Source organism: Gilliamella sp. Occ4-3 (assembly GCF_001690675.1).
Taxonomy (GTDB): Bacteria; Pseudomonadota; Gammaproteobacteria; order Enterobacterales; family Orbaceae; genus Gilliamella; species Gilliamella bombi.
Genome location: NZ_LZHR01000050.1, coordinates 1 through 89,135, shown reverse-complemented (window position 1 = coordinate 89,135; position 89,135 = coordinate 1). Strand labels below are relative to the sequence as shown.

The following is an 89,135-nucleotide window of genomic DNA, read 5'->3' as shown; positions in this document are numbered from 1 at the left end:
AATACAGTGATAGCCGATAAAGGTTATGACAGCGAGCCTTTTCGGTGCTTTGTTCGTCAAAAAGGCGGACGAACGGTGATTGCTAAACGTAATTATGGTAAGGATATAGATAAAAGCAGTATGGATAGGTGCCTTTATCGCTATCGTCATTTAGTCGAGAATGCCTTTGCTAGAATCAAGCAATATCGTTCAATATCAACTAGATACGATAAGTTAGAAAGGAATTATGCCAGTATGGTATCACTGGCATTTATGTTAATGTGGCTGCCAATGTATTGTTGAGTAATTTATGTACAGCAAAGATCAACAGCCCCTAGTTATTATTCTAGCAATTTACTTGTTTCATATAAATTAATTATCATGATTAATAATATAAATAAAATTTAAAAGGCTTGATATGATGATTAAATCTTAAAAAGTAAAAGCAATTATTTTACTTTATTGTGGAATTTATCTTACTGATAATAAAAAATTTCTAGATAATATATGAAAATAAAAAGCATCTTTCGATGCTTTAATGTTTATAAGATGAAAAGTAAATTGTTATTACTTTATCCCAAATTCAGACCGATAAGCTTCAACTTGCGTTACTTGATCTTTTCGAGCTGGATCTTTATAGAGGTACTGGATTAAATCATCAAGCGTAATAATTGAAATTACATTGCAATGATAAGTTTGTTTAATTTCTTGAATTGCTGACAGTTCACCACGACCTTTTTCTTGACGATCTAGACAAATAAGTACGCCAGCAAGTTTAGATTGGTTATCTGCTAATATTTTCATCGATTCACGAATAGCAGTTCCGGCAGTAATAACATCATCGACCAACATAACGCGTTGTTGATAGATCGAACTACCTACTAAATTACCGCCTTCACCATGATCTTTTGCTTCTTTACGGTTAAAACAGTAAGGAATGTCAACATTATGATGTTCAGATAGTGCAACAACGGTTGATGAAACAATAGGGATACCTTTATAAGCTGGACCAAAAATGACATCGTATTCTAAATTAGCATCCATTAGTGCGGCTGCATAAAAACGACCTAATAAAGCCAGATCTTTACCTGTATTAAATAATCCTGCATTAAAGAAATAGGGACTTTTGCGTCCCGATTTCAAGGTGAATTCACCAAACTTTAATGCTTGCCTATTTAATGCAAATTCAATAAATTCACTTTTATATGATTTCATCGATCCTCTCCAATTAATCTTTTAAGGCCTGTTTTTGTGCATCAATAATAGTTTTGATGCCATTTTTTGCTAGCTCTAACAGTTTTAATAATTCGTCATGACTAAAAGGTTCGCCTTCAGCAGTGCCTTGCACTTCAATCATACGACCATCGTCAGTCATAACAACATTCATATCGGTTTCAGCGTTTGAATCTTCTATGTATTCTAAGTCACACACTGCTTGGCCATCGACAATACCGACAGAAACAGCAGCAACTAATGATTTAATTGGATTTTGCTTAATTTTACCATCTGCAACCATTTTGTTGATTGCATCATTTAGTGCCACACAAGCACCAGTAATTGACGCAGTTCGAGTGCCACCATCTGCTTGAATAACATCACAATCTAACGTGATAGTATATTCACCTAATAAATTAAGGTCGATCATTGCACGTAGTGAACGAGCAATAAGGCGTTGAATCTCCATAGTGCGACCGGTTTGTTTACCTTTAGCCGCTTCGCGTTGAGTTCGTGAATGGGTTGCACGAGGTAGCATTCCATACTCAGCAGTTACCCAACCTTGGTTTTGACCCTTTAAAAAACGTGGCACACCTTCATCAATAGTGGCATTGCAAAGTACTTTAGTTTCACCAAACTCAACTAATACAGAACCTTCTGCATGCTTAGTATAATGACGGGTTATTTTGATAGGGCGGACTTGTTCCGCAGATCGACCTGACGGGCGCATGCAATTCTCCAGATGTTACAATTAAAAAATATCTTTTTTGAGCTAATTATTTAGGGGGACATCAACAAGATAAGGTTGATGTTTAGCCTAAGCTAAGAGCATATTATACAGAATATGTGGTACAATGCCCAGCAAGTTTTTTACAAATTTAGGAAGCAATTATGATTTCCAGTATGACCGCCTATGCCAGAAAGGAGTTAAATCAATCTTGGGGAACCGCCTCATGGGAACTCCGATCAGTTAATCAACGTTATTTAGAAACCTATATCCGTCTACCAGAACAGTTTCGTTCACTTGAACCGATGATACGTGAACGACTCCGTAATCGTCTAACTCGTGGTAAAGTCGAATGTAATTTACGCTTTGAATTAGATCCTGCAGCGCAAAATCAAGAACTTTCGTTAAATAAAGATCTTGCTAAGCAAATTTTAAATGCCGCTAGTTGGGTTCAAACAGAGCATCAATCAGGACAAGTTAACCCGATTGATGTACTTCGTTGGCCAGGCGTATTGTCGGCAAAAGAACAAAATCTTGACAGCATATCACAAGAAATCCTAGCGTTACTTGATACAGCTATCGACGAGTTTAAAGCTGTTCGAGAACGTGAAGGTAAAGCGCTTAGTGATTTAATAGCTAAACGTTTAGAAGCCATTACCGTAGAAGTGGATAAGATTCGTAATTGGATGCCGCAAATACTTGAATGGCAAAAAGAACGTTTAAAAAGTAAATTGGCTGAAGCTAATATTGAACTGGATCATTCTCGCCTAGAGCAAGAAATAGTGATGGTTGCCCAGCGAATTGATGTTGCAGAAGAGCTTGATCGTCTAATGACACATGTTAAAGAAACTTATTCGATCTTAAAGAAAAACGAAGCGATAGGTCGTAGATTAGATTTTATGATGCAAGAGTTTAATCGAGAAACTAACACTATTGCCTCTAAATCAATTAATGCTGATGTGACCGCCAGTGCGATTGAATTAAAAGTCCTTATAGAACAAATTCGTGAGCAAGTACAAAATATTGAGTAATTTTATTATGTTAACACTTGCTTATTAGTACATTCTTCCAATATAAATGTAATTTTCTTTGCATTTATATTGGAATTATCATTATCTTTTTATTTAATTGATCAGTTTAAAAGCTGTGTTAATTACAATAATTTCTTGCTTTGAGTGATTTAAAATACCAATAAAGCACAAGGCAAGCTGTACCTGTTGATAATAGATCGGCTGTTGGGGCTGCAGCCCAAACACCATCAAAACCCCAAAATAATGGTAAAATATAAAGTGCTGGTAACAAAATCAAAATTTGCCTTGAAAGGCTCAGAAAAATCGAAATTTTTGCCATACCAATACATTGGAAAAAGCTAGTGGTAACCATTTGAAAGCCAACAAAAATAAACGAGAGTGTAGTAAATCGTAATGCAATAGCCGAAAGTTGCACTAAATCTTCCTCGGAACTAAAAGCTCGCACCAACATATCTGGAATAAAAAATCCTAACACAAAACCGAGCGAAGTCACCACTGTAGCCACTTTAACAGCATAAAAGAAAGTCTTTTTAACGCGATCATAATTTTTAGCACCATAATTATAACCAATAATAGGTTGCATACCTTGGTTGATACCAATGACAATCATAATCACTAAAGTAATAAGCCGGTTAGCATTAGAAAAAGCAGCAATTGAATCATCGCCCGACACATTAGCAAGTGGAGCATAACGATTAAGTTGCCAGTTAATAAACACAACAACAATTGATGCCGCCATTTGCATTGAAAAAGGCGATAAACCGATTGATATAACCGATTTTGCAATTGAAAAGTCCAACTTAAAATTACGACGATAAAGCTTAATATTACTATTCTTATTTAAAAAATGTTGCATAACAAACACAAAGCTAATCATCATCGATAACGTCGTTGCAAGTGCTGCCCCACGCATTCCCCAACCTAAACCAATAATGAAAATCGGTGCCAAAATAATGTTGGCAATCACACTGACAAACATAGTTACCATGGCTTTAAAAGGGTAACCACTTGCACGCATCATATTGTTGTAGTTAAAAGTGAGGGTCAAAAAGATACTACCAGGTAGAAAAATCTCTAAAAACTCTCTAGCATAAACATGGTTAACAGGGCTAGAACCGACAAAACGTAACACGGGATCAATAAAAATAAGCAGCATTGACAGCGTAAAACCACTCAGTACTGCAGTTAGCATAAACGACGTACCAGCGACTTTTTCGGCCTTGTCGTTTTCTCCACGACCTAAAAAAATTGAAATCCGACTGGCCGAACCGATTCCAACTAACATACCAATTGCTGCTGCTAAATTCATCACAGGTAAAATAAGACCAGCAGCACTTAACGCCTCGCGCCCGATCCAATGGCCAATAAAAATGCCATCAATAATATTATAAAGTGTATTAACAATCGTTCCAATCACTGCTGGCAGCGCATATTGCCAAAATAGTGCACTGATTTTTTTATTTTTAAAATCATTATAAACATCAATAGAGTGAGCCATTGCTTTTAATTTTCCGTTGATAAATATTGTAAAGAAGTTTCAGGTAACTATACGTTTCAGTATAAAAAAGCATAATCATTATTTACATTGATAATGATACTCCCAAATTGCTTGTTAGGTATATTAGCAAAATAATAAATTCAGTTTTCGATTTTTACTTATTTCTTAATTTTAATGATTATAACTGATAGCAATTATCTAAACTTTGCTATCGCAACTGCGCTTACGTGTAGTTAAATCTTGTCAAAAAGTTTCAGGTAACTATACGTTTCAGTATAGATTTTATGCAATTTAACGGTGCTAGTTTAACAGACTGGCAAATTGTTAATAGCACTTTTTCAGCGCTTTGATAAAATAATGTCCTTAATGATTATAGCGATCCAATAGGAACCTCACCAATGAGCGTACAAATAGAAAAGATCATACTGCATAAATTAATTAGAAAAAGCGACACTGAAATTGAATTACAACTTCGTGACTCAATGCTCAACAACGAGCAAGCGGTTGTTAATCTAATTGAAGATATCAATCGCATCTATAATAACAAAAGCAAAGCCTATGGATTATTTAATAGCGAAAGCTTATTTGAACAATCACTAAAAGAACTACGGCTAGGCAATCAAGATTTCTTACATTTCAGCCAAGAATCAACCAAACAACTACGCAACGAACTTGCCAAATATCCTTTTGCAGAAGGAGGAACGGTGGTGTTTTGCCAATATCGTTATTTGGCGGTTGAATACTTAATTATTGCGGTGTTAAATAGTTGTTTAAGTATGTTAGTTAATGAAGACTTAGATATTAGCGAAACGCAATATCTAGACATTGACCATGCCGATATTATTGCCCGTATAGACATGACCGAATGGGAAACCCAAGCCGACTCAAAACGATATTTAACCTTTTTAAAAGGAAGAGTAGGGCGAAAAGTATCTGACTTTTTTATGGACTACCTAGGTGCTAATGAAGGATTAGATGCGAAAGCACAAAACAAAACACTGGTTAAAGCGGTAGATGATTACTGCCAAGAAATGCAATTTGACAAACAAGACAAAACCAACGCACGTGAAAGCGTCTACAATTACTGTCAAGCTCAATTACAAGCTGGTGAAGAAATTGAACTAAAAAATCTAGCCAACGAACTACCAACAAGTGACGATAACAACTTTATTGAATTTGTCAAAAATAGTGAATACGATTTAGAAGACACATTCCCCGTTGATCGTAGTGCATTGCGCCAACTTAAAAAATTCTCGGGCAGCGGTGGCGGATTAACCTTAAGCTTCGATTCAAATTTGTTAGGTGAACGTATAAAATGGGATCCACAGACTGACTCACTGGTTATTAAAGGTGTACCGCCTAATTTGCGTGATCAGCTACAACGCAATAGCGGCTCGAACTAATTATCCGCTAATCATAAACTAACAACGTTATTAGGACAAAAAATGAAATACATTGGTGCACATGTAAGTGCAGCAGGTGGGGTAGATAACGCCCCAATTAACGCCTATCAAATTGGCGCAACCGCATTTGCGCTATTTACCAAAAATCAACGACAATGGCACGCCAAACCGCTTGAGCCCACAATCATCGACAGCTTCAAAAAACGTTGCGAAAAATATGGTTTTACCAGCAAACAAATTTTGCCACACGATAGTTACCTTATTAATTTAGGACACCCCGATAGTGAACAGCTTGAAAAATCACGCACTGCTTTTTTAGACGAAATGCAACGTTGTGAACAATTAGGATTAACATTACTCAATTTTCACCCCGGAAGCGATCTAAAACAAATATCGGTTGATGAATGCCTAGCACGCATTGCCGAATCGATAAACATTACGCTCGACAAAACACAAAATGTGGTTGCTGTTATTGAAAATACGGCTGGACAAGGCTCTAACTTAGGCTATAAATTTGAACATCTTGCGCAAATCATTGACCAAGTCGAAGACAAAAGCCGAGTTGGAGTTTGCATTGACACTTGCCACGCTTTTGCCGCTGGTTACGATTTACGTACCGAACAAGCTTGCCAAGAAACTTTTGCTGAGTTCGAAAAAATAGTCGGTTTTCAATACTTACGAGGTATGCACTTAAACGATGCTAAAAGCGAATTTGCTAGCCATGTCGATCGCCATCACAGTTTAGGCAAAGGCAATATTGGTGAAACTGCATTTAAATATATTATGCAAGATCCAAGAATTGACGAAATTCCTCTTATCTTAGAAACCATTGATCCTGATATTTGGACGCAAGAAATAAACTGGCTAAAGGAGCAATGTCAATAGTTATTAAAGCGTTACACCTTTTGTTATCGGTGATGTGGATACAATTAAAAATAACACAATTGAAATTAGTAAAGTTCCTCGAGTGTTACTAGCAGAAAGTTATGCTGATTATATGGCGGTTGCTAAGGCATGTAGCGGATTTGATCCAGAATGGGAGAAGAAAGGAATATGAAAAAAATAAATGAATTATCATCACAACAATTAATTACCACTATATTTGAACCAGTAAAAGAACTGGATAAAACCATGCCAACGCGCATTACTCAATATATCTTACAGGGTGATGAACTAAATGTATTAGTTGATTTAAATCAATTGTGTCAGTCTTCAAACACGGCTACTAAACTTTATGAGTTACTTCGAAGACCTTGTGACCTTCATTATACAAATATTTGTGACGAACCCAATTCATCCGAAAAAGCAAGAATGGCCTTTTATCAGCGTTGGACTGATGATTATACTTTTGAACAGATAATCCGTTTTGCACGAGTTTTAACGGCGTTATGTGGTAATTTACGTTTTATTAAACTAATTACACCAGAGTTACCCTCTTGGTTTTTATATCTGTTATATGATGGATTGATTACTACGTTACCGATTTGTTGTGACAATGAAGATCGGATTGATGAGCGAAAAAATTGGTCAATTAAACAATTACATGAGTTGTTAGAAATTGAGGAATCAGGATTAGGTAAAAAGTTATTATTTGCTATATTTGACCGCCAAAATATTACATATCACAGCTGTTTTCAATATTTCTTTATGATTAATGGTCTATTACCTTATGTTATTGAGCATATCGAATTATTCAAACAGTTACCGAATCAAGGTATTGCGATATTAGGGCAAGTCGAACAATTAAAATATATTCGAAAGCATCCTGAACTACAAATGCCACTGATTGATTTTATTGCTGTGCAGTCATTAAATAGCTCCAAACAAGTCAATCAGCTAGCAACTGAAATGTTACTTAGTTCCCCTGTCGAAATAGTAAAGCCCCATTTACAACGTTTGTTAACTGCTGGCACAGTTAAGCAGCGTAGTCATGCTGCCGCATTACAGGCTAGAATATCCTCCGATCCGACAATCTTACAACAAGCCTTAGCTAACGAAACTAACAAAACAGTCATTGCTGCGATAGAAAGTGCTTTATCACGACTTGAAAGTGCAAATACAGCCGAACAACAAGCAACTTTGATAATTCCTGATTTTGAGCCAATCGATGATGTTGATTTACCCATTATTGCTCGTGATATTTTGCAGCAAAATTATGAAGAACATTTAATAGAAAGTGAAAAAGCGGCACAAAAAGAAGTTGAAGATAACAAAAAATATAACCTTCCATATAATTGGGCAAGAAAATACTATAAAACGTTAAAAACGATTACCTCACAGGATTTAGATGATGTCTATCACTATTTAAATGGTAAGATTGAATTTTCGGCGTTACTCAAAAAAATCAATAAAAATATCGATATTACATTTTTATTAGCCAAAAAAAGGTTACAGAATCTACCTGAATTTACGCTTTTTCATCTATTACGAGTGACTCAATTAGCTGATAAAGATACAGGCGTTTATTATTTCGAAAGATTATTTGAAAAAAATGAATTTATAAAAAAATTAGATCTTAGACAAATTGCAGATGTATTAGTAAAACTCAATTATTCTCAGCATGTGCCCTATGTCGTTGCTGTGCCATTTTTAACCAAAGATACCTATCACGATGTCTATGAAAATGAACCACACAAATTATGGCCATTTTTTGCTGAAAACGAATTTTTGCTTGATGAGGCCTTAGGTTTTGCTCCCAAACAAGAAGCCTGGTCTTATCTTAATGTTGATGTAGAAAGTACCATTAAAATATTACAAACTTTCCCAAATATTCCAACTAAATATGTTGCTTATCTATTTGAATTAGCTTTGGGCGAAAGTAAACAAGTACGCTATGCCGCACAAAACGCTTTAAGTGTGATTACTAATATTCATTGCCAAGTTGAACAAGCTTTAACATCAGCAAAGCAAGAGGTGCGAATTGCCGCCGCTAATTGGTTAGCAGAGTTAGGACAAAAATCTTCAATTAAAGCATTAAATAATGCCTTAAAAAAAGAAAAACGCGAAACTGTACAAGCTGTTTTATTAGTCGCTTTAGAAAAATTAGGCGAAGATATTAGTCAACATCTAACCGTTAAAAAATTATTAACCGATGCACAAAAAGGCTTAAAAGGTAAAAAACCTGCTGATTTTGACTGGTTTGATAAAAATCTAATTCCACCATTAACATGGAAAGACGGTGATACAGTTGATCCTCAAATTATTGAATGGTGGGTGTGGTTAGCGGTTAAATTAAAAGATCCAGCTAATCCATTGTTAATTATTTATAGTCGCTTATTAAGTCAGCAAAGCCAACAGCAATTAGGCGAATTTATTTTACAAAGCTTTATTAAGCAAGATACGCGAATGCCAACGGTGGAAGATGCCGAAGCAAAAGCCAATTCATTAGCCGATAAGCGATTGCAGCGATATATTGGCTACTACCAGCAATACCCTCAATACTACCCTAGTTATGCCAATATTACTTTTGAACAAGTATTTGAAGAGATAAAAAAAGAGGCTTTGGCAGTCTATCTTGGTTCAGCCATTAAAGCGAAAGGATTATTAGCATTAACTAGTGGTATTAAAGGTCATATTGCAGTTTCGTTATTACGTAGTTTTATGAAAGATCATCAACAACGACGAGCGCAAATTGAAGCGATGCTTGAACCGCTTGCTCAAAGTGATGATCCGTTGATCACGCAACTCTTGCTATCGCTTGCCCGCCGTTATCGTGCTGCATCTGTACAAGAAAAAGCCCGCTTATTGGTAGAAAGTATTGCAGAACGCAATGGCTGGACTACTGATGAACTAGCTGATCGCACCATATCTACCGCAGGACTAGATGATAATGGTGTGTTAACCCTTGACTATGGTGAACGCACATTTACGGCTACTTTTGATGATAAGTTTAAATGGCATTTAAAAAATGCAGATGGTGACGAAATTAAATCCTTACCAGAAGCCCGAAAAAGCGAAGATCAAGCCTTAGTGAAAGAGGCAAAAAAACAGTTTTCCAACAGTAAAAAAGAACTAACACAATTGCTTAATATGCAAATTACCCGCTTTTATGAAGCTATGTGTACACAACGTCAATGGCGGGTAGAGGATTGGCAAAAATACCTACAGCCACATCCTATCGTAGGACGGCTTATTCAACGTTTAATCTGGCTTGAATTAGATGAAAATGGACAGATAGTAAATAGCTTTAGACCAACTGAGGATGGTAGCTTAATTACAACTGAAGATGAAGAAATAGAACTAAATGAAGGTAATCGCATTGCCCTTGCCCACTCTGCAGTGTTGCCAAGTGCTACCACAGTAAAATGGCAAGATCATCTTAAAGATTACAAAGTCCCCGAGCTATTTGATCAATTGACTCACTCATTACCAGATATAAGTAAAGTTAAAGATGACATTATTGATGAACGTTTAGGTTGGTTAACTGACAGTTTCACGATACGTGGTATCTTAACCAAATTGGATTATAAGCGTGATAATGTTGAAGATGCAGGTTGTTTTTATGGTTATTATAAGTATTTTGCTAGTCTTAACCTGTATATTAATATTGAATTTAGTGGCAGCATGGTACCAGAAGAAAATATCCCTGTTGCTCTTTTTGACCTCTATTTTAGTAAAAAGCCAGGTTTAAAAGATAGACCAATAGCTCTCGATAAATTGCCTCCAGTGTTACTCGCTGAAGGTTATGCTAACTATATGGCGGTTGCAAATGCGTGTAGTGGCTTTGATCCTGATTGGGAAGATAAATTAATATGGTAAAGGATACTGTTGACAATAATGAGCGCAATTTATTAGCGTGTTTTGAGATTTTGCGGGGGTTAGATAAATTGATTCCTGAGCGCATTTGTAAATATATTTTACAAGGTCAAGATCCTCTAGTTTTAGAGGATTTAAATCAATTATCACAAACGTATAATAGTGCAAAGCGAGTTTATGGGCGCCTAGGCTTTCCAGGTGCGACTAATATCATTTATTATTCCACTGAGAAAAAACAACCAATAAAAGCAAGAGCGCTATTTTATCAACAATGGACGGATAACTATACGCCAGAACAGATTATCCGTTTTGGTAAGGTATTGGCAGCAACCTATATTGAAAATATGCAGCAAAGTCGCGTTTATTCAGAACAAAAAAATATTGATGTGATCACGCCAAATTTACCATTATGGTTTTTATATCTATTTTTAGATGGATTGGTTTCAACTTTGTTTAGCTATAATCAAAGTGCTGAAAAAATTATTCTTGAACGTCAAAATTGGTCTGTTCAACAATTACATCAATTGCTCGAAATAGAACAAAAAGGGCTAGGGAAACAGCTATTATTTGCTATTTTTGACCGTCAACAAACACCAGAATCTTATTTAAAGTGTTTTTATTATGTGTTTATGATTAATGGTTTATTGCCCTATATTTATGAACATCTTGAATGGTTTAAAACCTTGCCTGAACAGGGGCTATCTAGAGCTGGTCAATTACAGCAATTACAATATATTGCTAATCAAGACAAACTTAAACAAGATGTGATTGATTTGCTTGTAAAACAATCAACAAGTAATATAAAAGCAATCAGTGAGTTAGCAACAACCTTGTTACTAAGTTTACCTATTGACATAATACAAGCTGAATTACAAGTTTTATTAGATCAAGGAACGCCTAAGCAACGTTGCCATGCGATAAACTTATTAGTTAGATTATCTGTTAATCGCAAGATTTTAGAAGAAGCATTAACCCGTCAGACGAATAAAACCGTAATAAAAACCATCGAAGGGGCTTTATCACGATTAAGTGGCAATGAGGATGCTAAACAGCAAGAAATCGAATTAATTATTCCTCCTTTTGAATCGATCGTTGAAGTTAATTTACCTTCTAAAGCGCGAGATATTTTGCAACAAAACTACCAAGAAATATTAGTCCAACAGCAAAAGAAAGCAGAACAGGAAATTCAATATAACCAAGAATATGGTTACAAAATTACATCTGAACAACAGCGTTATGCGCAATTAAAAACAATTACTGTTACTGATTTAGATGCGATTTTTGATTGTTTAAATGGTAAAGGTGATATCGAACAGGCGGATATAAAAAATAAATTAATTTATGATGTTATTTTGAATAAAGGGCGCTTGCCATCGTTACCTGAATTTAATCTTTACCACTTATTACGTGCGGAAAAAATTTGTCATCATCAGCCTAATTCCTTTTATTTAGGTTTAAGTTTTTCTCATCATGAAATCTTGTTACGTACCGATTTACGCCAGTTAGTTGAAGTCATGAATAAAATAGATTATGTGCCAGATGCGAAACGTACCATCGCTGCCGCATTTTTAATGAATTATTATTATGAAACCACAGCTGAGGTCGATCCTAATTTAGTTTGGCCATTTTTTGCCGAAAATTCCGTTTATCTTGATGAAGCATTAGGACTATTGCCAAATCAAGAACTGCAAAACAGTGATTATTTTTTTGAGAAAGAACGAGGGATAAAAATATTAACTTTTTTCCCGAAGTTACTAGCTAAATATGTGACTTATTTACTTGAACTGGCATTAGGTGAAACTCAATCATTACGTTTATTAGCACAAAAAGCATTGAGTATGTTACCTGATATTCATTACCGAGTGGAAGAGGCATTAATATCAACCAAACAAGCTCAGCGTATTTTAGCTGCCAAGTGGTTGGTAAAATTAGGACAGAAATCATCAATTAAAGCACTGAATAATGCGCTAAACAAAGAGAAATCTGAATCTGTACAAGCAACATTATTAGCTGCGCTTGAAAGTTTAGGTGAAAATATAAACCAATATTTAACGCCAACGAAATTATTAGATGATGCACAAAAAGGCTTAACAGGCAAAAAACCAGCAGATGCCAAATGGCTTGATGAAAGCTTAATTCCAGCATTAACTTGGCAAAATGGTAAGGTGGTTGACCCTCAAATTATCACTTGGTGGATTTGGCTTGCGATAAAATTAAAAGAGCCTGCTAATCCATTATTAATCATTTATACCCGACTTTTAAGCATCAAAAGTCAACACGAATTAGGTGTATTTATTTTACAGGCTTTTATTAAGCAAGACACACTAACGCCAACACTTGAAGAAGCCGAAATAGAGGCAAACTTAAATGCAAAACAGCGTTGGAAAGATTATTTAAATTATGCAAAGCGTTATCCCGAGTATTATGGTCAATATGAAAATATGACTTTAAGCGAAGCTTTCGAAATGATAAAGCAAGAAGTGCTTTCCCGTGTGATTGGTTCAGCTATTAAATCAAAGGGGATATTATCACTAATTGGAGGCATACAAGGTAATACTGCCGTATCGATAATAAAAAACTATATTAAAAACTATCAAATCAGGCGCGGACAAATTGAAGCCATGCTTGAATCAATAGCCGTTAGTGATGATCCGCTTATTATTCAATTTTTATTATCAATTGCACGTCGTTATCGAACGCCGTCCGTGCAAAAAAAAGCAAAATTATTGATTAACCAAATTGCTGAGCAAAAACAGTGGACGGCTGATGAACTGGCTGATCGCACCATTCCAACAGCAGGTTTAGATGAATCGGGCGTACTGAGCCTTGATTATGGTGAGCGAATTTTTACAGCTACATTAGATGATAAATTTAAATTTGTATTAAAAAACGCCGAAGGTAAAGAAATTAAAACACTCCCCGAAGCAAGAAAATCTGAAGATGAAACACTTGTTAAAGAAGCAAAAAAACAATTTAGTAATAGTAAAAAAGAGCTGAAACAGTTAATTGAATTACAAATAACGCGGCTATACGAAGCCATGTGTTTGCAACGACGTTGGTCTGTTTTAGAGTGGCAAGAATATTTCTATAACCATCCCATTATGAATCGATTAATTCAACATTTAGTATGGCTTGAAGTGAATGAATCAGGGGTAATTATAAAGAGTTTTCGTCCAACCGAAGATGGCAGTTTAATTGATTTAAACGATGACGAGATTGCGCTTAACAAACTAAACTATATTACTGTTGCACATAGTGCATTGTTAACTGAAGAAGTTGTGAAAACATGGCAAAAACATCTTACAGATTACAAAGTTTCGCTACTACTTACACAATTTAACCATTCGTTGCCTGATGTTAGCCATGTTGAAGAAAATATTATTGATGATCGTAAAGGGTGGCTAACAGATAGTTTTACAATACGAAATATATTAATTAAACAAGGATATAAGCGAGAAGACATTGAAGACGGTGCTTGCTTTTATGGCTATTATAAATATTTTAGCGAGCTTGAGCTTTATATCAATATTGAATTTAGTGGTAGCTATGTGCCAGAAGAAAATATTCCCGTTGTACTTTACAATCTATATTTTAGTAAAAAGCAAGGGAAAAACGGTAATGCAATTGATATCAACGATGTGCCGCCAGTATTACTAGCAGAAGCTTATGCTGATTATATGGCTGTTGCTAATGCCTCAAGCGGTTTTGATCCAGAGTGGGAGAAGAAAGGGTTATGGTAAAACAAACACAAGCCATTCGCTTAAGTGCAGAACAACGTTATGCTAAAGAGTTAAATAAGTTGCTGAAATTGGATAGTAATAACAATAAACCTCAAGGTTGGCAATTATCACCAAAATCGGTACGAACGTTTATTTTAGGCAATGAAGAGGTTGGCATCAGCCGCAAATTTTTTGGTGACGATCCTCTTGTTGATCGAGCGATTGTCTCTTTGCTTGGTAAACAAGGTTTAATGTTAGTTGGCGAACCAGGTACAGCTAAATCGATGTTATCTGAACTGCTAGCTGCAGCAATCAGTGGTGATTCAAACCTAACTATTCAAGGTACGGCAGGGACAAATGAGGATCATATCAGATATTCTTGGAATTATGCTTTATTATTAGCAGAAGGACCAACTGAACGAGCATTAGTTGGTTCGCCAATTTACCACGGTATGCAGCAAGGTAAAATTGTGCGCTTTGAAGAAATAACACGTTGTCCTCCTGAAATTCAAGACGTACTTGTGTCATTGATGTCAGAAAAGCAAATGATGATTCCAGAAATGGGACAGCATGCTAAAATTAGCGCTCGACCAGGTTTTAATCTTATTGGTACGGCAAATTTAAAAGATCGCGGTGTACATGAGATGTCGGCTGCATTAAAACGTCGCTTTAATTTTGAAACCGTTAACCCAATTACTGATAAAAACTTTGAAATAGAATTAATTCAAATGCAACTTAATCAGGAATTAGGTGAACTAAAATCGCAGATCATTATTCCAGTCGATGTCATTGAACTATTAGTAACAACGTTTCAAGAGTTAAGACAGGGGCAAACACAAGCAGGCACTAATCTGAAAACACCTGATGCGGTGATGTCAACAGCAGAAGCTGTCAATATTGTTTATGCCTCAGCATTAGATGCCTATTATTTTGATGAGGGCACCCTTGAGGGTGGACATATTGCTAAACAGCTTATTGGTGTAGTTTTAAAAGACAATGCTGATGATATTAAACGAATTCAATTTTATATGGATAATGTGGTGCGAGAAAGAGCCAAAAACTCATCAGTATGGCATTCATTCTATCAGGTGTCTAAAAAATTCTGGAAATAATAAATAGATAATCATTATGGGAAGCTCACCATTACCACAACGTCTACAAAATGCTTTGATATGTCGAGATGCATTACAACAAGCGCAGATCTATTTTGCTCCAGTGCGCCATCATAGTCCTGCTTGTAGTTATGCTTTGCGACAGTTGATTACTCAAATTAAACCGACTCATATTTTGATTGAAGCACCTGCTAGCTTTTCAGAAAAACTTGAGGAACTACTAAATAATAAGACAGAGCCACCCATTGCTATACTTTGTCAAACAGATCTTCAAGTAGACGAAGTTGTCTTTCAGAAGAATGAAGAATATAGTGAAGAATATAAAGAGGATGATATGGCTAACTCGCCATCGCATCAAATTACTCGCTCCGTATTTTATCCATTTTGTAGTTACTCACCAGAGTGGCAAGCAATGCAATTGGCAAAACAATACAATGCAAAAATTCAATTTATTGATCTTCCTTGGGCAGAACAAGTTACTCAAGAATTCACATCATTGCAGAGCAAATCATTACTTTCTGAAACCTATCTAAAGCATAGCCAATACATTACTCAATTGGCTAAGAAATTACATTGCCGTGATCATGACGAAGTTTGGGAGCATTTATTTGAATTAAGAAATTTTACCGATCTTGCTGATTGGCAAACATTTTTTGAAGATACGTTTATTTGGTGTGCAATGGCGAGGCTTGATTACGATTCATCATCACTTGAAGCTGAAGGATCGAGCCAACGAGAACAGCACATGTTAACCGCAATTGGGCGATTAAAAAAATCGACCCCCGATGCAAAAATTGTGGTGGTCACAGGCGGATTTCATACTTTAGCATTATTTGAAGGATTATGGCAAAACAAGCTTCTATTACCCAAACGAACCGATATTACCCGATTTAATCGACAGCAGAAAAGTGGCGACAGGGATCGAACTTGGCTTATTCGTTATAGTTTTGATCGTCTTGATGCATTAAATGGTTATACAGCAGGGATGAATTCTCCTGCTTATTACCAAAAATCTTGGCAATCAATGCTGGCTTATGAACAAAATTCTAACCAACCGCAAACAACCCAATGTTATCGAAAAACACAATTGATTGATTTTTTATCGATTATTACTGATAAATTAAGAAAAAAGCAAAATTGTAGTGATGCAATTGGTTTTATCCCTTTAAAGTCGGCGATTGAACAAGCCTGTTTATTAGCTGAACTTCGAGGTCATTATGGTCCAGGTCGTTATGATCTGCTTGATGGTATTCAATCTGCTTTTATCAAAGGAAGTATTCACGATGTACGCAGTGATTTTTGGCAAATAGTTTATCGTAGCTTATCAGGAAATCAATTAGGACAAATTCCTAATGATATAGCCTCACCACCACTTGTTAATGAAGTTTATTCAACACTTAAAAAATACCGTTTTAAGCTCGACGACACATTGCCTAAAACTACCCATATTGATATTTACCGTAACCCAGAACATCGGCAACGAAGTCGATTTTTACATCTACTTGCCTTTTTGGACGTTGGATTTGCTAATCGTCTTGACGGACCAAATTATCAATATGGAACAAGGTTAACCATTATGTTTGAAGATTGGCAATATTTATGGACTCCAATGGTTGAAGCTAGGTTAATTGAGCTGTCAGAGCAAGGCACGCAACTTGAACAGATTGCTATACAAAAATTGCAACACTCAATAGAGCAATTAACAGAAGATGGAATGGCACAATCTTGTTTGTGTGCAGTAAAAGGGGTGATACAAGCGGCGTTAATGGGATTACAAACCTATTTCTCTCAATTATTAGTGAAATTATCATCATTCTTAGAAGTTGACAGTAATTTATTGTCATTAGTGGATTGTGGGCATCGTTTACTCTATTTATGGCAAGGTCGGGACTTTTTAGCACTTAATGTCAGTTCAACTTTGTTAGCATTGCTAGCTAAAGTACCAAAACAAGCCTTTTTCTTACTTGATACATTAAAACAATCCGATACAGAGCAACAGCAAGAAAATTTAAAAACATTATTATTATTTAGAAATTTAATAAATAATCTACCAGATAAGCTAGATGTGAAAAAGTTGAAACAGGATTTTTACCTGAATTTACATCGTTTACAACCGTTATTAAGCGAGGCGCCATTGATTCGGGGCGCTATTGATAGTATTGCTTATTTGGACTCTCAAATTAGCCAATCAGAATTTGACCACAAAATAAAAATGGCTTTTGAGTTAGGATCCCAATATGAACATGCAAGTAGCTATTTTATGGGGATAATGCAATGTGCACCCGAATTAATTATCCACTCTTCACAATTATTAACAAGCCTTGATGAATTATTAGCGAATTGGAAACAAGATCAATTTATCGAAATACTTCCTGATTTACGACTTGCATTTACGCAACTCACACCGAAACAAAATGCGATAATTGCCGAAAAAATTTCTAAAAAATATAGTGCTGAAAAAGAAGATATGAGTATTGAGCAATATAGATTTAGTGAAGAAGAATTGCAAAAAACACTTTCTTTGGAATTATCTATCTCCCAATATATTCATCAACAACAACTACAAGATTGGTTTAAACAGTAAGGATTTAGCATGATCGGCAATAAAAAAATCATTGATAAAAAAAATGTTGCTCATGTTAAGCGATGGCGATTGATATTAGGAAAATATGCAGATGGACACCTTAATCAGGCGACATTTAACCAACATGATCATAACTTAGAACAAACATTAAATTATCTTTATCAGCATGAATACCGCAAGCGAGGTTTAAAAATAGGTGATGAAGATAGTAGGGATAGCGTTAGAAAAAAGATTTCACCTGGTGGCAATGAAAATTCTGTATTTAACACAGTAAATTGGCTCAATAAAACGCGAAAACTGTTCCCTAAAAGTACATTTGAACGCATGCAACAGCAGGCGATTGCCCGTTATCAACTGCAAGGAATTTTAAACGATCCTAATGTTATTAAAGCGTTAGAGCCGAATTTGAACTCTGTGCGTTTATTAATGAATTTAAGAGGGCAATTAAAAAGTGAAGTCTATTTGGCAGTTAAAGAGTTGATTCAAAACGTTGTTGATGAAATTTTACAAAAAATCAAATCCGATTTTGTTAATGCCTTGATAGGTAAAAGGAATCGATTTCGTCGTTCCAAAATACGTTGTAACCAAAATTTTGACTGGCGTGCAACAATTAAGGCTAATTTGAAACATTTTGATCAACAAAAACAACAAATGATTATTGAAAATGCGATTTTTAACTCCCGTGCAAACAAACAATTACCTTGGGATATTATTTTATGTGTTGATCAAAGCGCCTCAATGGATAGTTCAATTATCTATTCTGCTGTTTGTGCTAGCATTATGGCTAAATTACCTTCTGTTAACTTACATTTATTTGTTTTTGACACTCAAATTGTTGATCTGTCTCACTTAGCCCATGATCCTGTGGAAGTTTTAATGACAGTTCAGTTAGGGGGGGGAACTGATATTGCCAAAGCGCTCAATTATGCTGAACAAAAAATTAAAAATCCACAACGAACAATTGTGGTATTAATTAGTGATTTTTGTGAGGGAGGAGCATTAATTCACCTTTATGCAACTGTTTCAAGAATGAACAGCAATAGAGTCAAAATGTTAGGTTTAGCAGCGCTAGATGATAATGCTGATCCTGTTTATGATTTGCAAATATCGCAGCAATTAGCTAACCGTGGTATGCAAATTGCGGCATTAACACCAGAACACTTTGCTACTTGGTTAGCGGAGGTTATGCAATGAATTGGCAACATATCTATTTAAACTATGATCAAGAATCATTGGCACTTTATGCCAATATTGGCTTAGTTCGCCGTGCTCGTAAAGATATCGAGGCTAACAAAGTAAAATTAATTGAAAAAAACAATGAAGATTATTTAGAATTCAATGCAGATGGTCAGCAAGTTAGATTACCTGCTCAAGGTATTCAAGCCGCAAGTTGCAATTGTCTTGCTCACGGGCATTGTAAGCACATTATATCGGCTGTTTTATGGCTACAATCAAATGCTTCGTTGTTAGAACATTCTATTACCGATAGCAATAACATCGATGATGAAAATCAAATTAAACCGTTAGATCAATCCAATGATTCGCATAAATCTGATAATAAAATAAGTACAAAACAGCTTGAAACAATAAGACCTTTAGCTAACGTGTTAACTGAATTATTGTCATTAGATGCCTCCAAACTTTTAAAAAAAGCAGGAAAAAACAATATTTTTAAAGCTTATCAATTTGCGTGTAGTTGGCAAAAAAATCATTCAGTTACGATAGAATACCAAGATTCACAAATACGAATTATTGTTCCAGAAAGCGATACACCTATTATTTATATGGCGGGTACTGGCTTTGATGGAATGATTTCAACTTTCTGTACAAACCAAAAAATGGCAATACATTTAGCAGCTATTGCTTATCTATTTGAAAAAAATAACAAAACATGGCCGTGGCCAATCCAATATCGACAAAGCATAACACATGAAAGTGATCAGCTTTCTGCTGATGAAATTACTTTGATTAAACAGATTCAACAGCATATTTTTAAACTTATCAATCAAGGTTTATCTCATGTGAGTCATAATCAAGCTGAACAATTACAATTACTCAATATGTCAGCAAGATCTCAAGGATTACCTCGTCTGGCTGCAATGCTTCGGCATCTTAGTCAATTGGTTGAGTTACTAGCCAAACGGCATTTTGCGGTTGAAGAACAAGATATACTTCTTTTTTTAGGGCAGATACAAGCCTATACCGAAATGCTATTACATCATCAAGGTGAACAACTTTTCAAATTAAGAGGTAGGATAAAACGCCAATATAAAACAGAATTACAGCCCCTTGAGCTATTACCATTAGGCGGTCGTTGGTGGCAAAGTAAAACAGGTGCCATTGGTGCAACTTTCTACTTTTGGGATATTGAAAAACAACAATACCAAGAAACAACATTAGCCAGATCCTATAAAAACGATATCAATTTTAATCGCACAATGATTTGGAACAGTATGTCAATATGGCAAACATTTCCTTATATGTTGATGCAAAAATCAATAAAGCTTCATCATCCTCGTTTATCAGATACTGGCGAATTGGCGATTCATGGTTCAACGGTTACTTTACAAGAAACAGGGTGGAATGATAACAATTATCAGGATTTTAGATCAAAAGCAGGATTTGAAAATTGGTCAATACTGAGCGACTATTTACAAGATAATCATTTAGATGATTCACCTCTTAATGAGATGTTAATTCTTCATATAGCAAGCTCAAATAAACCTTATTTAGATGAAATTCGACAAAATTTAGTTTGGCAAGTAAATGATAATGATGGAAATAGCCTTTTTTTATGTCTCTTTTGGGATGAATATGAAAAATTACGTATCGATGTTTTAAAGAATTTTTTAGAAACCAACAATCACCCCTTAACCGTATTTGTCAACTGTGTAAAAAATGACAACTTTTTGGATTTAGAGCCTTTTGCATTGCTTTACAAAGAGCAACTAACAGGAGATATCAAAACATTAAACCTTGATTTTGAAGACTTCTGTCATAAAAGTAAAAAAAATAATTCTAAACAAAATGTTATTATAAATAATTATTTAGCGCATAAAAAGCATCTAGGCGAAAATCATTATATGACAGATTCACTTTCAACCTTAATTATTCAACCACTTTTAACGATACTTGAAAGTATGGTGTGTTCAGGAAGACTCGAATTATTCACTGATCAAAAACAGCAATTAATTGCGATCCAATATGATTGTGATACTTTAGGATTAAACACATTAAGTACCGTTTTAAATAAAATTCTCAGTCAACAACAAATAGCGGTAACACATATCTTACAAGCAGTTTACTTGTGTTATCTTTTAAAAAAGACAAACTACCAATTACCAATACAACTGAAAGATTTATGATATAAATAACTTATCGCTATTACATAACTCTAGTAGAAAATAATATTGCGTATTTTTGCGTTTATTATTCAGTAGAGCGTTATATTCTTTTATGCTAAATAAAGTTTTTAAATGTTATAAGACTAATATTCCAGTGTGATCGTAAGGTTCGTTTGGTACTATAAATAATACATAATTAGAATTATTTTAAAGGGTAACAAGCACTGATAAGACTTGTTAACAGGTCTTTAAGGTGTTATATTTAATATGCATAACAAAACAAGGGTATATGATCATGCCTAATATTATTTTGAGTGATACAACTGCAAGTATCAGTGAATTAAAAAAAAATCCAATGGCAACAGTGAATGCAGGACAAGGTTTGCCAGTTGCAATTTTAAATAGAAATCAACCTACATTTTATTGTGTTCCAGCCGAACTTTACGAAAAAATGCTTGATATGATTGATGATCAAGAATTAATTGCATTAGTTAAAGAGCGAGAAAAACAAAAGCTCGTTGATATTGATTTGGAAAGTTTTTTATGAAATACACCATCAAGTTTAGAAAGGATGCAGAAAAAGAATGGAAAAAACTTGATCGAACAATACAACAACAATTTGCAAAAAAACTACTAAAATGTAAAGAAAACCCTCATATACCAAGTAACAAGCTACGAGGAATCGTTAATTGTTACAAAATAAAATTAAAGGCATCTGGGTATCGATTGGTTTATCAAGTTCAAGATAATGTGCTAATTATTATTGTTGTCGCTATAGGAAAAAGAGAGCGTAATGAAGTTTATAACCAAGCGAGTAATCGATTGAAATAATTTAAATATCGTCATATTTTAGTTCAATTTTAATGACAACTATATCTTTTCAATGACATCACCACATAATCATAATATATAATAACTTTCATTCTGTAGAGAAACATATTTAACTAAAATTATTATAGTAAAATACTTAGAATTTTTACGTTAGGTCATTTTTTTTTGATTTATTGCACATTTAATATGATTAGTTGGCTTGATAGTAATCAAAAAATAATATGCTAGTATTTATGTGTACATAACATTTTTAATATGAAAGAATTTACATGATAGATTTTAGGTTAAAATCCTTGAAAGAAAACATGTAGGAGCTAATTTTTGAGTTCGCAATACCTCCTTTTAAAGATTATTGTTGGAACGAAACATCAAAGTATCTGGCAGAAAACGCATTTAACTTTATTGAAAGCATTATATACAACAATGTACCTAAGTATCAAAACCATGGGCATTGGGGGAAAACTGAAGTTAATAAAAAACAGTGGTTCTTAATAAAATCATCATTAATCAAGCTTAAACAGAAGCTTGATCACTCTCTAAATCTAATAGAACTTGAACACGACTTATACGATTTTAAGTTTATTTTTGATAATGATTTGCAAGAAATGACAAATAATTTTTACAAATATAAATCTTCTTTTTCACAGATGATTGGTGATTTTATAACATGGATTGATGATAATATACAAAAATACGGTTCAATTTATATTTTGGGTATATAACATTATTTATCAATAAAAGAATAAATGAATTAATTCTCAAATGCTAGTAATGTGGTTTAAAGGTCAATTCCCTTATTAAACCATTTAATGTTCCAATTCACTTGCAAGCATGACAACCTCAGGCAAAATATCCAAAATCAAAGCCAATTGTTGCATAACTAACAGATCATTATTCGTTTTATCATCATCAATTGAAACAGCCGAAATTGTTTCGATATAATCGGTAACGGATTTTTTAATAGCTTGGTATTCACCGTCGATCTTTTTAATGCTTAATAGATTAATAATATAGACCGACAAATCATCAAATAGATCGAAAGTCTGTTTTGAAAGAGGTTTATCGCGATGCGCACCTAAAGTCGAAAGATAGCTAATCAACGTATGATTAAGTGTTAACAAACGAAATCCCTGATCGATAACAACTGGATTCATATGCGGCTCTTTAGTCATCAAACTAATTAATGACGATAAATCTGCATTACTATCATGCGCTGCACGTCTAGCTAAACGATACATAACATCATTAGTTTTACCAGTCAAATACTGACGACCAATTAACGCTAAGTAATGGCTATCGTCATGGCAAACACGATCCACTAATTTAGGTAGATTTCTAAACTTCCAGTCAGGCCAAATAAAGCTCACAGCAAACCATGCAATAAAACAACCAATTAACGTTGCAATAATGCGCGCGACCGCAACTTCAATACTACTTTCGCCAATTAAACTGAAACTAAAAAACACCAGTAACGTAATAAACGCAGTAGCATAAGCATATTGTGAATTTTTAAATAGAAAAAACAGCCAACCGGTGATAATAATTAACACCAACTGCTCAGGAACACTTGGAAATAAAAACGTCAACGGAATACCTACAATAATCCCCAGAATGGTACCGATTACGCGTAATTTTAACCGATATTTTGTAGTTGAATAGTTAGGCTGGCACACAAACAAACTGGTTAAAATAATCCAATATCCATGTTGCAAATCAGAAAAATGAATCACCATATAACCAACAAAAAACACTACACACATACGAATTGCATGACGAAATAGTGCCGATTTTATGGTTAAATTGTTTCTAATTTTTGTAAAAATAGCATAAAAACTGGTTAGTTCTTCATCGATTAACTGATTATCTTCTTCTGCCTTTGGCAAATGTTGTTCAGTATCAATATTAGCAAGTAACAGATCGATAGAAAGCAAATTTTGATGTAAACTTTTAAGCGCTTTAATCATCAGCATATCGCTTTTATGACTAGCATGATATTGATTAATAGCTTCTTCAAGATACGAAAAATAACGTGAAAACAGCGGATCATGCTGATAAGTTTGATTTAACTTAATTGTCATTGCCAATTGCGCACAAGCTTTTGCTTGCAAATTTAAAATACGAGCAAATCTAAATAAAATATCACTATGTTTAAAATGCACACTAAGCGCTTGATAATGTCCATGCGCTGAACTTGCTCGCTCATGAATATCTTGCGCAACAAAATAATAGCTTAGTAACTTTCTAATATAAGCTTGTCCTCGATAGCTTTTTAAACGATTAAATAGCGAACGTTTGGTATTATTAAAAGCACTAATGAGTTGATTATTACTATTGTTTAATTGCAAAGTCTGTTTTTTAAAACCGTCAGATTCATCAGGATCAAACATCGCTGCCTTAGCATCAAGATACTGTGCTAAATCAATAAAACACTGTGAAAGCGATTGTTGGGTTGTGCGAATAGGTTGGATGATCGATTCAATTAACGAAACAACATTATACCAAAGCGCACCTAACAGCAAAAAACAGGGTAAGGTGTAATTATCGGTAAACAAATTATGCCCAAGCATGGTATAGGCAGCAATTAAAAGTGATCCAAACGCAATCACACCGTAACGTTGCCCAAGCGAACCAAGCATGGTAAAAATAAACGTTGAAGAGACCAAACCAATAATAAAAAATGCAGGATAATCAAATAACAACTCGACTGAAAAAGTGGCAATAGCAAAACAGAACAACGTAAGAATTAAATTAATACAACGGCTTAATAGACGAGTATCGATCTCGGTCAAGCCTGCTGCCACAACACCAAGCGTAAGGGGAATAACTAGCGAAGTATACCCAAAATACCACGGAACCAAAGTCGAACCAGTTAAACTAATTAACATCCGAAGACTAAAAAGAAGATTACTGCTGTAAAAGACTTTACGTAAAGACAAAATAAATGTGTGCACGGTGTATTGGGTTTGGTGTATGTTCAAATAATAGCTACTAGAATACTATATTGCATCAAATAGGGAAAGAGTGCAAAAAAGTTGTTTATTTCCAAGAAAAAGAAAAACAAAAAACTTCAATAAAATCAATAGTCTACCTGAACGATTTTAAAGTAAAAAACACACTTATAGCACCACAATGCTAATATTGCTTGCCTTATCACAGCATCAAAATATACCGATAACGAAATAAAGCTAGCACGCCAAACTGGGCTGTTTGGCGTGTTTGTGTTTTAGATGTTATTAGCAATATTAATCATTCCGCAAAAGCCAATATGTCCTAAAGCTAACACCCTATTTTAATTATAAAATTCTCCTATCTATAAAGTCGAATTGTTTGCATCTTTACATTTCTTTATAAAAAAGTCCGCCAAAAAACTAGTCAATCATTCCTTAAACGGTTATACTTTCATCGTTTAAGAAAAATGAGCTTATTAAATAAGCGAATAAACATAAAAATTCAAATAAAACAAAATATTACTTGACAGGTGAAACGAAATGCAGTACCATTTTAGGCACAAGGCACAAGCACTGGCAAACCTATGTCTTAAATTTATTAAATAATCCTATTCGACGAGTTTTTACACAAAACTTATTTATATCTTCGAAATTATCGCTCAAATCACCTAAAACAGCTTTGCTAGTATTAGCACTGTTATTATTGTCATGGAATGTACAGGCGAATGATAAAAAGGCTCGAGCAGGTAATCGTAGTGATGCAATAATAATACCGTCGCCAGTTATCAATTATGCAAGGCCGAATCTATATGTGGGTGTGGAAACAGTTGCAGGCCCAGCTGACATATGGAATCCTGATAAGGGCTTTTTAGTACAATCAATCAATCCTGAGTCATACAGCCTAAATTTTCCGACTACAGGTGCGCATAATTTATATTTTGATTTACTCATAACTGGAGATATAGATATAGAAGAATTGACATGGGAACCGGTCACGCATGAGGGAATCACTGCAACAGTGACAAATGTTGTAGCTAATGATAGGTGGATTCCTCAAGAAGATAAAGGACAAGTTGTCGCCCGTGTTAAGCTAACAGGTCCAGAGGCAAGAAATCAATGGGACAATCCTAATCCTAGCCCAATTGCTAAGCCACAGTTACCGCAGACGTTTGAGTTAGTGGGTAGAGATATATATGGCGTTGAGGTAGTAAAATATGGATTTGTATTAAGGCAGTGGTTCGTCAATCGGGGTGCTCACCAGGACATTTATAGAGACCATTTAGCATGGTGTAATAGTTTGGGTTATCGAATGCCACGGGTAAGAGATTTAACCAATTCAAACTATAATAATTTAGGCGCCACGCCGTCGTCTGGGGGGAATTATTACAAGCGTCACATAGGCGCTGGCTTTTTCACGGAGTGGGGCACCATGAGCAACTACACTGATGCGGGCTTGGACAGCACCTACTGGACGAGCGACGCCTCAAATGACTTCCAGTTCCCTGTCTACTCGCACAACGGCGTCGTCCTCGGCTTCAATATCAGCTACTCCCGCTGGGGCCTTTGCACCGCACCTTAGTTTTTAGCGTTTAGTTCTTAATCCTTAGGGCGCGGAAGGGGGTTACGGTGCTTGAGAGGATAATATAACAAAGAATAAAGCCCTCGCGTAGTTGGGGCGCTGAGCAGGCAAAGCCAGCGAGCCTTGCGCTTTAATGGCAGAAAATCAAAATAGCACCCCGACCGATACGACTTAAAATCTTGTGCTTTTGTTATTAACTAGCTGTTATTAACAAGTTATTATTAAATAACTATTATCAAATAACAAAAGCGCTTTTATTAAAAAGCCAAATTCAACGTAATAAAAAAATAACTAGCCTATAATTGTTTGATTTCATTTAGAAATGCAAATAAAAACTTAAATAAAATCAATAGTCTACCTGAACGATTTTAAAGTAAAAAACACACTTATAGCACCACAATGCTAATATGCCTACCTTATCAGAGCGTCAAAATATACCGATAACGAAATAAAGCTAGCACGCCAAACTGGGCTATTGGGCGTGTTTGTGTTTTAGATGTTATCATCAATATTAATCATTCCGTAAAAGTCAAAAAGTCTTAAAGCTAACACCCTATTTTAATTATAAAATTCACCTATCTCTAAAGCCAATCGTTTTTATCTTTACATTTCTTTACAAAAAAGTCCGCCAAAAAACTAGTCAATCATTCCTTAAACGGTTATACTTTCATCGTTTAAGAAAAATGAGCTTATTAAATAAGCGAATAAACATAAAAATTCAAATAAAACAAAATATTACTTGACAGGTGAAACGAAATGCAGTACCATTTTAGGCACAAGGCACAAGGCACAAGCACTGGCAAACCTATGTCTTAAATTTATCAAATAATCCTATTCGACAAGTTTTTACTCGAAACTTATTTATATTTTCGAAATTATCTCTCGAATTATTATCGAAATTATCCACAAAACTATCTTTAAAAATTCCATTGGCATTAGCGCCTTTGTTGTTATTGCCGTACTCTTTAGAATCGCAGGCATTATCGGCCACGACTTCTGAGCGCATTCATGGTACTGCACCTTATTTAACCTTTGATGGCGGTGTTACTAAAGTGACTGAAATAAGGGAATTATTAGGTATTAAGTTATCAGACGGTCGAACATTCACACCGCAAAATAATTCTTCATCATCGACAGCGCCAATTGAGTTACCTAATGTAGGGGATACTTTTGCTGATATTGAAATGATAGTCCCGCCATTAAGCGACTCAATAAATATAAATGACTTAGTAACACAAGGTAAATGGGGCGATGATGATGGGGATGGACAGGGAGCAGATGAAGTTACTGCATCAGGGAGTATATCGTTAGTAATAAAAGATAAAGATGGCAATACCGTTAATCGTAGTGATGCATTAGATATATGTAAAGCACCTTATAAGGTAACCTTAGATAGTTCAGGGGGTGCTTTAGAGACTCGTTATGGCATGCCGAATAGTAGTACGTTTAGTGGAGGAACAGCGGAGTATTATATCACACCACCTTCACCGCCCGTTATTTGTTCGGTCGGGCCGAATTTGTATTTGGGTGGAACAACTGGCATTGGTTGGGACGACCCAAGCTTCGCTGGTCCTGCTAACATATGGAGTCCTACTAAGGGTTTTTTAGTTCAGTCAACAACCCCATCATCTTACGACCAAAATTTTCCGACTACAGGTGCAGATGGATTGCATTTTGATTTGGATATAGGTGGAATAGATGCAAGTCAGTTGAGTTGGACAGTTAACACGAGTGGTAGTCTAAATGCAACAGTGAGTTGGAGGTTGTCTGATATATGGATTAACGATGGTTCAAAATATGTACCACGGGTAACGTTGCATGGTCCAGAGGCAAGAAGCCAGTGGGACAATCCCATTCCTAGTCAAATTACCGTGCCATCTTTGCCGCAGACATTTGAGTTGGTTGGTAGGGATAGTCGAGGTAATGAGGTTCGTTATGGATTTGTGTTGAGGCAGTGGTTTGTCAATCGAGGTGATCAATTTAAATTTTATAGTGACCAGTTAGCATGGTGTAATAGTTTGGGTTATCGGATGCCACGGGTAAGAGATTTAACCAATGCGGTCAGAAAAGCTAATCCTTCTATTTCAGGCGCAGCACCTAGTTCACCAGCTAATCATTACAGGCGTCACATAGGCGCTGGCTTTTTCACGGAGTGGGGCAACATGGGCTACCACACTGATGTGGGCTTCGCCGGCACCATCTACTGGACGAGCGACGTTACAGGTAGCTACCAGTTCGATGTCTTCTCGTTCGACGGCTCCGTCGGCGGCTACAGTGCCGGCGACTCCCGCTATGGCCTTTGCACCGCACCTTAGTTTTTAGCGTTTAGTTCTTAGTCCTTAGGGCGCGGAAGGGGGTTACGGTGCTTGAGAGGATAATATAACAAAGAATAAAGCCCCCGCGTAAGTTGGGGCGCTGAGCAGGCAAAGCCTGCGAGCCTTGCGCTTTAATGACAGAAAATCAAAATAGCACTCCGACCGATACAATTTTCAAGCTTGCGCTTTTGCTATTAACTGACTGTTATTAACAAGCTGTTATTAATAGCTATTATCAAATAACAAAAGCGATTTTCTTAAAAAGCCAAATTCAATGTAATAAAAAACTAGCCTATAAATGTTTGATTTTATTTAGAAATACAAATAAAAACTTCAATAAAATCAATAGTCTACCTGAGCGATTTTAAAGTAAAAAACACACTTATAGCACCACAATGCTAATATGCCTGCCTTATCACAGCATCAAAATATACCGATAACGAAATAAAGCTAGCACGCCAAACTGGGCTGTTGGGTGTGTTTGTGTTTTAGATGTTATCTGCAATATTAATCATTCCATCAAAGGTCAAAATGTCTGTAATATAACACCATATTTTAATTAAGAAATTATCCAAAAAACTAGCCAAAATTTTCACAAAAGATTATACTTTTACAGCTGATAGAAAATCAGCTTATTTAATAAGTTAATAAAAATGAAATGGAACATTCATTAATAGGTGAAATATAATGGATTATTGTCGTAGGAGCAAAAATAGGCAGGCCTATATCTTAAATTCTCTTAAAACTTTAAATTATCAAAAACTCTTACAAACTGATAATTTTTTAGGGAATTTAGCGGATTTATTTATACCGCAACTAAAATTCATTTTTACATTCTCAAGCGTATGGTCCTTGACTCCGTTGTTGTTATTATCGTATTCATCGAACTCTCAAGCACTAACGGCTCATACAAGCGGTGTAATACAAGGTAGTGCACCTTATTTAACGTTTGACGAAAGTCGAACTAAGGCTATAACTACTGATGAGCTATTGGCTATCACATTATCGGATGGTAGTAAAATCACACCAAAAATGAATAGTTCCTCGTCTGTAAAGCCAATTGAGTTACCCGTAGAAGGCCAAAGTTTTGCTGATATTAATATGATGGTGCCAGCATCTACTAATTCAGTGAGTATAAATAACTTAGTGACACGTTATCATTATTGGGGAGATGATGATGGAGATGGCGAAGGTAGCGGTGGAGTTAGAATAACAGGAAGTATAACGCTCAGGATAACCGATAGTGATGGTCGAGCAGTTAATCGTAGTGATGTTTTAGATATTTGTAAGTCACCTTATAAAGTGGAATTGAGTAGTACAGACGGTAGTATAAGCACTCATTACGGTATACCAAACACCAGTACTTTTAAAGGTCGTAAAGTAGCATATTACTTCAAACCGAAGGCATCGCCAATCATTTGTTTTGTAAGGCCAAATCTGTTTTGGGGGGACAGATTAAGTGCTGGTCCTGCCGACATATGGAACAACAAAAAAGGATTTTTAGTTCAATCAACCCATCCAGACTCATACAGTCAAAATTTCCCGACAACGGGAGCTGATAATTTATATTTTGATTTCATCATAGGTGGAGTAGACGCTGGTCAGTTGACTTGGGAACCTGTTACTCTGGAGGGAATAACTGCTACGGTAACAAATCTTGTAGCTAGTGATGGATGGATTCCTAATGCTGATAGAAGGAAAGTCGTAGCACGCGTTAAGTTAACAGGGCCAGCAGCAAGCAGTAATCAAAAACAGTCAGATACTCCCAGTATAATTTCCAGGCCAAGTTTACCACAGACGTTTGAATTAGTGGGTAAGGATAGTCGTGGTAATGTATTAAAATATGGATTTCAATTAAAGAAATGGTTCGTTAGTCGAAATAAAGAAGATATAGCTTCTAATCAGGAATCTTGGTGTAATAGTATAGGTTATCATCTTTCACAGACAAGTGATCTTACTAATGAAGGTGAATCTGGACGTGGAGCAAAACCGTCTTCAAGTTATAAACATTATCAACGCCGAATAGGAGCTGGATTTCTTACAGAGTGGGGACCTTTGCATAATTACATTGATGGGGGTTTTGGCTCCTCTTTTTGGTCAAGTGACAGGAAAAAAGATCTCCACGATAATATAATTTATTGGCACGAGATAAGCCCAACAGGTCGTTCTATCTGGAAGGGTGGTACTGTCAGTACTGCGGCTGTTTGTGTTTTTAGTGCTTTGTAAGGTGTAGATAGGAGTTATGGTGTTAATAAAAGACAAAACCAACGTAAAGATAAGTCCCAATAGGAAAAGTTTGCTGTCTGGGTACTTTAATGATTGAAAGCAAAAAAAGCGGTTCGACTAGCAATACTGAAGGCTTACGCTTTTGCATAAAGTGCAAAAGCATTTTTTTAATTCACCACAATAAAAAAATCAACCAATAGTTATTTGATTTCACTTAAAAACTTTAATAAAATCAGTATGCTATCTGAGCTGTTTATATAAAAAATTCTACCGCTTTAGCTTAAAATTGTTCAGAAAACATATTGATTTTATTTGTGTGTTTGTTTTGATATCTTTCTAATAAAAGGATTATGTGAAAAAACAGCAACCAAATAGTTGCTGCTTTTTATTGCGTTTGTTTTTTTCGGTTATTTAATCGCTTTTGCTACAATTTCTTGCGCCTCTTGCTGTAGCGTATTTAAATGCTCGTTACTTATAAAGCTTTCTGCATAAATTTTGTAAGCATCTTCTGTTCCTGATGGGCGAGCGGCAAACCAGCCGTTTTTGGTTATCACTTTAAGCCCACCAATTGCAGCATTGTTAGCTGGTGCAGTGGTTAAACATTGAGTGATTTTTTCACCCGCTAAGTTGTCGGTGGTTAGTTGGCTAGCATCAAGTTTGGCTAGTTTTTGTTTTTCACTAAACGAGGCTGGCGCTTGGATTCGTCCATAATAAGAAATACCAAATTTATCTTCAAGTTCTTGGTACTGTTCTTGTGGGTTTTTGCCTAGTTTAGCCGTCATTTCGGCAGCAAGCAGACATAAAATAATGCCATCTTTGTCGGTAGACCATACTTTACCGTTCGTTCTTAAAAACGATGCGCCTGCGCTTTCTTCGCCAGCAAATCCAAGTTTGCCATTGTAAAGCCCATCGGCATACCATTTAAAACCAACTGGGTATTCTAAGTACTGTTTGTTTAAGCTATTTGCAACTCGGTCGATCATTGAGCTTGTGACTAATGTTTTACCAATAGCAATATCTTTGTGCCATTGTGGACGGTTTTGGAACAAGTAATTAACACAGGTTGAAAGGTAGGCATTTGGGTTCATTAGCCCTTTTGGTGTCACAATGCCATGACGATCAAAGTCGGTATCATTACCAAAGGCTAAATCAAATTGGTCTTTTAATTTTAATAACCCAGCCATAGCCCAACGGCTTGAGCAGTCCATACGAATAACTTCGTCATGATCTAGATGCATAAAGCTGAAAGTTGGATCGACTTTGTTATTAACAATATTAAGGTTGATGCCATACTTTTCGGCAATGCGTGACCAATAGGTAATACCAGCACCACCCAATGGGTCAACACCGATTTTGAGCGATGATGATTTGATAAGAGAGAGATCTAAAATGTTTTCAAGATCGTTGATATAGTCGGTTTCGTATTCTTTGGTGTGGATGTAATTTGAATTTAGAGCCTTGTCTAAGGTGACACGTTTTACACCATTGAGTTTGTTTTTTAGTAATTCATTGGCGCGGTTTTCAATTTGTTTGGTGATGTCAGTATCCGCAGGTCCGCCATTGGTTGGGTTGTATTTTATTCCGCCATCTTCTGGTGGATTATGCGATGGAGTGATAACAATGCCGTCTGATAGCTGTGATTGTTTGTTTTGATTGTAAGTTAAAATGGCATGCGAAATCACAGGCGTTGGCGTATAACCCCAATCACGAGCCATAACCACGGTTTGCTCATTGGCGACAAAAACTTCAAGCACTGATTTTAAGGCAAGTTCTGATAAGGCATGGGTGTCTTGACCAATAAAGCAAGGGCCTGTAATGTTGTTCGCTTTGCGGTATTCGGCAATTGCTTGAGCAACGGCTAATATATGTGCCTCATTAAATGTGCCTTTGTTTGAGCTTCCGCGATGACCTGATGTACCAAAAATGACTAATTGGCTAGCATTATCCGTATCAGGTTGGATTTGGTAATAGTTATTGCGTAATGTTTCAACGTTGATAAGATCTGATGGTTGAGCTAACATTCCTGCGCGGCTTTGCTTGGCCATTTTTTACTCCTCTTTCATAAAAAAATACTTTATATGACTAAAAACGCGAATCTGTTGAGTTTATATCACGTTTTTAGTTTTTTTATTTTTATTTAACCTATTAAGGTAAAAATGCGTTGGTGACTTGGTTTATCATGGTTTCAGATATACCCATGTCACTCATTATTGATTCAATAATATATAATTTTCTGGCAGTATTAGTATTGCTGATAACCCAATAAGGTGTACCAATTATTTCGCGGGGTTTTGTGTTTTTGCCTGATGTTTCTAGTAATTGTTTATCTTTGGCTAAATATTTTCGCTTGCTCCCATGTAAGGATGTTGCGGCAATGGCAAATAGTGCTGGATTATAGTTATACAACGCACTAAGCAGTAATATAAAGCGACTAATAATGGATTTCTCGTTCGTGAAAGCGTCACTAGTTAATAAGTCATTAAACAGGGGATAATGATTCTCTTTTTGTGTAATAGTCTGTTTTTTTGCCGATGTAGATTGGTTTATGTTTAATAAACGTCGTAATATACTAGATGCATCTTCGCCAATGTGTTTAGTTTGACCAGCAATAAATTGGTATAATTCTTCGTCGATTTCGATAGTTTTCATTATGTTACTTGTGCCTATTGTATTATTTCACGGGACATCCTAAAGCAGGAATTTTGCCTAAATGCGAATCATGGGCTGATTTGTTATCTAAACAATCATTCGATGGCTGTTTAATGGCAGCATTATCGGTTGTTGTAGGTGCTTGATTTGCATCATGACAAGCAGTTATCATAACTGATAATGTTAATAGAAAAAATAACCGTTTCATATATTCATTGCATAGTTGATAAATTTTTGTGCTGAGTATAACCTAACTTAAGCATAAATTGTATTGGCTATTGATAAAATAATGAAAATGGTATTGTTGTTTTTTTAAAAAAATATTATTCTAAACTGTGTATAAAAAGCTTATACTATTATTATATGAGGAATAAATTATGAAAAAAATCGTCACGTTAACTATTTTAGCTGCAATTTTATCTGGATGTAGCAATAGTGATGTTTATTCTGGCGATGTTTATACAGCAGATCAAGCAAAACAAGTTCAGCAAGTAAGTTATGGTACAGTTGTTTCAGTACGACCTGTTAAAATTCAAGCTAATGCGTCAAATGGTAAAAGTGAAAGTGTAGCAGGTAGCCTTGGTGGTGCTGTTATAGGTGGCGTTTTAGGTAATACTATTGGTAATGGTAGTGGTCGTGTGTTAGCTGCTGCAACAGGAGCTATTGGCGGTGCGATTTTGGGTGATGCTATTCAAAATAAATCTAGCCAAGCTAGTGGTGTTGAGTTAGAAATCAAGCAAAAAAACGGATCTAATATTGTTCTTGTACAAAAAGGTTCGGCTAACGATTTTTATGTTGGTCAAGCTGTTCGTTTAGTCACTAATGGTAAACAAATTAGCGCATCACCACGTTATGGTAGTAGTACAAAAAAATAACGCTTAATTTTATTAGTTTTGGACATATTGTCCTTAAATAACAACTAATTTTCGCTCATCTTGATGATGAGCGAAATACTTCGGTTAATAATTTGATTAAGACAATTCTTGTTGTTTGTCTTCTACCTATAATCACTCAGTTTTTAACAAAAATTTGCCTGTCTGAATTCTAACGTATAAACTCAAACAAATTATTAATTGTTATAAAAGGATAATAAAGCAATGCGTATATTACATACTATGATTCGAGTTGGCGATCTACAGCGCTCAATCGATTTTTATACTCGTGTAATGGGAATGCGGGTGTTAAGAACTAGTGAAAATACTGAATATAAATATTCACTTGCATTTGTTGGTTATGGTGATGAAACAACTAGCTCAGTTATTGAGTTAACTTATAATTGGGGTACCGATAAATACGAGCATGGTTCGGCGTTTGGTCATATAGCTATTGGTGTTGATGATGTTGCTAAAATGTGTAATGATGTCAAACAAGCTGGAGGAAAGGTAACGCGCGAAGCTGGACCTGTAAAAGGTGGCTCAACCATTATTGCTTTTGTTGAGGATCCTGATGGCTATAAGTTAGAGTTGATCCAAAATGATCAGGCTGATAAAGCGTTAGGTAATTAATTTATTCCATAAAAATATCGCCACTTTTTGGGCGATATTTTTCATCTTATTTCGAATTATTCCCCTAGCAAATCTATTAATAATTGCCTATTGATGATAGCTTGTTTTGGTTGCTCAAGGCTGGCAGCGGTAATAATGGCACTTAAGGCATTTAATGAAGTGTCAAAATCATCGTTAATAATGACATAGTCATATTCGTTATAATGCGAAATTTCAGATCGGGCTTTTTGCATTCTTTTGGCAATCACATTGTTGTCATCTTGTCCTCGTTTAACTAGGCGGTTTTCAAGCTCTTTGAGCGAAGGTGGTAATATAAATATGCTTTTTGCTTTTGGCATTTTTTTGCGTACTTGCCTTGCACCTTGCCAATCAATATCCAAAAAAACATTAATTCCTTGCGATAGGCTTTGTTCTATTTCGGCTTTAGATGTTCCGTAATAGTGATCAAATACGTTGGCATATTCGACAAATGCTTGCTGATCAATTAAAGATTCAAAGTGTTTGTGATCCACAAAGTAATAGTGTTCACCATGCGCTTCTCCTGGGCGAGGATCGCGCGTAGTATGCGAAATTGATACTTTAGCTTGATGTTGATTTTTTTGAGCTAGATAAGCTTGGATCAGGCTTGATTTGCCTGCACCACTTGGTGCAGAAATGATAAATAAAGTTCCTGTATGCATAGATATATTTGTCACATTAATTGTTATTAAGTTATTTTGATTGTCATCAATATTAGTTAAGCAATATTATAGCAAATATTCGACAATATATTGTGGCTTATTGTAAATTAAGTTATTAAATTAATGTTTTGTTTTTAGTCAAAATAGATTTAAATAGTCAGTTTTAATATGTATTTGCAATATAGGCAATATTAATCTATAACATATTGTTATTATTAAGGAATATTTATGCCATTATCATTTAAAGATGGAGTTTATGCTTGTGTCCCAACACTATTGGGGTATATCGGTATTGGTATCGCTGCTGGTGTTGTGGGTAAATCGGCAAATTTATCGGTACTCGAAATTACATTACTGGCTATTATTGTTTATGCAGGCGCTGCGCAGTTTATTATTGCTGGATTAATGATAGTAGCTACGCCTATTTCGGCTATTATTTTTACGGTTTTTTTAGTTAATTCACGTCATTTTTTGATGAGTATGGCGACAGCGCCAGCTTTTCGCAAATCATCGTTATTAAATAATATTGGTATCGGTAGCTTATTGACCGACGAAAGTTTTGCCGTGGCAATAAATGCGATGACAAATAAAGTGCCAGTTAATGCTGCTTGGATGCATGGACTTAATTTAACTGCTTATATTACTTGGATTTTGTCTTGTTTTCTTGGTGCTTTAATCGGAGAGTGGTTGCCTGATCCTATGCAATTTGGTCTAGATTATGCTTTAGTTGCCATGTTTATTGGTTTGCTCTATTTGCAATTGATCAGCGATAATAGCAAAAGTCTTAAAAATCGGCTTTTAGCCATGTTAACCGTTGCTGTTTTGCTAATTTTCTTAATGCGTTTTGTGTCACCTGAAATGGCTATTTTAATCAGTACGTTTGGCGGTTGTTTTATGGGTATGGCAATGGAGAAAAAGCATGACAACTTATAGTTTATTGATTATTTTAGGTTGTGGGTTAGTAACTTGGTTGCCAAGAGTGATTCCATTTATATTAGTTCGTAAATTTCAGTTACCTAATGTTGTGACTCAATTCTTGTCATATGTACCTTTATGTATTTTAACAGCACTATTTGTGCAAAATTTATTTGTGGCAAAAGAAGGGCATTTTCCAGATTTTAATGTGGAATATTGCTTAGCGACAATTCCAACCGTAATTGTCGCCTTTTTGACTAAGAATCTGATGTGTATTGTAGTTACTGGTATGTGCTTTATGGCGTTAATTCGCTATTTTATGATTTGATTTGTATCAATCAATAACTTAATTTTAATCATTATTGTGAGTTCAAACAAAAGCAGGGCAATTGCCCTGTTTTTCTTGTTATATTTTTTATGTTCTTTCTTTTTGTTCAAGTTTACTAATCGATTTTAATATCTTTTCTGCTTCGCTGTCTTGGCCTAGTTGAGTGAGATAATTAGCCATCGCTTTTTGATAAGCCATATTATTTAAAATGGCTCTTGGTTGTTCATTCCACCATTTTACTAGTGTTTGTGCATCACTATTAGTCGATAATTGCTTAATTCGACCAATATAGGCTGCTTGTTTAAACTGATCTAGTTGCGACTCGCTGTACACTTTAGCTTTGTACATTGCTGGTAATAGGTCAATAATCGCTTGATAATCACCCATTTCATAATAAAGTTGATCTGCTAATCTAAGTACTTCAGCATTGCGAGGCTTTTCGTTTAGTAGCTGATCTAATGTGATGCGTGCAGTTGTGTATTCTTGGTTTTTTAGTTGCAATCTAATTTGTACTAGCTGAAAGGCAAATAACTCATTAGGTTGGCAACTTTTAGCGGCTTGTTCTAGCGACTGATTAGCGGGGATTAATTCATCATTATTAATTTGAGCTTGTGCCGCAAGTAAATACGATAAGGTGGTATTTTTTGCCCCTTTGGCACTTTTGATAAATAGTTTAGCAGCTTGCTTATAATCACCTTCAAGTAATAACATTTGCGCTTGTTCAACACGTTTTATCGATTTTTTTGGCGACTTTAAGCGTAGCCAATTGCCTAATGCTGTTTTAGAATTAAAAATTTTATTCAATAAACAATAGATTAAATAAAGGCAAAGTAGACCAACTAATTCAAGTATCATAAATGAATTAAATGACATGCTGACACGATATTTGGCAAATTCAAATACCGCTGAACCTTGGTGGCCTTGTAATAATGGTCCCAAAAAGAATCCACCCACTAGTACTAAGAAAATAATTAGTATTTTTATCATTATTATTCTCCTATTTTGTTAACATTGAGCGAACGCGGGTTTGCATTAGTTTTTCAAGTTCGCCAATGCTAGTTAGGCTTTCAGGCACATTTTGATTGCTGATTGATTGATTTTGCAAATTTTCAAGTTCATTAATAAATGCTTTAACGCTTGGAGCATTCCCATCAAAATAAGCATTAACCCAAATTGCGGTTTCATTTAGTGCACGTTGGTAAATAAGTTCTTGATGTCTTGGTACGGCTTGCGCTGCAATCAATAAACGGAAGCGGATGTTTTCACGTAGGTAAAGCGACTGTTCCAAATTCAGTGGTGCTTTTAATATTTGGCATTTGACGATTTGTTTTTCGTCTTGTCCTGCTTGTTCTAAGCAAGCCTTAAAGTTGGACTCTTTGTCATCAAGTTTTTCTATGGTGATAAATTTATCCATAAAAGTCTTGGTACTGTTTAATAAATTATCAGACCAATCGTTAACCGATGATGATACCTCACTATTATTATCATTAGCTATATTGTTAATGTTTGTTTGTGGTGTGTTTGTAGCATCTTCGGCATATTGTGTCATGCCAAGATCGATATCTTTATAATTACCTACTAAAGGTAATTCGGTAAGCGATTCTGATAAACCGATTAAATTCATAATAATGCCATCGGTATCAGTAAAGCTTACTTGAGCAAGTGAATTAATATCCTTACTAATTGCTTGTCTTGCAGGCAATAGGCTTGGGTCATCAGCTTGGGTTAGGCTTTCGTCAGCACTTTTTAGTAGTAATCGTGCGGATGTGTAGTCTTGGTCACTCCAAATTTTACGACCAGCTAAATGTACTAAGTAATTGGCTTGTGAAATTAACCAAACATTGTGATCACTTGTTGACATTGCTGCTAAGCGTTCATTGATATTTTGTAAGCTTTGTTCTGTCAATTTTTGTGAATCATTAATTTGAGTTGTTAATTGTTGCTGTAGCTGTTGTTGATCACTCAGTTTACGATCAATACGCTGTTCTAGTGAATTGAATTGCTGATTTTGTTTATTAACTGCGTCGGTAATACTACTTTGTAAATCATTTGTTATACTTTGCTTGGTTGTTTGTTTTAAATTGGCCAGCTCAGTTTGTAATATTGAGATGGTTTTTTTTTGTTTTTTAATTTCCTGTTGACCATAATAAAGCCCCAAACCACCTAAGCAAACAGTTAATGCTATAGCAATTATTGATAGTTTTGAAACGGGTGATTTGCTTGTGTTCTTAGTGTTATCGCTAACACTGTTTTTAGGTTGGGATTTAGATTCCACAGATGGATTGGATTGAGTGGTTGTTTGATTTTTTTTATCTTCTTTCATAGTGTTATTCGCTTCATTTTGAACCGCTGTTATCGTTATTTGACTAAACGAAGTTGTGTTTATTGTTGAAAGTGTTGCATTGGCACCGTAATATTTTGGTGGCATAAATAACCTCATTTAGATTTCTAGAAATTTATGTTGCATTATGACATAGAGTTAACATTGTTTTAAATAAATTTTAATTATTGTCTTAATAAGTAAGTGTCATAGATTATTTATATTATCGGCTATAGTATAATTTATCATTACAGCGTTAAAAAGCTTTTGATTATTCGCACTACTCACTAGTTGAACTTTTTGCCAATTAAGTTGTTTCGCTTTTGCAAAAATTCGTTGGCTTGTTACTACAAGATTAGCATGCATTTTATGTTCAAGATTGATATATAACTCAAGCTGGATTAAGTGTTCTAGACTAGTAATAATGATGATTTGATTTTCAATATTACTAGATAATATCTTTGGCGGATAGGTGATTGGCTCACGGCAGTAACACGTTATTAATTTTACTTTGGCTTTTCGATTTGTTAGTGTTTGAGATAATAATTGCCGACCTGAATTACCGCATAAAATTAAAACAGTATGATTTTGTACAGATTCTTGCTGTAGTTTTATCAATAATCCTTCACTGTCTTCTTGTTCTGGATAATTGACTTTAGTTGTGGTGAGCTGGTTAAATAATTGTGCTGACTTTTTTCCTATTGCGTAATACCGAACATTAGTTGGTAATATTAGATTGCCAATATAGGTTTTAATAACGTGTGTAACTTGTGGTGAAACAACGATCACAATATCGTTAGGTAAAAGTTTATTCAGTTGTTGTTGTAAATTTAGTAGGTCATTGCCTTGTGAAATAGTAAAAAATGGAAGATGTTGTACAGGCAAATTTGCTTGAGCAAATAGTTGGGTAAGGTTTTCACCCTCTGGAGAGGGTCTAGTTACATAAATCATCCGCCATTTAATTCCTTTAATATTGTTTTCGCACCTTGATCTAATAAGCGTTTTGCTAATTCTTTTCCTAACTTTTCGGCTTCAGTTATACTGCCTTCTAATGCCACTTTGATTATTTTAGAACCGTCAATGCGTCCAACAAGTCCTTGTAGTGATAAAATATTGTTATTTAATTGGCTATAACAAGCAATGGGTACTTGGCATCCGCCTTGTAAGGCTTTATTCATTGCTCTTTCTGCTTCAATACAAACTCGGCTATGTTTGTCATCAAGCACTGAAAGAATCTCTAATATTTTTTTGTCATCTGCTCGGGTTTCAATACCAATAGCACCTTGTCCGACAGCAGGTAAAATTAAGTCAGTATCAATATATTGTTTGATTCTGTCTTGTAGTGCTAAACGTTTTAAACCCGCTGAAGCTAGTATGATGGCATCGTATTGTTGATTATCCAATTTAGCTAAACGAGTGCCGACATTGCCACGAAGATCTTTAATTTGTAAATGGGGATATTTTGCCCGCAATTGACATTGACGTCGTAAACTTGATGTACCAATTATCGCACCATTGGGTAGCTCATCTATATTTGAATATTTATTTGAAATGAAGCTATCACGTACATCATCTCGCTTGCAAATTGTGGCTAGTGTTAATCCTTCAGGAAACTCAGCAGGGATGTCTTTTATTGAATGGACTGCAATATCTGCTTCGTTATTTAATATTGCTTGTTCTAGTTGTTTTACAAAAAGACCTTTACCACCAATTTTTGATAAAGGGCTGTCTAGCAATACATCACCTTTAGTTACCATGGGAATTAATTCCACAGTCAAATTTGGGTGATTAGTTAAAATTTGTTGCTTAACAAAATTTGCTTGCCATAGCGCTAATGGGCTTTTACGAGTTGCAATGCGAATGTTCAATTAATTTCCCTATTTTTGGTTTAGGTGATTTATATTTAATGAGTAATTTCTACACTAGTGTGATTAATATGATCACCTGAAAGTCAATATGGCCTGATAGGGTGTGACTGTATCAGGCTATTTGAATTTAAGTAGTTATTCTAAATTGTCAACAAAGCTAACGGCATAACCAATATAGTTAGCTGGTGTTAACTGTTTTAATCGTGTTTTTTCACTTTCGGGTAGATCTAATGAGTCAATAAATTCTTGCATGCCTTTTGCATCAACTCTTTTGCCTCGAGTTAATTCTTTTAATTTTTCGTAAGGTTTTTCAATACCATAACGGCGCATTACTGTTTGAATTGGCTCGGCTAATACTTCCCAGTTGCGATTAAGTTCTTCAAGTAAGTGGTCTTGGTTGACTTCGAGTTTGTTTAATCCTTTTAGGGTTGATTGATAAGCTATAATGGCATAACCAATACCTACACCTAGATTACGCAACACTGTAGAATCGGTTAAATCACGTTGCCAGCGGGAAATCGGTAATTTGCTACCTAAATGGTTCATAATTGCGTTGGCAATCCCTAAATTGCCTTCTGAATTTTCGAAGTCAATAGGATTAACTTTGTGTGGCATAGTTGAAGATCCAATCTCGCCAGCAATAGTTTTTTGTTTAAAGTGATTTAGTGAAATATATCCCCAAATATCTCGATCAAAGTCTATTATTATGGTATTAAAGCGTGCTACACAATCAAAGAATTCGGCAATATAGTCATGCGGTTCTATTTGGGTGGTATAAGGATTCCATTTTAGTCCTAGCGAGTTAACAAAATTCTCACTAAATTTATGCCAGTTCACTTGCGGATAAGCAACCATATGTGCATTATAATTACCTGTTGCACCATTAATCTTACCTAGTATTTCAACCGATTTTAGTTGTTTTAATTGGCGCTTTAAGCGGTAGGCTACATTAGCAAACTCTTTACCTATGGTTGATGGCGTAGCGGGTTGACCATGTGTTCTTGAAAGTAGCGGTAAATCACGATAAGCGATAGCTTGTGAGGTGATTTTATCAATGAGTTTATTCCAATATGGCACTAAGACAGCTTCTCGAGCTGTTTTTAGCATTAACGCATAAGATAAGTTGTTAATGTCTTCTGATGTGCAGGCAAAATGGATAAACTCATTAATGGCGTGTAATTCTTCATGAGTGCTTACTTTTTCTTTTAGAAAATATTCTACAGCTTTAACATCGTGATTAGTGGTTTTTTCGATTTCTTTAATGCGACTTGCATCTTGCACACTAAATTGGTCTACAATTTGATTAAGATGATTAATAGCTGATTGACTTAATGTTGGAACCTCTAAAATATCTGCTTGTGAAGCTAATTTTTGTAGCCAACAAACCTCGACCTGAACACGGTATTTTAATAAACCATATTCGCTAAAAATGGTGCGTAACTCTGTGGTTTTGTCACCATAACGCCCGTCAATTGGCGAAAGGGCAGTGAGTGCAGATAATTCCATCGGTTTTACTCCGTTACAATATTTGAAATATCAGTTATAAAGTGCAAATTAGTTTGCGCAATTAATTTGGTCTAATAGCTCTTGTGCTGCTTTGCAAATGCGTTTACGGCAAAAAAGAAACTGAAAACGATTTCCACCAACTTGATACCATAAAATAGCCGATCGAACACATCCCAAAAGAGCTGTTCTTACTTTTGCTTGTACCAATGTGTTTTGTAAAAATTCGATTTTGCCAACAACTTTTATTCTTGTTGATATTGGGCTGATGATATCAGAATAAATTCCCGCTAATGAATAGGACAGATCTTCAACATTAGTACTAACAGTTTCATCATTTATATCTAGATAAAGCCCTGAAATGCGTTTTAATCGTTGGTCAATTTTATCTAATGCGTCATCATTTTTTAATAATTTGCTAGTAATGCCAATTGTACCAAACAGGTAACGAATAATTTGGACTTGTTCTTTTTGTCCTGATAATAATAATTGTATTATTGTTTGTAATCCTGTTTTGATATTTTTAATACCATCATAAACATCATCCGTTGTTTTTGGCGAGGTTTTAAACAAGCTTTTTATTGCTTGTTCATAAAGTGTAGCATTACAAACGCCTGTGTTAGCAAGTTGTGGCACCAGTATTGCACTTTGTGCCGCACCAGCGAGGGCAATAGCAATATGGTGGTATTTATTATTCACGTTAGTCTTCCTTACTGTTTGTAATTCGTTCTTCTATAATACCACCACCAAGACATACTTCATCTTTATAAAAGACAGCAGACTGACCTGGTGTAACAGCTACAACAGGATTATCAAATATGACTTTAATTTTGTCATCGGTTAATGGTATTACTTGGCAGGCTATGTCTTGTTGACGATAACGTGTTTTTACAGTACAGCTAAATGGTTTTGTTACTACTTTACGATCAACCCAATGAAGTTGTTGAGCAATTAATCCTTCAGAAAGGAGTGCTGGATGATCATGGCCTTGTGCCACAATCAATTCGTTATTGGTAAGATTTTTGTCAACAACATACCATGGTGTGTCGTCAGCTTGTTTTAAACCACCAATACCAAGCCCTTTGCGTTGCCCTAATGTGTGATACATCAAGCCTTGATGTTGACCAATAATCTCTCCATCAATAGTGCGAATGTTACCTGCTTGAGCGGGTAAATATCGTGCTAAAAAGTCACTAAATTTACGTTCACCAATAAAGCAGATGCCAGTTGAGTCTTTTTTAGCAGCGGTTGCTAAACCAAGTTGTTGTGCAATTTTTCGCACTTCTGGTTTTTCGAGTTCACCAACTGGAAATAAGCTTTGGCTTATTTGTGCTTCGCTAAGGGTGTAAAGAAAGTAGCTTTGATCTTTGTTATTGTCGATCCCTCGTAATAATTCGACTTTATCGCCTGTTTGACGTTTACGGACGTAATGCCCTGTGGCAATAAAGTCTGCGCCAAGATCTTCGGCCGCATATTCTAAAAATGCTTTAAATTTTATTTCTTTATTACATAAAATATCAGGATTTGGCGTTCGGCCTGCTTTGTATTCCGATAAAAAGTGCTCAAATACGTTGTCCCAATATTCGGCAGCAAAATTGACAGTATGTAATTTTATATTTAATTTGTCACAAACTGCTTGCGCATCGGCTAAGTCAACGGCGGCAGAGCAATATTCTTCTGTGTCGTCTTCTTCCCAATTTTTCATAAATAGCCCAACAACATCATATCCTTGTTGTTGTAATAAATAAGCAGAAACTGAAGAATCAACGCCACCAGACATTCCGACAACGACTTTTTTTCGAGTGTTTATATTTGGCATAATATTATATTAATAGGTAAAACTAATAAAAAATTTAGTGCTAATTTTAGCATAACTAGCGAAAAAAGCATAAAGTTATGCTGACAACGATTGTTAAGTTAATTTATTTTTTATAATAGCTTTACATTGATTTTATACTGAAACACATAGTTACCTGAAACTTTTTGACATTTTTTTACCTTGGTATTCATAGAAAAAAACGAGAGTTAAATACATTAAAACAGCCTTACCGTCGAAGCCGATAAAGCTGTAATTAGCCCAAGTTTAAATGGTTTTAGTTAAGATCTTTTAGAAGATAAACTACATGCCCAATAATTTTAAATTCTTGCGGTTCATGCTTATCCCCAATAATGGTTGGATACTTAGGATTGTCGCAAAGTAAAGCTAAGTTTGCTCCTTGATTTTGAATGCGTTTTATACTGATTTGATCCTCATATTCAACAGCATACAAATAGCCATCGATCGGTTTGTAATGCGCTTTATCAATAATAAGAATATCATGATTTGATATTGTTGGCTCCATGCTATCACCTTTTGCCCATACGGCGACTAAGTCTTCGTAATTACAGCCTTGATGCTTTATTAAATTAATATCAAATGGGATTGATTCGATTTTTGAGTAAGATTTCACCATATTATTTAAATGGTGGAATGGAATATATACTGAATCTTGAGTATCTGAATCAGATAATAATCGACATTTTCCTTTTCCAGTTACTAACCATTCAATAGGAACATTACATTTTTGGGCTATGATGGCTAATCTATTTAGTGATGGGTAGGTTTTACCTGATAAGTAATCTCTTATTACAGCTTCTGACATGCCAACTTTTTTAGCAAAGGCATTACCTGAAAGACCTTCTAACACTAGGCTTAATCGATTTTTGAAATTAATGACCCCTGTATTAGTTAGGGTTCGTGTTTTTTCTTTTTCGGTTTGGTTTTTTATTTTATTTTCGAACATTTTTTCCTCTATTCCATTTTTTTATTGTTTTTATTGTTTTAAATCGTTTTTTTCTGTGTTATTCTGTTCTATATAAATTCATATCTTTTGAACATTGTATTATCGATAATCTTTACAATAGTAAGAATTTAACTAATAGAGGATCTCATAATGAGAGAGCAAGATCAAGACTGGGCACCATCTAGAGTTGTAGGCGAAATTAAAATTAGAGGCGGAAATTTAAGAGCATTATCTAGAGCTAGTGGTTTGCAGGCTGATACTTTAAGAAACGCATTATATCGTCATTGCCCTAAGTATGAACGAATTATTTCTGATTATTTACAAGTACCTGTCGAAAAAATTTGGCCTACACGTTATCCGACTAAGGCTAAATAATGATATTAATTTAAATGATAAAAAGACGCTAAATTAAGCGTCTTTTTACTTTGTTATTCGACATATTTATGCGTTATTTTTTAGCTTGTTCAGCCGCTTTAACAATTGCCGCAAAAGCATCAGCTTTTAGTGATGCACCACCAACTAATGCGCCATCAATGTCGGGTTGAGTAAATAGTTCAGCCGCATTTTTATCATTAACTGAACCACCATATTGAATGGTTACTTGTTGTGCTACTTTTGCATCTTGTTTAGCAATATGATCACGAATGAATTTGTGAACAGCTTGTGCTTGTGCTGGAGTTGCAGATTTGCCAGTTCCAATAGCCCAGATTGGTTCATAAGCAATAACCGCACCGTTAAATGCTTGAACACCAAGTGCTTTTATTACAGCATCAATTTGGCGTGCGCAAACAGCTTGTGTTTGACCAGCTTCGTTTTCTGCTTCGGTTTCGCCAATACATAATACAGGCACTAAACCAGCTTCTTTAATTACACCAAATTTTTTTGCAATAAATTCATCAGATTCTTTGTGATAAGTTCGGCGTTCAGAATGTCCAATAATAATATGAGTCACGCCAATTTCTTTTAACATGTTAACTGATACTTCGCCAGTAAAAGCACCTGACAAATTAATACCAACATCTTGTGCTCCTAAAATAATATTAGATCCACTTAATTGGTGTTTTACAAAATCAAGGTATACAACAGGTGGTGCAATTGCAATATCACATGCTGTGTCGTTTGATAGCTCACTTTTTAGTCCTGCGACTAAGCTTTTAGCCATATCCAAACTACCGTTTAATTTCCAGTTACCCATAACGAGAGGTTTTCGCATAATTTTCTCCAACTTAAGATTTAAAAAGGTGTTGATTTTAGAATGAATTCGGTATAATGATTAGCATTATACACCAAATAATTTGAGCTTGAGGAAAAATATGTCATTAGAAATACTAAATCAATTAGAAAGTCGAATCCAACATACTATAAATACTATCAATACATTACAACAAGAGATTGCAACCTTAAGAAAAGGCAATCAAGAGTTAGAGCAATTAATTAATGATAGTTCAGATGAAATGAAAGCACTACGTGACGAAAACGAAAAGTTAAAACAAGATCAGCAAGTATGGCAACAACGTATTCAAACTTTATTAAGTAAAATTGGTGAAATTACACAATAATTGATTCGACTTTATGAACGCGACTTATGTCGCGTTTCTTTTATATTTTATTTACTATAATGTTGAAGATTAAGTCTAATGCGACAAAAGCTAAAATCACTTTGGTTGACCGAAACGATCCATTTAATTGAAACAGAATCTGGGCAGTTTGCTGATCAAGATATCAACCGACAAGTAAGAGCCGAACAAATATCGCTTTCAGATCGAATTGTGATGCGTGCAATCATGTTGTCTAAACAAAATGGATTGTATTTGGCGCAAAAAGTACTTTTGCGATCGGTAAAGTTATCTTTTGCATTATTGCTGTTACTATCTGTTTTTTTAGGTGGTTCATTAGCATTGGGGGCGTTAAGTCAAAAACCTATCAATTTGTATTGGGCGCTTTTTAGTTTATTAGGAGTTCATTTAATTACGCTAACTATTTGGCTTGGTTCGTTTTTCCTCTTTTCCAATTTTGGTGGTAGTTTGTTGATTCATTGTTGGTTATGGTTGGCTAAAAAGCTTTCTCAAAAAAAGACAGTGCAACAACTGATCCCTGCATTTGTTGAACTATTTGGCTCTCGTATTCGTTGGCTTATTGGATTTGTGCTTAACCTGTTTTGGACTGTGATTTTAAGTTGTGCATTATTAGTTTTAGTTGTGCTATTTTCAACTAAGCATTATAGTTTTGAATGGCAAACCACTTTGCTCAGTTCTGATACGATTATTGGTTTAACTCATTATTTAGGCTATTTACCGTCATTACTTGGCTTTGAAATTCCAAAAGACGAAGTTATAAAACTAAGCGAACATGCGTTAAGTGCTGGTGAAATTCGATCATCGTGGGCTGTTTGGCTGTTAGGTGTATTTATTGTTTATGGATTAATGCTGCGGTTTTTGTGTATGGTGTTTTGTGGTGTTAATTGGCTTATTAGTAGTCGTCGAATTCAGCTAAATATCTCTCATCCTGATTATCAAATATTAGCAAATCGGTTGCAGCCATTATTTGTGAATATTGAAGATGCTGATAAATTAGGTCACAATAGTCACCAGTGGCATTTTTCAACACATTCAATAGAAGCTGCTGAAGGTAATTTTTTGGTTGCCATCGATGTGCAAGAAAGTTGGCATTACCCTGAGTCTGTCTCATTTTTAGGTTTTTTAAATACCCGTGAACAGCGCAGTAATATTTTAGATTATTTGCAATTAACGCCAGCTCAAAAATTATTAATTGCAGTTGATACCGATAGAGCGCCAGATAGGGGAGTATTGAATTTTATTAATCAACTGATCAATAAATCTCAGCAAACTCGTATTTGGTTTATTAATCAAGGTAAACAGTATCATAATTGGCAATCATTATCTTTACAGTTGGCTCAACCTGACTGGCTAAGCGAGGCTCTGTAAAATGCTATCAACATTAAAATTAGCAGTGGTTGGTCATGCCAATGTCGGCAAAACATCTTTACTACGCACCTTAATTCGTAATAGTCATTTTGGAAATGTATCTGATAGCCCTGGCACCACAAGACACGTTGAATCAATAACATTGCCACTTGAGCATAATAAATCAATAATTTTTTATGATACCCCAGGATTAGAAGACAGTTTAGCACTTTATGATTATATTAACCAATTACTTCCTACTAATGCAAAACTTGATGGTGTCGATAAATTAACATTTTTTTTACAAAGCCCAGAGTCTGAAAACGTATTTAATCAAGAAGCTAAAGTCATTAAGCAACTGCTAAATAGTGATGCGGCTATCTACGTGATAGATGTACGAGAGCCAGTATTGGCAAAGTATCACGATGAATTAGCTATTTTATCCAATAGTGATAAGCCCATATTAGCTGTTTTAAATTTTACTGCAGACAACAACCAAAATGAAAAGGAATGGAAAAGATTGCTGTCACGCATTGGGATTCATGCTATTATTAGGTTCGATGCTATATTTCCTCCTATGGATGGTGAAGAACGTTTATATCATAGCCTTGCCTTACTGGTTGAACCTGCTAAGGTTATATTAGATAACTGGCTAGATAAAATTGCACAAATTCGTAATTCTCGAAATCAAACCGCTAATCTGATTATTGCCGAAACACTCGTTGATGTTACAGCCTTTTATGAAATGGCTAAAACAGAAGATGTGCAGGCAATTGCTGATATGCAAGATAAAGTTAGAAAGCGAGAACAAATAGCGATCAATGAATTATTAAAATTGTATCAATTTGATTCAAATCAAGAAAGTGAAGAGAATTTACCTTTAATAAAAGGTCGCTATAATGCTGACCTATTTAATATTGATGCTCTAAAAATGATGGGTACTCATTTGACTAAAGGCTTTGTTCAGGGGGCGACAATTGGTGCTAGTATTGATTTAGCGACCGGAGGTATCTCACTTGGCTCAGCAGCGTTAATTGGTGCCGCAGTTGGTAGTTTAATGCAGACTGCAAAACATTATGGTTCTAGAGTTCGGTATCAGCTTTCGGGATATAGAAAGTTAAGTGTTGATGATGTTATTATTTGTTTTCTTTCTTTGCGCTTAATTCGCCTTAAAGAAAGTTTGAATCATCGTAGCCATGCGGACACTAGCCCAGTTAGGTTATCTAAAATAGATAAAACTGAATGGGAAAAAGGCGTGTTGCCTAAAAGCTTAAAATTGGCTAGGCGTTATTCGTATTGGTCAACGTTAAATAAAGGAACAAAAAGAAATGATAAAAAAAGACAATCAACTATTAGGGACGTTGCTCGGCAACTGTACTAACGTGAAAAAACGTTTTTTAATAACTATATTGTTTTTTTCTATTTTCATGTTGTTTGGTTGTAGTACTACCCAACGTCAGGTTTCTATTAAGAAAACTAAACCTAGTCCTAATCTAACCATGTTAGCTAAAATAGAATCTCACTATAAAAAATGGCAACACACGCCATACCGTTATGGTGGTACGACTTTAGCTGGAAGTGATTGTTCAGGTTTTGTAATGAACTTTTTTAAAAATAAACTTTCAAAAAACTTACCAAGAAGTGCTGCTGAACAAGCTCGGTTGGGTGTTAAGGTAAACACCCCTAAAGCAGGTGACTTAGTATTCTTTAAGACAGGTCGCAGCCGTAGTGGTCTACATGTTGGAATTTATTATGCAGATGGCAAATTTTTACACGCTTCAACATCAAAAGGTGTAATTTATTCAAACTTAAATGATAGTTATTGGAAAAAGCATTATTGGATGACGCGTCGTATTATGGGTAGCTAAATTTTTTTCGTCATTATTCTCAATGAATAATTCAATTTTAACGGCTCATAATAAAAATAAAGCTCTTTAAATTAGCTAATATTTAAAGAGCTTTAGAATAAGCAGTTAATTTAAATTTTTCCTTTTTCTTTTAATTCACGCATTACATTTGCAACGTAAAGCATTTCGCTAGGCGAACCAAGCGATATTCGACACCAATTTGTTGCTGGTGCGAAATCTCTACCAATTAATATAAAATTATTTTTCATTAGTTCTCGATAATCTTTCAAATCAATTGGGCTTTTGTGAAACATAAAATTAGTTTGGGATTTTAAATAATGCAAACCTAGTTCAGACAATGCTTTTTCCATAATTTGCCTTGATACATCAACCGCTTTTTTAGAGTATGTTAAAAAGGGTTGATCATCTATTGATGCGAGAGCTGCGCAAACACCACAGTAATTAAGTTTTTCACCAGCAACATATTGAGCTATATTCTTAACATTTTCAACTGAACTGACCACATAACCCACTCGTAACCCTGCCATAGCATGGATTTTTGAGAATGTTTTAAGCAATATAACATTGTCACAACCTTGTGTAATTAATTTATCCACCGATTCAAATGCAGGATCATTAACAAATTCAGCATAGGCTTCGTCAACAATAAAAATAGTATTTTTAGGCTTAATTTTTATCCAAGATTCAATTGCACTTGTAGCAAAAACTGTCGAAGTTGGATTGTTTGGATTAACCAAATAAACAATTGAAAATCCATTATAGTCTTCAGCAGCTTTTTGTATGCCTTTTATATCAATCTGCCAATCTGGCAAACTTGGTACTTTGGTAATTTTTAAATTAAAGATCTTTGCAAAATGTTCTCCATCACCATAAGTAAGTTCTGGAATGACTAATTGAGTATTTGACTTAACAAATGCAGCAATAGCACTACGAATACCTTCTGAAGATCCTGCAGTTAATAAAATTTGAGTATCATCGACTTTATGATATTTAGCTAATCGTTTGTTAAGCAATGGCATTTCGGCTTTGGCATAGCGATTAGCTTTTGGTACAGCCTCAATTGCAGCTTGTTTTGCTCGTGGTGACATACCAAGCGCATTTTCATTAAAGTTGAGCCTTACTGGATTATTAATATCAGGTGTTGCTACATTTTCAAGCATAGGTAGAGAGAATGAAATCGAGTTTTGTGATTCTATTGCATGAGCTTTAGATAATAATTGATTAATAGATAGCCCTGCAATTGCCGCACTGGAAAATGTGATTAATTTTCTTCTACTGACGTTTAAATTGGATATCATGATTCACCTCCCATTTAATTAATTTTTATGTGGTCAATTATTAATCATGCAAAAATAATACCAAGTTTTTAATAATCATTGGATAATTGATTTATATAGTACTCAATAACATAAAGTTAGTGATATTAGCTTGTTATATGAACTATAGTGATCGGAATATGCACAATTCTAGTGCTTTATTGCTCAAATGCGGTAATAAAAAAGGACTGTTATTAATAACAGCCCTTTATAATGGTTTGTAATTACCTGTATAGCTATTGTTAGCTATCTGCTGGTGTTTCAATATCCGAATAGGTTGCTAGCATCTGTAAGAATTTATATTTAGAATCTGCCATTTTTGTTGAACGTTCATGCAAGGTATTTGCAATTACAGGTTCAAGTGTTTCTAAACGACGGAAACGTTGTTCTTTTAGTAAGATACCAGTTAATGACTCACTAGTTGGTGTTTTGGAATCTAGCACTAATCCTGGTTTGCCTTCTGCCATACGGCGTGGGTCGTAACGATACAAAGGCCAGAATCCTGATTTAACTAGATCTTTCATTTGTTCATGCGATTTAGCCAGATCATAGCCATGTTCCTCACAAGGACTATAAGCAATAACTAAAGATGGTCCATCATAAGCTTCGGCTTCTTGTAATGCTTTAAGTGTTTGATTTAGTTGCGAGCCTAACGCAATTTGTGCTACATATACATGACCGTACATCATTACACTAACACCAAGATCTTTACGTGCTTTATGCTTACCTAAATCAGCAAATTTTGATACAGCGCCCATTGGAGTGGCTTTTGATTGTTGGCCTCCAGTGTTGGAATAACACTGAGTGTCTAATACCAATATATTTACGTTATCAGTTAAGCTCATAACATGATCAAGCCCGCCGAATCCAATATCGTAAGCCCAACCATCGCCACCAATAGCCCAAACTGATTTATCTACCAAATAATTTGCATCTATCATCAACTCTTGTGCTTGCGAAGAATCTAAGCGTGCAAGCTGTTCACGTAATAACTCGACTTGTTGACGTTTTTCCGCTATAGAGGTTTCTGGTGATTTTAAGGCGATGACTATTTCGGGCGAAATATCACCAGCAACATAATCAAGCAAACGTAACGCCCGTTTTTTATGTTGGTTATAAGTAATACGATATCCTAATGCAAACTCTGCATTATCTTCAAATAATGAGTTTGCCCAAGCTGGACCACGACCATTTTGATCAGTAGTATAAGGCGATGATGGAAGGTTGCCACCATAAATTGATGAACAGCCAGTGGCATTGGCAATCGCTAAATGGTCACCATAAAGTTGGGTCAACAATTTGATGTATGGTGTTTCCCCACAACCTGCGCAAGCACCCGAATATTCAAATAACGGTGTAAGTAATTGCGATGTACGCACATCAATGCGTTCAAGCGTGCTAATATCACGATCAGGCAATGCAGTAAAGTACTCAAAGTTAGCTCGTTGAGTCTCAAGATTATCGATACGTGATTGCATGTTAATGGCTTTAATTTCAAAATTATTACGATCACGAGCTGGGCAAACTTCGACACATAAGTTGCATCCAGTACAATCTTCTGGCGCTACTTGTAGGACGTAGCGTTGACCTTTCATATCACGGGCTTTTACTTCAAGTGAGCTTAATGAATCAGGCGCATTGATCATTTCATCAGGATCAACAACCTTAGCTCGAATAGCCGCATGAGGACAAGCAACCGCACAATGATTACATTGGGTACACAGTTCGGGTTGCCAAATAGGGATCTCTTCAGCAATGTTACGTTTTTCCCACTTAGTTGTACCTATAGGCCAAGTTCCATCGGGCGGAAATGCTGATACAGGCAAGTTATCGCCTAAACCAGCTAACATTGCAGCAGTGACTGTTTTAACAAAATCAGGCGCGTTAGCAGGTACAATAGATGGCATTGTTGAACTGCTTTGATCAACACAGCTAAGTGGTATTTGTTCAAGCGAAGCTATAGCTAAGTCGAGCGCTTTCCAGTTATTTTCAACTAAATCTTGTCCTTTACTGCTGTAACTTTTGGCAATGACTTCTTTTAATTGGGCGATATTAAAATCGTTTTTAAAAATTCCAGCTAGATGAAAAAATGCCGCCTGCATAACGGTATTAATTCTTGCACCTAAATTACATTCACGAGCTATTTTTGCCGCATTGACAATGTAAAAGTGTGCTCGTTTTTGTATTAATTGAGCTTGCACTTCTTTTGGAAGTCTATGCCAAACTTCATCTTTGCTATACGGCGTGTTAAGCAAAAAGATGCCATCGTCTTTTAACTTATTAACAATTTGATATTTATCGATAAACTGATCTTGGTGGCAGCCAATAAAGTGTGCACTGGTAATTAAATAGGGTGAATCAATTGGATCTAAGCTGACTCGTAAGTGTGAAGTCGTCAAACCTCCTGCCTTTTTAGAGTCATATACAAAATATCCTTGTACATAAAAAGGAGAATTATCACCAATAATTTTAATATTATTTTTGGTTGCAGATACCGTGCCATCACTACCAAGCCCATAAAATAACGCTTCAAGAGCAGATTTTTGTGGTATCGATTGGTTAGGTAAAGGTAAAGAAAGCCCTGTTATATCATCATAAATACCAACGGTAAAACGTGGTTTGGGTTTATCTAATCCAAGTTCAGTAAAAATGGCAAGTACACAACGAGGATCAAATTCTTTAGATGATAACCCATAACGTCCACCTATAATAAGTGGCATAGTTGCGCATTCTTTGCGCGACAGGCTTTCAGCAAATGCGGTCATAATATCTAAATAAAGCGGTTCGGCTTGTGCTCCCGGCTCTTTAGTTCTATCAAGCACAGCAATTTTATTAACAGTACTTGGAATAACTTCGAGCAGATGATTGGCTGAAAATGGGCGGAATAGCCGAACGATCACAACCCCGACTTTTTCGTTTTGTTTAAGTAAAACATCAACTACTTCTTTTGCGGTGCTAGCACCAGATCCCATAATAACAATAATATGCTCAGCATCACTAGCACCATAATATTCAAATGGTTGATACTTTCGGCCTGTTTCTGCTGCAAAAGCATCCATAGCATCAACAACATGTTGATAGACATTATCATAATAAGTATTTATCGCTTCTCGGCACTGGAAGTATGTATCAGGATTAGCTGATGTACCTCGAGTTACCGGTTTATCAGGCGTTAATGCTCGTGAGCGATAGGCTTTAATGGCTTCGTGTGGTAATAAATTACGGATTTGGTCATCACTTATTGGATAGATTTTATTAACTTCATGTGAGGTTCTAAATCCATCAAAAAAATGAACAAAAGGAACAAGGCTATTAAAGCTGGCCATTTGCGAAATTAAAGCAAAATCCTGCGCTTCTTGCACTGAGCTAGAACAAAGCATCGCAAAACCAGTTTGCCTAATTGCCATCACATCAGAATGATCGCCAAAAATTGAAAGAGCATGCGTTGCAACGGTACGTGCTGCAACATGCAAAACAAAAGGAGTCAGTTCGCCGGCTATTTTGTACAGCGATGGGATCATTAAAAGCAAACCTTGTGATGAAGTAAACGATGTTGCAAGTGCTCCTGTCATTAATGAACCATGAACGGTTGCAATTGCGCCTGCTTCGGACTGCATTTCAATCACTCTTGGGGTATCACCAAATACGTTTTGCTTGTTAAATTCTGCCCAAGTGCCAGCTTGCTCGGCCATAGTTGAGCTTGGTGTTATTGGGTAAATAGCAATGACTTCGTTTGCTCGATAAGCGACGGATGACACCGCACTATTAGCGTCTGATATGATCATTAAAAAACCTTTTACTTTAAAGTATTACGACATTACTTTGTTATAATCATTTTATTTACTATTGTATCAAAAAGTCAGGTTACTTTGAGCTATTTTTATATTAATTTTTGAGTAAAAGCGTTGAATTTTTGGGTTACAGGATAGACGAAAGATGATGATTGAAAAATCAGAGCAATGGTATCTAGTTAGTTATGCTATTGGTGATTTTTTGAATCAATAAATTTTGTAGTAGGCTAAAAAAGATATTATCCAACTTATCTAAAGTTGCATAATATCTAAAATAGAATACTTGCTACTTAATAATAACACGATCATTTGACGTTGAATTTTTAATTTCACCTAATAGCCAAGCCTTTTCACCATGATTATTTAGTAAAGTAATTGCTTTATTGGCTAACTGTTTTGGTAAAGCAATAATTAAGCCAACACCACAGTTAAAAGTTCGATACATTTCGTGACGGCTAACATTTCCCGATTGTTGTAACCAATTAAATATTGCTGGCCATTGCCAACTAGCTTCATTAATGACTGCTTGAGTATTTTCAGGCAAAACACGAGGAATATTTTCCCAGAATCCACCGCCAGTTATATGGGCAATGGCGTGCACATCAACTTGAGTAATAAGGTCAAGAACGGACTTAACGTAGATCTTAGTTGGTGCAAGTAGGTGATCGGCAAGAGTTTTGCCATCTAACTGTTCAGTGGCAGGATTTACACCGCTGACTTCAATTATTTTACGCACTAATGAATAGCCATTAGAATGAGCACCGCTTGAAGCTAATGCAATTAATGCATCGCCATCTTGCACTTTGCTACCATTGATCATAGCCGACTTTTCAACAACACCAACGCAAAATCCTGCTAAATCATAGTCATTACCATGATACATACCCGGCATTTCGGCTGTTTCACCGCCAACTAAAGCACAGCCTGATTGTTTACAGCCTTCGGCAATGCCAGTCACTACAGTAGCGGCTACATCGACATCAAGTTTGCCGGTGGCATAATAATCAAGGAAAAATAAAGGTTCAGCACCTTGTACAATCAGATCGTTAACACACATTGCCACTAAATCAATACCAATTGATTCATGACGATTTAAATCCATTGCAAGGCGTAATTTAGTACCCACACCATCAGTGCCTGATACTAAAATCGGTTCTTTATATTTTTGCGGAATAGCACATAGTGCACCAAAGCCTCCCAATCCACCCATTACCTCAGGACGCTTGGTTTCTTTTACTACAGATTTAATGCGATTGACTAGTTCATTACCGGCATCAATATCGACACCAGCATCTTTATAACTAAGAGAATTGTTGTTTGACACGGCAAGTAGTCCTTACAATAAAAAGTTGTTGCTATTTTAGCAAGGATGAAATTTAATGGCGATTAATTATTTACAAAATAACCAATTAAATAAAATTACTAATTATTTTCAAACCAACTTTCCAAAATAATAATGGCAGAAGTTGCATCAACATGACCCTTTTCAAGTGCTCGATAACCTCGTGAAGCAAAAATATGTGATTTTGCTTCAACGGTCGATAACCGCTCATCTTGCAAATGTACTTGATAACCAAATCTGCCATGCAACCGATTAGCAAATTTACGAGCTCGGGCTGTTAATGGTTGTTCGGTGCCATCCATATTTAGGGGAAGCCCAACGACTAAAAAATCAGGTTTCCACTCATTTAATACCTTTTCGATAGCTTGCCAGTTAGGAATACCATCGCGGGCTTTAAACGAGCATAAAGGATTGGCTGTTTTAGTTATATCTTGTCCAATAGCCGCTCCAATACTGGCAGTGCCAAAATCAAATGCGATAATGGTTGCCATGGGTCATGCATTTCCCATTTGGTGTGAAATAGTATTCATATTGATTCCAAGTGATTGAGCGGCTTTTTGCCAACGTTCATCAATGGCAACTTCATAAATAATTTGAGGATCGGCATCAACCACTAACCAATCATTACGAGCAATTTCATCTTCGAGTTGTAGAGACTGCCAGCTTGAATAACCTAAAGCCAAAAAGATATTTTGGGGCTGTTCAGGAGAGCCGATTGATTTAAGCGCATCAAGCGAAGTGCTAATCATCACATCATCTGAAATCTGAATACTAGAAGCAAACCCATCTAAAGGTGTGTGTAAAATAAAACCCTGTTCATCAGCAATGGGGCCACCACAAAATACAGGTTGTTCTAGTTCTGCGCAACTTGTTGGTGATGTAATTTCTAAACGTGCAAGAACGGTTGCCACATTAAGTTCAATAATTGGTTTATTAATCATAATCCCCATAGCGCCATCACGATTATGTTCACAAATATAAATAACTGAATGACTAAACATAGAATCATCAAGTGTTGGCATTGCGATAATAAAATGGTTTTTTAAATTCATAGTTTCACATTCAAGTTAATTTTATAATGCACATTTGCCAATTTTAACGTTGTGTTCAACATTACAGTGCATTAATAGTTCTGGTTCATTTGTTTCTTCATTGATCGATTCTGAAACAATTTCAAAATTTTGAGAAAGATAAAAGTTAATCGCATTAGTATTTTTTTTATAAACATGTACCAACAGTTCGTTATGGCGTTGTTTTGCTTTTTCAACAAGAGCTTTACCTGTTCCTTGTCGGCGAAAAGCTTCATCTACAAATAGACCTGAAATATAATTTTCAGTTATACCGATAAACCCTTTAACTCCATCAAGGTCTTGAACGTATAAAGTAGACATTGGAATTAACATTTTTACTAAATCACAATTTTGTTTAAAAAACTCAGGGTTGATAAAGTTATGAGCTTGCAAATTACCTTGCAACCATATTGTCATTACACTGTTTAAATCTGTGGTTTTATATTCTCTAATCATTGTTTAACTCTTTTTATTTAATCGATGTTCTATTGCGTCCATTAACATACCGGTAATTGAAAGGCCTGGGTTAGCTGCTTCAATTTCACGAACACAGGTTGGGCTGGTAACGTTAATTTCGGTTAATTTATCACCAATGATATCAAGTCCTACAAATAGTAGGCCTTTTTGTTTTAAAACTGGGGCGATGCTTTTAGCTATGTGCCAATCGCTTTCGCTTAAGGCTCTAACTTCGCCATGTCCTCCAGCAGCAAGGTTGCCACGAGTTTCACCTTTTTGAGGGATTCGTGCTAAACAATAAGGTACAGGTTCACCATCAACCACTAATACACGTTTATCACCGTCTTTAATCGCAGGAATAAAGTTTTGAGCCATACAATAACGTGTGTTATGTTCGGTTAACGTTTCAATAATCACTGAAACATTGGGATCGTCTTGTTTGATTCGAAAAATGGATGATCCCCCCATGCCATCAAGTGGTTTTAAAATGATATCATGGTGTTGTTCGTGAAAAGTTTTGATATGCTGCGTTTGACGTGTAACCAAGGTTTTTGGTGTAAATTCGGCAAACCAAGCGGTAAAAAGTTTTTCGTTACAATCGCGTAGACTTTGTGGCTTATTGACAATCAACACACCTTTAGCTTCGGCACGCTCTAGAATATATGTAGCATAGATATACTCAGTATCAAAAGGTGGATCTTTACGCATTAAAATTGTGTCAAGGTCACTTAGTGGAATCGTTTTTTCTTGCCCAAGTTCAAACCAATGATCTTTATCGTTATAAACTGTTAAAGCGCGAGTTGTGGCATAAGCTTCGCCAGTATCTAGAAAAAGGTCATTCATTTCAATATAAAAAAGTTCATAACCCCTTTTTTGCGCCTCAAGTAACATGGCAAAACTGGTATCTTTTTTTATTTTGATGTGACTAATTGGATCCATTACAATGCCCAGCTTTATCATGAAGACTCCTTACCTATTTTGTCTTTATAAAATTGTTTTATACTGAAACATGGGTATACCTGAAACTTTTTAACTTAACAGGTTTTTTAATCATAATACCCAAATTAAAATTTAATATTTATTGTTATCATACTCGTTACAAGTTCAGTTGCAAAGCAATCATTACTTATCATTTGTATAAGATATATTTATCCAAGATCGCCTAAATGTACTTGTAACGCGGTGAGAGCAGTTAATGCTGCTGTTTCTGTTCGTAACACTCTAGGACCGAGTAAAATGTCAGAAAAATGATAGCTATGTGTCATGCTAATTTCATTATCAGATAAACCACCTTCAGGTCCAATTAGTAAGTAAATTTGTTTATGCGTATTAGTTAACTGTCTAATACCATATTCAGCTTTGGGGTGTAAATTGAGTTTTAAGCCTTCAGTTAAACTAGCACACCAACTTTCTAACTTCATTACTGGATGAATAACTGGAATCATGTTTCGACCGCATTGTTCACAAGCAGAAATAACAATTTTTTGCCATTGCTGGATTTTCTTTTCGAGCCTTTCTTCATGAAGTTTGACGCCACAACGTTCAGAAAGGAGTGGGGTGATACTCGCTACGCCTAATTCGACTGATTTTTGAATTGTAAACTCCATTTTTTCACCGCGTGAAATCACTTGCCCTAAGTGAATTTCTAACGGTGATTCACGATTATCTAAAATGGGCAAAGAGGTTTTTACTGTAACTGTTTTTTTATTGATTTCATATATAACTGCAGGAGTAATATGGTTTGAACCATCAAATAAAATAATATTTTCACCTACTTTCATGCGTAACACGCGAATAAGATGATTAAATGCATTATCATCTAGGGTAACAAGACTATTTGGCTCAATGGTAAATGGTTGAAAAATTCGAGTCATAATTTTGTATATCTTATATTATTTGCAATAAATTATAGCGTAATTTATCAAGATTCGGTAATCTCTATTTAATGTAAATTATGTTTTGGAATCGTGTATGAATACATATAGCAAAGATAGGGTATTAATCGAAGGATTAACTGTTTTAACCACCATCGGCGTGTATGAGTGGGAAAAGACTATTAAACAAAAATTAATTATTGATCTTGAAATGGCGTGGGATAATAAACCTGCTGGAGAAAGTGATAACGTTTCACTTTGTTTAGATTATTTTGTGGTTAGTCAAACTATAACACAATTGGTTGAATGTTCGAATTTTGAATTGATTGAATGTGTTGCTGAGCGTATTGCTGAGCGTATTATTCAACAATTTTCGGTTAATTGGCTTAAAGTTAAAGTATCCAAACCGAATGCAATAGCTAATGCTCGAAATGTTGCTGTAATAATTGAACGTACGGCAAATAAATAAACTAACTAGTGGTAAAGATACTGTAACAATGATAGATAATAAAAAGCAAGACTTAATTAATAACAAAAAACATCATACAGCTAAAGGGTTTAGGCACGACGAATCTTTTAAAATAAAAATAAGTGAGTTTTTGCGTTGGCGTTTTGAACGTAAAGTTTTACCTCCTAAAGAGGGTTATCACAACTTTAATCAGACGTGGTTTGAGCAAATAAATCTTGACTTGCCCGATGATAGAGTTTGGTGGATTGGTCACTCAACAACATTGATTCGTTTGGGCGGTAAAATGATTTTGACAGATCCTATCTTTTCTAAACGAGCTTCGCCATTACAATTGATCGGACCGAAACGTCGCACACCTCCAGCTTTAGAAATCGAACAACTACCGCAGATTGATTTTATTGTAATTTCACATAACCATTATGATCATCTTGATTATCATAGCATTCGGAAATTAATTGTGCGTTTTCCTAATATTGCAATAATGGCTCCTCTTGGTTTAAAAAAAGCATTATTAAAATTGGGAGCAAAACAGATTACTGAATTAGATTGGTGGGATAGTGTAACTATTGATGGGCTTACTTTTTCCGCAACATCGGCTATACACTGGAGCAATCGTGGGTTATTTGATGTAAACAAAGCATTATGGTGTGGTTGGGTGATTCAATCTAATATTGATAATCAAGATCAATTAAAGACGGTTTATTTTATGGGGGATACATGCTACTCCGTCGAATTAAAAGAGATTGCTAAGCGTTTTCCTTCAATAGACTTGGCATTAATTCCAATTGGGGCTTATGCACCACGTTGGTATATGCAATCACAGCATATCGATCCTAAACAAGCCGTGCAGTTATATGATGAACTCAATTGTCATTGCGCAATAGCCATTCATTGGGGGGCATTTGAATTAGCTGATGAACCATTAGATGAACCACCTCAATTATTAATTGAACACAAAGCCGAGCGCGCTTTTCATCTATTAAAAATAGGTGGTAATTTAGCTATTAAACGTATCAATTATGAATTAAAATAACTTCAATAGAAACAAATGTAATACCTATAATTATTTAATGTATTTGCCAAAAGGAGAAAGAAATGAAAGTAGCAGTTATTGGGCTATCTTGTTTAATTTTTAGTCTAGCATTAGTTGGATGTGGAGGGAAAAACGACGAAGGCAAAACTTATCATTGGTCAAAAGCACACGGTGTGTTAGAAGATTGTCGTGGTGTAATGAATAAATCGCAACAATGTAGCAATAATTCGAATAATCAACAATATTTATTCAAAGTAGATAAATATTAATATGAGCGCATGGCTGATTTACGCATTACTTTCTGCTATTACTGCGGCAAGTGTTGCTATTTTAGGGAAAATTGGCTTACAACACCTTGATGCCAACACCGCAACCGCCATTCGTGCTATTGTTATGGCTATTTTTTTAGTTGGCGTTGTGGTTGTACAAGGTAAGCTTAACCTTATTAATACCTTTTTCAATGATAAAAAAGCTCTATTCATTATTGCGCTTAGTGGTATTGCAGGTGCGTTATCTTGGCTATTTTACTTTATGGCGATCAAAGAAGGCAAGGTGTCGCAAGTTGCGCCAATTGACAAATTAAGCGTAGTTTTTGCTGTTGTGTTTGCTGCTGTTTTATTTGGTGAAAAGATCTCGTTGTTAGCTGGCGTTGGTGTCGCTATGATTGCAGTTGGTGCGATATTAGTGGCACTATTTTAATTGTGCACCAACACTATTGCCTTGGTTTATTGATATGCGTGGCTTTATAGGAGGCAGAATTCATAAACCATGGCTTGATATAATATCACTTAAGTAATGTATTAAACAGTTCAACATTCACCATTTCGCCTTCACTAACATTACCACGATCTTGTTCAAGCACAATAAAACAGTTAGCTTGGTTAAATGACTGCGTAATATGAGAACCTTGTTGACCAGTTGTTGTTACTTCTAACTCACCTTGTTTATTAATTTGTAATATTCCTCTTTGAAAATCTAATCGACCAATACTTTTCTTTAGATTGTTAGTGGTTTTGACTTTAAAAGATAAATTGGTAGGAATCAATTGTTGTCCTGAAAGTGTTAAGATCAATGGTTGAACTAATTGATAAAAGGTTATCAAAGCCGAAACAGGATTACCGGGCAAGCCACAAAATAGTGCGTCCCCAATTTTGCCAAAAGCGAAAGGCTTACCAGGCTTCATTGCAATTTTCCAAAAATTGATTTTACCCAATTCTTCTAAAGCAATTTTTGTATAATCAGCGTCACCGACAGATACGCCACCACTTGTTATCACCAAGTCAGCTTGACTTGATGCAGTTATTAACGCTTTTTTTATTTCGGTAAGATCATCAGCAATAATGCCGAGATCAATAACCTCACAGTTCAGTTTGGTTAATAATAATTTTAGGGTAAAACGATTGCTGTCATAAATAGCACAATTACCAGATAATGGCTGACCAATGGGGGTTAATTCATCACCCGTTGATAAGATAGCGACTTTTAATTTTTTAAAGACAACAAGATCACTAATGCCTAATGTTGCAAGTGTCGATAATGTTGGTATCGTTAATTTAGTCCCTTTGTTGACTGTGATCGCACCTTTTTTAACATCTTCACCTATACGACGAATATTATCGCCAGCTTTTATATTACCTAAAAAGGCAATCCCCAAATCAGATTTTTCGGTCTGCTCCTGCATAACAACGGCATCGGCATCATTTGGCACAGGCGCACCTGTCATAATACGCAAACAAGTACCTTTTGGCCAATTAAGATTGTTTATATCGTCACCAGCAAAAATAGCGCCAGCCAGCGGCAACAATTTTGATTGTTTAAGATCTGCTAACCGAACTACATAACCATCCATAGCTGAATTATCAAAACTAGGTACATTAATAGGGGAAATTACAGGTTCAGCGGTAATCCTTTCTAATGCATCAAATAACGTAACTTTCTCACTATGCAAAGATTTTATGGTTGAGGCGCTTTGATGTATTTGTTGCTTGGCTTGTTGAAAAGTGAGTAACATAAAAGTGGACTGTCCTTATATTTACCAATCTATTATTGGTTCAGTTGACAAAAAGTTTCAGGTAACACTACGTTTAAGTAAAAAATAAATTTTATATCAATATTAATTAGTTATTATGAACATCAATATAACAACGTCGCCAAAAGGCGACGTAAAATAATCAACTATACATTAAATAAGAAGTTCATAATATCGCCATCTTGCACGATATAATCTTTACCTTCAGCACGCATTTTGCCTGCCTCTTTAGCGCCTTGTTCACCACCGTATTTAATAAAATCATCAAAAGCAATGGTTTGCGCACGAATAAAGCCTTTTTCAAAATCGGTATGAATTTTGCCTGCTGCTTGAGGGGCGGTATCGCCAACCGAAATTGTCCAAGCACGAACTTCTTTTACACCTGCGGTAAAATAAGTTTGCAGATTAAGTAAGCTATAGCCAGCACGAATTACACGATTTAAGCCTGGTTCGGTTAAACCTAAATCTTGCATGAACTCATCACGATCGGCATCATCAAGTTCGGCTAGTTCTGCTTCAATGGCTGCACAAACAGGTACGACAACAGCTTTTTCTTGTTCCGCTATTGCTTTTACTTTATCTAAATAAGGATTATTTTCAAAACCATCTTCATTAACATTGGCAATGTACATAGTTGGTTTTAACGTTAAAAAACTAAGGTATTTGATGGCTTCAAGTTCTTCTTTGCTAAGATCTAATAAGAGTAACTTTTTGCCTTGTTCAAGATGAGGTAAACACTTTTCAAGGATTTCCACTTCAAATTTGGCGTCTTTATCACCACCTTTAGCGCGTTTTTGTTGGCGAGTTATTGCTCGTTCACATGCTTCAAGATCGGCTAATGCTAGCTCAGTATTGATAATTTCGATATCTTCAGCAGGATCGATTTTACCCGCAACGTGGACAATGTTCTCGTTTTCAAAGCAACGCACTACATGACCAATGGCTTCTGTTTCACGAATATTAGCTAAAAATTGATTTCCTAAACCTTCGCCTTTTGATGCGCCTTTAACAAGCCCAGCAATATCAACAAATTCCATGGTAGTTGGTAACGTGCGTTGTGGTTTAACGATTTTAGCTAACTCATCTAAACGGGGATCGGGCATTGGTACAACCCCAGTATTTGGCTCGATAGTACAAAACGGAAAATTAGCCGCTTCAATGCCAGCTTTAGTTAGTGCGTTAAAAAGCGTTGACTTACCTACATTCGGTAATCCGACAATCCCACATTTAAATCCCATACTGTTTGTTACCTTTTTTGTTTTAAAATATCTTAAAAATAAGGGGCGATTATATACTAAATTGCGCTATTTGTGCTAATCTTCTTATCAATAAATCAACCGATAATTAAGCAAATTAGTAATAATTATTTAGTTTATTATCCAGTCAACGCTTTTTAAAAACCGTTTTATAAGCCATACCAAGTAATGTAACTTAACGACCCAATTATTGTTCGGAATCTAAACCAATTTGATAAAGTTGATTTTTTTTAAGTCCATATATTTCAGCAGTAATGGCTGCTGCCTTTTTTAGCGGTAATTCTTTTTGCAATAGTTTAAGGGTACTAATTACTTGAGGATCGATATCATCATCGCATTTGATATAACCTTGAACAATCAATACAAATTCACCTTTTTGGCGAGAAGTATCCTCGTTTAGCCAATTAATCAACTCATTAACCTTAAAACTGACAATGGTCTCCCATGTTTTGGTTAGTTCCTTAGCTAAAATGATCTGCTTATTTGGTCCCCAAATAGTTTGCATATCGTTAAGCGTGTCTAATAAACGATGTGTTGATTCATAAAAAATCATTGTTCGTGGTTCGTCTAACAATTTTACAAGACAATCTTGGCGAGCTTTAGTTTTAGCTGGTAAAAAACCTTCATAAATAAACTTATCTGACGGCAACCCTGATGCACATAAAGCAGCAATCGCAGCACAAGCACCAGGAACGGGAACTACTTTTATGTTATTTTCGCGACAAGCCTTAACTAAATGATACCCGGGATCATTAATTAACGGAGTGCCAGCATCAGAAATCAAAGCAATTGATAACCCAGATCTAAGTTTTTCAATCAAAATATTGGACTTTTCTTGTTCATTATGATCATGTAAAGCAAACAATTTTGCTTTTATTCCAAGATGTTGTAAAAGTAAACCACTATGGCGAGTATCTTCAGCCGCAATAAGATCGACACTTTTCAGTGTATTGATGGCTCTGAGTGTAATATCATCTAAGTTTCCGATGGGGGTGGCAACAATATATAAATTCATTATTTTAAATCACATTAAATTTTTTTAGAAATACGGCAAAGGTACTGTACGAAAACCTATTTTATTGTATATACTCATTACATTCAAAATAAATCCGACAAAGTCCGAATAAATAGTTAATCAAAAGTAGAAAAATAGCTTGCTTATAACAAAATTAAGCATAAGCTGATTGGGATTATGCCTTTGGATAATAGAGAAATTATATTAGCTCAGTTTGAATTTTGATGGTTATAGAACGCAAGAATAATCAAATAACAAATTTAAGGTTTTCATCGTGAAATTCTAGATGAATTTATTGATTTAACTAATAAGTAATCAATATAATAGCGTTTTTACTATAAAAACGCTAAAATGTGCTGATAAAATAAGATGTATAAATGCTATTGAACGCAAAATAGTCAAAAACAAAATTTACGAATGAAAGGTGTTGCTTTGAAAAAAATACTTACATTAAGTTGCTTAAGTTTGTTGATTGTTGCTTGTACGCAAACTGAGCAGGCCGAAATCGAAGATATTTCTGGCGCAGGTGGATCATCAACTTCTTCTGTCTATACCAAACCACCTGCCAATATATCAACAGGCGGTAGAACTGTTTCTACTCCTGCTAACCACAACCTTCCATCATCAAAACGGGCGACGGTTTCAAATTCCAACACCGCTAACAATACTAGCACGGTGATTAGTAATGAGCGTATTGTCTATAATCGTAATTACGACGACATTCCAAAAGGCGGATACCAAGGCGATACTTACACTGTTAAACGAGGCGATACTTTATTCTATATTGCATGGGTAACTGGTAATGATTACCGTTCACTAGCAGCTAGAAATAATATCAAAGAACCATTTGCCGTTAATGTTGGACAAGTATTAGACGTTAGTGGTGGAACTGTTGTAGTAACACAAAAAACCACAACCAATAACACAACCACAAATAAATCAAACAACAATAATTCATCTGTAGTGATTGGACAAGCTAAAACTAAACCAACAATAACCAAAACAACAACGACTTCAATTACCACAATAGATAAAAATAAACGTCCAACAACAACTGAAACAACTGAAACAATTACTGAACCGCTCGATGATTCTACTAGAAGTCCAACTATAAATTCAAAGGCAGTCAATATTTCATGGCGATGGCCTGCACGAGGCAAGATTATTGAGAAATTCTCAAAGGCAAGCAAAGGTATTGATATTTCGGGTTCAATTGGCGATAAGGTTTTGGCTGCGGCTGATGGACGCGTTGTTTATTCTGGTAATGCGTTACCGGGTTATGGTAATTTAATCATTATTAAACATAATGATGACTATTTAACAGCATATGCGCATAACCAATCTATATTAGTAAAAGAACAACAAGCCGTTCGCGCAGGTGAGCAAATAGCCACAATGGGTGCAACTGGCACTTCGTCAGTTAGATTACACTTTGAAATTCGTTACAAAGCGCAATCAGTTGACCCGTTAAAATACTTACCCAAATAATAAACGTTTTGAGTCAGTCTGGTTGGCTCAAAACAAATGGACATGCACGGTAATAACCTAGCATGTCTATGACAGAATATACCAAAAATTTAATCTACGTAACAAAGGAGTTATATTCATGGCAGTTAAAAAATTAGTGCTAATTCGACATGGAGAAAGTGTTTGGAACCAAGAAAACCGTTTTTGTGGTTGGACTGATGTTGATTTATCTGATAAAGGTAACAAAGAAGCGGCTGAAGCAGGTAAATTACTTAAACAAGAAGGTTTCACATTTGATTATGCCTACACTTCAGTATTAAAACGTGCAATTCACACATTATGGCACGTTTTAGACGAAGTAGATCAAGCATGGTTACCTGTTGAAAAAAGCTGGAAGCTAAACGAACGTCATTATGGTGCATTACAAGGTTTGAATAAAGCTGAAACAGCAGCAAAATATGGTGATGAACAAGTAAAATTATGGCGTCGTGGCTTTGCAATTACACCTCCTGCACTTGAAAAATCAGATGAACGTTTCCCTGGTCACGATTCACGTTATAGCAAACTACCTGAATCAGAATTACCATTAACCGAAAGCTTAGCATTAACTATTAAACGTGTACTACCTTACTGGGAATCAACAATTGCTCCACGTGTAGCAAAAGGTGAACGTGTTATCATTGCCGCTCATGGTAACTCACTTCGTGCATTGGTAAAACATTTAGACAACATCAGCGATGATGATATTATCGAACTAAACATCCCAACTGGTGTGCCATTAGTGTATGAATTTGATGACAATATGAAAGTTATTAAACACTACTACCTAGGCAATGCTGACGAAATCGCTGCAAAACAAGCTGCTGTTGCCAACCAAGGTAAAGCAAAATAATTATTCAATAAACTATTAAAGAGGTAGGTTATTTAACTTACCTTTTTTATTATCCAAATTATCATTTTATTTAACCACTTTTATTGATTTAATCTAATTTCGAGAACTTAATTTTGTCTAAAATCTATTATATATATGGCGTAATGAATGCCGGAAAATCCACAGAGCTTTTACAAATTGACCATAATTATTTAAGTAATAATATGCAGACTTTATTACTTAAATCATCAGTCGATACTCGTGACTCGGCAGTTGAAATTGTTTCTCGCTTAGGATTACGCAAAAAAGCGTTACAGCTTGATGACACAACGGTTGATGAAATTATTGAGCATATCAAACAAAGCAATTATGCCTGTATACTAATCGATGAAAGCCAGTTTTTATCGCGTAATACTATTTGGAAGTTATCTGATGTATGTGACGAATATGGCGTACCAATCATGTTTTTTGGTATCAAAACCGATTATATGGGACACCTGTTTGAAGGTTCTAAAACACTACTTGAAATAGCCGACAATTTTAGAGAGCTCAAAACTGTATGCTGGTGTGGCAAAAAGGCAACCATGATCTTATTGGAAGGACAAGACGGTAAAATCGTTAAATTTGGAAATTCTATTCATCTAGGTGATAGCGAATACCACTCAGTATGCCGAAAACACTGGAAAGCAGGACAAATAAGACCTAAAAACTGAACCTCCTAATATTTCACACTTATTTCACTTTATAAATCACTTGTATATATACATATATGATTTTGGGAAAAGTGTGAATAAACTCTCATTTTTACGATTTTCTTTTTGTTGATTCTTTTTATTATATGTCATATTAACTGACACGATTCAGTATTATCTTGTTAACTATGAGGAATCACCATGAAAATCAAAATTATTTCACTAGCTGTTGTGATTAGTTTAGTTAGTTATAATGCCAATGCTAAAGAATTTGTATTAACTGATAACGAAAAAGGTATTGCCAAAGGTAATTGGTCAGTTTCGAGTCAAGATTTAGGAATAAAAGGTTCAAAATTCGCTATTCAAAATACGATCCTTAAAGGTGGTAAACAAGACGGAACTGAACTACTAACAATTTCTAGTGATAATTTCACTATTAAATTAATTCCAACTCGTGGATTAGGTATTTTGTCTGTTGTTGGTGATGGTGTTCGCATGGGATGGGATTCACCAGTAGATGAAGTCGTTCATCCTAAATATATTAACTTAGAAAGTCGGGCAGGGCTTGGTTGGCTAGATGGCTTTAATGAAATGATGGTTCGTTGTGGTTTTGAATGGACAGGCCATGCTGTGCAAGATAGTGGCATCATGTATACGCTTCATGGTCGTGCGCAAAATACACCTGTTTCTAAATTAATTGTTAATGTATCGGACAAAGCACCGTACACCATTACAGTTAAAGGGTTAATTAAAGAAAATACTTTCAAAAAAAGCAATTTAGAAACTTGGGCATCGCTGATCTATGTGCCAGGAAGTAGAGAATTTACGGTCCACGACGTTCTCACTAATAAGAGTGATTATATCCGTGATTATCAAATCATCTACCATAGTAATTTTGGTACACCTATTCTTGAAGATGGTGCTAAATTTGTTGCACCAGTTAAAGAAATATCTCCATTTAACGATTATGCAAAAGGTGGCCTTAATACGTGGCAAACTTATCTAGGTCCAACTAAAGATTTTGATGAAATGGTATTTAATGTTTATCCTTTTTCTGAGGAGAATGGCGAAACACAAGTTATGGTGACCAATAAAGCAGGTGATAAAGCAGCTGGTATTAGTTTTAATACTAAACAGCTACCCGTACTATCATTATGGAAAAATACCGATACCCTCAAGCAAGGCTATGTTACAGGCTTAGAGCCAGGCACCAGTTTCGCTTATCCAGTGACTATCGAACGTGAGCAAAAACGTGTACGTCAACTTAAACCAGGACAAAGCACTGAATTTACTTTAACTTATAGTTTATTATCTAGCAAAGATGCTGTAACAAAATATGAACAAAAAATAAAAGCTATTCAAGGTAAGCAAGAAACAAAAATTGTAAATGAACCAATAGCTAAAGAGTAAATTATTAAAAATGGCTACCAACCTTATATGGTAGCCATAAAACAACTTAATAATCTCAACACTTTTCCCTTATTTTAATATTCATGATAGTAGCCTTAGCTACTTGATTCGCTATCAATAGATAGGTATAGTCACTAAATTAATAACTAGCTTTAATATCACTTATTTTTGAATGTACAATATAATTTGTAGGCTAAATAAAATAATGATTAACAATTTTATTAATATAGGATAAACATGACTCTCCAGCGGATAGTGATTGGCATTAGTGGTGCAACAGGGTTTGCTTATGGAATAAAAGCGTTAGAGCTTTTAAAACCACTTGATATTCAGACTCATTTAGTAATATCAAAAGCAGCACAAATAACGCGCGCTTACGAATTTCCTAACACCAGCATAGCACAAATAGAATCACTAGCTGATAAAGTATATTCTGTCAACAATATTGGTGCGGCCATTGCAAGCGGATCGTTTAAAACTATGGGTATGCTAATTGCACCTTGCTCAATGAGGACTCTGGCTGCCATAGCACATGGCTTATCAGATAACTTACTTACTCGTGCTGCTGATGTTGCATTAAAAGAGCGTCGTCGCTTGGTATTAATGGTTCGTGAATCACCCTTAAATTTAACGCACCTAAAAAACATGGAAACCGTGACACTTATGGGTGGTGTAATATGCCCGCCAGTACCAGCTTTATATCAGCATATTGAATGTTTGGATGATATCATCACCCATAGCGTAGCAAGAGCACTTGACCTATTTGATATTAACATCCCATCGCTACCACGATGGGGCGAAGATCTGCACCTAAACACTAAAACCGAATAACACCAATAAATAAAAAATATGCAAGCCGACTCTAAAATCATAAAATTTATTAAAAATAACCATGTATTATCGTTAAACGTAATCTTACCTGACAACAAACCATGGGCATGTAACACCTTTTATGTTTTTGATGAATCGGTAATGTGTTTGTATCTTCTTTCCGAATTAAAAACTGAACACGCTAAAGCCATGTTAACAAACCCACTAATAGCGGGCACCATCAGTATTACGCCTAAGACGGTTGCACAGATCCAAGGGATCCAATTTCAAGCTCAAGCAACACGATTACAAAAACAACAAGCTGAGCATGCCTATGCGTTATATTATCGGGCATTTCCCTTTGCAAGAGTACTTAAAGCGCCAATCTGGGCATTACAGTTACATTATGTGAAAATGACGAATAATTTGCTGGGATTTGGGCGTAAAATTTATTGGAAAAAAGAAGAAGATTTTTAGATTTCTCTAAAAACTATAATCTTACTCCCCCTTCCTGTAATTAACTGATCTTCAATGGAAAATTCAATAAAATCAATGAACAACCTGAACGATTTTAGAGTAAGAAAGACGGATATAGCACCACAATGCTAATATGCCTACCTTATCAGAGCGTCAAAATATACCGATAACGAAATAAAGCTAGCACGCCAAACTGGGCTGTTGGGTGTGTTTGTGTTTTAGGTGTTATTAGCAATATTAATTATTCCACCAAAGGTCAAAATGTTTGAAATCTGACATCATAATTTAGTTAAAAAATTCACCTATTTTTATAACTGAATCATTTCTATCTTTATGTTTCTTTAAATTTATTTACATTTCTTTACAAAAAAGTCCGCCAAAAAACTAGCCAACTATTTTTTTTACGGCTATACTTTCACAGCTTTAGAAAAATAAGTGAATAATTATAAAAAATTGAAATAAAACAAAATATTACTTGACAGGTGGAACAAAATGCAGTACCCTTTTAGGCACAAGGCACAAGGCACAAGCACTGGCAAACCTATGTCTTAAATTTATCAAATAATCCTATTCGACAAGTTTTTACTCGAAATTTATTTATATCGTCGAAATCATTTCTCGAATTATTTTCGAAATTATCCACAAAACTATTTTCAAAAAATCCATTGGCAGTAGTGCCTTTGTTGTTATTGCCGTACTCTTTAGAATCGCAGGCTTTATCGGCCACGACTTCTGAGCGCATTCACGGTACTGCGCCTTATTTAACTATTGATGATGGTACTACTAAATTGACTACCACAGATGACTTATTAAGTATTAAGTTATCGGACGGTCGAATATTCACACCGCAAAATAATCCTTCATCATCAACAAGTCCGATTGTGTTACCAGCAATGGGTCAAAGTTTTGCTGATATAGACATGTTGGTTCCGCAATCAAGTAACTCAATAAGTATAAATGGATTAGTTGCACAGGGTAAGTGGGGTGATGATGATGGAGACGGAAATGAAGATAGTATAACAGCAAGTGGGGATATCACGCTGAGTATTACTGATAAAAATAACCAAACGGTTAATCGTAATGAAGTATTAACGATATGTAATGCGCCTTATAAAGTAGAGTTAAGTAGTACAGAAGGTTATTTAAAAACTTTGTATGGTGTACCAGATATTAATACCTTCACAGAAAGTCGTACAACATATTATATCAATCCAAAATCATCGGCAGCTATCTGTTTTGCAAGGCCGAATCTAATAGAAGGTAAAGATTATTTTGCTGGTCCAGTTGATATATGGAATCCAGATAAAGGGTTTTTGACTCAATCAGCTACGCCGATACAGTATGGTCGAAATTTTCCGACAACGGGTAGTGATGGATTGTATTTTGATTTAATCATAAGTGGCGTTGATAGCGAGCAGTTAACTTGGGCTCCAGTCACCCGTGGAGGAATAACTGCTACTGTGATAAAAACGGAAGCAAATTTGTGGGATTGGTGGCTTCCCAATGGAGAGAAAGTAACTCGCGTTATGTTAACAGGCCCTAAAGCAAGTGATGCTCAAAAACAAACAAACAGCCCAGGTCCAATTCCTAAACCAAATTTACCGCAGGTATTTGAACTAGAGGGTAAAGATAGTAATGAAAATGTGGTAGTAAGATATGGATTTGTTCTGCAAAAGTGGTTTGTGCATCGTGGAGAAAGCGATAATACTTATTTTAATCAAACATCTTGGTGTAATAGTGTAGGTTATCGTGTTCCACAGGTAAAGGATTTGACTAATGCAGTTTGTGCAGGTCTTTTGGGTGAAAATTGTAAAGGAGCTATTGGTGCTAAGCCATCTTCAAAAAATAATATGTACGAGCGCCATATAGGTGCTGGTTTTTTTGCGGAATGGGGTATGGTTTATTATTACTTCGGCAATAACAAGTCTATTTTTACCACTAGCATAACAAGCGACATTAGTGAATTCCACGGTTTGCCATACCTCGTAAGCGATGCTGCCTATGGTATGATATTCCATGCTTATAATGATCATCTAAATTCGAATATTTATAATGCGATTTGTGTCACTCCTTAGCATTTATTATTTGATATTTAATCTTTAGGGCGGGGGATTATAGAGTAAACAAGGTAACAAAGAACCAAGCCCCAACACAAGTTGGGGCGCTGAGTTTAATGACTAAAAGCCAAAACAACGCCCGACCGAAACAATTTTAAAGCTTGCGCTTTTGTTAAAAAGTCAAATTCAACGTAATAAAAAACTAGCTTATAAGTGTTTGATTTTATTTAAAAATGCAAATAAAAACTTCAATAAAATCAATAGCCTACCTGAACGATTTTAAAGTAAAAAACACACTTATAGCACCACAATGCTAATATGCTTGCCTTATCAGAGCGTCAAAGCCGAATGCAGATAATTATAAGGATGTCAAAAAGATGACTAAAATTGATGCTATAGTTAAAGCCGAAACTTTGCTTATTACTATTGGTTTTATTGATAAGATTGCTGCTGAATAAACACGGCTATTTTTAAGTAACGTTTTATAAATATTTAATTTTTATTATCAACCTTACAAAAAACCGTTCAATCTAGAACGGTTTTTATTGATTGATATTAATTAAATTTACTTATTAAGCTTTATATTTTTTCATTACAATTGAGGCATTAGTGCCACCAAAACCAAAGCTATTTGACATGACTGTTGTTAGCTCACGCTCGGTCGGTTCAGTAATAATGTTCATGCCGATTGCTGCTTCATCAAGTTCATCAATATTGATACTTGGTGTAATAAAGCCATGTTCTAACATTAATAATGAATAGATAAGCTCTTGCGCACCTGTTGCACTTAATGAATGACCAGTCATTGATTTGGTTGATGAAATAGCAGGGATGTTATCGCCAAATACTTGTTTGATTGCCCATAATTCTTTGACATCACCAACTGGGGTTGATGTGCCGTGGGTGTTGATGTAATCAACTGGTACATCTAAATCTTGAATGGCAAGTTGCATACAACGCATTGCGCCTTCACCTGATGGGGCAACCATGTCATGACCGTCTGATGTTGCGCCATATCCAACCAGTTCGCCATAAATATGAGCACCACGAGCAAGCGCATGTTCTAATTCTTCAACTACAACCATACCTGCACCGCCAGCAATAACAAAACCATCACGGTTTTTATCATAAGCACGTGATGCCTTTTCTGGGTTATCGTTATATTTTGTTGATAAAGCGCCCATGGCATCAAATTCGCAAGACATTTCCCAGCAAAGTTCTTCACCACCACCCGCAAAGACGATGTCTTGTTTGCCAAGTTGAATAAGTTCAGCAGCGTGACCAATACAGTGAACTGATGTCGCACAAGCAGATGTCATTGAGTAGCTAATTCCTTTAATTTTAAATGGAGTTGCTAAGCAAGCCGAAATTGCCGACGACATTGATTTAGTTACAGCATAAGGACCTACACCTCGTAATCCCTTTTCTTTCATTCCAGCTACTACATTGTATTGTGTTTTAGTTGAGCCACCATAACCAGCAATTAAGCCAGTACGAGGGTTAGAGACTTGTTCAGGGGTTAATTTTGCGTCTTCAATAGCCTGTTGTAAAGCAAGATAACCGTAAATAGAAGCATCATTCATAAAACGAACAACTTTGCGATCAATGAGTCCAGTAGTGTCAAGTTTTACATTTCCGCATACATGGCTACGCATCCCGCTATCTTTCATTTCTTGAGAAAAGGTAATACCACTACGACCTACTTTTAGTGATTCTAAGACTTCTTTAGTATTATTTCCAATACTTGAAAGAATTCCTAACCCTGTAATTACAACTCGTTTCATTTACTATTTAGCTCCTAAGTTATCTGGCTTCATATAAAAAAGTCTGTTGATTATAGCGTACAGTTGTAAGCTGAACAATACCTTGCCATGTTTTTATTTATATCTTTTGATATTGCCTTAATTCTTTATATAAAAGTAATCAAATCAATAGAATTGCCTACGTAGCGTAGGTAACAGTGATTTTGTCGACAATATTTACTTGCTAAGCTTTATATGATTATTATACACTGTATATATAAACAGTTATTTTAATGGGCACAATATGAACGAAAAAATGATAACTAAACTTGAGATATTAGCTGAATCGGCAAAATATGATATTTCTTGTTCATCAAGTGGCGCTTCAAGAGGTAATAAAGGTAAAGGCATTGGTAGTGCACATAAGTCTGGTATTTGTCATACATTTACTGCCGATGGGCGATGCGTTTCGTTACTTAAAATTATGCTCACTAATTATTGTATGTTTGATTGTGCTTATTGTATTAATCGTCAAAGTAATGATATTCCAAGAGCAGGTTTTACACCACGTGAGTTGGCTGATGTGACCATTGAATTTTATCGCCGTAATTATATTGAAGGTTTATTTATTAGTTCAGGCATTGTAAGAAGTCCAGATCATACCATGGAAAGAATGATTAAAGTGGTAAAAATTTTGCGAAATGAATATGGTTTTAATGGCTATATTCATATGAAAGCGATTCCTGGTGCTAGTAATGAGTTAATTAATCAAGCAGGTTTATTGGTTGATAGAATGAGTGTTAATTTAGAAATTCCAACTGAAGAAAATCTTAAATTATTAGCACCTGATAAAGATCATCAAAGTATCTATCAGCCTATGCGTCAAATACATCAAAATGTGTTAGAAAATATCGAAGATCGCAAAAAATTTCGCACTGCCCCCAAATTTGTACCAGCTGGGCAAAGTACTCAAGTTATTATTGGCGCAACCGATGAATCCGATAAACAGATTTTGCAATTAACCGCCAAGCTTTACAAACGACCAAGTATGAAACGAGTTTATTATTCGGGGTTTATTCCTGTGAATGGTTACGACAAGCGGTTGCCTGTTGTACAAGATGTACCAAGAGTGCGAGAAAATCGTTTATATCAAGCCGATTGGTTATTGCGTTTTTATGATTTTAATGTTGATGAAATTGTTAATGATCAATATCCTGATCTTGATTTAAGCGTTGATCCTAAACTGGCTTGGGCTATACGTAATCCGCAGTTTTTTCCCGTTGATGTTAACCGTGATAGCTATCAAAAAATTTTGCGAGTGCCAGGTATCGGTGTTAAATCGGCCAAGTTAATTGTGATGGCAAGACGTCATCGTAAGCTTACTTTTGATGCGCTTAAACGTATTGGTGTTGTTTTAAAGCGAGCAAAATTTTTTGTTGTTTGTCATGAAATGAGAAAATTTAAATTGCTTGATTCTTCGGCCGAATATATCCGACTATCGTTGCAAGATCCGCCTTTGTTAGAAGATAAACAAGATAATATTTCACAGCAATTAGTCATGGAGTGGTAGACATGTTGGCGTTTTATTATGATAAAAGCTTTGAAGGATTGCTATGTGCGGTATTTGATGCTTTTAAACTCAAAAAGATGCCTGAATGCCTGTTGGCTATTGGGCAGGTTCAACCGCTATTAGTGTCTAATAGGCATAATGTTGAATTTTGTGATCTTAAATATGAGCGTGTACGTTTGGCGTTAATTAATAAGATTAGTAAAGCGGCGCTTCGTCATTTAATGTATGTTTGGTTATCAGAATTGCCTGAAAGTGATTTAATTGTTTTTCGTTATATTTGCAAGGTATTTAAATCATCTAAATCAATCGAAACGGATTTTGCCGATAAAGATGTGTTATTTGTACATGATATTGCCAAAAAAGTTAGTCGGGAGCGACATCGTATAATGCAATTTGTACGTTTTAGTGCAATTGACAATCCTCTTAAAGATACGACAATGCCTAATGAAAGGGAAGATAAGATCTATTTTTCGAATATTGCTCCTATTTATAACGTATTGCCTTTGGTTCTTAAATTTTTTAAAGATCGTTTTGCCGATCAAAAGTGGGTTATATATGATGAAAAACGCAAATATGGTTATATCTATAATTTACACAGTATTGAACCGATCTCGCTCGTTGATAAAGATGATCTGATTATTAATAGTCAGGTGAATCAACATTACCTATCTAAGGACGAAGTACTATTTCAGAATATGTGGTTACGCTATTGTAATGCATTAACTATAAAAGAACGAATCAATCCTAAATTACAACGTCAGCAAATGCCAAGCCGATTTTGGCAATATTTGCCAGAAATGAAATCAATCTCAAAATAAATATGTAAATAAAAAATCATTAAATTAGTATCATCATAAATAAAAGAACATAAAAAACCGCCAATTAACGGCGGTTTTTAACATGATTTAATAAAAGCGTATAATTTAACAAAAGTTATTGTGAATCGATATCATTAATAACATCATTAATCGATTCTTCACGTTGTTTTTGCTTGCTTTCGTCCACTTTACCACCCGATGCCACAAAGTCATTACGTTGGAAGTAAGCATTACGCATAAAGTTATAAGGATCATCGCTATTTTTAATCAGATCTTCATACTCGATTGCCATTGCACGTGCTTCAACACCATTAATTACACCACGTGCCAACATCCATTGCCAATCTATCCAAACAAGTGGAGGATAAAGGGTGTCAACAATACCACCACCTTCTTCTCTCAATGTTGCTGAACCATAAAATGGCAGTACAACATAAGGACCATAAGGTACATCGTAATGACCAAGAACATCACCAAAAGTTCGTTTGCCGCCTTTTTGTAATTGTGGATCAGACATGCTAGCAACATCCATCAAACCAGCAAAACCGAAAACGGTATTTAAAAAGAATCGTGCTAAATGTGTTCCAGCTTTATGAACGTCACCTTGTAATAAGTTGTTCACCATTGAAGCTGGTTCAGAAAGGTTAGATGAAAAGTTAACTACACCTGTACGAACAGGAGACGGAACATAATCTTTCCAAGCTACTGCGGCAGGACGCAAAACATAGGGATCAAGCGCATAGTAGTTAACATCAAACATGGTTTTGTTAAAACCTGATAACGGATCACTATAGGAATTAGTTTCGGCTTGATAAGTAGCACAACTTGTGAGTGCCATTACAGAAAACATCATACCAACAATTCGTTTTTTCATAGTATCTTCGATTAAAAGTAATGAGGTTAATTATGATGCGATTGTATCATGATTACTTAAAATAGAAAATTTTTCGTTATTTAAATGGCATTATCTAATAAAATTTATTAAAATGTACAACCCTATGACCTCATAGTTAAATGGATATAACAAGCCCCTCCTAAGGGCTAGTTGCAGGTTCGATTCCTGCTGGGGTCGAGATCGCAAACAAGATTAAAAACGATACTCTACGATTTAAGCCTTATTTTAACAGTGTTTTAAGGCATTTCGACACGACTAAACACGATTCTAAACGATTGACAACGCAAACATTTAAACGGTATATTTACGGTATATTTTAATACCGTAATCTAAAATACCGTAACATGTTAACTATAAAAGCCATTGAATCAGCCAAGCCCAAGGAAAAACCGTATAAACTACCAGATTTTGAAAGTTTGTATTTGTATATTACACCATCAGGTACTAAATCTTGGCGTTACGATTATCAATTTAACGGTAAAAGAAAAACGTTAACAATAGGTAAATATCCGTATATTAGTTTATCGGATGCGCGCAATGAAAAAGAATTGGCTCGGCAGATGCTTGCTCACGGTAAAGATCCAGCTGTCGAGAGGAAAAGAAAATCTTTACTTGCAAATATATCTCAAGGTAACACTTTTGAGAAGATAGCTATTGAATGGTTTGATACAAAAAAACGGAATTGGTCTATCAATACCAGAGAAATGATTATTCGGTATTTTGAAAGAGATATATTCCCGTTCGTTGGCGATATGGATATTGCGCAAATCAAGCCTCTAGAAATGCTAAACTGTTTAAAACAAATAGAAAATAGAGGCGCATTGGAGATTGCAAAAAAAATGCGTCAACGATGTACCGAAGTTTTTCAATATGCAATTATTACAGAGAAAGCGGAAAACAATCCTGCGCGTGAATTAGCTAAAGCCATGATCACGCATACGCCAGAAAATTACGCATTTTTGATGGAAGATGACATGCGCGAGTTCTTGAAGGCTCTGCAATCGTATTCAGGTAATATTTTGGTTCGTTATGCTACAGAATTATTAATATTAACGGCTGTCAGAACCATGGAATTATTGAGTTGCAAATGGGAGTATGTTGATCTTGAGAAAAAATACATAATACTACCCAAAGAATCAATGAAAAAATCACGCGTTCACGTGGTTCCGCTATCTAATCAGGCTATTAATATTCTTAAATTTTTACAACCAATTACAGGGCGGGGAGAATATGTTTTTTCTGGTAGAAATAGCAGTTCAAAACACATGTCTAACGGCGCTATTTTGGGTTTAATAAAACGGTTGGGATTTGCTAATCGTGCAACTGGTCACGGATTTAGACATCAGTTTTCAAGTGTGTTAAATGAGCATGGTTTTAATCGTGACTGGATAGAAAAACAATTAAATCACGAAGAAGGGAATGTGCGTGGTATTTACAATCACGCACAATATTTGGAGGGGCGCAGGGAAATGATGCAATGGTATGCGGACTATATAGATAGCCTAACCGCATGATTGATATTCTTGTTCTTTTTGGGCGAGATAAGCGTTGATGGTAGACAGCTTCCAACGCGGATGTCTACCTAAATATAAATCGGGCCTTGGAAATTCTCCTTTCGCCACCCATTTGTCTAACGTGGTTTGATCTAATCCGCCCATGTAGCCGCAAACCTGTGATTTGCTATATCTTGGGTCTTCAATTGTTAAATTATTTACCATTATTTACTCCTATAATTTTCTCATCTCTCATCAACAAATAACACTCAGCAATAACAATTATCTCTCTTTGCTTTTTTGTGTAGCTAGTGCTTTTTTAACAGTGTCTTTTACCAGCTGTCTTTGACACGCTCTTTTATATTTTTTTTGGAACGTTTTAAAATTATTTCCGTCCCGATTAGCGTCTTCTACAAAAACATCATCATCAGCGCCCTCGCATTTATTAAAATACTCTCCGAATGCGGTGCAAATAGAATCATATTCAGCTGGAGTTACGCTTATTGTTACCGACCTACGTTTTTTCATTTCTCACCTTTAATATTTCGCCAAATTTGGCGTTAATTCATTGGACGTTACCTCCCGCAATGAGGGAGGATATTGTTTAACATTCTTCGATTTTTACGTCATCTGGGCATTCAATTGTTAAAGCGGGGCTGTAATCGTGCTCATGAGTCAACTGAATATTCCAATTTGGAATTGGTATACCCTGATCTATTTGGGCAACGCCAATCATCCAAACGCCGGGAGTAACGTACTCACCGATGACGTAAAACTGATTTTCGCCGGAACTAACTTTATATCGCGCTAGTTCATCGAAACAGTCGATTTCTTCGACAGGTTTTCCATTTATTGATACACTAAAAATATCGTCGCTGTGACCGATGAAAGTTAATTGTTTAGTCATAATTGTTTCCTCTTAATAAATGATATCCAATGAGTGTTGGACCTTTTACCGCTGATGTGTCCAAAAAGCGGTTCGTATTCTGTCAATGCCAAAATCTCTTTAACTGGTATATCTGTTTCGTTCCATTTAAAGATTAGCGTGCCGTTAGTTTTTAGCACTCGAAAGCATTCACTAAAGCCTTTTCTTAAATCATCTTGCCAAGTTGACTTATTAAGTTGTCCATATTTTTTTGCTAGCCAACTGTTGTGGCCAACTTTGATTAGATGGGGCGGATCGAAACAAACTTGATAAAAAGTTTCATCATCAAACGGCAGGGCAGTGAAATCGACTTGCACATCTGGATTGATGTTTAATACTCGACCATCACACAAAATATGACTCTCATTTCGCTTATCACAAAACAAAACTCGATCATCGAGTTTGTTAAAATAGAACATGCGAGAGCCACAGCAAACGTCAAGAACTGGTTTGTTCATGATTATTTCCTTTTAATTACAGCTTTTACTGGTTCGACCATACAGTTATCAGCAAACACTTCTCCTTGACCGCTAATAAGATTGATTGCGCATCCGTTAGTTATTTCGTGTACACCTTTAGATGAGCATTTGAAAACAAACGACAGAATAATCGGGTCTAATTCAATCTTCATATAAAGCTCGTTATCAAACAAGAAAACATAACCATAGTCGATATGTTGAAATTCGATTTTGCCGTGGTTAAATACGGATTCATCAATTTGCATAATTATTCCCATAAAAAGTATCTACGCCAAATAATCAGCGTGATATTTGTAAAATTAATAGAATAGGGTGGTTGTTCAGTGAGTTATTAACAGATTTTGTGGGTAACTTTATAAGCCATTGATTAAAAAGGAATATTGTCATCTATAAACTCATTTTGCTGAGCTGGTGCAGCTGGCGGTTTAGATTGTTGCGGCGGTTGCTGACTAGTGCTATCACTATCACGACTACCTAAAATCTGTAAAGTACCACCAATAGGGTTAACTACAACTTCGGTTGTGTAACGATCTTGTCCTGATTGATCTTGCCACTTTCTTGTTTGTAATTGTCCTTCAAGATAAACTTGCGAACCTTTTTTACAGTATTCGCCAGCAATTTCAGCTAATTTACCGAAAATAACAACGCGATGCCATTCAGTACGTTCACGGTATTCATTGGTTTGTTTATCTTTCCATGATTCTGATGTTGCGACACTTAAATTAGCAACTGCGTTACCATTTTGCATGTAACGGACCTCTGGGTCTTGCCCTAAATTGCCTACTAAAATTACCTTGTTTATCCCTCTATTTGCCATTTTCTTGCTCCAGTTGTTTATCAATTTGTTGCTGTATTTTTTCAATTTCTTTAACGCAAGCAATAGCCTTTTTTAATAGTTCAGTTCGTGTTAATGGGTTTTTATCTTTAATCATAATTACTCCTTGACACCTATTCCAATCTCTACAAGATCTGGAAAATAAGAATCAACTAACTCTTGTTCGTAAGCATTTTTATCTTCCGCGGCTTCATATTCAGCTTTATCAACTTCTATTTCTACTTCATTGTATGACGGACCAATTCGCGCGCTCACTACAAACGTTATTTTTTCTGACATAATTACTCCTTAGGTAGCGGTATCTCATCTGCATAAATCCAGTGAGTTATTTCATCGTTATCATGCCTAGACCATTTACCAATATAATCATCTATCCACTCGTCGAATTCTGCGTGTTCGTCGTACCAGTCAAATGTTGTTGACTCACATAATTCACCACAATTATTTAAAAACCTAATACGTACGATACACAGCTTTTGAGCAATGCCGTTTTCTTTTTCTGGCACGTTATCGGGATATTTACGCCAATTTAATTTAGTCACTTCTCACCTCCGTTAAATCTGTTTCTGGTACTAGTTGAATGCTAATAAACCCGTCTATAAAGACAGGAACGTGATACCACGGGCACATAACACCCGATTCATCATATGCATAATAAATATCATTATTTGCGATTTCTGTTCTCATGCCGTTATATAAAACAGGGTCGAATAAACTAAATTGTGGCAGCGGTAAATCAACGTCATATACTTTTTCACTCACTTAAACCTCGCTTATAATTAACAATTACATTTCCACAGTGAAACGGCACAATAAGAATCAAACAGGTATCAAAATTACAGTTATTGACCGATTTTTCACCGTTCGGCAATAAATACTGATAACGACCGTCGGGAACATAAATAATATAGTTTTGACCATGTACGTTGTCACTCCACGCTTTTGTTGCAGGAGTGTATGGCAGGACCATTAACACTTGCTGACTCCATTTGTTAACTTGTTCTACTGCCTTTTGGAAAAACTCCCATTTCCGTGAAAAAGGAGGGTTGCAAAATGAGGTGATACTTGGGTTACTAGCTAAAAACCATAAATTACTCTCTAACGCATTGTTAGATTCAGTTATATAACAAGTTGCGCTATTTATTTTCACATCTTCACTTGAGCAACATACATCAGTACCAAAGCCTTTTATGTTAAGCAGTGTTAACGCATCATTGATCAATAATTCTGACGTTCGCCAGTAATCTTTATTCTGCTTCTCTGTTTGTGATTTGTTTAGAATAGCCATTTTAAAACTCTCTGATGTAGTAATTTGGTGGGTGTCACTCTGTCGCCAACGGCGTGACTACCGTCATGTCAAACAATACGGCCTGTATATTTCAAACTAGTGCGCTACTAAAAGGAGGACAGGTCTCTGCTAACACTAATCATCAACGCATATACCAGACGTTATTTTTAGCTTGCTGTTATACCTAGCTTTTTATTTAAATCTTCAACTACGACGGCAGGTAAATTGGCTTTAATAACATTCACTTGTATACCGTCTAAAAAGTTGACTGATTCTGGCCATATTTCCTGTAATTTTTTTAGAGTTGCACAACTATTTAAGATAGCCATAATTTCATACTCTAAGTTATTTTTTTGCCCTGTTAATTTTTCGAGCTGATTCTGTAATGATAAAAAACGTTTTGAAAACTCATGATTAGCTGTGTATACCGGATACTCTTTTAATTCGTAAAAATCACGCTCAGGCGGTAATGTTAGACATGCGCTTAACCCAGCAAAATAACATGTCACGTAGTTGCAAGTGTAAAAAACACCACCTCTATAAAATGGCAACCCTTTGCCGCGGGCTCTTATCTCATCCGCTTCTTTTAGCTGTTCAGCAGTCACGTTATCGTTATAAACATCAAGAGCTAATTTAGATAAATTTTCATTTGCTGTTTTCAGCTCTTTATTTACTAGCGATTGATCAATTGCATTTTTACAAATTTGCTCTTTGATAGTTTTAGTTAATCTTGTCATAATTCTTTCCTTTTAAAAAAAACCGTCACTAGGACGGTTATGCGGCTTCTATTTGTTTGATACGCTCATCTAGTTCTTGCAAAAACTTAATTACTTCTGCTTCTATTTCTTGAGCTAATACTTCGTCGTAATGAATTCGTATGCACCTAAAACTCAAATTATCTGGTAATCTATCGTCATAACTGACAAAATCGCACCATTTTCGACCTGTGCACATCATTTGCCATTGCATTTGCAAAATGTACTCACGCTTTGGCTTTTTTGTCTGCATGAATTCTAGGTGTGTCCACGTATTTGGGCATTTGATTTCAATTAAACCATCATCGTTTACCAAACCATCAGGGCTAGCGCCAGCGTTTGCAATTGTAGGGTGGAGGATAAAACCAACCTCGCTTACCTTGCAAAGGTTTTCAAGCTCGTAGCAACGTCTGGCTTCAGGTTCTAATTCAGTGCCTCGTTGCATTGCTGCGTTAGAGTATGATTCGGTTGGTTTTTCTGTTAGCCGTTCGCAAATTAGCTGAGCCATGTAATTTTGACGGCTAGCTGCATAGCCGTTTTTTGTTTTTGTCATCACATCGCTAATTTTGCTTGCTGTTACTTTACCAAGCCTAGCCTGAAACCACTCATCAGTTCGCTGTTCCATGTTCTTTTGCCTTGTTTACAAATTCATTCATTTTATCTGTCCCAATTATTTCGCGTTGTTTTTTTGTTAGTGATTTCCAAAAATCACGGAATAAATCAATGCCATTAACAACGTGCTGTTCACATAATGATAAAAGTAGATTTAGATATTCAGGATCGACTTTATTGCTATTTATTCGTCCATCCATGTCCTCGTCTGCTGTTGTGATTCCGAGTGCGCCAATTAATGTGTATCTCTGTAAATAAGTGACAGTTGAACCGATCGCTTGAACATCATTTTTATTGCCAGATTTATCCGGAGATGCGCTCATCGTAGTGGATTCACTGTGTCCGTCTAAATGACTAACGATGCAAGAAACGGTTATCCCATTACTATGATCTTGCTCAAATCTAATACTTAATCCGTTGTTAAATAGAACATCTTTAATTTGAGCTATAATGTCGCCTAAAGGAGTATATTTGCAGTTATGCCCAGCTTTCTTTTTTGTTAGAGTTGGACATTCTTGCTGGAATTTGGCTAGTGCACGATTAAACTCTTTTTGCGCTTGTGATTTTTCCCAACGCTCTTGCAAGTCCATCAGCTTTTCAAGGCTCGCTATGTCCGTACCTTTTGTAATTGCTTTGTCAATTAAATTTATTGGTAAAAAAATCAGTATTTGCTTGAATAATTTCTGTTGCCATTTTTATATTTCCTTTAATTAGTCGCTACTTCTAACATCCAATGAATCAGCATAAACAACCCGCCGAATGTCACAATTAAGACACAAAAAAGGGCGTATATTTGCTCGCCCTTAGTCATTCTGTAATTAATATTAAATCGGTCTGTTTGATAAACATTACAGCCGACATGATCAATCGGTATTGTGTTCATGCTATTTCCTCAGCTCTTCGAAAAACCAATCTGTTATGTCTTCGTTATTTTTACTAATGCGAAATGGTTCCAGATCATCCCAACACAAACCGCATCCATATTCCGCATCTTGCCCAATAAATAAAGGCTTTTCCTGTAACATCAGGTCAGGTAAGCACGACGCAGACGCTCCATGAGACCAGTTAACTTCTGCATCCAAGCACGCGTTTAATACTAATGCCACTTCGTGCTCAGTTTCACATTTAACATACCAATCTTGCAGTGTTAATCGCTCAATAATCTTTTTACTTGTCATTGTTTAATCCCCCGTAAATTCCTAACTGCTAATTCTGTAAAAAAGCCCGTTACTCAATTCACGGGCAAATATGCTTAAGAATAAAAGGGCGCTTTTAAGGCAGGCGCCAAGCCGTTTCGGGTCTCAAAACTAAATTAAAATAGATGATTCTTCTTGCAAAAACTATAGCGCTATCTAGCGATGTCATAAAATTTGAGCTAATTCTTATTTCATTTTTTATTGCGCTCTTTGCGTTTGTATATGTAGCTATACCAAGCTCAGCTTTGACAGATAAAATCAACTCAGCAAAATAATCTATGATGTAATCGTCATTATTTGATTGAATATTTTTAACAGCATCAGATATTAATTTGTTAGTTAAATCGCTAGCTTCTTTAATTTTTTTATTCATTTAATGAATCCCTCAAAAAAAGCCCTCAAAAGAGGGCAAAGGATTTGCATGTACTCGTCTTTCCGAGTTGTCAGAATTCGTTAGCTTAATAAAATGATTTTTTATTTTTTTCATTAAAAATAAATTCAGCTTTTTCATAACATATGAGCTTTAATGCTTTTTGAACTGAATCAGTGTCAACATCATCCCAACCAAACGCTTTCATTATTTTTTCTTCAATTTCTAGATAATCACTATCGCTGAGCTTGTCATAAAGCTTGTTTGACTGAGCTTTAATTTCTGCTTCTTTAGCATCTTGCATTTCAGAATGCTTCATCATGTTGCAATAAGCATTTTCGTAACCATTTTCTACAGCTCTATGTAACATAATCTATCTCCTTTCTTATGCTTCAAATTCAAGCGCACTTAATAAAATAAGCTTGAGTTTGAAATCTAATTATTTATCGTGTCTTATTGCCGTTCTTCATGAACCCGCCAAGCACCCGACGCAGGGTTTTAAGTCGCGCCGTTCGACTATTTATCAAAACCGTTCTATTGCTTAATTGTTTGTTAAGTTGATTTGATGTAATTATTACAACATAAGTTGTTATTAACATTAACACCTAAAGTTGTTATTATTTTTAATCAAGTTGTTAAGTTGTTGTTTTTATGCAATTGAATTTTGTTTGATTGCTTGTTTTTTAATCTGTAGAGGGTTTTGAAATTGTGAAGGGGAATTTTAGGCGTGAAAAAAGCGACTAAAGTCGCTATCTATGAAAAATAAAATTACTTTACATTATTGATCCTCGCCAAAAAAGTGGACAAAAGTCGCCTCTATGATATAAATAAAAATCATAGGAGACAAATATCATGGTCAAAAAATTTAGTATCGAATTCAAACAACAATCAGTGGATTATGCGTTATCTAATGCACACCTTTCTATCAGCGAACTTGCCAATCATCTAGGTGTGGGTAAATCAACCCTAGATAAATGGATTAGGCAACTTTCCCCGAATAAAACTAGCCGTCGAGAGTTAACCGCTGAGCAACAGCGGATTATGGCGTTAGAAAAAGAGATTAAAGAACTGAAAATGGCTAATGATATACTAAAAAAGGCGCATGTGTACTTCATCAACAATCCAAGTCGATGAAGTACGCTTATATGAAAAATCATTTAACCTGCTATCCCGTTACTAGGATATGCTCATTACTTGGTGTCAGTTCATCGGGTTATTATGCTTGGTTAAAAAGAGCAAACAAATCAGCTAAACTCAGCGAGTATATTAAAAAGCAGTATTGGCAACATAATGCCCGTTTGGGTGCGCCAAGCCTGCTTTATGATGCAAGGGAAGCGGGCTATCAAGTTTCAGAAAGGACAATTAGCCGTGTTTTGCAACAATTGGGATTACAGAGTAAAGCAGCACGTAAATTCAAGTATAAAACAGATGTAAATGCCCCAAACTTAGTACACAACTCACGTAGAAAATTAAGCTGCTTGTTTTAGTGTTTTATACTCAATCGGTGTCATGTTATTTAATGCCTCATGCGGTCTTTCGGTGTTATAAATCGTTAGCCATTCTTCGGTTATTTTCCTTGCTTGTGCTAAGTTGTTAAAAAGATATAAATCGAGTACTTCAGTACGATAGGTACGATTAAATCGTTCAATATAGCCATTTTGATAAGGGCTACCAGGCTGGATATAATCAATGGTTATATTATGTGATTTAGCCCAGTTTATAAAGGTTTTTCCTGTAAATTCTGGCCCATTATCGACCCGTATTTTTAATGGATATCCATGATATTCAGCCAGTTTATCTAAGTAACGGGTAATCCTTCCTGCTGGTAAACTTACTGCAATATCAATCCCTAGCGCCTCACGATTAAAGTCATCGATAACATTGAATGTCCTAAAGCGACGTTGATTACGGCTACTATCACTCATAAAATCCATTGACCAACATTCACCTTGTTTATTAGGCACCAATAGCTTTTCCGGGCATCGTGGAGGAATGCGTTTTTTTCGTTTTACTCTGAGATTAAGCTTTAATTCACAATACACCCGATAAACACGCTTATGGTTCCATTGATAGCCGAGCTTTCTGATACGATTAAAGCATTTAGGAAAGACCC

At 35.5% G+C, this 89,135-nt stretch carries 90 protein-coding genes and 1 tRNA gene; 42 read left to right on the top strand and 49 right to left on the bottom strand.

Annotated elements, in window-relative coordinates; translation table 11 throughout:
- Nucleotides 1–282, top strand: a 282-nt coding sequence (locus A9G44_RS13485) for a transposase (protein WP_179854813.1), incomplete at its 5' end; no start/stop codon positions are given.
- A 264-nt stretch (nt 283–546) separates the two neighbouring features.
- On the opposite strand, the gene pyrE is transcribed toward A9G44_RS13485, so the two are convergent.
- Both pyrE and rph read right to left on the bottom strand, forming a co-directional pair.
- Nucleotides 547–1,194, bottom strand: coding sequence for an orotate phosphoribosyltransferase (pyrE, locus tag A9G44_RS05860; RefSeq protein ID WP_065574840.1), 648 nt, complete (start codon nt 1,192–1,194; stop codon nt 547–549).
- A gap of 13 nt (nt 1,195–1,207) precedes the next feature.
- Nucleotides 1,208–1,924, bottom strand: coding sequence for a ribonuclease PH (gene rph / locus A9G44_RS05855; RefSeq protein ID WP_065561348.1), 717 nt, complete (start codon nt 1,922–1,924; stop codon nt 1,208–1,210).
- Nucleotides 1,925–2,085: 161 nt separating this feature from the next.
- On the opposite strand from rph, the gene A9G44_RS05850 reads away from it, so the two are divergent.
- Nucleotides 2,086–2,952: a YicC/YloC family endoribonuclease gene (locus tag A9G44_RS05850; RefSeq protein ID WP_065608244.1), complete on the top strand. Its 867-nt coding sequence runs from the start codon at nt 2,086–2,088 to the stop codon at nt 2,950–2,952.
- A gap of 118 nt (nt 2,953–3,070) precedes the next feature.
- Here A9G44_RS05850 and A9G44_RS05845 read toward each other — a convergent pair whose 3' ends face one another.
- Nucleotides 3,071–4,450 carry an MATE family efflux transporter gene (locus A9G44_RS05845; RefSeq protein ID WP_065609780.1) on the bottom strand — a complete coding sequence of 460 codons (1,380 nt, stop codon included), beginning with the start codon at nt 4,448–4,450 and terminating at the stop codon, nt 3,071–3,073.
- 398 nt (nt 4,451–4,848) lie between these two features.
- On the opposite strand from A9G44_RS05845, the gene yejK reads away from it, so the two are divergent.
- From yejK to A9G44_RS05795, 11 genes are all read left to right on the top strand, one after another.
- Entirely contained in the window at nt 4,849–5,853 is a 1,005-nt protein-coding gene (yejK, locus tag A9G44_RS05840) for a nucleoid-associated protein YejK (RefSeq protein WP_065609778.1), read from the top strand.
- 42 nt (nt 5,854–5,895) lie between these two features.
- Entirely contained in the window at nt 5,896–6,738 is an 843-nt protein-coding gene (gene nfo, locus A9G44_RS05835) for a deoxyribonuclease IV (RefSeq protein WP_065609776.1), read from the top strand.
- A gap of 34 nt (nt 6,739–6,772) precedes the next feature.
- A complete protein-coding gene (locus A9G44_RS13480) occupies nt 6,773–6,910 on the top strand; it encodes a hypothetical protein (RefSeq protein ID WP_179854812.1) in 138 nt (45 codons plus the stop codon).
- Nucleotides 6,907–10,611, top strand: coding sequence for a DUF4132 domain-containing protein (locus tag A9G44_RS05830; RefSeq protein WP_179854811.1), 3,705 nt, complete (start codon nt 6,907–6,909; stop codon nt 10,609–10,611). The genes A9G44_RS13480 and A9G44_RS05830 overlap by 4 nt, the downstream gene beginning before the upstream one ends.
- Entirely contained in the window at nt 10,605–14,348 is a 3,744-nt protein-coding gene (locus A9G44_RS05825; protein WP_065609772.1) for a DUF4132 domain-containing protein, read from the top strand. Before A9G44_RS05830 ends, A9G44_RS05825 begins: the two co-directional genes overlap by 7 nt.
- Nucleotides 14,342–15,439: an ATP-binding protein gene (locus A9G44_RS05820; RefSeq protein ID WP_065609770.1), complete on the top strand. Its 1,098-nt coding sequence runs from the start codon at nt 14,342–14,344 to the stop codon at nt 15,437–15,439. Before A9G44_RS05825 ends, A9G44_RS05820 begins: the two co-directional genes overlap by 7 nt.
- A gap of 16 nt (nt 15,440–15,455) precedes the next feature.
- On the top strand, nt 15,456–18,023 hold the full coding sequence (locus tag A9G44_RS05815; RefSeq protein WP_081298273.1) for a DUF5682 family protein: 2,568 nt from the start codon (nt 15,456–15,458) through the stop codon (nt 18,021–18,023).
- Between the two features lie 9 nt (nt 18,024–18,032).
- Nucleotides 18,033–19,217 (top strand): VWA domain-containing protein, encoded by a 1,185-nt coding sequence (locus A9G44_RS05810; RefSeq protein ID WP_065609766.1) that lies wholly within the window; start codon nt 18,033–18,035, stop codon nt 19,215–19,217.
- Nucleotides 19,214–21,388: a hypothetical protein gene (locus A9G44_RS05805; protein ID WP_065609764.1), complete on the top strand. Its 2,175-nt coding sequence runs from the start codon at nt 19,214–19,216 to the stop codon at nt 21,386–21,388. The genes A9G44_RS05810 and A9G44_RS05805 overlap by 4 nt, the downstream gene beginning before the upstream one ends.
- Before the next feature lie 274 nt (nt 21,389–21,662).
- On the top strand, nt 21,663–21,914 hold the full coding sequence (locus tag A9G44_RS05800) for a type II toxin-antitoxin system Phd/YefM family antitoxin (RefSeq protein WP_065609784.1): 252 nt from the start codon (nt 21,663–21,665) through the stop codon (nt 21,912–21,914).
- On the top strand, nt 21,911–22,198 hold the full coding sequence (locus A9G44_RS05795) for a type II toxin-antitoxin system RelE family toxin (RefSeq protein ID WP_065609762.1): 288 nt from the start codon (nt 21,911–21,913) through the stop codon (nt 22,196–22,198). Before A9G44_RS05800 ends, A9G44_RS05795 begins: the two co-directional genes overlap by 4 nt.
- 806 nt (nt 22,199–23,004) lie before the next feature.
- Here the strand turns inward: A9G44_RS05795 and yccS are convergent.
- Complete coding sequence (yccS, locus tag A9G44_RS05790) at nt 23,005–25,149, bottom strand: YccS family putative transporter (RefSeq protein WP_065609760.1); 2,145 nt, start codon at nt 25,147–25,149, stop codon at nt 23,005–23,007.
- A 520-nt stretch (nt 25,150–25,669) separates the two neighbouring features.
- Between yccS and A9G44_RS05785 the strand changes: the two genes are divergently transcribed.
- The 3 genes from A9G44_RS05785 to A9G44_RS05775 all read left to right on the top strand — a co-directional run bounded on the left by A9G44_RS05785 (nt 25,670) and on the right by A9G44_RS05775 (nt 31,266).
- Nucleotides 25,670–26,725: a hypothetical protein gene (locus A9G44_RS05785; protein WP_143426326.1), complete on the top strand. Its 1,056-nt coding sequence runs from the start codon at nt 25,670–25,672 to the stop codon at nt 26,723–26,725.
- A gap of 929 nt (nt 26,726–27,654) precedes the next feature.
- Nucleotides 27,655–29,040: a hypothetical protein gene (locus A9G44_RS05780; protein ID WP_143426325.1), complete on the top strand. Its 1,386-nt coding sequence runs from the start codon at nt 27,655–27,657 to the stop codon at nt 29,038–29,040.
- Nucleotides 29,041–29,892: 852 nt separating this feature from the next.
- Nucleotides 29,893–31,266: a hypothetical protein gene (locus A9G44_RS05775; protein ID WP_143426324.1), complete on the top strand. Its 1,374-nt coding sequence runs from the start codon at nt 29,893–29,895 to the stop codon at nt 31,264–31,266.
- Between the two features lie 407 nt (nt 31,267–31,673).
- On the opposite strand, the gene pgm is transcribed toward A9G44_RS05775, so the two are convergent.
- From pgm to A9G44_RS05760, 3 genes are all read right to left on the bottom strand, one after another.
- Nucleotides 31,674–33,311, bottom strand: coding sequence for a phosphoglucomutase (alpha-D-glucose-1,6-bisphosphate-dependent) (pgm, locus tag A9G44_RS05770; protein ID WP_065609752.1), 1,638 nt, complete (start codon nt 33,309–33,311; stop codon nt 31,674–31,676).
- 100 nt (nt 33,312–33,411) lie between these two features.
- Entirely contained in the window at nt 33,412–33,915 is a 504-nt protein-coding gene (locus A9G44_RS05765; protein ID WP_065609750.1) for a hypothetical protein, read from the bottom strand.
- 22 nt (nt 33,916–33,937) lie between these two features.
- The gene (locus A9G44_RS05760; protein WP_065609748.1) at nt 33,938–34,123 is read right to left on the bottom strand and encodes a hypothetical protein; all 186 of its coding nucleotides are present in this window, start codon (nt 34,121–34,123) and stop codon (nt 33,938–33,940) included.
- Between the two features lie 166 nt (nt 34,124–34,289).
- On the opposite strand from A9G44_RS05760, the gene A9G44_RS05755 reads away from it, so the two are divergent.
- Both A9G44_RS05755 and gloA read left to right on the top strand, forming a co-directional pair.
- A complete protein-coding gene (locus A9G44_RS05755) occupies nt 34,290–34,790 on the top strand; it encodes a glycine zipper 2TM domain-containing protein (protein WP_065609746.1) in 501 nt (166 codons plus the stop codon).
- Between the two features lie 222 nt (nt 34,791–35,012).
- Nucleotides 35,013–35,420 carry a lactoylglutathione lyase gene (gene gloA / locus A9G44_RS05750; RefSeq protein WP_065609744.1) on the top strand — a complete coding sequence of 136 codons (408 nt, stop codon included), beginning with the start codon at nt 35,013–35,015 and terminating at the stop codon, nt 35,418–35,420.
- Nucleotides 35,421–35,476: 56 nt separating this feature from the next.
- Here gloA and gmk read toward each other — a convergent pair whose 3' ends face one another.
- Nucleotides 35,477–36,100: a guanylate kinase gene (gene gmk, locus A9G44_RS05745; RefSeq protein ID WP_065609742.1), complete on the bottom strand. Its 624-nt coding sequence runs from the start codon at nt 36,098–36,100 to the stop codon at nt 35,477–35,479.
- 228 nt (nt 36,101–36,328) lie between these two features.
- On the opposite strand from gmk, the gene A9G44_RS05740 reads away from it, so the two are divergent.
- Nucleotides 36,329–37,033, top strand: a complete 705-nt coding sequence (locus A9G44_RS05740) for an AzlC family ABC transporter permease (RefSeq protein WP_065609741.1) — start codon at nt 36,329–36,331, stop codon at nt 37,031–37,033.
- Complete coding sequence (locus A9G44_RS05735; RefSeq protein WP_065609739.1) at nt 37,020–37,343, top strand: AzlD domain-containing protein; 324 nt, start codon at nt 37,020–37,022, stop codon at nt 37,341–37,343. Before A9G44_RS05740 ends, A9G44_RS05735 begins: the two co-directional genes overlap by 14 nt.
- Before the next feature lie 87 nt (nt 37,344–37,430).
- Here the strand turns inward: A9G44_RS05735 and A9G44_RS05730 are convergent, their stop codons facing one another.
- From A9G44_RS05730 to A9G44_RS05695, 8 genes are all read right to left on the bottom strand, one after another.
- Nucleotides 37,431–38,330: a heme biosynthesis HemY N-terminal domain-containing protein gene (locus tag A9G44_RS05730; protein ID WP_065609737.1), complete on the bottom strand. Its 900-nt coding sequence runs from the start codon at nt 38,328–38,330 to the stop codon at nt 37,431–37,433.
- A gap of 10 nt (nt 38,331–38,340) precedes the next feature.
- A complete protein-coding gene (locus A9G44_RS05725) occupies nt 38,341–39,783 on the bottom strand; it encodes a uroporphyrinogen-III C-methyltransferase (RefSeq protein ID WP_081298272.1) in 1,443 nt (480 codons plus the stop codon).
- An 87-nt stretch (nt 39,784–39,870) separates the two neighbouring features.
- Complete coding sequence (locus A9G44_RS05720) at nt 39,871–40,614, bottom strand: uroporphyrinogen-III synthase (RefSeq protein WP_065609733.1); 744 nt, start codon at nt 40,612–40,614, stop codon at nt 39,871–39,873.
- Nucleotides 40,611–41,531 carry a hydroxymethylbilane synthase gene (gene hemC, locus A9G44_RS05715; protein WP_065609731.1) on the bottom strand — a complete coding sequence of 307 codons (921 nt, stop codon included), beginning with the start codon at nt 41,529–41,531 and terminating at the stop codon, nt 40,611–40,613. The genes A9G44_RS05720 and hemC overlap by 4 nt, the downstream gene beginning before the upstream one ends.
- Before the next feature lie 135 nt (nt 41,532–41,666).
- Entirely contained in the window at nt 41,667–43,037 is a 1,371-nt protein-coding gene (gene purB / locus A9G44_RS05710) for an adenylosuccinate lyase (RefSeq protein ID WP_065609729.1), read from the bottom strand.
- Between the two features lie 48 nt (nt 43,038–43,085).
- Nucleotides 43,086–43,733 (bottom strand): high frequency lysogenization protein HflD, encoded by a 648-nt coding sequence (hflD, locus tag A9G44_RS05705; RefSeq protein ID WP_065609727.1) that lies wholly within the window; start codon nt 43,731–43,733, stop codon nt 43,086–43,088.
- Between the two features lies 1 nt (nt 43,734).
- Complete coding sequence (gene mnmA / locus A9G44_RS05700; protein ID WP_065609725.1) at nt 43,735–44,853, bottom strand: tRNA 2-thiouridine(34) synthase MnmA; 1,119 nt, start codon at nt 44,851–44,853, stop codon at nt 43,735–43,737.
- 274 nt (nt 44,854–45,127) lie between these two features.
- Nucleotides 45,128–45,817, bottom strand: coding sequence for a LexA family transcriptional regulator (locus A9G44_RS05695; protein WP_065609723.1), 690 nt, complete (start codon nt 45,815–45,817; stop codon nt 45,128–45,130).
- Nucleotides 45,818–45,967: 150 nt separating this feature from the next.
- On the opposite strand from A9G44_RS05695, the gene A9G44_RS05690 reads away from it, so the two are divergent.
- Nucleotides 45,968–46,192: a helix-turn-helix domain-containing protein gene (locus A9G44_RS05690; protein WP_034910980.1), complete on the top strand. Its 225-nt coding sequence runs from the start codon at nt 45,968–45,970 to the stop codon at nt 46,190–46,192.
- A 73-nt stretch (nt 46,193–46,265) separates the two neighbouring features.
- On the opposite strand, the gene tpiA is transcribed toward A9G44_RS05690, so the two are convergent.
- Nucleotides 46,266–47,030 carry a triose-phosphate isomerase gene (gene tpiA / locus A9G44_RS05685; RefSeq protein WP_034910978.1) on the bottom strand — a complete coding sequence of 255 codons (765 nt, stop codon included), beginning with the start codon at nt 47,028–47,030 and terminating at the stop codon, nt 46,266–46,268.
- A 100-nt stretch (nt 47,031–47,130) separates the two neighbouring features.
- On the opposite strand from tpiA, the gene zapB reads away from it, so the two are divergent.
- The 4 genes from zapB (at nt 47,131) to A9G44_RS05665 (ending at nt 50,609) form a co-directional block, all read left to right on the top strand.
- A complete protein-coding gene (gene zapB / locus A9G44_RS05680) occupies nt 47,131–47,376 on the top strand; it encodes a cell division protein ZapB (protein WP_034910977.1) in 246 nt (81 codons plus the stop codon).
- 78 nt (nt 47,377–47,454) lie between these two features.
- A complete protein-coding gene (locus A9G44_RS05675; RefSeq protein WP_065609721.1) occupies nt 47,455–48,762 on the top strand; it encodes a DUF2868 domain-containing protein in 1,308 nt (435 codons plus the stop codon).
- Nucleotide 48,763: 1 nt separating this feature from the next.
- Complete coding sequence (locus A9G44_RS05670; RefSeq protein ID WP_034910972.1) at nt 48,764–50,122, top strand: DUF3482 domain-containing protein; 1,359 nt, start codon at nt 48,764–48,766, stop codon at nt 50,120–50,122.
- The gene (locus A9G44_RS05665; protein ID WP_081298271.1) at nt 50,070–50,609 is read left to right on the top strand and encodes a C40 family peptidase; all 540 of its coding nucleotides are present in this window, start codon (nt 50,070–50,072) and stop codon (nt 50,607–50,609) included. The genes A9G44_RS05670 and A9G44_RS05665 overlap by 53 nt, the downstream gene beginning before the upstream one ends.
- A gap of 110 nt (nt 50,610–50,719) precedes the next feature.
- Here A9G44_RS05665 and A9G44_RS05660 read toward each other — a convergent pair whose 3' ends face one another.
- From A9G44_RS05660 to rsmE, 8 genes are all read right to left on the bottom strand, one after another.
- Complete coding sequence (locus tag A9G44_RS05660; protein WP_065609719.1) at nt 50,720–51,907, bottom strand: pyridoxal phosphate-dependent aminotransferase; 1,188 nt, start codon at nt 51,905–51,907, stop codon at nt 50,720–50,722.
- A 260-nt stretch (nt 51,908–52,167) separates the two neighbouring features.
- Nucleotides 52,168–55,710 (bottom strand): pyruvate:ferredoxin (flavodoxin) oxidoreductase, encoded by a 3,543-nt coding sequence (nifJ, locus tag A9G44_RS05655; protein WP_065609717.1) that lies wholly within the window; start codon nt 55,708–55,710, stop codon nt 52,168–52,170.
- Nucleotides 55,711–56,002: 292 nt separating this feature from the next.
- A complete protein-coding gene (gene purM / locus A9G44_RS05650) occupies nt 56,003–57,040 on the bottom strand; it encodes a phosphoribosylformylglycinamidine cyclo-ligase (RefSeq protein WP_065609715.1) in 1,038 nt (345 codons plus the stop codon).
- Between the two features lie 98 nt (nt 57,041–57,138).
- On the bottom strand, nt 57,139–57,549 hold the full coding sequence (gene ruvX / locus A9G44_RS05645; protein WP_065609713.1) for a Holliday junction resolvase RuvX: 411 nt from the start codon (nt 57,547–57,549) through the stop codon (nt 57,139–57,141).
- A gap of 3 nt (nt 57,550–57,552) precedes the next feature.
- Nucleotides 57,553–58,110 (bottom strand): YqgE/AlgH family protein, encoded by a 558-nt coding sequence (locus tag A9G44_RS05640; RefSeq protein ID WP_065590486.1) that lies wholly within the window; start codon nt 58,108–58,110, stop codon nt 57,553–57,555.
- A gap of 21 nt (nt 58,111–58,131) precedes the next feature.
- Entirely contained in the window at nt 58,132–58,584 is a 453-nt protein-coding gene (locus tag A9G44_RS05635; protein WP_065609711.1) for a GNAT family N-acetyltransferase, read from the bottom strand.
- Between the two features lie 3 nt (nt 58,585–58,587).
- A complete protein-coding gene (gene gshB, locus A9G44_RS05630; RefSeq protein ID WP_065609709.1) occupies nt 58,588–59,544 on the bottom strand; it encodes a glutathione synthase in 957 nt (318 codons plus the stop codon).
- Between the two features lie 188 nt (nt 59,545–59,732).
- Nucleotides 59,733–60,458: a 16S rRNA (uracil(1498)-N(3))-methyltransferase gene (rsmE, locus tag A9G44_RS05625; protein ID WP_065609707.1), complete on the bottom strand. Its 726-nt coding sequence runs from the start codon at nt 60,456–60,458 to the stop codon at nt 59,733–59,735.
- Between the two features lie 97 nt (nt 60,459–60,555).
- Between rsmE and folB the strand changes: the two genes are divergently transcribed.
- From folB to A9G44_RS05605, 4 genes are all read left to right on the top strand, one after another.
- Nucleotides 60,556–60,927: a dihydroneopterin aldolase gene (gene folB, locus A9G44_RS05620; RefSeq protein WP_034910947.1), complete on the top strand. Its 372-nt coding sequence runs from the start codon at nt 60,556–60,558 to the stop codon at nt 60,925–60,927.
- Nucleotides 60,928–60,955: 28 nt separating this feature from the next.
- The gene (locus tag A9G44_RS05615; protein ID WP_065609705.1) at nt 60,956–61,960 is read left to right on the top strand and encodes an MBL fold metallo-hydrolase; all 1,005 of its coding nucleotides are present in this window, start codon (nt 60,956–60,958) and stop codon (nt 61,958–61,960) included.
- Nucleotides 61,961–62,022: 62 nt separating this feature from the next.
- Nucleotides 62,023–62,229, top strand: a complete 207-nt coding sequence (locus A9G44_RS05610; RefSeq protein WP_065609703.1) for a hypothetical protein — start codon at nt 62,023–62,025, stop codon at nt 62,227–62,229.
- 1 nt (nt 62,230) lies between these two features.
- Nucleotides 62,231–62,659 (top strand): EamA family transporter, encoded by a 429-nt coding sequence (locus A9G44_RS05605; protein ID WP_065609701.1) that lies wholly within the window; start codon nt 62,231–62,233, stop codon nt 62,657–62,659.
- Between the two features lie 85 nt (nt 62,660–62,744).
- Here the strand turns inward: A9G44_RS05605 and moeA are convergent, their stop codons facing one another.
- The 3 genes from moeA to rsmI form a co-directional block, all read right to left on the bottom strand.
- Entirely contained in the window at nt 62,745–63,971 is a 1,227-nt protein-coding gene (gene moeA / locus A9G44_RS05600) for a molybdopterin molybdotransferase MoeA (RefSeq protein WP_065609700.1), read from the bottom strand.
- Between the two features lie 164 nt (nt 63,972–64,135).
- Nucleotides 64,136–65,227, bottom strand: a complete 1,092-nt coding sequence (gene ychF, locus A9G44_RS05595) for a redox-regulated ATPase YchF (protein ID WP_034910937.1) — start codon at nt 65,225–65,227, stop codon at nt 64,136–64,138.
- Nucleotides 65,228–65,432: 205 nt separating this feature from the next.
- Nucleotides 65,433–66,260, bottom strand: a complete 828-nt coding sequence (gene rsmI, locus A9G44_RS05590; RefSeq protein ID WP_065609698.1) for a 16S rRNA (cytidine(1402)-2'-O)-methyltransferase — start codon at nt 66,258–66,260, stop codon at nt 65,433–65,435.
- A gap of 417 nt (nt 66,261–66,677) precedes the next feature.
- Between rsmI and nlpD the strand changes: the two genes are divergently transcribed.
- From nlpD to A9G44_RS05555, 7 genes are all read left to right on the top strand, one after another.
- Entirely contained in the window at nt 66,678–67,748 is a 1,071-nt protein-coding gene (gene nlpD, locus A9G44_RS05585) for a murein hydrolase activator NlpD (protein ID WP_065609696.1), read from the top strand.
- 118 nt (nt 67,749–67,866) lie between these two features.
- Nucleotides 67,867–68,619, top strand: a complete 753-nt coding sequence (gpmA, locus tag A9G44_RS05580; protein WP_034910929.1) for a 2,3-diphosphoglycerate-dependent phosphoglycerate mutase — start codon at nt 67,867–67,869, stop codon at nt 68,617–68,619.
- A 113-nt stretch (nt 68,620–68,732) separates the two neighbouring features.
- Nucleotides 68,733–69,311 (top strand): thymidine kinase, encoded by a 579-nt coding sequence (locus tag A9G44_RS05575; RefSeq protein WP_034910926.1) that lies wholly within the window; start codon nt 68,733–68,735, stop codon nt 69,309–69,311.
- 180 nt (nt 69,312–69,491) lie between these two features.
- Nucleotides 69,492–70,700 (top strand): aldose 1-epimerase family protein, encoded by a 1,209-nt coding sequence (locus A9G44_RS05570; protein ID WP_065609694.1) that lies wholly within the window; start codon nt 69,492–69,494, stop codon nt 70,698–70,700.
- Between the two features lie 237 nt (nt 70,701–70,937).
- Entirely contained in the window at nt 70,938–71,531 is a 594-nt protein-coding gene (locus A9G44_RS05565; protein WP_065609692.1) for a UbiX family flavin prenyltransferase, read from the top strand.
- A gap of 18 nt (nt 71,532–71,549) precedes the next feature.
- Nucleotides 71,550–71,987, top strand: a complete 438-nt coding sequence (locus A9G44_RS05560; protein ID WP_065609690.1) for a hypothetical protein — start codon at nt 71,550–71,552, stop codon at nt 71,985–71,987.
- Nucleotides 71,988–72,652: 665 nt separating this feature from the next.
- Nucleotides 72,653–74,062 carry a hypothetical protein gene (locus A9G44_RS05555; RefSeq protein ID WP_143426323.1) on the top strand — a complete coding sequence of 470 codons (1,410 nt, stop codon included), beginning with the start codon at nt 72,653–72,655 and terminating at the stop codon, nt 74,060–74,062.
- A gap of 554 nt (nt 74,063–74,616) precedes the next feature.
- Here A9G44_RS05555 and fabB read toward each other — a convergent pair.
- Nucleotides 74,617–75,828, bottom strand: coding sequence for a beta-ketoacyl-ACP synthase I (gene fabB / locus A9G44_RS05550; protein ID WP_034910913.1), 1,212 nt, complete (start codon nt 75,826–75,828; stop codon nt 74,617–74,619).
- A 262-nt stretch (nt 75,829–76,090) separates the two neighbouring features.
- Between fabB and A9G44_RS05545 the strand changes: the two genes are divergently transcribed.
- Complete coding sequence (locus A9G44_RS05545; RefSeq protein WP_065574327.1) at nt 76,091–77,356, top strand: putative DNA modification/repair radical SAM protein; 1,266 nt, start codon at nt 76,091–76,093, stop codon at nt 77,354–77,356.
- Between the two features lie 2 nt (nt 77,357–77,358).
- Nucleotides 77,359–78,174, top strand: coding sequence for a TIGR03915 family putative DNA repair protein (locus tag A9G44_RS05540; protein ID WP_034910908.1), 816 nt, complete (start codon nt 77,359–77,361; stop codon nt 78,172–78,174).
- Nucleotides 78,175–78,289: 115 nt separating this feature from the next.
- Here the strand turns inward: A9G44_RS05540 and A9G44_RS05535 are convergent, their stop codons facing one another.
- Complete coding sequence (locus tag A9G44_RS05535) at nt 78,290–79,048, bottom strand: MlaA family lipoprotein (RefSeq protein WP_065609686.1); 759 nt, start codon at nt 79,046–79,048, stop codon at nt 78,290–78,292.
- Nucleotides 79,049–79,174: 126 nt separating this feature from the next.
- Between A9G44_RS05535 and A9G44_RS05530 the strand changes: the two genes are divergently transcribed.
- Together A9G44_RS05530 and A9G44_RS05525 are read left to right on the top strand one after the other, a co-directional pair.
- Nucleotides 79,175–79,246, top strand: a tRNA-Arg gene (locus tag A9G44_RS05530).
- Between the two features lie 167 nt (nt 79,247–79,413).
- Nucleotides 79,414–80,583: a tyrosine-type recombinase/integrase gene (locus tag A9G44_RS05525; protein ID WP_065609683.1), complete on the top strand. Its 1,170-nt coding sequence runs from the start codon at nt 79,414–79,416 to the stop codon at nt 80,581–80,583.
- On the opposite strand, the gene A9G44_RS05520 is transcribed toward A9G44_RS05525, so the two are convergent.
- From A9G44_RS05520 to A9G44_RS05445, 18 genes are all read right to left on the bottom strand, one after another.
- A complete protein-coding gene (locus A9G44_RS05520; RefSeq protein WP_065609681.1) occupies nt 80,572–80,787 on the bottom strand; it encodes a helix-turn-helix transcriptional regulator in 216 nt (71 codons plus the stop codon). The genes A9G44_RS05525 and A9G44_RS05520 overlap by 12 nt on opposite strands.
- Nucleotides 80,788–80,844: 57 nt before the next feature.
- Nucleotides 80,845–81,090 (bottom strand): hypothetical protein, encoded by a 246-nt coding sequence (locus tag A9G44_RS05515; RefSeq protein ID WP_065609679.1) that lies wholly within the window; start codon nt 81,088–81,090, stop codon nt 80,845–80,847.
- Nucleotides 81,091–81,166: 76 nt separating this feature from the next.
- Complete coding sequence (locus A9G44_RS05510; RefSeq protein ID WP_065609677.1) at nt 81,167–81,469, bottom strand: hypothetical protein; 303 nt, start codon at nt 81,467–81,469, stop codon at nt 81,167–81,169.
- A complete protein-coding gene (locus tag A9G44_RS05505; RefSeq protein WP_065609675.1) occupies nt 81,466–81,945 on the bottom strand; it encodes a class I SAM-dependent methyltransferase in 480 nt (159 codons plus the stop codon). The genes A9G44_RS05510 and A9G44_RS05505 overlap by 4 nt, the downstream gene beginning before the upstream one ends.
- A gap of 2 nt (nt 81,946–81,947) precedes the next feature.
- Nucleotides 81,948–82,223, bottom strand: a complete 276-nt coding sequence (locus A9G44_RS05500; RefSeq protein ID WP_065609673.1) for a hypothetical protein — start codon at nt 82,221–82,223, stop codon at nt 81,948–81,950.
- A gap of 110 nt (nt 82,224–82,333) precedes the next feature.
- Nucleotides 82,334–82,783: a single-stranded DNA-binding protein gene (gene ssb / locus A9G44_RS05495; RefSeq protein ID WP_065609671.1), complete on the bottom strand. Its 450-nt coding sequence runs from the start codon at nt 82,781–82,783 to the stop codon at nt 82,334–82,336.
- A complete protein-coding gene (locus A9G44_RS13805; protein WP_257006583.1) occupies nt 82,773–82,898 on the bottom strand; it encodes a hypothetical protein in 126 nt (41 codons plus the stop codon). Before A9G44_RS13805 ends, ssb begins: the two co-directional genes overlap by 11 nt.
- Before the next feature lie 2 nt (nt 82,899–82,900).
- Nucleotides 82,901–83,080 (bottom strand): hypothetical protein, encoded by a 180-nt coding sequence (locus A9G44_RS05490; protein ID WP_065609669.1) that lies wholly within the window; start codon nt 83,078–83,080, stop codon nt 82,901–82,903.
- A gap of 2 nt (nt 83,081–83,082) precedes the next feature.
- Nucleotides 83,083–83,343 (bottom strand): hypothetical protein, encoded by a 261-nt coding sequence (locus A9G44_RS05485; protein ID WP_065609667.1) that lies wholly within the window; start codon nt 83,341–83,343, stop codon nt 83,083–83,085.
- Complete coding sequence (locus tag A9G44_RS05480; RefSeq protein WP_065609665.1) at nt 83,336–83,563, bottom strand: hypothetical protein; 228 nt, start codon at nt 83,561–83,563, stop codon at nt 83,336–83,338. Before A9G44_RS05480 ends, A9G44_RS05485 begins: the two co-directional genes overlap by 8 nt.
- Nucleotides 83,556–84,089, bottom strand: coding sequence for a DNA N-6-adenine-methyltransferase (locus A9G44_RS05475; RefSeq protein WP_065609663.1), 534 nt, complete (start codon nt 84,087–84,089; stop codon nt 83,556–83,558). The genes A9G44_RS05480 and A9G44_RS05475 overlap by 8 nt, the downstream gene beginning before the upstream one ends.
- 167 nt (nt 84,090–84,256) lie before the next feature.
- Nucleotides 84,257–84,826, bottom strand: a complete 570-nt coding sequence (locus tag A9G44_RS05470; protein WP_065609661.1) for an Nmad5 family putative nucleotide modification protein — start codon at nt 84,824–84,826, stop codon at nt 84,257–84,259.
- Between the two features lie 37 nt (nt 84,827–84,863).
- On the bottom strand, nt 84,864–85,469 hold the full coding sequence (locus tag A9G44_RS05465; protein ID WP_065609659.1) for a lambda exonuclease family protein: 606 nt from the start codon (nt 85,467–85,469) through the stop codon (nt 84,864–84,866).
- Nucleotides 85,453–86,046: an ERF family protein gene (locus tag A9G44_RS05460; protein WP_065609658.1), complete on the bottom strand. Its 594-nt coding sequence runs from the start codon at nt 86,044–86,046 to the stop codon at nt 85,453–85,455. Before A9G44_RS05460 ends, A9G44_RS05465 begins: the two co-directional genes overlap by 17 nt.
- Nucleotides 86,047–86,162: 116 nt before the next feature.
- The gene (locus A9G44_RS13475) at nt 86,163–86,339 is read right to left on the bottom strand and encodes a hypothetical protein (protein ID WP_179854809.1); all 177 of its coding nucleotides are present in this window, start codon (nt 86,337–86,339) and stop codon (nt 86,163–86,165) included.
- Nucleotide 86,340: 1 nt separating this feature from the next.
- Nucleotides 86,341–86,634, bottom strand: coding sequence for a hypothetical protein (locus A9G44_RS05455; RefSeq protein ID WP_065609656.1), 294 nt, complete (start codon nt 86,632–86,634; stop codon nt 86,341–86,343).
- 94 nt (nt 86,635–86,728) lie between these two features.
- Entirely contained in the window at nt 86,729–87,025 is a 297-nt protein-coding gene (locus A9G44_RS05450) for a hypothetical protein (protein ID WP_065609653.1), read from the bottom strand.
- A gap of 85 nt (nt 87,026–87,110) precedes the next feature.
- Entirely contained in the window at nt 87,111–87,392 is a 282-nt protein-coding gene (locus A9G44_RS05445) for a hypothetical protein (protein ID WP_065609651.1), read from the bottom strand.
- A gap of 482 nt (nt 87,393–87,874) precedes the next feature.
- Here A9G44_RS05445 and A9G44_RS05440 point away from each other — a divergent pair, with 482 nt between their 5' ends.
- Together A9G44_RS05440 and A9G44_RS05435 are read left to right on the top strand one after the other, a co-directional pair.
- A complete protein-coding gene (locus A9G44_RS05440; RefSeq protein WP_065579793.1) occupies nt 87,875–88,156 on the top strand; it encodes an IS3 family transposase in 282 nt (93 codons plus the stop codon).
- Nucleotides 88,157–88,167: 11 nt separating this feature from the next.
- On the top strand, nt 88,168–88,509 hold the full coding sequence (locus tag A9G44_RS05435; protein ID WP_179854808.1) for an IS3 family transposase: 342 nt from the start codon (nt 88,168–88,170) through the stop codon (nt 88,507–88,509).
- Here A9G44_RS05435 and A9G44_RS05430 read toward each other — a convergent pair.
- Nucleotides 88,492–89,135, bottom strand: a 644-nt coding sequence (locus tag A9G44_RS05430; protein WP_065609647.1) for an IS3 family transposase, incomplete at its 5' end; no start/stop codon positions are given. The genes A9G44_RS05435 and A9G44_RS05430 overlap by 18 nt on opposite strands.

Excerpts from the sequence above, each read along its gene's own strand:
- pyrE (WP_065574840.1), bottom strand. The coding sequence starts at position 1,194 with ATGAAATCATATAAAAGTGAATTTATTGAATTTGCATTAAATAGGCAA.
- rph (WP_065561348.1), bottom strand. The coding sequence starts at position 1,924 with ATGCGCCCGTCAGGTCGATCTGCGGAACAAGTCCGCCCTATCAAAATA.
- A9G44_RS05850 (WP_065608244.1), top strand. The coding sequence starts at position 2,086 with ATGATTTCCAGTATGACCGCCTATGCCAGAAAGGAGTTAAATCAATCT.
- A9G44_RS05845 (WP_065609780.1), bottom strand. The coding sequence starts at position 4,450 with ATGGCTCACTCTATTGATGTTTATAATGATTTTAAAAATAAAAAAATC.
- yejK (WP_065609778.1), top strand. The coding sequence starts at position 4,849 with ATGAGCGTACAAATAGAAAAGATCATACTGCATAAATTAATTAGAAAA.
- nfo (WP_065609776.1), top strand. The coding sequence starts at position 5,896 with ATGAAATACATTGGTGCACATGTAAGTGCAGCAGGTGGGGTAGATAAC.
- A9G44_RS05830 (WP_179854811.1), top strand. The coding sequence starts at position 6,907 with ATGAAAAAAATAAATGAATTATCATCACAACAATTAATTACCACTATA.
- A9G44_RS05825 (WP_065609772.1), top strand. The coding sequence starts at position 10,605 with ATGGTAAAGGATACTGTTGACAATAATGAGCGCAATTTATTAGCGTGT.
- A9G44_RS05820 (WP_065609770.1), top strand. The coding sequence starts at position 14,342 with ATGGTAAAACAAACACAAGCCATTCGCTTAAGTGCAGAACAACGTTAT.
- A9G44_RS05815 (WP_081298273.1), top strand. The coding sequence starts at position 15,456 with ATGGGAAGCTCACCATTACCACAACGTCTACAAAATGCTTTGATATGT.
- A9G44_RS05810 (WP_065609766.1), top strand. The coding sequence starts at position 18,033 with ATGATCGGCAATAAAAAAATCATTGATAAAAAAAATGTTGCTCATGTT.
- A9G44_RS05805 (WP_065609764.1), top strand. The coding sequence starts at position 19,214 with ATGAATTGGCAACATATCTATTTAAACTATGATCAAGAATCATTGGCA.
- A9G44_RS05800 (WP_065609784.1), top strand. The coding sequence starts at position 21,663 with ATGCCTAATATTATTTTGAGTGATACAACTGCAAGTATCAGTGAATTA.
- A9G44_RS05795 (WP_065609762.1), top strand. The coding sequence starts at position 21,911 with ATGAAATACACCATCAAGTTTAGAAAGGATGCAGAAAAAGAATGGAAA.
- pgm (WP_065609752.1), bottom strand. The coding sequence starts at position 33,311 with ATGGCCAAGCAAAGCCGCGCAGGAATGTTAGCTCAACCATCAGATCTT.
- A9G44_RS05765 (WP_065609750.1), bottom strand. The coding sequence starts at position 33,915 with ATGAAAACTATCGAAATCGACGAAGAATTATACCAATTTATTGCTGGT.
- A9G44_RS05760 (WP_065609748.1), bottom strand. The coding sequence starts at position 34,123 with ATGAAACGGTTATTTTTTCTATTAACATTATCAGTTATGATAACTGCT.
- gloA (WP_065609744.1), top strand. The coding sequence starts at position 35,013 with ATGCGTATATTACATACTATGATTCGAGTTGGCGATCTACAGCGCTCA.
- gmk (WP_065609742.1), bottom strand. The coding sequence starts at position 36,100 with ATGCATACAGGAACTTTATTTATCATTTCTGCACCAAGTGGTGCAGGC.
- A9G44_RS05740 (WP_065609741.1), top strand. The coding sequence starts at position 36,329 with ATGCCATTATCATTTAAAGATGGAGTTTATGCTTGTGTCCCAACACTA.
- A9G44_RS05735 (WP_065609739.1), top strand. The coding sequence starts at position 37,020 with ATGACAACTTATAGTTTATTGATTATTTTAGGTTGTGGGTTAGTAACT.
- A9G44_RS05730 (WP_065609737.1), bottom strand. The coding sequence starts at position 38,330 with ATGATAAAAATACTAATTATTTTCTTAGTACTAGTGGGTGGATTCTTT.
- A9G44_RS05725 (WP_081298272.1), bottom strand. The coding sequence starts at position 39,783 with ATGAGGTTATTTATGCCACCAAAATATTACGGTGCCAATGCAACACTT.
- A9G44_RS05720 (WP_065609733.1), bottom strand. The coding sequence starts at position 40,614 with ATGATTTATGTAACTAGACCCTCTCCAGAGGGTGAAAACCTTACCCAA.
- purB (WP_065609729.1), bottom strand. The coding sequence starts at position 43,037 with ATGGAATTATCTGCACTCACTGCCCTTTCGCCAATTGACGGGCGTTAT.
- mnmA (WP_065609725.1), bottom strand. The coding sequence starts at position 44,853 with ATGCCAAATATAAACACTCGAAAAAAAGTCGTTGTCGGAATGTCTGGT.
- A9G44_RS05695 (WP_065609723.1), bottom strand. The coding sequence starts at position 45,817 with ATGTTCGAAAATAAAATAAAAAACCAAACCGAAAAAGAAAAAACACGA.
- A9G44_RS05690 (WP_034910980.1), top strand. The coding sequence starts at position 45,968 with ATGAGAGAGCAAGATCAAGACTGGGCACCATCTAGAGTTGTAGGCGAA.
- tpiA (WP_034910978.1), bottom strand. The coding sequence starts at position 47,030 with ATGCGAAAACCTCTCGTTATGGGTAACTGGAAATTAAACGGTAGTTTG.
- zapB (WP_034910977.1), top strand. The coding sequence starts at position 47,131 with ATGTCATTAGAAATACTAAATCAATTAGAAAGTCGAATCCAACATACT.
- A9G44_RS05675 (WP_065609721.1), top strand. The coding sequence starts at position 47,455 with ATGCGACAAAAGCTAAAATCACTTTGGTTGACCGAAACGATCCATTTA.
- A9G44_RS05670 (WP_034910972.1), top strand. The coding sequence starts at position 48,764 with ATGCTATCAACATTAAAATTAGCAGTGGTTGGTCATGCCAATGTCGGC.
- A9G44_RS05665 (WP_081298271.1), top strand. The coding sequence starts at position 50,070 with ATGATAAAAAAAGACAATCAACTATTAGGGACGTTGCTCGGCAACTGT.
- A9G44_RS05660 (WP_065609719.1), bottom strand. The coding sequence starts at position 51,907 with ATGATATCCAATTTAAACGTCAGTAGAAGAAAATTAATCACATTTTCC.
- nifJ (WP_065609717.1), bottom strand. The coding sequence starts at position 55,710 with ATGATCATATCAGACGCTAATAGTGCGGTGTCATCCGTCGCTTATCGA.
- ruvX (WP_065609713.1), bottom strand. The coding sequence starts at position 57,549 with ATGGCAACCATTATCGCATTTGATTTTGGCACTGCCAGTATTGGAGCG.
- A9G44_RS05640 (WP_065590486.1), bottom strand. The coding sequence starts at position 58,110 with ATGAATTTAAAAAACCATTTTATTATCGCAATGCCAACACTTGATGAT.
- A9G44_RS05635 (WP_065609711.1), bottom strand. The coding sequence starts at position 58,584 with ATGATTAGAGAATATAAAACCACAGATTTAAACAGTGTAATGACAATA.
- gshB (WP_065609709.1), bottom strand. The coding sequence starts at position 59,544 with ATGATAAAGCTGGGCATTGTAATGGATCCAATTAGTCACATCAAAATA.
- rsmE (WP_065609707.1), bottom strand. The coding sequence starts at position 60,458 with ATGACTCGAATTTTTCAACCATTTACCATTGAGCCAAATAGTCTTGTT.
- folB (WP_034910947.1), top strand. The coding sequence starts at position 60,556 with ATGAATACATATAGCAAAGATAGGGTATTAATCGAAGGATTAACTGTT.
- A9G44_RS05615 (WP_065609705.1), top strand. The coding sequence starts at position 60,956 with ATGATAGATAATAAAAAGCAAGACTTAATTAATAACAAAAAACATCAT.
- A9G44_RS05610 (WP_065609703.1), top strand. The coding sequence starts at position 62,023 with ATGAAAGTAGCAGTTATTGGGCTATCTTGTTTAATTTTTAGTCTAGCA.
- A9G44_RS05605 (WP_065609701.1), top strand. The coding sequence starts at position 62,231 with ATGAGCGCATGGCTGATTTACGCATTACTTTCTGCTATTACTGCGGCA.
- moeA (WP_065609700.1), bottom strand. The coding sequence starts at position 63,971 with ATGTTACTCACTTTTCAACAAGCCAAGCAACAAATACATCAAAGCGCC.
- ychF (WP_034910937.1), bottom strand. The coding sequence starts at position 65,227 with ATGGGATTTAAATGTGGGATTGTCGGATTACCGAATGTAGGTAAGTCA.
- rsmI (WP_065609698.1), bottom strand. The coding sequence starts at position 66,260 with ATGAATTTATATATTGTTGCCACCCCCATCGGAAACTTAGATGATATT.
- nlpD (WP_065609696.1), top strand. The coding sequence starts at position 66,678 with ATGAAAGGTGTTGCTTTGAAAAAAATACTTACATTAAGTTGCTTAAGT.
- gpmA (WP_034910929.1), top strand. The coding sequence starts at position 67,867 with ATGGCAGTTAAAAAATTAGTGCTAATTCGACATGGAGAAAGTGTTTGG.
- A9G44_RS05570 (WP_065609694.1), top strand. The coding sequence starts at position 69,492 with ATGAAAATCAAAATTATTTCACTAGCTGTTGTGATTAGTTTAGTTAGT.
- A9G44_RS05565 (WP_065609692.1), top strand. The coding sequence starts at position 70,938 with ATGACTCTCCAGCGGATAGTGATTGGCATTAGTGGTGCAACAGGGTTT.
- A9G44_RS05560 (WP_065609690.1), top strand. The coding sequence starts at position 71,550 with ATGCAAGCCGACTCTAAAATCATAAAATTTATTAAAAATAACCATGTA.
- fabB (WP_034910913.1), bottom strand. The coding sequence starts at position 75,828 with ATGAAACGAGTTGTAATTACAGGGTTAGGAATTCTTTCAAGTATTGGA.
- A9G44_RS05545 (WP_065574327.1), top strand. The coding sequence starts at position 76,091 with ATGAACGAAAAAATGATAACTAAACTTGAGATATTAGCTGAATCGGCA.
- A9G44_RS05540 (WP_034910908.1), top strand. The coding sequence starts at position 77,359 with ATGTTGGCGTTTTATTATGATAAAAGCTTTGAAGGATTGCTATGTGCG.
- A9G44_RS05535 (WP_065609686.1), bottom strand. The coding sequence starts at position 79,048 with ATGAAAAAACGAATTGTTGGTATGATGTTTTCTGTAATGGCACTCACA.
- A9G44_RS05525 (WP_065609683.1), top strand. The coding sequence starts at position 79,414 with ATGTTAACTATAAAAGCCATTGAATCAGCCAAGCCCAAGGAAAAACCG.
- A9G44_RS05520 (WP_065609681.1), bottom strand. The coding sequence starts at position 80,787 with ATGGTAAATAATTTAACAATTGAAGACCCAAGATATAGCAAATCACAG.
- A9G44_RS05515 (WP_065609679.1), bottom strand. The coding sequence starts at position 81,090 with ATGAAAAAACGTAGGTCGGTAACAATAAGCGTAACTCCAGCTGAATAT.
- A9G44_RS05510 (WP_065609677.1), bottom strand. The coding sequence starts at position 81,469 with ATGACTAAACAATTAACTTTCATCGGTCACAGCGACGATATTTTTAGT.
- A9G44_RS05505 (WP_065609675.1), bottom strand. The coding sequence starts at position 81,945 with ATGAACAAACCAGTTCTTGACGTTTGCTGTGGCTCTCGCATGTTCTAT.
- A9G44_RS05500 (WP_065609673.1), bottom strand. The coding sequence starts at position 82,223 with ATGGGAATAATTATGCAAATTGATGAATCCGTATTTAACCACGGCAAA.
- ssb (WP_065609671.1), bottom strand. The coding sequence starts at position 82,783 with ATGGCAAATAGAGGGATAAACAAGGTAATTTTAGTAGGCAATTTAGGG.
- A9G44_RS13805 (WP_257006583.1), bottom strand. The coding sequence starts at position 82,898 with ATGATTAAAGATAAAAACCCATTAACACGAACTGAACTATTAAAAAAG.
- A9G44_RS05490 (WP_065609669.1), bottom strand. The coding sequence starts at position 83,080 with ATGTCAGAAAAAATAACGTTTGTAGTGAGCGCGCGAATTGGTCCGTCA.
- A9G44_RS05475 (WP_065609663.1), bottom strand. The coding sequence starts at position 84,089 with ATGGCTATTCTAAACAAATCACAAACAGAGAAGCAGAATAAAGATTAC.
- A9G44_RS05470 (WP_065609661.1), bottom strand. The coding sequence starts at position 84,826 with ATGACAAGATTAACTAAAACTATCAAAGAGCAAATTTGTAAAAATGCA.
- A9G44_RS05465 (WP_065609659.1), bottom strand. The coding sequence starts at position 85,469 with ATGGAACAGCGAACTGATGAGTGGTTTCAGGCTAGGCTTGGTAAAGTA.
- A9G44_RS05460 (WP_065609658.1), bottom strand. The coding sequence starts at position 86,046 with ATGGACTTGCAAGAGCGTTGGGAAAAATCACAAGCGCAAAAAGAGTTT.
- A9G44_RS13475 (WP_179854809.1), bottom strand. The coding sequence starts at position 86,339 with ATGAACACAATACCGATTGATCATGTCGGCTGTAATGTTTATCAAACA.
- A9G44_RS05455 (WP_065609656.1), bottom strand. The coding sequence starts at position 86,634 with ATGACAAGTAAAAAGATTATTGAGCGATTAACACTGCAAGATTGGTAT.
- A9G44_RS05450 (WP_065609653.1), bottom strand. The coding sequence starts at position 87,025 with ATGAATAAAAAAATTAAAGAAGCTAGCGATTTAACTAACAAATTAATA.
- A9G44_RS05445 (WP_065609651.1), bottom strand. The coding sequence starts at position 87,392 with ATGTTACATAGAGCTGTAGAAAATGGTTACGAAAATGCTTATTGCAAC.
- A9G44_RS05440 (WP_065579793.1), top strand. The coding sequence starts at position 87,875 with ATGGTCAAAAAATTTAGTATCGAATTCAAACAACAATCAGTGGATTAT.
- A9G44_RS05435 (WP_179854808.1), top strand. The coding sequence starts at position 88,168 with ATGAAAAATCATTTAACCTGCTATCCCGTTACTAGGATATGCTCATTA.